109 protein-coding genes and 1 tRNA gene (1 of these 110 cut by a window edge) are annotated in these 113,599 nt (G+C 62.2%); 68 read left to right on the plus strand and 42 right to left on the minus strand.

All coding sequences use genetic code 11. From position 1 onward, the window contains the following. Positions 1-97: 97 nt before the first annotated feature. The gene (locus tag ACX80Q_RS04240; protein ID WP_459329277.1) at positions 98-2,062 is read right to left on the minus strand and encodes a M13 family metallopeptidase; all 1,965 of its coding nucleotides are present in this window, start codon (positions 2,060-2,062) and stop codon (positions 98-100) included. 251 nt (positions 2,063-2,313) lie between these two features. Here ACX80Q_RS04240 and leuA point away from each other — a divergent pair, with 251 nt between their 5' ends. The 3 genes from leuA (at position 2,314) to ACX80Q_RS04255 (ending at position 5,776) form a co-directional block, all read left to right on the plus strand. Next, positions 2,314-4,053 carry a 2-isopropylmalate synthase gene (leuA, locus tag ACX80Q_RS04245; RefSeq protein WP_459329278.1) on the plus strand — a complete coding sequence of 580 codons (1,740 nt, stop codon included), beginning with the start codon at positions 2,314-2,316 and terminating at the stop codon, positions 4,051-4,053. Between the two features lie 108 nt (positions 4,054-4,161). After that, positions 4,162-4,914, plus strand: coding sequence for a DNA repair protein RecO (gene recO, locus ACX80Q_RS04250; RefSeq protein WP_459329279.1), 753 nt, complete (start codon positions 4,162-4,164; stop codon positions 4,912-4,914). Positions 4,915-4,924: 10 nt separating this feature from the next. Then, positions 4,925-5,776 carry an isoprenyl transferase gene (locus tag ACX80Q_RS04255; protein ID WP_459329280.1) on the plus strand — a complete coding sequence of 284 codons (852 nt, stop codon included), beginning with the start codon at positions 4,925-4,927 and terminating at the stop codon, positions 5,774-5,776. On the opposite strand, the gene ACX80Q_RS04260 is transcribed toward ACX80Q_RS04255, so the two are convergent. Together ACX80Q_RS04260 and ACX80Q_RS04265 are read right to left on the minus strand one after the other, a co-directional pair. Then, the gene (locus tag ACX80Q_RS04260) at positions 5,777-6,919 is read right to left on the minus strand and encodes an alpha/beta hydrolase (protein WP_459329281.1); all 1,143 of its coding nucleotides are present in this window, start codon (positions 6,917-6,919) and stop codon (positions 5,777-5,779) included. It abuts the gene before it with no gap. Then, positions 6,916-8,589 carry an FAD-binding dehydrogenase gene (locus tag ACX80Q_RS04265; protein WP_459329282.1) on the minus strand — a complete coding sequence of 558 codons (1,674 nt, stop codon included), beginning with the start codon at positions 8,587-8,589 and terminating at the stop codon, positions 6,916-6,918. Before ACX80Q_RS04265 ends, ACX80Q_RS04260 begins: the two co-directional genes overlap by 4 nt. Before the next feature lie 93 nt (positions 8,590-8,682). Between ACX80Q_RS04265 and ACX80Q_RS04270 the strand changes: the two genes are divergently transcribed. Next, a complete protein-coding gene (locus tag ACX80Q_RS04270; RefSeq protein ID WP_459329283.1) occupies positions 8,683-9,750 on the plus strand; it encodes a quinone-dependent dihydroorotate dehydrogenase in 1,068 nt (355 codons plus the stop codon). A gap of 89 nt (positions 9,751-9,839) precedes the next feature. Here ACX80Q_RS04270 and ACX80Q_RS04275 read toward each other — a convergent pair whose 3' ends face one another. Continuing rightward, a complete protein-coding gene (locus ACX80Q_RS04275; protein WP_459329284.1) occupies positions 9,840-10,841 on the minus strand; it encodes an aldo/keto reductase family protein in 1,002 nt (333 codons plus the stop codon). Positions 10,842-10,974: 133 nt separating this feature from the next. After that, entirely contained in the window at positions 10,975-11,577 is a 603-nt protein-coding gene (locus ACX80Q_RS04280) for a DUF3043 domain-containing protein (protein ID WP_459329285.1), read from the minus strand. Positions 11,578-11,647: 70 nt separating this feature from the next. On the opposite strand from ACX80Q_RS04280, the gene ACX80Q_RS04285 reads away from it, so the two are divergent. From ACX80Q_RS04285 to ACX80Q_RS04305, 5 genes are all read left to right on the plus strand, one after another. After that, on the plus strand, positions 11,648-13,102 hold the full coding sequence (locus ACX80Q_RS04285) for a M20/M25/M40 family metallo-hydrolase (protein WP_459329286.1): 1,455 nt from the start codon (positions 11,648-11,650) through the stop codon (positions 13,100-13,102). A 66-nt stretch (positions 13,103-13,168) separates the two neighbouring features. Next, positions 13,169-13,555, plus strand: a complete 387-nt coding sequence (locus ACX80Q_RS04290; RefSeq protein WP_459329287.1) for a HesB/IscA family protein — start codon at positions 13,169-13,171, stop codon at positions 13,553-13,555. A gap of 184 nt (positions 13,556-13,739) precedes the next feature. Further along, entirely contained in the window at positions 13,740-14,618 is an 879-nt protein-coding gene (gene ctaC, locus ACX80Q_RS04295; protein ID WP_459329288.1) for an aa3-type cytochrome oxidase subunit II, read from the plus strand. A gap of 13 nt (positions 14,619-14,631) precedes the next feature. Then, positions 14,632-16,335: an aa3-type cytochrome oxidase subunit I gene (gene ctaD / locus ACX80Q_RS04300; protein WP_459329289.1), complete on the plus strand. Its 1,704-nt coding sequence runs from the start codon at positions 14,632-14,634 to the stop codon at positions 16,333-16,335. Beyond that, positions 16,332-16,733, plus strand: a complete 402-nt coding sequence (locus ACX80Q_RS04305) for a cytochrome c oxidase subunit 4 (RefSeq protein ID WP_459329290.1) — start codon at positions 16,332-16,334, stop codon at positions 16,731-16,733. Before ctaD ends, ACX80Q_RS04305 begins: the two co-directional genes overlap by 4 nt. A 246-nt stretch (positions 16,734-16,979) precedes the next feature. Here the strand turns inward: ACX80Q_RS04305 and ACX80Q_RS04310 are convergent, their stop codons facing one another. Next, complete coding sequence (locus tag ACX80Q_RS04310; protein ID WP_459329291.1) at positions 16,980-17,267, minus strand: HPr family phosphocarrier protein; 288 nt, start codon at positions 17,265-17,267, stop codon at positions 16,980-16,982. A gap of 80 nt (positions 17,268-17,347) precedes the next feature. Here ACX80Q_RS04310 and ACX80Q_RS04315 point away from each other — a divergent pair, with 80 nt between their 5' ends. Beyond that, positions 17,348-18,127, plus strand: coding sequence for a GntR family transcriptional regulator (locus tag ACX80Q_RS04315; protein WP_459329292.1), 780 nt, complete (start codon positions 17,348-17,350; stop codon positions 18,125-18,127). A gap of 144 nt (positions 18,128-18,271) precedes the next feature. Here the strand turns inward: ACX80Q_RS04315 and qcrB are convergent, their stop codons facing one another. From qcrB to ctaE, 4 genes are all read right to left on the minus strand, one after another. Beyond that, positions 18,272-19,942, minus strand: a complete 1,671-nt coding sequence (gene qcrB / locus ACX80Q_RS04320) for a cytochrome bc1 complex cytochrome b subunit (RefSeq protein WP_459329293.1) — start codon at positions 19,940-19,942, stop codon at positions 18,272-18,274. Positions 19,943-19,944: 2 nt separating this feature from the next. Next, positions 19,945-20,973: a cytochrome bc1 complex Rieske iron-sulfur subunit gene (gene qcrA / locus ACX80Q_RS04325; protein ID WP_459329294.1), complete on the minus strand. Its 1,029-nt coding sequence runs from the start codon at positions 20,971-20,973 to the stop codon at positions 19,945-19,947. A 98-nt stretch (positions 20,974-21,071) separates the two neighbouring features. Continuing rightward, complete coding sequence (gene qcrC, locus ACX80Q_RS04330) at positions 21,072-21,860, minus strand: cytochrome bc1 complex diheme cytochrome c subunit (RefSeq protein ID WP_459329295.1); 789 nt, start codon at positions 21,858-21,860, stop codon at positions 21,072-21,074. A gap of 90 nt (positions 21,861-21,950) precedes the next feature. After that, the gene (gene ctaE, locus ACX80Q_RS04335) at positions 21,951-22,589 is read right to left on the minus strand and encodes an aa3-type cytochrome oxidase subunit III (protein WP_459329296.1); all 639 of its coding nucleotides are present in this window, start codon (positions 22,587-22,589) and stop codon (positions 21,951-21,953) included. 186 nt (positions 22,590-22,775) lie between these two features. Between ctaE and trpD the strand changes: the two genes are divergently transcribed. Continuing rightward, a complete protein-coding gene (gene trpD / locus ACX80Q_RS04340; RefSeq protein ID WP_459329297.1) occupies positions 22,776-23,846 on the plus strand; it encodes an anthranilate phosphoribosyltransferase in 1,071 nt (356 codons plus the stop codon). Between the two features lie 57 nt (positions 23,847-23,903). On the opposite strand, the gene ACX80Q_RS04345 is transcribed toward trpD, so the two are convergent. From ACX80Q_RS04345 to ACX80Q_RS04355, 3 genes are all read right to left on the minus strand, one after another. Continuing rightward, positions 23,904-24,638, minus strand: a complete 735-nt coding sequence (locus tag ACX80Q_RS04345; RefSeq protein ID WP_459329298.1) for a copper homeostasis protein CutC — start codon at positions 24,636-24,638, stop codon at positions 23,904-23,906. Between the two features lie 9 nt (positions 24,639-24,647). Beyond that, a complete protein-coding gene (locus tag ACX80Q_RS04350) occupies positions 24,648-24,929 on the minus strand; it encodes an Lrp/AsnC family transcriptional regulator (RefSeq protein WP_103465756.1) in 282 nt (93 codons plus the stop codon). Between the two features lie 102 nt (positions 24,930-25,031). Continuing rightward, positions 25,032-25,424 carry a DUF3054 domain-containing protein gene (locus tag ACX80Q_RS04355; RefSeq protein ID WP_459329299.1) on the minus strand — a complete coding sequence of 131 codons (393 nt, stop codon included), beginning with the start codon at positions 25,422-25,424 and terminating at the stop codon, positions 25,032-25,034. Between the two features lie 96 nt (positions 25,425-25,520). On the opposite strand from ACX80Q_RS04355, the gene ACX80Q_RS04360 reads away from it, so the two are divergent. From ACX80Q_RS04360 to ACX80Q_RS04370, 3 genes are all read left to right on the plus strand, one after another. After that, complete coding sequence (locus tag ACX80Q_RS04360; protein WP_459329300.1) at positions 25,521-25,742, plus strand: hypothetical protein; 222 nt, start codon at positions 25,521-25,523, stop codon at positions 25,740-25,742. A 106-nt stretch (positions 25,743-25,848) separates the two neighbouring features. After that, complete coding sequence (locus ACX80Q_RS04365; RefSeq protein ID WP_459329427.1) at positions 25,849-26,337, plus strand: VOC family protein; 489 nt, start codon at positions 25,849-25,851, stop codon at positions 26,335-26,337. A 148-nt stretch (positions 26,338-26,485) separates the two neighbouring features. Further along, complete coding sequence (locus tag ACX80Q_RS04370; protein WP_459329301.1) at positions 26,486-28,168, plus strand: MFS transporter; 1,683 nt, start codon at positions 26,486-26,488, stop codon at positions 28,166-28,168. 20 nt (positions 28,169-28,188) lie between these two features. On the opposite strand, the gene ACX80Q_RS04375 is transcribed toward ACX80Q_RS04370, so the two are convergent. Then, positions 28,189-28,911 carry an AAA family ATPase gene (locus tag ACX80Q_RS04375; protein ID WP_459329302.1) on the minus strand — a complete coding sequence of 241 codons (723 nt, stop codon included), beginning with the start codon at positions 28,909-28,911 and terminating at the stop codon, positions 28,189-28,191. Then, positions 28,908-29,429: a YbaK/EbsC family protein gene (locus ACX80Q_RS04380; RefSeq protein ID WP_459329303.1), complete on the minus strand. Its 522-nt coding sequence runs from the start codon at positions 29,427-29,429 to the stop codon at positions 28,908-28,910. The genes ACX80Q_RS04375 and ACX80Q_RS04380 overlap by 4 nt, the downstream gene beginning before the upstream one ends. 40 nt (positions 29,430-29,469) lie before the next feature. Here ACX80Q_RS04380 and ACX80Q_RS04385 point away from each other — a divergent pair, with 40 nt between their 5' ends. Then, on the plus strand, positions 29,470-29,916 hold the full coding sequence (locus tag ACX80Q_RS04385; RefSeq protein WP_459329304.1) for an SRPBCC family protein: 447 nt from the start codon (positions 29,470-29,472) through the stop codon (positions 29,914-29,916). A gap of 45 nt (positions 29,917-29,961) precedes the next feature. Here ACX80Q_RS04385 and ACX80Q_RS04390 read toward each other — a convergent pair whose 3' ends face one another. Beyond that, positions 29,962-30,435 (minus strand): DUF1990 family protein, encoded by a 474-nt coding sequence (locus tag ACX80Q_RS04390; protein ID WP_459329305.1) that lies wholly within the window; start codon positions 30,433-30,435, stop codon positions 29,962-29,964. Between the two features lie 164 nt (positions 30,436-30,599). On the opposite strand from ACX80Q_RS04390, the gene ACX80Q_RS04395 reads away from it, so the two are divergent. Then, positions 30,600-31,286, plus strand: coding sequence for a DNA alkylation repair protein (locus tag ACX80Q_RS04395; RefSeq protein ID WP_459329306.1), 687 nt, complete (start codon positions 30,600-30,602; stop codon positions 31,284-31,286). 212 nt (positions 31,287-31,498) lie between these two features. Continuing rightward, positions 31,499-33,043, plus strand: a complete 1,545-nt coding sequence (locus ACX80Q_RS04400; protein WP_459329307.1) for an amino acid permease — start codon at positions 31,499-31,501, stop codon at positions 33,041-33,043. Positions 33,044-33,764: 721 nt separating this feature from the next. On the opposite strand, the gene ACX80Q_RS04405 is transcribed toward ACX80Q_RS04400, so the two are convergent. Continuing rightward, positions 33,765-34,544, minus strand: coding sequence for a type 1 glutamine amidotransferase domain-containing protein (locus ACX80Q_RS04405; RefSeq protein WP_459329308.1), 780 nt, complete (start codon positions 34,542-34,544; stop codon positions 33,765-33,767). A gap of 198 nt (positions 34,545-34,742) precedes the next feature. On the opposite strand from ACX80Q_RS04405, the gene ACX80Q_RS04410 reads away from it, so the two are divergent. Together ACX80Q_RS04410 and ACX80Q_RS04415 are read left to right on the plus strand one after the other, a co-directional pair. Beyond that, on the plus strand, positions 34,743-35,018 hold the full coding sequence (locus ACX80Q_RS04410) for a hypothetical protein (protein WP_459329309.1): 276 nt from the start codon (positions 34,743-34,745) through the stop codon (positions 35,016-35,018). Positions 35,019-35,062: 44 nt separating this feature from the next. Next, a complete protein-coding gene (locus ACX80Q_RS04415) occupies positions 35,063-35,572 on the plus strand; it encodes a hypothetical protein (protein WP_459329310.1) in 510 nt (169 codons plus the stop codon). Positions 35,573-35,680: 108 nt separating this feature from the next. Here the strand turns inward: ACX80Q_RS04415 and ACX80Q_RS04420 are convergent, their stop codons facing one another. The 3 genes from ACX80Q_RS04420 to ACX80Q_RS04430 are packed head-to-tail and all read right to left on the minus strand — an operon-like array spanning position 35,681 to position 38,441. After that, complete coding sequence (locus ACX80Q_RS04420; RefSeq protein WP_459329311.1) at positions 35,681-36,643, minus strand: COX15/CtaA family protein; 963 nt, start codon at positions 36,641-36,643, stop codon at positions 35,681-35,683. Further along, positions 36,634-37,410, minus strand: coding sequence for an ABC transporter permease (locus tag ACX80Q_RS04425; RefSeq protein WP_459329312.1), 777 nt, complete (start codon positions 37,408-37,410; stop codon positions 36,634-36,636). The genes ACX80Q_RS04420 and ACX80Q_RS04425 overlap by 10 nt, the downstream gene beginning before the upstream one ends. Further along, positions 37,407-38,441, minus strand: a complete 1,035-nt coding sequence (locus ACX80Q_RS04430) for an ABC transporter ATP-binding protein (RefSeq protein WP_459329313.1) — start codon at positions 38,439-38,441, stop codon at positions 37,407-37,409. Before ACX80Q_RS04430 ends, ACX80Q_RS04425 begins: the two co-directional genes overlap by 4 nt. A gap of 151 nt (positions 38,442-38,592) precedes the next feature. Between ACX80Q_RS04430 and ACX80Q_RS04435 the strand changes: the two genes are divergently transcribed. From ACX80Q_RS04435 to ACX80Q_RS04460, 6 genes are read left to right on the plus strand one after another with little or no spacing between them, the layout of a single operon-like run. Then, a complete protein-coding gene (locus ACX80Q_RS04435) occupies positions 38,593-39,366 on the plus strand; it encodes a helix-turn-helix transcriptional regulator (protein WP_459329314.1) in 774 nt (257 codons plus the stop codon). After that, the gene (sufB, locus tag ACX80Q_RS04440; RefSeq protein ID WP_459329315.1) at positions 39,366-40,841 is read left to right on the plus strand and encodes a Fe-S cluster assembly protein SufB; all 1,476 of its coding nucleotides are present in this window, start codon (positions 39,366-39,368) and stop codon (positions 40,839-40,841) included. Before ACX80Q_RS04435 ends, sufB begins: the two co-directional genes overlap by 1 nt. After that, complete coding sequence (gene sufD, locus ACX80Q_RS04445; protein ID WP_459329316.1) at positions 40,842-42,158, plus strand: Fe-S cluster assembly protein SufD; 1,317 nt, start codon at positions 40,842-40,844, stop codon at positions 42,156-42,158. It abuts the gene before it with no gap. Continuing rightward, positions 42,155-42,511, plus strand: a complete 357-nt coding sequence (locus ACX80Q_RS04450) for a non-heme iron oxygenase ferredoxin subunit (protein ID WP_459329317.1) — start codon at positions 42,155-42,157, stop codon at positions 42,509-42,511. Before sufD ends, ACX80Q_RS04450 begins: the two co-directional genes overlap by 4 nt. 42 nt (positions 42,512-42,553) lie before the next feature. Then, entirely contained in the window at positions 42,554-43,321 is a 768-nt protein-coding gene (gene sufC, locus ACX80Q_RS04455; RefSeq protein ID WP_459329318.1) for a Fe-S cluster assembly ATPase SufC, read from the plus strand. Between the two features lie 36 nt (positions 43,322-43,357). Further along, positions 43,358-43,708, plus strand: a complete 351-nt coding sequence (locus ACX80Q_RS04460; RefSeq protein WP_459329319.1) for a metal-sulfur cluster assembly factor — start codon at positions 43,358-43,360, stop codon at positions 43,706-43,708. Between the two features lie 121 nt (positions 43,709-43,829). Here ACX80Q_RS04460 and ypfJ read toward each other — a convergent pair whose 3' ends face one another. Further along, positions 43,830-44,735 carry a KPN_02809 family neutral zinc metallopeptidase gene (gene ypfJ / locus ACX80Q_RS04465; RefSeq protein WP_459329320.1) on the minus strand — a complete coding sequence of 302 codons (906 nt, stop codon included), beginning with the start codon at positions 44,733-44,735 and terminating at the stop codon, positions 43,830-43,832. Between the two features lie 73 nt (positions 44,736-44,808). On the opposite strand from ypfJ, the gene ACX80Q_RS04470 reads away from it, so the two are divergent. Both ACX80Q_RS04470 and ACX80Q_RS04475 read left to right on the plus strand, forming a co-directional pair. Continuing rightward, positions 44,809-46,293, plus strand: a complete 1,485-nt coding sequence (locus ACX80Q_RS04470; RefSeq protein WP_459329321.1) for an AMP-binding protein — start codon at positions 44,809-44,811, stop codon at positions 46,291-46,293. Next, on the plus strand, positions 46,274-47,467 hold the full coding sequence (locus ACX80Q_RS04475) for a thiolase family protein (RefSeq protein ID WP_459329322.1): 1,194 nt from the start codon (positions 46,274-46,276) through the stop codon (positions 47,465-47,467). The genes ACX80Q_RS04470 and ACX80Q_RS04475 overlap by 20 nt, the downstream gene beginning before the upstream one ends. 35 nt (positions 47,468-47,502) lie before the next feature. Here ACX80Q_RS04475 and ACX80Q_RS04480 read toward each other — a convergent pair whose 3' ends face one another. From ACX80Q_RS04480 to ACX80Q_RS04490, 3 genes are read right to left on the minus strand one after another with little or no spacing between them, the layout of a single operon-like run. Continuing rightward, positions 47,503-48,141: an energy-coupling factor transporter transmembrane component T family protein gene (locus ACX80Q_RS04480; RefSeq protein WP_459329323.1), complete on the minus strand. Its 639-nt coding sequence runs from the start codon at positions 48,139-48,141 to the stop codon at positions 47,503-47,505. 20 nt (positions 48,142-48,161) lie between these two features. After that, positions 48,162-48,830: an energy-coupling factor ABC transporter ATP-binding protein gene (locus ACX80Q_RS04485; protein WP_459329428.1), complete on the minus strand. Its 669-nt coding sequence runs from the start codon at positions 48,828-48,830 to the stop codon at positions 48,162-48,164. A 47-nt stretch (positions 48,831-48,877) separates the two neighbouring features. After that, complete coding sequence (locus ACX80Q_RS04490) at positions 48,878-49,528, minus strand: biotin transporter BioY (RefSeq protein WP_459329324.1); 651 nt, start codon at positions 49,526-49,528, stop codon at positions 48,878-48,880. 150 nt (positions 49,529-49,678) lie between these two features. On the opposite strand from ACX80Q_RS04490, the gene ACX80Q_RS04495 reads away from it, so the two are divergent. After that, positions 49,679-51,277, plus strand: coding sequence for an ABC-F family ATP-binding cassette domain-containing protein (locus tag ACX80Q_RS04495; RefSeq protein WP_459329325.1), 1,599 nt, complete (start codon positions 49,679-49,681; stop codon positions 51,275-51,277). Between the two features lie 35 nt (positions 51,278-51,312). Here ACX80Q_RS04495 and ACX80Q_RS04500 read toward each other — a convergent pair whose 3' ends face one another. The 4 genes from ACX80Q_RS04500 to ACX80Q_RS04515 all read right to left on the minus strand — a co-directional run bounded on the left by ACX80Q_RS04500 (position 51,313) and on the right by ACX80Q_RS04515 (position 53,465). After that, positions 51,313-51,804 (minus strand): YbaK/EbsC family protein, encoded by a 492-nt coding sequence (locus ACX80Q_RS04500; RefSeq protein ID WP_459329326.1) that lies wholly within the window; start codon positions 51,802-51,804, stop codon positions 51,313-51,315. A gap of 63 nt (positions 51,805-51,867) precedes the next feature. Continuing rightward, a complete protein-coding gene (locus ACX80Q_RS04505; RefSeq protein ID WP_459329327.1) occupies positions 51,868-52,761 on the minus strand; it encodes an SURF1 family cytochrome oxidase biogenesis protein in 894 nt (297 codons plus the stop codon). A gap of 3 nt (positions 52,762-52,764) precedes the next feature. Further along, the gene (locus tag ACX80Q_RS04510) at positions 52,765-53,004 is read right to left on the minus strand and encodes an acetone carboxylase (protein ID WP_459329328.1); all 240 of its coding nucleotides are present in this window, start codon (positions 53,002-53,004) and stop codon (positions 52,765-52,767) included. Beyond that, positions 53,001-53,465, minus strand: a complete 465-nt coding sequence (locus ACX80Q_RS04515) for a DUF3099 domain-containing protein (protein WP_459329329.1) — start codon at positions 53,463-53,465, stop codon at positions 53,001-53,003. The genes ACX80Q_RS04510 and ACX80Q_RS04515 overlap by 4 nt, the downstream gene beginning before the upstream one ends. Positions 53,466-53,653: 188 nt before the next feature. Here ACX80Q_RS04515 and ACX80Q_RS04520 point away from each other — a divergent pair, with 188 nt between their 5' ends. Both ACX80Q_RS04520 and ACX80Q_RS04525 read left to right on the plus strand, forming a co-directional pair. Beyond that, positions 53,654-54,388, plus strand: a complete 735-nt coding sequence (locus ACX80Q_RS04520) for a beta-ketoacyl-ACP reductase (RefSeq protein ID WP_459329330.1) — start codon at positions 53,654-53,656, stop codon at positions 54,386-54,388. 141 nt (positions 54,389-54,529) lie between these two features. Continuing rightward, positions 54,530-55,270, plus strand: coding sequence for an SDR family oxidoreductase (locus ACX80Q_RS04525; RefSeq protein ID WP_459329331.1), 741 nt, complete (start codon positions 54,530-54,532; stop codon positions 55,268-55,270). 127 nt (positions 55,271-55,397) lie between these two features. On the opposite strand, the gene serB is transcribed toward ACX80Q_RS04525, so the two are convergent. After that, complete coding sequence (gene serB / locus ACX80Q_RS04530) at positions 55,398-56,306, minus strand: phosphoserine phosphatase SerB (RefSeq protein ID WP_459329332.1); 909 nt, start codon at positions 56,304-56,306, stop codon at positions 55,398-55,400. A 95-nt stretch (positions 56,307-56,401) separates the two neighbouring features. On the opposite strand from serB, the gene ACX80Q_RS04535 reads away from it, so the two are divergent. The 6 genes from ACX80Q_RS04535 (at position 56,402) to ACX80Q_RS04560 (ending at position 60,858) form a co-directional block, all read left to right on the plus strand. Next, positions 56,402-57,187: an ABC transporter ATP-binding protein gene (locus tag ACX80Q_RS04535; protein ID WP_459329333.1), complete on the plus strand. Its 786-nt coding sequence runs from the start codon at positions 56,402-56,404 to the stop codon at positions 57,185-57,187. 40 nt (positions 57,188-57,227) lie between these two features. Next, on the plus strand, positions 57,228-58,007 hold the full coding sequence (locus ACX80Q_RS04540; RefSeq protein ID WP_459329334.1) for a sulfite exporter TauE/SafE family protein: 780 nt from the start codon (positions 57,228-57,230) through the stop codon (positions 58,005-58,007). Then, positions 58,004-58,819: a TrmH family RNA methyltransferase gene (locus ACX80Q_RS04545; protein ID WP_459329335.1), complete on the plus strand. Its 816-nt coding sequence runs from the start codon at positions 58,004-58,006 to the stop codon at positions 58,817-58,819. The genes ACX80Q_RS04540 and ACX80Q_RS04545 overlap by 4 nt, the downstream gene beginning before the upstream one ends. A gap of 12 nt (positions 58,820-58,831) precedes the next feature. Further along, entirely contained in the window at positions 58,832-59,293 is a 462-nt protein-coding gene (locus ACX80Q_RS04550; protein WP_459329336.1) for a peroxiredoxin, read from the plus strand. Between the two features lie 96 nt (positions 59,294-59,389). Then, on the plus strand, positions 59,390-59,644 hold the full coding sequence (locus tag ACX80Q_RS04555; protein ID WP_459329337.1) for a type B 50S ribosomal protein L31: 255 nt from the start codon (positions 59,390-59,392) through the stop codon (positions 59,642-59,644). A 152-nt stretch (positions 59,645-59,796) separates the two neighbouring features. Then, the gene (locus ACX80Q_RS04560; RefSeq protein ID WP_459329338.1) at positions 59,797-60,858 is read left to right on the plus strand and encodes a lipoate--protein ligase family protein; all 1,062 of its coding nucleotides are present in this window, start codon (positions 59,797-59,799) and stop codon (positions 60,856-60,858) included. Between the two features lie 12 nt (positions 60,859-60,870). On the opposite strand, the gene pepN is transcribed toward ACX80Q_RS04560, so the two are convergent. The 4 genes from pepN to glgC form a co-directional block, all read right to left on the minus strand. Continuing rightward, a complete protein-coding gene (gene pepN / locus ACX80Q_RS04565; protein ID WP_459329339.1) occupies positions 60,871-63,489 on the minus strand; it encodes an aminopeptidase N in 2,619 nt (872 codons plus the stop codon). Positions 63,490-63,563: 74 nt separating this feature from the next. Then, positions 63,564-64,610 (minus strand): YeiH family protein, encoded by a 1,047-nt coding sequence (locus ACX80Q_RS04570; RefSeq protein WP_459329429.1) that lies wholly within the window; start codon positions 64,608-64,610, stop codon positions 63,564-63,566. Between the two features lie 56 nt (positions 64,611-64,666). Continuing rightward, positions 64,667-66,106 (minus strand): SDR family NAD(P)-dependent oxidoreductase, encoded by a 1,440-nt coding sequence (locus ACX80Q_RS04575; RefSeq protein ID WP_459329340.1) that lies wholly within the window; start codon positions 66,104-66,106, stop codon positions 64,667-64,669. Then, positions 66,103-67,533, minus strand: coding sequence for a glucose-1-phosphate adenylyltransferase (gene glgC / locus ACX80Q_RS04580; protein WP_459329341.1), 1,431 nt, complete (start codon positions 67,531-67,533; stop codon positions 66,103-66,105). Before glgC ends, ACX80Q_RS04575 begins: the two co-directional genes overlap by 4 nt. A 104-nt stretch (positions 67,534-67,637) precedes the next feature. Between glgC and glgA the strand changes: the two genes are divergently transcribed. Continuing rightward, entirely contained in the window at positions 67,638-68,840 is a 1,203-nt protein-coding gene (gene glgA, locus ACX80Q_RS04585) for a glycogen synthase (RefSeq protein WP_459329342.1), read from the plus strand. A 1-nt stretch (position 68,841) separates the two neighbouring features. Here glgA and ACX80Q_RS04590 read toward each other — a convergent pair whose 3' ends face one another. Beyond that, a complete protein-coding gene (locus tag ACX80Q_RS04590; RefSeq protein ID WP_459329343.1) occupies positions 68,842-70,584 on the minus strand; it encodes an HNH endonuclease signature motif containing protein in 1,743 nt (580 codons plus the stop codon). A 524-nt stretch (positions 70,585-71,108) separates the two neighbouring features. On the opposite strand from ACX80Q_RS04590, the gene ACX80Q_RS04595 reads away from it, so the two are divergent. Together ACX80Q_RS04595 and ACX80Q_RS04600 are read left to right on the plus strand one after the other, a co-directional pair. After that, positions 71,109-71,894 (plus strand): DUF6318 family protein, encoded by a 786-nt coding sequence (locus ACX80Q_RS04595; RefSeq protein ID WP_459329344.1) that lies wholly within the window; start codon positions 71,109-71,111, stop codon positions 71,892-71,894. Positions 71,895-71,920: 26 nt separating this feature from the next. Next, positions 71,921-72,808 (plus strand): hypothetical protein, encoded by an 888-nt coding sequence (locus tag ACX80Q_RS04600; protein WP_459329345.1) that lies wholly within the window; start codon positions 71,921-71,923, stop codon positions 72,806-72,808. A gap of 76 nt (positions 72,809-72,884) precedes the next feature. On the opposite strand, the gene ACX80Q_RS04605 is transcribed toward ACX80Q_RS04600, so the two are convergent. Further along, positions 72,885-74,960: an acyl-CoA dehydrogenase family protein gene (locus ACX80Q_RS04605; protein ID WP_459329346.1), complete on the minus strand. Its 2,076-nt coding sequence runs from the start codon at positions 74,958-74,960 to the stop codon at positions 72,885-72,887. After that, positions 74,957-75,712 (minus strand): TetR/AcrR family transcriptional regulator, encoded by a 756-nt coding sequence (locus ACX80Q_RS04610; RefSeq protein ID WP_459329347.1) that lies wholly within the window; start codon positions 75,710-75,712, stop codon positions 74,957-74,959. Before ACX80Q_RS04610 ends, ACX80Q_RS04605 begins: the two co-directional genes overlap by 4 nt. A 65-nt stretch (positions 75,713-75,777) precedes the next feature. Between ACX80Q_RS04610 and ACX80Q_RS04615 the strand changes: the two genes are divergently transcribed. The 3 genes from ACX80Q_RS04615 to ACX80Q_RS04625 are packed head-to-tail and all read left to right on the plus strand — an operon-like array spanning position 75,778 to position 79,425. Further along, positions 75,778-77,136 (plus strand): acetyl-CoA C-acetyltransferase, encoded by a 1,359-nt coding sequence (locus tag ACX80Q_RS04615; RefSeq protein ID WP_459329348.1) that lies wholly within the window; start codon positions 75,778-75,780, stop codon positions 77,134-77,136. 4 nt (positions 77,137-77,140) lie between these two features. Beyond that, a complete protein-coding gene (locus ACX80Q_RS04620; protein ID WP_459329349.1) occupies positions 77,141-78,517 on the plus strand; it encodes a 3-oxoacyl-ACP reductase in 1,377 nt (458 codons plus the stop codon). Continuing rightward, on the plus strand, positions 78,514-79,425 hold the full coding sequence (locus tag ACX80Q_RS04625) for a MaoC/PaaZ C-terminal domain-containing protein (protein WP_459329350.1): 912 nt from the start codon (positions 78,514-78,516) through the stop codon (positions 79,423-79,425). Before ACX80Q_RS04620 ends, ACX80Q_RS04625 begins: the two co-directional genes overlap by 4 nt. A 529-nt stretch (positions 79,426-79,954) precedes the next feature. Here ACX80Q_RS04625 and ACX80Q_RS04630 read toward each other — a convergent pair. Continuing rightward, positions 79,955-81,634: an alpha/beta-hydrolase family protein gene (locus ACX80Q_RS04630; RefSeq protein ID WP_459329351.1), complete on the minus strand. Its 1,680-nt coding sequence runs from the start codon at positions 81,632-81,634 to the stop codon at positions 79,955-79,957. 124 nt (positions 81,635-81,758) lie between these two features. Here ACX80Q_RS04630 and ACX80Q_RS04635 point away from each other — a divergent pair, with 124 nt between their 5' ends. Further along, positions 81,759-82,607, plus strand: a complete 849-nt coding sequence (locus ACX80Q_RS04635) for a PhzF family phenazine biosynthesis protein (RefSeq protein ID WP_459329352.1) — start codon at positions 81,759-81,761, stop codon at positions 82,605-82,607. Between the two features lie 44 nt (positions 82,608-82,651). Here ACX80Q_RS04635 and ACX80Q_RS04640 read toward each other — a convergent pair. Beyond that, a tRNA-Leu gene (locus ACX80Q_RS04640) sits at positions 82,652-82,734 on the minus strand. A gap of 189 nt (positions 82,735-82,923) precedes the next feature. Here ACX80Q_RS04640 and ACX80Q_RS04645 point away from each other — a divergent pair. The 4 genes from ACX80Q_RS04645 to ACX80Q_RS04660 all read left to right on the plus strand — a co-directional run bounded on the left by ACX80Q_RS04645 (position 82,924) and on the right by ACX80Q_RS04660 (position 87,434). Continuing rightward, entirely contained in the window at positions 82,924-84,228 is a 1,305-nt protein-coding gene (locus tag ACX80Q_RS04645; protein WP_459329353.1) for a M20/M25/M40 family metallo-hydrolase, read from the plus strand. Positions 84,229-84,237: 9 nt separating this feature from the next. Further along, the gene (locus ACX80Q_RS04650) at positions 84,238-85,398 is read left to right on the plus strand and encodes an acyl-CoA dehydrogenase family protein (protein WP_459329354.1); all 1,161 of its coding nucleotides are present in this window, start codon (positions 84,238-84,240) and stop codon (positions 85,396-85,398) included. Between the two features lie 169 nt (positions 85,399-85,567). Continuing rightward, positions 85,568-85,822, plus strand: a complete 255-nt coding sequence (locus ACX80Q_RS04655) for a hypothetical protein (RefSeq protein WP_459329355.1) — start codon at positions 85,568-85,570, stop codon at positions 85,820-85,822. Between the two features lie 31 nt (positions 85,823-85,853). Further along, complete coding sequence (locus ACX80Q_RS04660; RefSeq protein ID WP_459329356.1) at positions 85,854-87,434, plus strand: DUF6895 family protein; 1,581 nt, start codon at positions 85,854-85,856, stop codon at positions 87,432-87,434. Here the strand turns inward: ACX80Q_RS04660 and ACX80Q_RS04665 are convergent. Then, the gene (locus tag ACX80Q_RS04665) at positions 87,391-88,098 is read right to left on the minus strand and encodes an AfsR/SARP family transcriptional regulator (protein ID WP_459329357.1); all 708 of its coding nucleotides are present in this window, start codon (positions 88,096-88,098) and stop codon (positions 87,391-87,393) included. The genes ACX80Q_RS04660 and ACX80Q_RS04665 overlap by 44 nt on opposite strands. A gap of 263 nt (positions 88,099-88,361) precedes the next feature. Further along, positions 88,362-88,601, minus strand: a complete 240-nt coding sequence (locus ACX80Q_RS04670) for a DUF5703 family protein (RefSeq protein WP_459329358.1) — start codon at positions 88,599-88,601, stop codon at positions 88,362-88,364. A gap of 132 nt (positions 88,602-88,733) precedes the next feature. On the opposite strand from ACX80Q_RS04670, the gene ACX80Q_RS04675 reads away from it, so the two are divergent. Next, complete coding sequence (locus ACX80Q_RS04675; protein ID WP_459329359.1) at positions 88,734-89,018, plus strand: hypothetical protein; 285 nt, start codon at positions 88,734-88,736, stop codon at positions 89,016-89,018. Between the two features lie 109 nt (positions 89,019-89,127). Here the strand turns inward: ACX80Q_RS04675 and ACX80Q_RS04680 are convergent, their stop codons facing one another. Further along, entirely contained in the window at positions 89,128-90,060 is a 933-nt protein-coding gene (locus ACX80Q_RS04680) for an aldo/keto reductase (RefSeq protein WP_459329360.1), read from the minus strand. 91 nt (positions 90,061-90,151) lie between these two features. Between ACX80Q_RS04680 and ACX80Q_RS04685 the strand changes: the two genes are divergently transcribed. Beyond that, positions 90,152-90,991: an undecaprenyl-diphosphate phosphatase gene (locus ACX80Q_RS04685; protein WP_459329361.1), complete on the plus strand. Its 840-nt coding sequence runs from the start codon at positions 90,152-90,154 to the stop codon at positions 90,989-90,991. Positions 90,992-91,165: 174 nt separating this feature from the next. Continuing rightward, entirely contained in the window at positions 91,166-92,461 is a 1,296-nt protein-coding gene (gene mshC, locus ACX80Q_RS04690; RefSeq protein WP_459329362.1) for a cysteine--1-D-myo-inosityl 2-amino-2-deoxy-alpha-D-glucopyranoside ligase, read from the plus strand. Between the two features lie 27 nt (positions 92,462-92,488). Here mshC and ACX80Q_RS04695 read toward each other — a convergent pair whose 3' ends face one another. Further along, complete coding sequence (locus tag ACX80Q_RS04695) at positions 92,489-93,340, minus strand: PAC2 family protein (RefSeq protein WP_459329430.1); 852 nt, start codon at positions 93,338-93,340, stop codon at positions 92,489-92,491. A gap of 137 nt (positions 93,341-93,477) precedes the next feature. Here ACX80Q_RS04695 and ACX80Q_RS04700 point away from each other — a divergent pair, with 137 nt between their 5' ends. From ACX80Q_RS04700 to ACX80Q_RS04785, 18 genes are all read left to right on the plus strand, one after another. Beyond that, positions 93,478-94,215 carry an HAD family hydrolase gene (locus ACX80Q_RS04700; protein WP_459329363.1) on the plus strand — a complete coding sequence of 246 codons (738 nt, stop codon included), beginning with the start codon at positions 93,478-93,480 and terminating at the stop codon, positions 94,213-94,215. Continuing rightward, entirely contained in the window at positions 94,212-95,372 is a 1,161-nt protein-coding gene (locus ACX80Q_RS04705) for a site-2 protease family protein (RefSeq protein ID WP_459329364.1), read from the plus strand. Before ACX80Q_RS04700 ends, ACX80Q_RS04705 begins: the two co-directional genes overlap by 4 nt. Positions 95,373-95,455: 83 nt before the next feature. After that, positions 95,456-96,511 carry a tRNA (adenine-N1)-methyltransferase gene (locus tag ACX80Q_RS04710; RefSeq protein WP_459329365.1) on the plus strand — a complete coding sequence of 352 codons (1,056 nt, stop codon included), beginning with the start codon at positions 95,456-95,458 and terminating at the stop codon, positions 96,509-96,511. A 51-nt stretch (positions 96,512-96,562) separates the two neighbouring features. Next, positions 96,563-98,353, plus strand: coding sequence for a proteasome ATPase (gene arc / locus ACX80Q_RS04715; RefSeq protein ID WP_459329366.1), 1,791 nt, complete (start codon positions 96,563-96,565; stop codon positions 98,351-98,353). Positions 98,354-98,367: 14 nt separating this feature from the next. After that, positions 98,368-99,945 (plus strand): depupylase/deamidase Dop, encoded by a 1,578-nt coding sequence (dop, locus tag ACX80Q_RS04720; protein ID WP_459329431.1) that lies wholly within the window; start codon positions 98,368-98,370, stop codon positions 99,943-99,945. A 111-nt stretch (positions 99,946-100,056) separates the two neighbouring features. Further along, complete coding sequence (locus ACX80Q_RS04725; RefSeq protein WP_459329367.1) at positions 100,057-100,263, plus strand: ubiquitin-like protein Pup; 207 nt, start codon at positions 100,057-100,059, stop codon at positions 100,261-100,263. A 6-nt stretch (positions 100,264-100,269) separates the two neighbouring features. Continuing rightward, positions 100,270-101,091, plus strand: a complete 822-nt coding sequence (gene prcB / locus ACX80Q_RS04730; protein ID WP_459329368.1) for a proteasome subunit beta — start codon at positions 100,270-100,272, stop codon at positions 101,089-101,091. Between the two features lies 1 nt (position 101,092). After that, a complete protein-coding gene (gene prcA / locus ACX80Q_RS04735; RefSeq protein ID WP_459329369.1) occupies positions 101,093-101,824 on the plus strand; it encodes a proteasome subunit alpha in 732 nt (243 codons plus the stop codon). Positions 101,825-101,838: 14 nt separating this feature from the next. Then, positions 101,839-103,212: a Pup--protein ligase gene (gene pafA, locus ACX80Q_RS04740; protein WP_459329370.1), complete on the plus strand. Its 1,374-nt coding sequence runs from the start codon at positions 101,839-101,841 to the stop codon at positions 103,210-103,212. 167 nt (positions 103,213-103,379) lie between these two features. Next, positions 103,380-104,363, plus strand: a complete 984-nt coding sequence (locus tag ACX80Q_RS04745; protein ID WP_459329371.1) for an FKBP-type peptidyl-prolyl cis-trans isomerase — start codon at positions 103,380-103,382, stop codon at positions 104,361-104,363. A 21-nt stretch (positions 104,364-104,384) separates the two neighbouring features. After that, a complete protein-coding gene (locus ACX80Q_RS04750; RefSeq protein ID WP_459329372.1) occupies positions 104,385-104,780 on the plus strand; it encodes an FKBP-type peptidyl-prolyl cis-trans isomerase in 396 nt (131 codons plus the stop codon). A gap of 143 nt (positions 104,781-104,923) precedes the next feature. Then, positions 104,924-106,975 (plus strand): helix-turn-helix transcriptional regulator, encoded by a 2,052-nt coding sequence (locus ACX80Q_RS04755; RefSeq protein ID WP_459329373.1) that lies wholly within the window; start codon positions 104,924-104,926, stop codon positions 106,973-106,975. 9 nt (positions 106,976-106,984) lie between these two features. Beyond that, positions 106,985-107,356 carry a hypothetical protein gene (locus ACX80Q_RS04760; RefSeq protein ID WP_459329374.1) on the plus strand — a complete coding sequence of 124 codons (372 nt, stop codon included), beginning with the start codon at positions 106,985-106,987 and terminating at the stop codon, positions 107,354-107,356. 21 nt (positions 107,357-107,377) lie between these two features. Then, positions 107,378-107,671, plus strand: coding sequence for a Sec-independent protein translocase subunit TatA (tatA, locus tag ACX80Q_RS04765; protein ID WP_459329375.1), 294 nt, complete (start codon positions 107,378-107,380; stop codon positions 107,669-107,671). Positions 107,672-107,730: 59 nt separating this feature from the next. Continuing rightward, complete coding sequence (gene tatC, locus ACX80Q_RS04770; RefSeq protein ID WP_459329376.1) at positions 107,731-108,531, plus strand: twin-arginine translocase subunit TatC; 801 nt, start codon at positions 107,731-107,733, stop codon at positions 108,529-108,531. 19 nt (positions 108,532-108,550) lie between these two features. Beyond that, a complete protein-coding gene (locus ACX80Q_RS04775; RefSeq protein ID WP_459329377.1) occupies positions 108,551-111,409 on the plus strand; it encodes a DEAD/DEAH box helicase in 2,859 nt (952 codons plus the stop codon). 78 nt (positions 111,410-111,487) lie between these two features. Further along, on the plus strand, positions 111,488-113,131 hold the full coding sequence (locus ACX80Q_RS04780; RefSeq protein ID WP_459329378.1) for an amidohydrolase: 1,644 nt from the start codon (positions 111,488-111,490) through the stop codon (positions 113,129-113,131). Positions 113,132-113,554: 423 nt separating this feature from the next. Then, positions 113,555-113,599, plus strand: partial view of a polyprenol monophosphomannose synthase gene (locus ACX80Q_RS04785; RefSeq protein ID WP_459329379.1) — the 5' portion only. 687 nt of this gene lie beyond the right edge of the window; only the first 45 of its 732 coding nucleotides appear in the window; the start codon lies at positions 113,555-113,557; the stop codon falls past the right edge of the window.

The raw sequence follows: 113,599 nt of genomic DNA on the forward strand, positions 1-113,599 counted from the left end.
GGGACGCGGCGTGAAGAGACGGGGGAGGGGGTGTGTTTTTTGCCCTCCGGCAACCCCACCACACACCACAAAAAGCCCCCTTCTCTTTAAGCCGGGTCTACCAGATGGACACGCGGTCTCCGGGCTCGCGCCACATCTTGTCCTCGGGGCTGGTGCCGAAGGCCTCGTGGAACGCGTCAAGATTGCTGACCACTGCGTTGCAGCGCAGCTCGGCGGGTGAGTGCGGGTCAACGCTCAGGCGCCGCACGGCCTCCTCATGGCGGATCTTGGTACGCCAGCATTCGGCCCAGGAGAAGAAGAAGCGCTGTGCGCCGCTGAGCCCGTCAATGACGGCGGGCTCGGCGCCATTGAGGTTGATCTGGTAGGCCTTGAAGCCAATGGCCAGGCCGCCCAAGTCGCCAATGTTCTCACCCAGAGTCAGCTCCCCATTGACAAACTCGTCCGGGGCAGCCAGGGGGGAGAGCGCGTTGTACTGGTCCACAAGCTTGGCCGTGAGGGCCTGGAAGGCTGCCCTGTCATCATCGCTCCACCAGTTTCGCAGGGCACCGGTGCCGTCAAACTGCGAACCCTGGTCGTCAAAGCCGTGGCCAATCTCGTGGCCGATGACGGCACCGATGCCGCCGTAGTTGGCGGCGTCGTCGGCCTGCGCGTCAAAGAACGGCGGCTGCAGGATGGCCGCCGGGAACACCACCTCGTTCATGGTGGGGTTGTAGTAGGCGTTGACCGTTTGGGGCGTCATGAACCATTCGTCGCGGTCAATGGGCGCCCCGATCTTGTTGAGCTGGCGGGCCAGCTCAAAGGCGTTGCTGCGCTCGATGTTGCCCAGCAGGTCCCCGGCCACAATCTTCAAATCGCTGTAGTCGCGCCACTTGGCCGGGTAGCCGATCTTGGGTGTGAAGGCGGCCAGCTTCTCTAGGGCCTTCTCCTTGGTTTCCTGGCTCATCCAGGCCAGCTCGGTGATGCTGATCCGGTACGCCTCGATCAAGTTCGCCACCAGGGCTTCCATGTGCGCCTTGTGTGATTCCGGGAAGTGCTCGGCCACATACAGCTGCCCCACGGCCTCGCCCAGCACGCCTTCCACCAGCCCAACGCCGCGCTTCCAGCGTTCCCGAATGGCGGGGGTGCCGCTGAGTGTGGTGCCGTAGAAGGCAAAGTTGGTGTCCACAAAGTCCTTGGACAGGTACGGTGCCAGCGTGGAAATGGTGCGCATCGCCAACCATGCCTGCCAGTCGGCGCAGCGGTCCTGAACCAAAAGTGCCTGCTGTCCGGAGAAGAAGTCGGGTGTTGCCACCACCACCTCCGCGCCTTGTTCGGCGCTGACGCCCAAGGAGTCAAGCCACAGTTCCAGTTCGGGCAGCAGCGCCAGCGCCTCGGCCCGCCCCATCAGATTGTAAGTTTTCTGCGGATCGCGCAGGGTCACCTTGTCCCAGTGTGTGGCGGCAATCTCGGTTTCCAGGGCCATGATGCGCGGTGCCTTCGCCGCAGCATCGGCAACTTCTGCCAGTTCCAGCATTTTTTGCACGTGGGCCACATAGGCTTCGCGAATGGGGGCGAATTTCTCCTCACGGTAGTACGACTCGTCGGGCAGTCCCAGCCCCGCCTGGAAAAGGTGCAGCAGCGCGCGGTCCGGATTTCCGGCGTCGTTGTTCACATAAGCGCCAAAAAGTGTGCTGCCACCGCTCCTGTCCAGCTCGCCCATGAGACTCACGACGGCGGCAATGGACTCTGCGTTCTCGATCGCCGCCAGCAGGGGTGCCAGGGGGGCGGCCCCGGCGGCCTCGATGGTGTCCTCATCCATGAAGTCGGCATACAGGTCGCCAATTTTGGCCGCCAACTCCGCGTCGCTGGCCTCGGGATTGCCCGCCTGCGCCCCGGCATGTTCAATGATGGCCTTCACGGCGGCCTCCGAGGTGTCCCGCAGTGTGATGAAGGAGCCCGTCAGTGCACGGTCCGCCGGAATGACTTCCGCCTCAAGCCACGCGCCGTTGACGTGGGTGAACAGGTCATCCTGGGGGCGGACATTCGGGTCAATGTTGCTCAGATTGATTCCGGAGTGGCTCAAGTGAATCGATTCCCCTTCGTGGGTTGGCTGCTGTGGAGCATTTGCACGCGTCCACAATAGTGAGTTGGTTCACCATCATCCTACGTGCCGTGTTAGGGTAAAAAAGTGCGCACTGGAATGCTTCTTCTTAGCTGCCGCGGCGAGGCCTTGAACCCGTTGATTTGATCAACGTGGATGTGGCCACCCTCGCTGCGGTGTTTGTGTTGCCCGGCCGGCCTCCCCTTCGTTGAACAATATTAAGGTCACCTCCAATGCGAAATGCACAAAAGCCCTCGGGAATGCCCGTCCACCGCTACATTCCGTTCCAGGACCAAATCTCCGTGAATCTGCCGGACCGCACCTGGCCGGACAAGGTCATCACCAAGGCTCCGCGCTGGTGTGCTGTGGATTTGCGTGACGGCAACCAGGCCCTGATTGACCCCATGAGCCCGGGCCGGAAGCTGAAAATGTTCCTGCTGCTGGTCAAAATGGGCTACAAGGAAATCGAAGTTGGCTTCCCCTCCGCCTCGCAGACGGACTTTGACTTTGTGCGCCAGCTCATTGAGGGCGGGCACATCCCGGACGACGTCACGATCCAGGTCCTGACCCAGGCGCGCGAGCACCTGATCGAGCGCACCTACGAATCGCTGGTGGGCGCCAAGTCCGCCATTGTCCACCTCTACAACTCCACCTCAGTGCTGCAGCGCCGCGTAGTCTTCAAGCAGGACGAGGACGGCATTTTGGACATCGCCCTGCAGGGTGCGCGCCTATGCAAGAAGTATGAAGAAACCCTGAGCGACACCGTCATTACCTACGAGTACTCACCGGAGTCCTTCACTGGCACCGAGCCGGAATACGCCCTGCGCGTCTGCAACGCCATTGCCGACATCTTCGAGGCCTCTGCCGACAACCAGGTCATCATCAACCTGCCGGCCACGGTTGAAATGGCAACCCCTAACGTCTACGCCGATTCCATCGAATGGATGAGCCGGAACCTGCACCCGCGCGAGGGCATCATCTTGTCCCTGCACCCCCACAACGACCGCGGCACGGGTGTTGCCGCGGCGGAACTGGGCTACCTGGCCGGGGCCGACCGCATTGAGGGTTGCCTGTTCGGCAACGGCGAACGCACAGGCAATGTTGACCTGGTGACACTGGGCCTGAACATGTTCACCCAGGGCATTGACCCCATGATCGACTTCTCCGATATTGACGAGATCCGCCGCACGGTGGAGTACTGCAATCAGCTGCCCGTGGCGGAACGCTCACCCTACGGTGGCGACCTGGTGTTCACAGCCTTCTCCGGCTCCCACCAGGATGCCATCAAGAAGGGCTTGGAAGCCCTGGAAGCAGAAGCGAACGCCGCCGGTGTTCCCGTCAGCGACCAGGTCTGGGCCGTTCCGTATTTGCCGGTTGACCCCAAGGATCTGGGCCGCAGCTACGAGGCAGTCATCCGTGTCAACTCCCAGTCCGGCAAGGGCGGCGTGGCCTATCTGCTCAAGAACGAGCACAACCTGGACCTGCCGCGCCGCGCACAGATCGAATTTTCCGGCGTCATCCAAAAGCGCACGGACACCGTGGGCGGGGAAGTCAGCGCCGGGCTGTTGTGGAGCATTTTCAAGGATGAGTACCTGCCGGCAGAGGGCAGTAACGAGCAGTGGGGCCGCTACCGGATCGGTTCCTTCGCCACCTCAACCGACGACGACGGCGAGATGATGCTGACCGCCAAGCTGGATATTGACGGTGCAACACATACGCGCACCGGCACCGGAAATGGTCCCATTGCCGCGCTGCTGGCCATTCTGGCAGAGGACGGCATGGATGTGCGGGTGCTGGACTACACCGAGCATGCACTCTCCGAAGGTGGCGACGCCCGCGCTGCCGCGTTCGTGGAATGCACTGTTGGCGAGCGGGTCCTGTGGGGTGTGGGCATCGACGCCAACACCTCCACCGCCTCCCTGAAGGCAGTCATCTCAGCAGTGAACCGGGCCATCCGGGACGCCCAGGCCTGAGCAAACGCGCCCCGGCCAGGACCCTCACACAAGGGTTCTGGCCGGGGTGTTTTGTGTCCACGGTGCGCCCACGCCCGCCAACGCTGGCAATGGTGGGAGAATGGAATGGTGTCCTATCAATCATTTGCCGCCCGCACCTACAGGGATGACGCCGTAGTTCTGCGCACCCACAAATTGGGTGAAGCGGACAGGATCATCACGCTGCTGACCCACCACCATGGCCAGTTGCGGGCCGTGGCCAAGGGTGTGCGGCGGACCAGCAGCAAGTTCGGCGCTCGGCTGGAACCGTTCATGGTGGCGGATCTGCAACTGGTCAAGGGCCGGTCCCTGGACATTGTGACCCAGGCGGTTGCCAAGGCGAGCTACGGGGATGCCATCGCCGCCAATTACGACAGATATGTGGTGGCCGCGGCCATGACGGAAACGGCCGAACGCCTCACGGATGTGGACGGCGAAACCTCCACGGCGCACTATCTGCTCCTGGTCGGCGCCCTGTCGTCACTGAGCCGGGGCGCCCATGCAGCACAATTGATCCTGGATTCGTACTTATTGCGGGCAGTTTCCATTGCCGGCTGGGCCCCCAGCTTTACCGATTGCGCCCGCTGCGGGGAACCCGGCCCGCATGGCGCGTTCAACGCAGCACTGGGTGGTGCCGTGTGCCACGACTGCCGGCCTCCGGGTTCACCGGCTCCGGCACCGGAAACCATGACTCTTTTGGGTCAGCTCCTGAGTGGGGATTGGCCCGGGGCTGATGCCTCAGTAAACATTCATCGCCGTGAAGCAGCCGGGCTGGTGGCCGGCTATGTGCAATGGCATTTGGAACGCACAGTGCGTTCCCTGAAACTTGTGGAGCGTGTATAAAAATATGGCAATGCAGCGCAGCGAACTGTTCAGCAGCGGACTCAAGAGTGGCGGCGGCAAGAGCGGCCGCAGCACGGCCAAGCCCCCCGTGGTGGCGCCATGGCCCCATGCTGGCGGGGCGGCCATGCCGGCCATCCCCAGGGAGTTAGTGCCGGAGCACGTGGCCATTGTCATGGATGGCAACGGCCGCTGGGCCAATGAGCGCGGCCTGCCCCGGATCGAGGGGCACAAGGCGGGCGAACCGGCGCTGCTGGACGTCATGGCCGGTGCCATTGACATGGGCATCAAGTATGTCAGCGTCTATGCGTTTTCCACCGAAAATTGGAAGCGTTCGCCGGAGGAAATCCGCTTCCTCATGGGTTTTAACAAGGATGTGCTACGTCGTCAGCGCGACCAGCTCGATGCCTGGGGCGTGCGCATTCGCTGGGCAGGGCGGCGGCCCAAGCTGTGGGGATCGGTGATCCGCGAGCTCGAGGAAGCCCAGGAACACACCAAGGACAACGACGTCATCACCTTGACGATGTGTGTTAATTACGGTGGCCGGGCCGAAATTGCCGACGCCGTCTCCGCCCTGGCCGCGGATGTTGCGGCAGGCAAACTTAGCCCGAAGGCCGTCAATGAGAAGACAGTGCAGAAGTACATGTACCTGCCCGACGTTCCCGACGTCGACCTGTTCCTGCGTTCCAGCGGCGAACAGCGCCTGTCCAACTTCCTGCTGTGGCAGTCCGCCTATGCTGAGTTTGTCTTCATGAACACCATGTGGCCGGATGTGGACAGGACCACCCTGTGGGCTGCCGTGGATGAGTATGCGCGCAGGGACAGGCGCTACGGCGGCGCCGTCGACGCCGCGGCGAAGGCCTAGCTACCGGCCCACATAACCCCGGAGCCAGCGTGCCATGCGGGCGTAGCCGTCATCGCGCACGGGCTGGGGGGAGAGGAGCACCTCGTGGAGTGCTCCCTCCAACCGTTCCAGCGTGACGCTGTTGCCCAGGGATAACGTCCGCAAGGCCAGCGAACGCACGTCCAGGACAACATCGGCGCGGAGCATGGCGTCGCTCCAAATGGGCCCTAGCATGCTCTTCGTGGACAGCAGGACAAGAACCGGCATGGGCAGATTTAGGCCCGAGGCCACTTCCTGCTGTGCAGCCAGGATGGCCTTCATCCAGCCAGCCCGGACCGGGAAGGCGTGCGGAGGGCGGAGCTTCTTGTCCACAGGCCATTCGCCGTAGGCCTCGTCGCTGATGCCGCGCCAGTAAAACGATCGCTCGGGCACCCGCATGCGCATGAGTGGGCGGAGGTCCGCCAGCTGCACCAGCGGAGTGGCTGCGCGCCTGATCGCAGCACCGCCCTGGATTTCCAGCCAGGGACTGTTGAGAATCAAGTGGCTCACCAAACCCGGGTGGTGATGCGCCCACAAGGTGGCAATGAGTCCTCCCGTGGAGTGGCCCATCAACAGGATCGGGGCGTTGCCTTCTGCTGTGCCAGCAGCGCCTGAATTGCCGGGATGCTCCTGGGAGATGACGGCGTGCGCGGCGAGGATTTCGGCGTCGTAGTCGGCAAGATCGGCAACATAGCCGCCCATCTCGTGGGAGGTCAGGCTGCGCCCATGGTTGTGCAGATCCAGGGCATAGAAGGAATAGCCGAGGCCGGTGAAGAATTCGGCCAGTCCGGTGTTGTAAAAGTAGTCGCTCCAGCCGTGAATGAACAGCACGGCAGGCTTACTGCTCGACGCCGGGTCCCCACCGTGCGCCGCGTCCGCTCCTTGCGCTCCGGCCTGCCGGTGCCGCACCAGAGTTGCCCGGTAGGAAACTGGTGAAGGTTCCTGGCCAGCACCCTCGGCGGTGCTGGCACCAGCACCAGCACCAGCACCAGCGCCGGGCGGGGCCGGAACGGGGACGTCATCGCCGTCCTTGGCGGGCGCGGTCCGGGCCGGCACCTGCAGGCTCAGGGCTTGGTAGTCGGGCCCCAGAATGTCTTCGTGCCACTGCGGGCCGGCAGCCCTCACTCGTCGCCGTCGCTTGCTGCGGCGCGGCCAGCAATTCGGCCGGAGAACAGACAGCCGCCCAGGAAAGTGCCCTCCATTGACCGGTAGCCGTGCATGCCACCGCCGCCAAACCCCGCCGCCTCGCCTGCTGCATACAGTCCGGGGATGGCGTTGCCGGCCCCGTCAAGGACACGCGCTGACAGATCCGTGGTCAGCCCGCCCAGGCTCTTGCGGGTCAGAGTGGTCAGGCGCACGGCAATGAGCGGGCCGTGCTCGGGTGCCAGGATGGGATGGGGTGGCACCACGCGCATGAGCTTGTCAGTGGCGAAGCGCCGGGCTTCCCGGATGGCATTGAGCTGGGTGTCCTTGCCCAAACCGCAGTCCACCTGCCGGTCCCTGGCCAGCAGCGTTTCCTGCAGCTCCTGCGGATCAATGAGGTCTGCACCCACCAGGTCATTCATTTTTCCGGCGAGTTCGGCAGCCGTGGTGGCCTGCAAAAAGTCGATGCCGCGGTCAAGGAAGTTTTGCACGGGCCCCGGGGCGCCGGCGAGGGCGCGCTTGGCCAGCAATTTCACGTCCTTGCCCGTCAGGTCGGGGTTCTGTTCGGAGCCGGACAGGGCAAATTCCTTGCCGATGATGGTCTTGTTCAAGATGAACCAGGAATGGTCGTGCCCCGTGGTTTCCAGATGGCGCAGGGTGCCCAGGGAGTCGAAGCCGGGGAAGAGCGGCACCGGCAGACGCTTGCCGTTCCCGTCCAGCCACAGGGGCGATGGGCCGGACAGGATCCTGATCCCGTGGTTGGGCCACACCGGATCCGTGTTGTGGATGCCCTCGGGGTAGTGCCACATGCGGTCTGTGTTGATCAGGGCACCTCCGGCGCGGGACACCGCCTGTTGGAATTCCCCATCCACCGACGCCGGAACGCCCGTCAGCATGTAGCGCGGCCCGGTGCCGTGGGGCCACTGCTCACGCACCATGGCGTGGTTGCCGCCAATGCCTCCCGTGGTAACGATGACGGCCCCGGCAGTCAGCTCAAAGCCACCAACCATGTCCCGGCTGCTGGCCACGCCCCGGGCGGCCTCGGAGGGCAGCAGCACCTCGCCACGCACCCCGGTGACGGTTCCGGCGTCGAACACCAGCTCGGTGGCCCGGTGCCGGAAGGCGTACCGTACCCGGCCCGCGGCAACACCCTCCTCAAGCTTGGCCAGGAAGGGCGCCACAATCCCGGGCCCGGTGCCCCACACCACGTGGAAGCGGGGAACGGAATTGCCGTGGCCCTGGGCGTCGTAGCCGCCACGCTCGGCCCACTGGACCAGGGGGAAGAATTTGACGCCGAGCGCGTGCAGCCAGGCCCGCTTCTCGCCGGCGGCAAAATTGACGTAGGCCTCAGCCCAGCGGCGCGGCCAGAGATCCTCGGGCCGGTCAAAGGCGGCCGAGCCCAGCCAGTCGCTCATGGCCAACTCGGGGGAGTCCTTCACGCCCAGGTGTCGCTGCTCGGGGGAATCCACCAGAAACAGCCCGCCAAAGGACCAGTGGGCCTGACCGCCCAGTGAGGTCTCGGGTTCCTGGTCCAGGATCAGCACCGTCCGCCCCGCGTTGTACGCTTCGGCGGCGCTGACCAGGCCGGACAGCCCCGCCCCCACCACTACAACATCCGCCTGTTGCCATGCACCGCCACCGTTGGTATCCATGTGGACATGCTAACGCCCTTTGGCGCCCGCCATGCGTCGAAGATTGTGGCTGGACGTTTTGCAGATGCGGCGCGGAACCGGAAAACTAGGGGTATGCGAATTTATCCCACAGTTTTCCGGCTCTGTTTCTCCTGGATGGACGCCGAAAGAGCGCACAAGATCGGTTTCACCATGATCAAGGCGACTCACACGGTGGGAGCCGGCGCCGTCCTGCGCCGCATCTTCACCCCCGCGGCATCCCTGCAGACCCAGGCCCTGGGCATGACCTTCCCCACACCGTTTGGCCTTGCCGCCGGTTTTGACAAGGAAGGCAAGGGCATCAACGCTCTCGCCAACCTGGGCTTCGGCCACGTTGAAGTGGGCACCATTACGGGCCAGTCGCAGCCCGGCAACCCGCAGCCGCGCCTATTCCGCCTGGTGGCGGACCGCGCTGTCATCAACCGCATGGGTTTCAATAACGACGGCGCAGCGGCCGTTGCGCCGCGCCTCAGGCAGGCGTTGGCGCAGTTGGGCAAGACGTACCCGGCCGTGCGGCCTATCGTTGGTGTGAACATTGGCAAGACCAAGGCCGTGGAGCTTGAGGATGCGCTGGAGGACTACCTCATCAGCGCCCGCACACTGGCCCCCACAGCCGATTACATGGTCGTCAACGTCAGCTCGCCCAACACCCCGGGCCTGCGCCTGCTCCAGGACGTTGCCACCTTGCGCCCCCTGCTGAGCGGTGTGCGCGAAGCGGCCGATCAATCTGCCGGACGGCACGTGCCATTGCTGGTGAAGATCGCCCCGGACCTGGCTGATGAGGACGTTGCCGACGTTGCCGCATTGGCGTTGGAGCTCAAGCTCGACGGCATCATCTGCACCAACACCACCATCAGCCGCGAGGGCCTCTTGAGCCCCGCGGCGATGGTGGCGGAAAAGGGTGCCGGCGGACTCTCCGGTGCGCCCCTCAAATCCCGCTCCCTGGCAGTGCTCCGCCAGCTCAAGGCCGCCGTGGGGGACCACCTCACCTTGATCTCCGTGGGCGGCGTGGAAACCGGGGCCGAAGTTCAGGAACGTCTCGACGCCGGCGCCACCCTGGTGCAGGGCTACACTGCATTCCTTTATGAGGGCCCGTTCTGGGCTGCCCGGATCAACAAGGAACTGGCAGCCCTGCGCACATAGGCGGCAACGAGGCTTTAATGCGCTGTGCCGGCTTGTGGGCGGTTCTTCAACCGCCGACAAGCCGGCACAGCGCATTAATGAGAGGAAAGCTAGACCCGTGTGGGCGGGCTCTGTGTCTTGGCAGGGTCGTTCACGATGCTCGGGGCCAGGGCTGCGTCAATGGCAGTCATGAGCTCGGCCGGAATGACCACCCCGGACGCTGCGACGTTCTCGGCCACCTGCTCCGGACGCGAAGCGCCCACGATAGCTGTTGCCACGTTGGGATTCTGCAGGACCCAGGCAATGGCCAGCTGGGACATCTTCAGGCCCAGTTCCTCGGCAATGGGGCGCAGCTTTTGGACGTTGCTGAGGATGTCATCCTGGAGGAAGGCGCTGATCATGTTCGCCCCGCCCAGCGCGTCTGTAGCGCGGGAACCGGCAGGCAGCGGCGCGCCCGGGAGGTACTTGCCGCTGAGCACGCCCTGGGCCATGGGCGACCACACAATCTGAGACAGGCCCAGCTCCAACGAGGCAGGGACCACCTCGGGCTCAATGACGCGCCACAGGGCGGAGTACTGCGGCTGGTTGGAGACCAGGGAGAATCCAGCCTCGCGGGCAAGCGTTTGGCCGTCGCGGAGCTGCTGGGCGTTCCACTCGGACACGCCGATGTACAGGGCCTTGCCCGCCCGGACCACGTCGGCGAACGCTGCGATGGTTTCCTCCAGAGGCGTTTCGTAGTCGTAGCGGTGGGCCTGGTACAGGTCAACGTAGTCCATGTTCAGGCGGCGCAGGGAGTTGTTGATGCCCTCCATGATGTGCTTGCGCGACAGGCCGGTGTCGTTGGGTCCCTTGGGGCCAACCGGCCAGTAAACCTTGGTGAAAACTTCCAGCGATTCGCGCCGTTCGGTGGCCAATGCTGTTCCCAGCACTGACTCTGCGGCGCCGTTGGCATAGGCGTCAGCCGTGTCAAAGGTGGTGATTCCGGCGTCGAGCGCGGCACGTACGCACGCCGTGGCGACGTCGTTCTCCACCTGAGAGCCGTGGGTGAGCCAGTTGCCGTAGGTGATTTCGGTGATCTTCAGGCCTGAGCGGCCAAGGTAGCGGTATTCCATTGATTCAGCTTAGCCATTTAAAATGCGACGCCGGCCATTTCCGTTAGGAAGTAGCCGGCGCGTAAAGCGGTGGGATGGGCCCACGCTCCCGAGGGTCCCGAGCCGAGGCACGAGGTTTGGGAGGGAGTGGGGTCTAGGAAGGCCATTCCCCACGGCGAACCATGGGCTTGGGCAGGCGCAGGCGGCGGAACTGCATGGAGCGCATGCAGCCGTACCAGATGACGCCGGAATCGACGGAGCCGAACTTCGTGGCGATGAGGCGTTTGAGCTTGCGGCCCATGAACCAGACATCGATCGCCACAAAGGCGACCATGACCCAGAACGCGGCGAAGAGGATGATGGAGGCATTGCCGGTGGGCGGCAGTACCAGAGTCAGCAGGACGATGCCCAGGGCCGCGAACATGACGAATTCGCCCAGGCTGAACCTGGCGTCAACATAGTCGCGAGCGTAGCGCTTCTGCGGCCCTTTGTCGCGCAGCGGCAGGAAGCGTTCCTCGCCGGTGTCCAGTGCGCGGCGCATGCGGGCCTGTTCCTCGCGGCGCGCATCGCGGGCTGCCACCTTGGCGGCTGCACGGTCATTGGGAACTAGGGGGCGCTTGCGTGCCGCTTCCTGGTCCTTGCGTGAGGGAGTGGGCACACCTTTGGCAGCTTGGGCATCCCTGGAGGGGGAAAACTGCTCGGAGGAGGCAGCCGTCAGCTGCGGGTCGGGGGCTTGATCTTTCTTACGTCCAAACACCCGTACAGAATACCCTGAAACGGTGCCCTGCCTTGACCGTTGACACATTCTCGGCGGTAGTCTGGCGTTTATGACCCACAACGTTCATAGCGCCCCCGCGCTGCCTGCCCATGTAACCGCCAACCTTCCCCTCAATGAACTGCGCAACAGCGTCGCTACGAGCTTCAACAGCACCGTTGCGGAGCTGAGCAAACTTGTTGCCATCCCCGGAATCGCCTGGGACGCCTTCGACGCCACCCACCTGGACACGAGTGCCCGGGCAGTTGCCGAGTTGATTCGCGGCGCCGGAGTGGAAGACGTGCAGATTCTGCGTGTTCCCAAGGACGACGGCGGCCCTGGCGGTCCCGCCGTCGTGGCCAGGAAAGCCGCGGCTCCCGGCTTCCCCACAGTTGTCCTGTACGCGCACCACGACGTCCAGCCGCCGGGGGACGCGCAGCTGTGGCACAGCGAACCCTTCGTGGCTCAGGAGCGGGAGGGGCGCCTGTACGGGCGCGGCGCCGCTGACGACAAAGCCGGCATCATGGCTCACATTGCCGCGTTCAGCGCTATCAAGGAGGTTCTTGGCGATGACTTTGGCGCTGGCGTGACGTTCTTCATTGAAGGAGAAGAGGAAGCGGGTTCGCCCACGTTCCGGGCATTCTTGGAAAAGTACCGGGCGCTGCTGGCCGGCGACGTCATTGTGGTGGCTGATTCCGCCAACTGGCAGGTGGGCATCCCGGCCCTGACCACCAGTCTGCGCGGCCTGGTGGATGGTGTTGTGGAAGTCAGCGTGACTTCCCATGCGGTGCACTCGGGCATGTTTGGTGGTCCGCTGCTGGATGCGCCCACCTTGTTGGCGCGCCTCATCGCCACCTTCCATGACGAGCGGGGATCGGTGGCCATCAAGGGCCTGCTCGGCAGCGAGGACTCCGATGTGGACTACTCCGAGGAAGACTTCCGGGCGGATGCCGGCGTGCTCGACGGCGTGCAGCTGGCCGGTCGCGGCACCATCGCCTCCCGCTTGTGGACCCAGCCGGCGCTGTCCGTCATTGGCATGGACATGCCAACCGTGGAGATGAGCTCCAACACCTTGCTGCCGACAGCGCGGGCCAAGATCAGCCTGCGTCTTGCTCCCGGGCAGGATCCGGCCGCGGCCATGGCTGCAGTGGAAGAGCACGTGCAGGCCAACGCACCGTTTGGAGCCCAGGTCAGCTTTGTGCCCGGTGAAGCCGGCCAGTCCTTTGCCACGGACACTCAGGCGCCGGCCGCCCAGGTGGCCCTGTGGGCGTTGGGGGAGTCGTGGGGTGTGGCTGCTGTTGAAACGGGAATGGGCGGCTCCATTCCCTTCATCGCGGACCTGAAGGAGATCTACCCGGGCGCGCAAATCCTTGTCACGGGGGTTGAGGATCCAGACTCCAGGGCGCACAGTGCCAACGAATCCCTGCACCTGGGGGACTTTGAGAAGGCCATCGTGGCCCAGGCCTACCTGCTGGGTGCCATCAACAACGGTGCCTTGGCGGAACACAATCCGCGTCCAGGCAGTTGACATAAGTTAGCACCCCCGCCGGTGCTCGACGTAGCATGTACTTGTACCCCCACGTAAGGAAATGCCATGACTGCAAATGTCCACGAAGAAACTTCATCAGCAGATGTTGCCGCCACCGAACTACCCACCCACGGTGTGCTGATCAGCGATGTGGCTGCCGGCAAGGTGCGCAGCCTGCTGGAACAAGAAGGCCGCACCGATTTGCGCCTGCGCGTGGCAGTTCAGCCGGGCGGCTGCTCGGGCTTGATCTACCAGCTCTACTTTGACGAACGCATGCTCGACGGCGACGCGGTCCGCGACTTTGACGGCGTCGAGGTTGTCATCGACAAGATGAGCGTCCCCTACCTGGATGGTGCCAGCATCGACTTTGAAGACACCATTTCAAAGCAGGGTTTCACCATTGACAACCCGAACGCCGGAGGCTCTTGCGCCTGCGGCGATTCGTTCCACTAAGTAAAGTTTTCTACTGGATGTAGAGCTGACCGCAAAGTATTCCTTGCGGACATCCGACGCACGGGCGGGTTAGTACGCATTTTGTGTGCCATAGCGGTAAGCTCTACATCGAGTAGTAAAACCCATTTAGCTCCTCGCGGCTCTCAACCGCCGCGGAGCGCAGTAACAAGAGGAAGGGCCGTCTGTGAGTTCGCAGGACCGAACCGGCAGCCGACGCGCAAAAGTCATCCCCATAGCCGGGATGGCGATTGCCGGAGCGTTAGCTTTGTCTGGATGTACGGCAGAGAGTAAGAACGGCTGGTTGCCAGCCGAGCGTGACACCACCAATCACACGGCTGGAATCATCGATCTATGGGTTAATTCCTGGATCACAGTCTTGATTATCGGCCTGATCACTTGGGCCTTGATCATCTGGTGCATCATCGCGTACCGCCGCCGCAAGGGTGCCACTGGCTTCCCTCGCCAGGTGAGCTACAACCTCCCGTTGGAGGTTTTTTATGTGTTGGTGCCGTTGTTCATGGTTCTGGTGTTCTTCCACTTCACCGATGTGGAGCAGAAGTCCATCAACGCCCGTGTTGACAGCCCGGATGTCACCATTGACGTCCGCGCCAAGCAGTGGTCATTCGACTTCAACTATCTAGAAGGCAACGACGTCAAAGAGGCTGTGTACTCAGCCGGCGTCCAGGCCGAACTGGATGGCAAGCCGATCGATAAGACGAAGCTGCCCACACTGTACTTGCCAGTGAACCGCTCTGTTGAGCTGCAGCTGAACTCCCGTGAAGTGATTCACTCCTTCTGGGTGCCGGCATTCTTGGACAAGAAGGACATGCTGCCCGGTAAGACCAACTACATGACCCTGACGCCGACGGCGCTGGGCACGTACGACGGTAAGTGCGCCGAACTTTGTGGTGAGTACCACTCGGAAATGCTTTTCAACGTCAAGGTTGTCACGCAGGCCGAATTCGATGCGCACTTGGCACAGCTCAAGGCCAAGGGCCAGACCGGCGCCTTGGGTGAAGAGTACGACCGCAATCCCAACGCCGCCAACACCGAGAAGAAGTAGGGGGACGAGGAAAGTGTCTACGCTCGAGTACTCAGCAACCGAAGTGAATTCGGCTGCTCCGCGGGTGGTTCCCGTATCCAAGGGACGCATCGTCGTTAACTGGATCACCTCAACCGACCACAAGACGATCGGGTACATGTACCTGATCGCAGCATTCATCTTCTTCTGTCTTGGTGGCGTCATGGCGCTCATCATTCGGGCGGAGTTGTTTGAGCCTGGCATGCAGATCCTGCAGACCAAGGATCAGTACAACCAGTTGTTCACCATGCACGGCACCATCATGCTGCTCATGTTTGCAACCCCCTTGTTCGCTGGCTTTGCCAACGTCATCATGCCCCTGCAAATTGGTGCACCTGACGTTGCCTTCCCACGCTTGAACGCCTTGGCCTTCTGGTTCTTCCTCTTTGGCAGCACCATCGCCGTATCCGGGTTCATCACTCCCCAGGGTGCAGCAGCGTTTGGCTGGTTTGCCTACGCACCGTTGTCCAACACAACGTTTAGCCCCGGTGTTGGTGGCGACTTGTGGGTCTTCGGCCTGGCCCTGTCAGGCTTCGGTACCATCTTGGGTGCCGTCAACTTCATCACCACCATCATCTGCATGCGTGCCCCCGGCATGACCATGTGGCGCATGCCGATCTTCACCTGGAACACTTTGGTTACGGCCATCTTGGTTCTGATGGCCTTCCCGCCGTTGGCAGCGGCACTGTTCGCCCTGGGCGCTGACCGCCGATTCGGTGCGCACATCTTCGACGCAGAATACGGTGGCGCCATGCTGTGGCAGCACCTGTTCTGGTTCTTCGGACACCCCGAGGTTTACATCATTGCCCTGCCGTTCTTCGGTATTGTCTCGGAGATCTTCCCGGTTTTCAGCCGCAAGCCGATCTTCGGTTACAAGGGTCTGGTGTTCGCCACCATCGCCATCGCCGCCTTGTCAGTGACCGTGTGGGCTCACCACATGTATGTCACCGGCCAGGTTATGCTGCCGTTCTTCTCCTTCATGACGATGCTGATCGCGGTGCCAACGGGTGTGAAGTTCTTCAACTGGATTGGCACCATGTGGCGAGGGTCCTTGACCTTCGAAACACCCATGCTGTGGAGCATCGGCTTCATGATCACCTTCTTGTTCGGTGGTCTGACAGGCATCATCCTGGCGTCGCCGCCGTTGGACTTCCATGTTTCTGACACGTACTTTGTGGTTGCTCACTTCCACTACGTGGTCTTTGGCACAGTGGTGTTTGCCATGTTCGCCGGCTTCTACTTCTGGTGGCCCAAGTTCACCGGACGGATGCTCAACGAGCGTTTGGGCAAGATCCACTTCTGGCTCTTGTTCCTGGGCTTCCACGGCACCTTCCTGATCCAGCACTGGTTGGGTGTCTTGGGTATGCCGCGTCGCTACGCAGACTACATGGTGGAGGATAACTTCACCTGGATGAACCAGTTCTCCACCATTTCCTCGTTTGTCCTTGGCGCATCGATGATCCCGTGGTTCTGGAACGTTTACATCACCTGGCGCAGTGGCAAGAAGGTTGAAGTTGATGACCCCTGGGGCTTTGGTGCCTCCTTGGAGTGGGCAACATCTTGCCCGCCGCCGCGTCACAACTTCACTTCATTGCCGCGTATCCGTTCGGAGCGTCCAGCCCTGGATCTTCACCATCCAGAGCTTGCCCCGCACTACGTACCGGCGGTTGCCGCCTCATCGAAGGGATCAACTCAGTGAAAATCGAAGCATGGTTCTTCCTCCTGATGGGCATCTTCTTCATCCCCGTCGCCACGGTCTACGGATTCATGGTTGATTGGAATGAGCACGTCGGTTACTTGGCCATTTTCCTGGTAGCGGGCTTGTGCCTCATGATTGGCGTGTACCTTTACTACACAGGTAACCGGGTTGGTCCTCGTCCCGAGGACCGACTTGACGCCGAAATTCACGAAGGTTCCGGCGAACAGGGGCACTTCAGCCCCTGGAGCTGGTGGCCTCTGGTTTTGGCGCTGTCCTGCGCAGCAGGCTTCCTGGGCTTGGCAGTAGGCTGGTGGATCTTCATGGTCGGCCTGGGCCTCGCCGCCATTGCACTGGTCGGCTGGGTTTACGAGTACAGCCGCGGCGACCACGCACACTAGCATTGCCCGGCTCCAGTAGCCGGTTGAATTGCAAAAAAGGGATTGTCCTTCACCGTAGGTGGGGGACAATCCCTTTTTGCGTGCCCGGCACAGGCGTGGGCACCACCACAAACGGTCCGACAACCATCCCGTCCCTTCAGACGCTCTCGCAGCAATGGTCAATAAATGACGGACGCTATCGCACCGAAGTGCGATAGCGTCCGCGAGAATCCAGCCATTGCTGCGAGAGCGTCTTTGGGGGAAGGGCTAGGACGGGTCCGTGAGGTCCGTGGCCAGCAGCTCCGCCAGCTCATCCACGGCCGCCCGCACAGAGTCGCTGTCCGCATCGCACGGGCCCACAGCCAACTCAACTTCGGTGCCGTGTTGGAAGTCGGCACTCATGACAGCCAGCAGCGACCGCCCGTCAATGGCGGCCATGCCTTCCTTGGCCAGGGTGATGGGCAGGCCAGTGCGGTTGACTGCCCGGACAAAAACTGCTGCCGGCCGCGCGTGCAGGCCGACGCTGGCAGCCACTTTGATCTTGCGGGTGTACATGAACGAGCTCCTAGAAGGTAGATGTTTCTGTATTGAGAGTAGTCGTGTTTTAGGCTGGTAGTTGTGAGCAAAGGAGTTTCATGAGCTATTTGGTCCCGCCGGCGAAAGACATCCCGGGGGAGTTGGACAGGGAGTCCCCTGTCTCCGTCCATGTCCAACTGCGGGAACTGTTGCGCAACTATGTGCTGTCGTCCAACAAGACCGGCCGGCAACTGCCTTCCGAGCGGGACATGGCGGCCCATTTTGCCGTGGCCCGGATGACCCTGCGGCACGCGGTGGAGGCCCTTGTCGAGGAGGAGCTGCTGGAGCGCGTGGTGGGGGTGGGGACCTTCGTGGCCCGCACCAAGCTTGATGTAACGCTCAAGCTGACCTCCTACTCCGAGGAGATGGCCCGCCGAGGCATGCGGCCCTCGGCCCGGGTGCTCGCGTTCGAACAGATCCGCGCCACAGCGCGCCTGGCGCGTGAGCTGGCGCTGGAGGAGGGTCAGGCAGTCATCAGGCTGCGCAGGCTCCTGCTGGCCGACGACGAGCCCATGAGCGTCGATGAGAACTTCCTCCCCGCCTGGCGTGTGCCGGGCATCCTCGACGCCGGACCGCCGTCGTCCCTCTACAACGTGTTGGGGGAGCGTTACGGCCTGGTGATCGAATGGGGCGAGGACATCATCGAAGCCAATGCCGCGACACCCTCCATAGCCCGGCTGCTCAAAGTGGACATTGGTGCGCCGGTGCTGCGTACCGAACGCCACGCCTTTGTGTCCCGCGCAACCGTGGACTACTCGGTGTCCTTTTACCGGGCGGACCGTTACAAGCTCCGTGTGCCCCTGCAGCGGCCCGGCGTGCGCACCCGGCGCATGTACTAGTGGCGGTCCCCGGGCGCCCATAGAGCGGCACGGGCGGCCCGGGGAGGCACGCCTCCGCGAAGGCGCACCCGCTGGTTAGACAGCAAAAAGCAGTGGCCGGTTCCCTCAGGGGAACCGGCCACTGCTTTTATGTTTCAGAACTGCCTAGTGCTTGATGGCCTTGTCATCATCACTGGCTTCGATGGCCTCGTGATGGTGTCCGGCTTCCAGCTCCGACGGTGTTGCCGGGGCAACACGGTCCTCGAAGAAGAATCCGCTGAGCTTGGCCCGCAGGTTTTCCTTCTTGGTGACAATCCCGTTTTCATTCGGGATGCCTTCTTCGGCGACCGGTGACTCGTAACCAACCAGCTTGTAGCGCTTGTAGTCATCGAGCTGTGCGTGGATTTCCTGGAACTCACCGTGCGGCAGGCGCACAATGCGGCCCGTCTCGCGGCCGTGCAGGGCAATCTCGCGGTCCTTGCGCTGAAGTGCCAGGGCAACACGCTTGGCCACGATGAAACCAAGTACCGGGCCAATGAAGAACAGTGCGCGCAACCAGTACGTGACATCGTTCAGGGAGACCTGGAAGTGTGTCGCGATCAAGTCGGAGCTTGCCGCTGCCCACATGACGCAGTAGAAGATGAATCCTGCAACACCGATGGCCGTGCGGGTCGGCACGTTCCGCGGGCGGTCCAGTACGTGGTGCTCGCGGTTGTCGCGGGTTACCCAGCGCTCAATCCACGGGTAGAGGAACAGTGCGGTGAACACGATGCCAGCAGGGATCAGGGCCGGGCCAAGAACGTTGAAGGACAAGGTGTTGACGCCCCACGGGAACGGAATATGCCATTCCATCGGGATGTTGAACAACCAACCTGGCATGAGGCGCAAGGCACCATCCACCCAGCCGATGTACCAGTCAGGCTGTGTGCCGGCGGATACGGGGGAGGGGTCGTAAGGGCCGTAGTTCCAAATCGGGTTGATGGTGAACGTCGCAGCAACAAACGCGATGATACCGAACACGATGAAGAAGAAGCCGCCAGCCTTGGCTGCGTAGACCGGGCCGAGCGGGTAACCCACCACGTTGCGGTCATTGCGTCCCGGGCCGGGGTACTGGGTGTGCTTGTGAATGACAACCATGAACAAGTGGATGGCAATCATGAGCAGGATCATGGCGGGCACCAACATGATGTGCATCATGTACAGGCGGCCAATGATGACGGTGCCCGGGAACTCCCCACCAAAGAGGAAGAAGGAGATGTAGGTACCAACAACCGGAATGGACTTGACCACGCCGTCAATGATGCGCAGGCCGTTACCGGACAGCAGATCATCGGGGAGTGAGTAACCGGTGAAGCCAGCAGCCATCGAGAGGATGAGCAGTACGCCGCCCACCACCCAGTTCAGCTCACGGGGCTTGCGGAACGCGCCGGTGAAGAACACGCGCAGCATGTGCACGGACACGGCGGCAACGAACAACAGTGCCGACCAGTGGTGAACCTGGCGCATGAACAAGCCGCCACGGACCTCAAAGGAGATGTCCAGTGAAGAACTGTAGGCAACTGACATTTCCACACCCTTGAGGGGTACGTAGACGCCGTTGTAGTGGGTCTCCGCCATGGACGGATCAAAGAAGAACGTCAGGAACGTGCCCGAGAGGAGCAGGATGACGAAGGTATACAGGGCAACTTCGCCGAACATGAAGGACCAGTGGTCGGGGAAGACCTTCCGGCCAAATTCACGCAGCATGCCCGAACCGCCAACACGCTCATCAACAAAGTTGGTGATGCGCCCTGTGGCGGTCTTGGGCTCAAATGTGGTTTGCGGTGCTGTCGACATGATTAGCCACGCTCCCAGAAGCTCGGTCCAACAGGTTCATGGAAGTCGCTCTGGGCGACCAGGTAGCCCTCGGCGTCAACCGTGATGGGCAGCTGCGGCAACGGCCGAACGGCCGGCCCGAAGATGACCTTGCACTCCTGCGTCAAGTCAAAGGTCGACTGGTGGCAGGGGCACAGCAGGTGGTGTGTCTGCTGCTCGTAGAGAGCAACAGGGCAACCAACGTGGGTGCAAATCTTGGAGTAGGCAACAATGCCGTTGTAGGCCCAGTCTTCGCGACCCTCCGAAGGGTTAAGGTCTTCCGGGTTCAAGCGCATCAGCAGCACAACTGCCTTGGCCTTCTCGTTGAGCTTGCCGTGTTCGAGCTTGTTCAACGACTCAGGAATCACGTGGAAAGCCGAGCCGATGGTGACATCGGCTGCCTTGATGGGGGTGCCATCAGGATCGCGAGACAAACGCTCGCCTTCCTTCCACAGCGTGTGACGCAAGGCGTTGCCCGGGAGGGGGCCAAGGTCGCGGAAGATCGCAATTGCCGGCAGGGGAGCCAGTGCGACGGCGCCGATGAGGGTGTTGCGGATCAGCGGGCGGCGCTTGATGCCAGTCTCGTCAACGATGTCATCGATGATCTGAATGGCTGCCAGACGGTCTTCCTCGGTGCGCAGTTCGTGGCGCTCCTCGGCAACTTCGTGGTCTGGCATGAGGGCGCGGGCCCAATGCACAATGCCCGTGCCAATGCCCAGCATGGCAAAGGCCACGCCCACGCCAAGGAACGTGTTTTGCACACGCAATGTGGCGATGGTGTCATCAAGGCGAACGCCAAAGTAGCCAACCATGAAAAGCAAGGTGCCAACGATGGAAATGATAAACAGCACTGCCACCTGGCGTTCGGCCCGCTTTGCAGCCTTGGGGTCCGTGTCAGCTAGTCGCAAACGATGTGGTGGCAGTCCCGGGTCCTGGAACCTATCCACCTCATCGTGACCAGCCTTAGCTACGGCGTCCGAGCTTGTCGGCGTGCCGTCACTATGGTTGCCCATAATCCCCTCATCCTTCTCTTATCCCGGCGCATTCCCGGGGTCGTAATGTATGTATCTGGTGGCTGCTGGCGCAGCCAAAAACCTGTGGTGCTTGAAACTTAGGAAGTCCTGGACGTCAACCAGATGGTGAAGCCAATGACTACGCCAAGGACGGCAGTCCAGAGGAACAAGCCCTCGGATACCGGACCGAGCGAGCCAAGCTTTGCGCCACCTGGGGAGCCCTGGTTCTCAATGGTGTTCAAGAAGGTGATGATGTCACGCTTGCCCTCGGGGCTGATGTTGGCGTCGCTGAACACAGGCATGTTCTGCGGGCCTGTCACCATGGCGCTGTACATGTGGCTGTTGGACACGCCAGCCAGCGGCGGAGCGAACTTGCCACGGGTCAGTGCGCCACCGGCGGCGGCAGCATTGTGGCACATGGCGCAGTTCACGCGGAACAGCTCGCCACCAACAGCTGCGTCGCCGCCGCCGTCAATGAACTCCTCCGCCGGCATGGCCGGGCCATCGCCCAAGGTGGCTACGTAGGCAGCCAATTCACGGGTCTGTTCGGTGTCAAACTGCTTGGGCTTTTCACGAGCCTGAGGCCCCTGCATCTGCATGGGCATACGGCCCGTGCCGACCTGGAAGTCCACGGCAGCTGCGCCGACGCCGGCCAAGGACGGTCCTGCGTCCGTGCCGCTGGCGCCCATCCCGTGACAGGTGGCGCAGTTGGCGATGAAGAGCTTCTCGCCCTCCTCGACCTGCTGCGCAGTGAACGTGGTGGTGTCGGCCTTGGCCTCATTCATGGTTGTGACAACGGCGTATAGCCCACCTGTCAGCATGAGCCCCATCACTAGCAACGCTAGTGCAGCCAGCGGATGACGTCGCTTCTGCGAAAGTGCCTTCACTTGGTGGTTCCTTTGATCTATATCCAGCAGCCCCTAGTGAGAGCCGCAAATGCTTGGTCTTACTTTGTATAGAAGAAAGCTGTTGGCAGCTTACTTCAGGACGTAGATGACCAAGAAGAGGCCAATCCACACGACATCCACGAAGTGCCAGTAGTAAGAAGTGACGATCGCGCTGGTCGCTTCGAAGTGTCCAAACTTCTTTGCAGCATAGGCGCGGCCAATGATGAGTAGGAATGCAATGAGTCCGCCAAGGACGTGCAGGCCGTGGAAACCTGTTGTCATGTAGAAGGCTGAGCCATAGGGGTTGGAGTTCAGTGTCACGTGCTCGGACGTCAGCATGGCGTATTCGGTCGCTTGACCGGCAACGAAGATGGCGCCGAGTACGAAGGTCAACAGGAACCACTCCGTCATTCCCCACTTGGAGAACTGGAAGAGGCTTCCGGTGCGGCGAGGCCGAAGGTTCTCCGCGGCAAACACACCCATCTGGCAGCTGAATGAGCTGGAAACCAGGATGATGGTGTTCACCAAGGCGAACGGGAAGTTCAGCTTGGCCGTTTCTTCAGCCCACATCCCACCAGTGGTGGAACGGAGCGTGAAGTACATGGCAAAAAGGCCGGCAAAGAACATCAGCTCACTGGACAACCAAACTACGGTTCCTACAGAAACCATGTTCGGTCGATTCAGCGTCGGATGCGCCGGGGTACTGGGGGCATGGGTCGCAGTTGTCACATAGACATTATGTCTATAAAACTCCAGAGTTCCCAATGCAAAATGCCGTTTGGCAGATCTTTTTCTACAAACTTGCGAAATTCCGGCGGATTCACAGCTTAATCCCAGATGGCTATGCACAACACGATGCGCGTGTCAATGGTCACAATCCTTGGGCGGTGGCTGATTTCCACTAACATCTGGAGAGTGAATCCTCTCCCCAACGCAGTTGCCGACACCCGCACCTGGCCCAATCTCATTGCCGCCTTGATAGCCAAGGAAGACCTCAGCCAGGATGCAACACAGTGGGCAATGAACACCATCATGGCCGGAAACGCCACCGATGTGCAGATTGCCGGGTTCCTGGTGGCGCTGCGTGCCAAGGGTGAAACCGTCGCCGAGGTGACCGGCCTGGTGGAGGCCATGCTGGCCAATGCCCGGCCCATGCACGTTTCCAAGGATGCCCTGGACATTGTTGGCACCGGCGGGGACAGGCTCAACACCGTCAACATCTCCACCATGGCGGCCCTGGTGTGTGCCGGTGCCGGCGCCACGGTGGTCAAGCACGGCAACCGGGCGTCCTCCTCCGCGGCCGGCTCGGCAGACGTCCTGGAGAGCCTGGGCGTGCGTCTTGACCTGTCCTTGGAGCTGGTGACGCGCGCGGCCAGCGAGGTGGGCATCACCTTTTGCTTTGCCAATTTCTTCCACCCGTCCATGCGCCACGCGGCTGTTGCCCGGCGCCAGTTGGGTGTGCCCACGGCGTTCAATCTGCTGGGTCCGCTGACCAATCCGGCGCGCGTGAACGCATCCGCCATTGGTGTTGCCGACGCCCGCCTTGCCCCCCTGGTGGCCGGGGTCCTGGCCGCCCGCAATGTTCGTGCCCTCGTGTTCAGGGGCAGTGACGGCCTGGATGAACTTACGACGACGGGCACCTCCACAGTCTGGGAGGTCAGGGACACTGAAGTCACCCAGCTGCCCTTTGACCCCCTGGACATTGGTATCCCCAGGGCCACCATCGAGGACCTGCGCGGTGCGGACGCGGCGTTCAACGCCTCCGTGGTGCGCCGGATCCTCGATGGTGAGCGAACACCTGTCCGCGATGCCGTGGTCCTCAACGCGGCGGCAGGTCTTGTGGCCTACGACCAGTCAGCCTCTGGCACCCTGGTGGAGCGCATGCACTTTGCCGCAGCCCGGGCCGAGGCTGCCATTGACGGCGGTGCGGCCGCCAACGTCCTGAAGAACTGGGTTGCGCTGTCCGCCGAGGGTTCTGCCGAATAGCGGGTTAAACACGTGAAGGGCCCACCCGGGCCCTTCACGTGTTTAACGCTGACCGGCCTAGTTCAAGGCGGCAGCTGCGCGCGCAGCCGCTTGGACCAACCCGGCGTCGGTGGCAAAGTAGCTGTGGTCCTCTGCCTGGGCGGCGGCCGTGATGGGGCCTGGCAGGACTTCGGTCATCACGCGCTTGGCTGAGAGGTGCACGTCGCGCAGGCCCGCAGCGTGGAAGGCGGCGAAGTCGCCAATGCCCACGCCGCCGCCCGCCATGACGTCCAACCGGCCCTGGGCCGCCTCATGCATGGCTTGCAGCTGGGCCAGGCCCTCGCCAGCACTCGCGGCGCCGCCCGAGCTCAAGATGCGTTGCACCCCAAGGTCGGCTAACCGTGGAACGGCAGTTGCGGCGTCGGGCAGCTGTAGGTGGTCCACCGCCCGGTGAAAGGTGATGTGCAGGCCCGCCGCGGCGGCAATCAGCGTCTCAACAGTGGCGTAGTCAATGGTGTCCGCCGCGGTCATGGCGCCAATGACAACACCTGTGGCGCCGGCGTCGCGCAGGGCCTTGATTTCCTCGACCATGAGGGCAACGGTAGCGGCGTCGTACATGTAGTCTCCCGGGCGTGGCCGCACGAGGGCATGAATGGGCAGCTCCGGCTCGGCGTTGCGTACGCTTTTCAGCAGCCCCTGGGACGGTGTGAGCCCGCCCAGTTGCAAGGCACAGCACAGCTCAATCCGGTCGGCACCATGCGCCGCGGCCAGTTGCGCTCCGGGGACATCCTGGACAGCTATCTCGAGGCGCATCCGTCCGGCTCAGTGGTCGAAGCCGAGGGAGAACGCTGCATCCAAATCTGTTTGCGAATAAGCGCGGAAGGAAATCTGGGTGGTGGTGGAGACGATCGACTTCACCTTGGAGAGCTTGTCGGCGATCACATCCGCCAGTTCCTCGTGCTTTTGCACACGCGCAATGGCAATCAAATCCCATTCGCCTGTCACCGAGTAAACCTCACTGATTCCGGCAAGCTCGGAAATCTCTTGGGCGGCTTCGGGGATCCGGGAGGCATCAGTCTTGATCAAGACAAAAGCGGTGATCACAGGCGGGGTCCTTGTCGTGTGGCGTAAACAGGTGGAAATCTGCTGCGCGGTGTCATAAAAGCGCAGATCGTTGCCCCCATCGTAACGCAGGGGATTCGCTAATTATGGGCTTTTGGTGCCACGAGTCACACGTGTTGCAATGAGCCTGTGACCCAGCAGGAACACGGCCAAAACAACTGTTGCCACCACCACAAACGGCACCGCCGCGGTGGAGCCGGAGAGGATGCGCAGGGCCATTCCGCCGGTCACGGTGATGAGCCACAGGCAGACACCATGGGGCCATGCGCGCAGCGGCTGCGCCCACGTGCGGCAGACCAGCCAGCCCACGGCCAGTGCCGCGAGAAATGGCCACGCCGTTTCCAGTACGCCGGCCACGGACAGGCTTTCGCTGTGTGAGCTGCGCCCGGACAGGGCAAAGATCAGCACCAGGACAATGTCCGCGGAGATCGTGTAAAAAAGTGTCTTTGAACTGGGGCGGGTCTGCGTTTGAGTCACTCATGGAAGTTTAGTCGTAAACTTGGTAGGTATGGCCGTGCCTAAAGTGCGGGCACAATTGAGGACATTCCCACCACTTATGACCCAGGAGGCCGCATGCGGATCTGGCTGCTGCGATTGCTGAACGTCCTCCTGGGCGGGGGCGGTGCTCTGCTCTTTCTGGCAGGCGCCATTTCCTTGACATCTAGGCAGTGGGTGGCAGGAATCCTTCCGCCCACCCTTGCCGTCGTCTTCGGCGGGACGGCGTTTTGCCTGTGGCTGGTCCTCTGGCTGGTGATGGCCGACGCCGTGAAGGCCACGTCCCGCCGTCGACCCTAAAAAACGAGACGGCACAAGCTACCGGAAAGTAACTATTGCTGCCGGGGGCCCGCCGCTCTAGGCTCAGCCACAGGCCGTGACAGTTGTCCGGTCCTTTCCCCGAGCGATGGATGTGGTGGCTGTGGCAGGAATTGGCACGTGTTTGTGGTTTGACGGCCAGGCGGAAGAAGCAGCAAATTTCTATGTGGGCTTGTTCCCCAACTCCCGCATCACGGATGTGGCGCGCTGGGGCGAGGGCGGGCCGGGTGAGCCCGGTACTGCCTTGACTGTCGCCTTCGAGCTGGATGGACGCAGTTTCCGCGGCCTCAACGGCGGACCCATGTACACCTTCACCGAGGCCATCTCCTTTGAGCTGTTCTTTGATACGCAGGCCGATCTTGATGCCCAGTGGGCTGCCCTGACGGCCGACGGCGGCGAGGAAAGCCAGTGCGGCTGGCTCAAGGACAAATTTGGGGTGTCCTGGCAGCTCATACCCGCCATGCTGACGGGCGTCCTTAACGGCCCCGACCCGGCCGGCTCCCAGCGCGCCATGGCGGCCATGCTGGGCATGCAAAAGCTGGACATTGCCGCGTTGCAGGCAGCCTACGACGGCTAAAAAGTCTGTGCTGGGTGTCGTATTACGGCAAGGCCGAATTCTTCTACCGAAATTGCGTCTGCCTGCTTAGACTGAAGACCACATATCCCGGCTGAGGCCGGGTCGGATCTGGCGCTTGGCCGTATCCGGAGGAGAGAAAGGCCTGTCGATGTCCAGTCGTCAAGTACCGGCGGGGGCCGCTGTGGCCGTTGCGAACGCGTCGTGGCTGCCACTTATTGTGGTGGTTTTGACCCAAATTCAGGCGTCCTTCGCGGTCAACGCGCTGACAGTTTCCATGCAGGGCATCACCACTGACTTGAACACGCCCGCAACCAACATCGGCACGGCCATCACGGCCGGCACGTTTGCCATGGCAGCGTTCATCCTGCTCGGCGCCAAAGTGGGGGCCAAGTTTGGTTCCCGCAAGGTCTTCCAGATCGCCGTGGCCATCCACGGGCTGGCCATGGCCGCCGTGGCACTGAGCGTCAGCCCGGTCATGCTCTTTGTTGCCCAGGCCCTCTCAGGAGCCGTGATCGCCTTGATTGCACCGGCCCTGGTGGTCTTCATTGCGGCCAACTTCAAGGGGGAGCAGCAGGCCAAGTCCATTGGTTTCCTTGCGGCGGCTATTCCGGCTGCCGGTGTGCTGGCATTGCTGATTGCCGGCTCCTTCGCCTCAACCATTGGCTGGCGTTACTCCTTTGGGCTCATTGTCCTTTTGGCCATAGTGAACTTTGCCTTGAGTTTCAAGCTCAAGAACATTGCCCCCATGCCAGATGTTGCCATCGACTGGGTGGGGGCCATGGTTGCCGCCGTGTCCATCATCTTCCTGAGCTTTGGCTTCAGCGGCATGAACTCCTGGGGCGTGGTGATGGCCACGGAGGCCGCACCGTTCAATGTGCTGGGCCTGTCCCCGGCGCTGGTGCTCATTGTGCTGGGCGTGATTGGCGGCCAAGCGTTCTTCCTGTGGCTGCGCAAGCAAAAGTCGCTGGGACGGCCGCAGATCTTTGACCTGGACGTGTTGAAGTCGGGGCAGGAGAAGGCCACCACCTTTTGCATGGCTGCCATGCTGTTTGTGGGCACTGCCGCGAACTTCCTGATTCCCCTGTACATTCAGATTGTGCAGGGCCGAACAAGCTTCGAAACATCCATCTCCATCATTCCCTACACGCTCTCCATCTTTGTGGCCAGCTCCATGGTGGCCCAGTTCTACGACAGGTTCACGCCACGGAAACTGGCGCGCCTGGGCTTCATTGTGGTGTCGCTGGGGCTCATCCTGCTGGCCTTCACCATCAGCAACAGCTGGGGCCAGATCTTTGTGGTGTTGGGCCTGATCACCCTCGGCCTGGGCCAGGGCGCCATTGTGGCCCTAGTGTTCAACACCTTGCTGTCGGCATCCCCCAAGCGGCTTGCCGGTGATGTGGGTGCCTGGCGCGGTCTAGTCCACAACATCTCCGGCTCGGTGGGCATCGCCGTGGCGAGTGTTTTCGCCGTCTCGATCCTGACCGTGAGTGTTACGGCGGGCATGAGCGCCCACGATGAAATCCCGGCCGAGCTGCAAAAGCAGATTCCGCTGGACAGTGTGAATTTTGTGACCAACGGCCAGCTCAAGGATTTCCTGGGCACCACCACGGCAACTCCGGCCCAGGTGGATGCGGCCGTGAAAGTCAACGAGGACGCCCGCCTGCAGGCCCTGAAGATTTCCATCCTGGGATTGGCGGCCATCGCCATGCTGGCCATCGTTCCGGCTGGCCGGATGCCGAACATGCTGCCGGGGGATCTGCCCCAGGATCTCTCCAGCGGACGCCCGCCCACCAAGGCCGAACTGGCCGCCGAGGCTAAACTCAGCGACTGAGCGTACTGCGGACCGCTGGGCTAGATGTACTTCAGGAACCGTTGGGGTGCCGCCATGAAGGAACGCCAATTGCGCACCAGCTCAAGGTCTTCCCAGTTGTTGCGCCGCAAGCCCCAGTCGCCCACCTCATAGATGGCAGCCCCCGGCAGGGATGCCAACATCGGCGAGTGGGTGGAGAGGATCACTTGGGAGTCGCCGTCGTCCATCAGCTGCGTCAGCACGCTCAACAGTGACAGGGCGCCGGAGAAGGAGAGGGCGGATTCGGGCTCGTCAAGGATCCAGAGACCACCGCCGCGGAACCTGTCCACGATGAGCTGCAGGAACGATTCGCCGTGAGACATGGTGTGGAAACTGATGTCAGGGATACCTTGGCGGGGATTGTCCTCCAGGTAGGTGAAGAATCCGTGCATGGTCTCGGCACGCAGGAAGTAACCGTACTTGCTGGTGCCGGCGTTGCGGGTGAGTTTGAGGTAGGCGTGCAGGTTCGACTCAGTGGGGCGGCTGTGGTGCATGGCGCCGGTGGAGCCGCCCTCCGGGTTGACGCCAAAGGCCATTGCGATCGCCTCCACCAGCGTTGACTTGCCGGAGCCGTTCTCTCCCACGAAAACCGTGGCGCGGCCCAGCTCCAGTCCCTCGCGCAGGATCTGCTGGACGGGGGCAAGTGTGGCGGGCCAAACCTCCGGGTCCGGCGGGTTGAAGTCGTTGACGCCCACGTGGCGCACGGGTGTTTGGCCGAACATCATGGGTGGGGCCCTTCCTTGGCGACGGCCAAGCCCGTGACAACCTCGACGCCGGGTAGCTTGCGCAGTTCTTTGGGGTCTAGGCGGAGTTTGCTGGTTCGATTCCCGCCGCCCATGACCACCTGATCCTGCTCCAGTACTGCACCGTCCACATAGATGGGGATGCTGGCGGCGCCAAAGGGTGTCACCCCGCCAATCTGCATCCCGGTGAGTTGGGCGGTGAGTTCGGCGTCGGCAAAGGATGCCCGTTTGACACCAAGGAGTTCGCGGACTTTCTTGTTGACGTCCAGCCTGGTGGTGCCCAAAACCACACACATGGCGTAGACGGCCGGGTCAACCTTGCGGGAGGTCACGACGATGGCGTTGGCTGCTTGATGCAGCGAAACGCCGAAGTGTTCGCAGAACAATGCTGTGTCGGACAGCTCGTCAGGGCAGGGGAGTACCTGGTGCAGGATCTGGTGGTCTGCGACAGCCTGCTGGACCGACGGCATCAACAACGTTGCGGGTTCCTCGTGTGTCATAGGGCCATCCTGCCAGCTGGCGTCTGGGATACTTGCCACCATGACTGCCTCCTTTGAATGTGTCACCCGGACCACCATGGACAGGGCGGAGTTGTTTAACCTCTCCCGCAGCATTGATGCGCACAAGGAGTCAATGGCGCATTCCAAGGAAACCGCCATTGCCGGTGTGACATCCGGGTTGATTGGCTTGGGGGAGGAGGTGACTTGGCGGGCCTGGCACTTCGGCATTCCGCTGCGTATGACGTCCCGGATCACCCAGCTGGATGCGCCCAACCGTTTTGTTGATGAACAGGTCAAAGGTCCCTTCCGGTCCTTTAGGCACGTTCATGACTTTCGCGAAGAGCCTGCCGGGACCACCATGGTAGACAGGATCGAATTCGCCGCACCTTTTGGTCCGTTGGGGCGAACGGTGGAGAAGCTGATCCTGAACCGATACCTGAAGAAGCTCATCGAGACGCGGAACGAGTTTCTGGTGTCCGGCGCATAGCGGCCACACTCATGCGGTCCTGGCCCCTGTGCCGTTGCGGCCCGTTCACAACAGGGCGCGCCGGTACCGCTTCCGAACTAGCAATTGTGCGAGCAGGAGGACCGGAAACAGGGAACGCCACGGTTGCTGCGGTGCCGCGCGGGTGAGCGATCGAACGGTCAGGAGTACTTGCTCGCCGTCGCGGTGGACAATAAACGCTTCCTCGCCGCTGACCGGGTGACCGGGCAGGGTTTTGTAGGCGAACCCCACCCGGTCCGGCTGCTCAACGACGGCCACAACTTCCACAGGCTCATGGACCTTTATCCCGAACATCCGAGCCGTAACGTTCACCCGCTGACCGGGCGCAACCCGGTCCGACGAATCCACCGAGAAGCCGCTTGCGGTCTTCACTTTCCAGCGCAGCACCTCCGCTGCCGCACGTTCCCAGTGGGCGTCACCGCTTCCCACCACGGCCGAGACTTCCGAACGCCGGTACGTGGCTTCGCCGGGCGGCCAGGCACTCAGATGTGGGCTTGTCATGGGTTGTCCCCCTCGTGATCCAGCTGACCGTCAGCTCCTTAGAATCTAGCCGAAGACCCGCTGTGGCCCGAACAGAAAAGCCACGCGCCCGGCGTCGCCCGTGCCCTTGCGTGTGGGCACCCTCCGAGTAGGCTGGAATCTACCGTGATGGACAGGAGTGCACGATGGCCCACGCAACGACGATGAGTGCCGCGGCCAGCCAGGTGTTGGCCGAGTTGGCTGCGCTGGAGGATCCGAAAGTCCGCGCCGTGAACGAGAAGCATGGTGATGACCACGGCGTAAACCTGGGCAAACTGCGCGCCATCGCGAAGCGGCTCAAGACACAGCAGGAGCTTTCCCGCGAGCTGTGGGCGACTGGCGACACCCCCGCGCGGTTGGTGGCGCTGCTGACGTGCCGGCCGAAGGATTTTGGCCGCGAAGAATTGGATGCCATGATGCGCCAATGCGGGATACCCAAGGTCAACGACTGGCTGGTGAACTACGTGGTGAAGAAGAGCCCGCATGCGCAGGAATTGCGTGTTGCCTGGTTTGCCGATCCTGACGAGGTTGTTGCCAGTGCCGGGTGGGCGCTGACCAGTGAGCGCGTCGTGAAAAAACCGGACGATCTGGACCTATCGGGACTGTTGGACATCATCGAGGCGCAGATGAAGGATGCCCCGGACCGGCTGCAGTGGGCCATGAACTTTTGCTTGGCCCAGATCGGGATCGAACATGCCCAGCTCCGGGCACGGGCCCTCGACATTGGTGAGCGCCTGGAAGTGCTCAAGGACTACCCAACGCCGCCAAACTGCACCTCGCCGTTCGCCCCCATCTGGATCAATGAGATCGTCCGCCGGAACAACGAGAAGTAGCCGGCTGGGCGGGGCCGGACTGATCCGGGTGCCGTCCAGCACGCACCGATTCTGACTTTGTGACAATTCCCCGTCATAATGGTCAGTGTCGTTGCGTCAAATAGGAGCTCATAGAGCGAATCTCCGCCCGACATTTCAGGGTCCAGCAGACCCGGATCCAAGAATCTGGCACGGTCTTGATCCGTCAATGACCAGCAGCCGGGAAGCTAAAAATGAGCAATATTTCTGTCGCAGACAAGGATGAATCGCCAACGGGCTTGGTTCCTTCTGGCGGGAGCCGTCCCCGCGTTCCCTTGGACAAGACGGAGAATGAACTCAAACGAGGGCTCAGTAGCCGCCACCTCCAGATGATCGCCATTGGTGGCGCCATCGGCACTGGCCTCTTCGTGGCCTCCGGCGGAACCATTGCCCAAGCCGGCCCCGGCGGGGCCTTGGTTGCCTATATCTTGGTGGGCCTGATGGTCTTCTTGCTCATGCAGTCCCTGGGGGAGATGTCGGCCAAAATTCCTGTGGCCGGCTCGTTCCAAACGTACGCAACACGCTTCGTTTCGCCGTCGTTCGGGTTCGCCATCGGCTGGAATTACTGGTTCAACTGGGCCATCACCGTGGCTGCCGAACTGGTCGCCGCGGGCATCATCATGGACTTCTGGTTCCCAGGGGTGCCGGGGTGGGTTTGGGCCGGCGTCTTCCTCATCCTGCTCACGGGGGTGAACGCACTGTCGGCCAAGGCCTTTGGCGAAAGCGAATTCTGGCTGTCGCTGATCAAGGTGGTGGCTGTGGTGCTGTTCCTGGTGGCAGGTGTGCTGATGATCTTTGGCATTCTGGGCGACAGTTCACCCGGATTCAGCAACTGGCAAAACCGTGACGACGTGTTCCATGGCGGCTGGGTGTCCATCATCTCCGTCTTCATGATCGCGGGCTTCTCCTTCCAAGGCACCGAGCTGGTGGGTGTGGCAGCAGGCGAGGCCAAGAACCCGCGCCGTGAGGTTCCCCGAGCCATTCGCTCCGTTTTTTGGCGCATCATGATCTTCTACATCGGCGCCATCTTCGTCATTGGCTGCTTGATTCCGTTCACCGACCCGAGCCTGCTGGCCTCAGGGGAAGCAGACATTGCCGCTTCCCCGTTCACCCTGGTCTTTGAACGGGCGGGCATTGCCTTTGCGGCCGCCTTGATGAATGCCGTGATCCTCACGGCCATCCTCTCAGCAGGCAACTCCGGCCTCTACGCCTCAACCCGGATGCTCTACGCCATGGCCCATGACGGCAAGGCCCCGAAGATCTTCGGCCGGACCAATTCGCGCGGGGTACCCATGGCTGCGTTGTTGGCCACCTCCGCAGTGGGTCTCTTCGGGTTCCTGAGCGCCATCGTCGGCCAAGGTGCCGCCTATGCCTGGCTGCTCAATGTCTCCGGGCTGTGCGGCTTCATTGTGTGGGCCGGAATTGCGCTCTCGCACTACCGCTTCAGGCGCGGATTCCTCGCTCAAGGCAACAAGGTGAGCGATCTGCCGTACAGGGCGTCGTTCTTCCCGATCGGACCGTTGCTGGCCTTTGCCGTTCTGATTGTGGTGGTGGCCGGGCAAAACTACGAGGCTGTCCTGGCCGGACGCGGGCCGGAAATTCTCTCCTCCTACATCGGGATCCCGATCTTCCTGGGCTTGTGGCTGGTCCACCGGCACGTCACCAAATCAAGGGTTGTTCCCTTATTGGAGATGGACCTCAGCGGGCCGAAAGACATCGAAGAGGACGCCTCCTCCTAGCATTTGTGGTCCGCTAGGGGATGCCACCAGTATCGAAAAAGGAGCAGGGCTTTCAACAGCTCAGCGACCCAAGTTCAGTGTCGAAATCACGCAACGCGCGCAGATAGCAGCCGCACGTCTTCAGGTAACCCTCGATTCTCGGCTGGGACGTACGTCCTCGGCTGCGGATAAGGCGTTGTCCAAGAAACCGCTTTAGGTTCTGTGCAGATCGGTGCATCGTCGATCCGGGTTAGTCAGAAATTCTGATTTAGCCGGGACGGGCCCGCTGCATGATGCCCGCCCAGCCGGGGTGCCGAGCATTCGAGTTAAATGTTTCGCCGTCATTGTCCCAACAGGCGCCGTGGTTGCGCCCGGAAGAAACAGAAAGGCCCGGAATGCAATTAATTATTTTGCATTCCAGACCTTTCCCGAAGAGCCCCACAACCAACGTGAGGCTCTTCTTGACTACTCTGAGGAGGTGCTCTAGATCGCTGAAACGATCCAAATGACCAAAGCAATGGCTACGAGAACACCTACGATTGTCCATACAAGACTGCTTCCGCGCATGCAGTAACTCCCGTTCTCTTCGTTGTCATCTCTCATAATATTTATCAGAGACACTGCTCACTTTATAGGTACCGGGAGTGATGCAGGGCTCGAGAACACACCAGCGTCATTAAATGTTCGTGATCGTGCAAAGGTGCCGTTACGCGGAGTGTCCCAACCTGGTGCGTGGTTGGTGTTAGTGCCCCGACTCTGCGGCGGCCTTTTTCTTGGCGCTTTTCTCGGCGTCGTGCTCGGCACGCAGGGCTTCTGCCTCGTGTTGCTCGTCGGCCTTTTCCTGGTGGATGACCTCCGCAAAGAGCTTCTCCATCTCCTTGGCCACGCCAGCTGCTGAGGCCGGGTTTTGCCCGGTCACCAGCCGGCCGTCGACCACGACCTGCTCCTCGAAGACGTCGGCGGAGATGTGTGTCGCGCCCTGTTCCACAAGCCGGTCTGCCAGGAAGAATGGGATGACCTTGTCCTTTCCTGCCGCAACCTCCTCGTCGTTGGTGAAGGCAGCCACTTTGCGGCCCTGGACGAGGCCGAGCCCATTCGGCAATTTCACGTTCAGCAGGCCGGCCGGTCCGTGGCAGACCGCGCCCACCAAGCCGCCGGCGTTGTAGACGCTGGCCACCAGGTTCGCCAAGCCCTCGCTGTCCGGGAAGTCCCACATGGTGCCGTGGCCTCCCACGAGGTACACGGCGTCGTACTGTTCGGGATCAACGACGTCGACGCGGGCTGTGTTGTAGAGGCCGGCCCGTGTGGCCTCGTCCTGCGTGAAGGCAACCTGGATGGGATCGCCCAAGTCCACTTCATCGCGCGGGGGCTGGCCGCCCTTGATGGAAGCGAAGTCGACGAAATGCCCGGAATCCTTGAAGACCTTCCAAGGATGTGCGGCCTCGGCCACGTTGTAGCCGGTCTTCTCTCCTGTATTGCCGATCTCGGAAACGCTGGTCAGAACCATGAGGATTTTCTTCATGAAGTGCTCCTTTCGTCCACTTCCCACCCTAGGCGAGTGTGTGGCTACCGGCCAACCCGATCCGGCGCCCCTGCCATCAACGCGGGCACACTTCCAGTCTTCAAAAACCACGGGATTGCGCACCTTGCCAGCTCCACGTTTGAGGTGGATACTGACTGAACCAGCGCCCCGACACCACCGCCTTGGAAAGGCTGAACGATGGCAGATCAAGATTCGTTTCCTGGGCTGAGGGTCGGAGACGTCGTTAAAGTTTCGGCCAGTGCCTTGAGGGAATTGGATGGCATCGATGTTGGCAATTTCCTCTTGATCTCCCTTCGGGGTGGAGCTGCCACGATGCCCTCCTTCAAACTCTCGGACGAGGCCGCAGCGATCAGCAGCATGGCCGATGAGATGGGTGTTCGGGTCGCCAAAATCGAGGATGTGGAAGTGACGCTGAAAGTCATCAGCACCCTCGAAAGTGGCGGCAGAGATTGAACTGTAAAAGGACGCCGGAACCAGCCCGCGGGCCCACCACTGACATGGCCGCTGTGGGCGCCAATGCCGCTGCTGCAGTGATGAAGTTGGTGCAAGATCAGCTCGCTGAAGAACGCACCAACAAGTCCTCCTTGGAGACGCGTGCCATTGGGGTCATCACATCATCAGGAGCCTTGGCCACACTCATCTTCGGATTGGCGGCGCTCGTGACCAAATCCACAAGCTACGATCTCCCGGGCCTTGCCCAGTTGGTACTCGGGCTCACGCTCGTAGCATTCGTAGGCTCCGCCGTACTTGCGATTGTCGCGTCACGCCCTAGAACGTACCAAGAGGTGACGATTGAATCGCTGCGAGACGTTGCAACCAAGAGTGCCATGAGTGCCCCCGCCGTCCAAGGGGAGCCAGAGATTGCGCGAGTGCTGGTCGATATCATTGACACAGCTCGCAAGGAAAATGGCCACAAGGCTCGCCTCCTCAGGAGTGCTGTGACGCTTGAGGCAGTCGCTGCGATTTTGCTTGCGATAGCTGTCGCCATCGTTCTGCTGATGGGCTGATGGGGCTCGTTGATAGACAGGAGCCCAACACCTCCTGCGCAAGCCAAAGCGGCCGGTGACCTTCGTGGAAAAAGGTCACCGGCCGCCGTCGTCCGAGGGCGTGAAAAGCTAGCCTTGCTTGCCGCGCCGCAGGGCCAGGTCAACAAGGTTGGTGCCCGCTGCGAGCATCACCGAGGAGCCGAGCATGTGGAAGCCAACCAGCAGCGCCGGGATTCCGGTGAAGTACTGCCAGTAGCCAATGAAGCCCTGGAGCAGCACGCCCACGAACAACAGGATGGCGGCGTGGCGCAGGATGTCGCCCTTGCCGCGGCGCCACAGCAGGACCAGCAGCAGAAGCGACACAGCCACCAAAACGTACACCGGGACCACGTGGATGCGGGTCACCAGGTAGCCGTCAAGCTCGATCCTGGGGGAGGTGGAGTCGCCGGAGTGCGGTCCAGCGCCCGTGACAAGAGTGCCCAGTGTGACGGCGAGGTACGTGGACACGGCGGCAACAATGCTCAGTGAGCGGATGCGGCGGCTGGGCCGCACGGCGTCGGCCGGTGCGCTCATGCCGGTGCGCCCATAAGTGCGGTTGACCAGCAGCGTGGAAACCACCACAAGGGCGGCGGAGACCAGGAAGTGCAGGCTCACCACGTAGGGATTTAGCCCGGAGAGCACAGTAATGCCGCCCAGGACCGCCTGGGCCGGGATGCTGGCCAGCAGGCCAAAGGCCAGCCAGAACAGATCCTTGCGTTCCTTGCGCAGGTTCCACAGCATGACCAGCATGGCCAGGGCGATGGCGGCCAGCAGGAAGGTCAGCGTCCTGTTGCCGAACTCAATCACACCGTGAATGCCCATGGCGGGGGTGTTGGTGATGGATTCGGCCGTGCACTTGGGCCAGGTGGGGCAGCCCAGGCCCGAACCGGTCAGGCGCACCACGCCGCCGGACACAATCAGCACGCCCTGGCCCACCAGCGAGGCGATCGAGAGGCGCCGCAGGGCCGGGGTGATGCTGGTGGGCAGGAGCTCGGCAAAGGATCGCTTGGCAGTGCGCGGAGGTGTCACGTCATTCACATCTTTCAATTCCATTTGAACCATTTAACGGCCGCAAGCGAGCAAAGTGCCCCCCAGGCCAGCAGGATAACCAGGGCAAAAATATCGAGCCGGCTCTCCAAGAGTGCCCCGCGCATCAAGTTTCCCAGTGCGCCGGAGGGCAGCCACTGGACAAAGTCGGCCATCGATGCCGAGAACTTGGCAGCCGGGAGCACAATGCCGCCCAGTGCCGCGAACAAGATCCAGCCCAGGTTGGTGATGGCCAGGGTGGCCTCGGGGCGCACGGTGCCAGCAATGAGCAGGCCCAAGGCCGTGAAGGTGATGGCGCCCAGAATCAGCAGGGGAATCCCCAGCAGCACGCCGGCAACCGGCGGGCGCCAGCCCAAGAATGCCGCAACCGTGGAGATGATGACCACCTGGATGGCTAAGGCCACCAGAACAGCAATGACCTTGCCGGCAATCAGGCCCCCCTTGCCCAGCGGGGTTGTGGACAGGAACCGCAGCACGCCGTAGCGCCTGTCAAAACCCGTGGCAATGCCCTGGCCTGTGAACGCCGTGGACAGGGCGCACAGGGCAAGAATGCCGGGCACCGCAATCTCCACGCGGCTGTGCCCCATGCCGTCCAGCAGGGGAGTGGCGGTCAAGGCAATCAGGCCCAGCAGCGGCATGACGATCATCAGGACCAGCTGTTCACCGTTGCGCAGCATGGTGGCTGCCTCATAGCGGCCCTGGCTGATGACGCGGTGCGCACGCGTTGCCGGGCGCGTGGTCCTCTCGCCGGCGAAGAGTGAGGGCGTACTCATGAGAGCTCCGATTCTGCGCGGGAAGATTCAGGGCCGGCTGATGTGCCGGTTGACGCTCCTGTTGGTGCTCCTGTTGGTGCCGCGGCCGACACGGCCAGGAAGACATCCTCAAGCGACTGGGAGGCCAGATGCACCGAGGTGGGCATGGCGTTCGCGGTGGCACACCATTGGCCAAACGCCGCCATGTCGGCGGGGGTGAAGGACCCGGACAGGCTGTAGGCGCCCGGGCGGGTTTCCGCACAGACCAGGCCACTGTGCTGCAGGCTTGTTGTGTCCAGGCCCGGCACCGTCTCAAACGTCATGGTGCGGTGCTTTTGCGCCGCCGTCGACTGGCTCAGCAACTGCGCAACGGTGCCCTCCGTGACGGATTCGCCGTGGTTGACGATGTAGACGTAGTCGGCCAGTCGCTGGGCGTCGTCGAGCAGGTGCGTGGTCAGGATGATGGCCTTGCCGCTGTCACGCAGCTCGCGGATCAGCTCAAAGACCATGAGGCGCGACTGCGGGTCCAGTCCCGCGCTGGGTTCATCCAGGAACAGGACCTCGGGGTTTCCCAGCAGGCTCGCGGCCAGGGCGACGCGCTGCTTTTGGCCGCCGGAGAGCCGCCGGATGGTGGTGTTGGAAAATTCCGCAATCCCCAAGCGGTCCACCAGGGCATCCACGCTCAACGGATTCTCGTACAGGCTGGCCACATGCCGCAGCAGGGCGAGAGGCCGGGCAGACGGGGGGAGTCCGCCGTCTTGAAGCATGACCCCCACGCGTGAGCGCAGCGTGGCGTCGGCGTTCTCGGGGTCCGTTCCCAGCAGGGACACGGACCCGTCGGTGCGGCTTTGCAGGCCCTGGGCGCACTCAATGGTGGTGGTTTTGCCGGCACCATTGGCTCCCAGCAGCGCAGTAACCTGGCCAAAATGGGCCTGGAGACTAATATTGGAGACGATTCTTTTCATCCGGCCGTCAAGGGCCGTGATGGGACCAACGTCTTTTATGAGCCCCTCGATGATCAGGGCGGGTTCGGGTGAGAGTGGCTGTGGCACCCGCCCATTCTACGCGAGGTAGTAGGGCGCGACGGCGGGCCCCTCACCTGTGCCGCGTGGGTAGGCTCACCTTAGTGGAAGCTGCGGGCTAATTACGGCATACTTGTCTTGTCTAATGTTGTGTGTTATTTCGATTGTGTGTGAGGTGTGAATGAGTCAGCAAATTGATACCGGGACATTGCCCGGCGTGGAACCTGATGAACGTACCCGAGACCGCGTCTTAACCGCCGTACTCAAGCAAGGACCTGTCAGTGCAGCCCAGTTGGGCACGCTCCTGGGCCTGACCCCTGCTGCCGTGCGACGACATTTGGACACCCTGACCCGCGAGGGCCTGATTGAGATCAAGCTCATCAGCAACGCCAAGTCCGGCGCCGGCAGGCCAGCCCGCAGGTACGTTGTTTCTAGGCGTGGCCAGACCGAAATCGGTGATGACTACTTGGAGATTGCCACGCTGGCGTTGAAGCAGATTGCCAGTACCCGGGGCGAGGAGGGCATTGTTGAGTTTGCACAGCGCCGCTTTGCCACGATGGAGGCCAAGTACCAGCCATTGGTTGACGCCGCTGGTGATGATGTTGCGGCCCGCTCCAAGGCACTTGCCGAGGCGCTGAATGCCGATCGTTTTGTGGCCACCTCCAACTCCCTCAACGCCGGTTCCGCCATGGCTGCCGAGCAGCTCTGCCAGGGCCATTGCCCCATCCAGGAACTGGCCACGTCCTTTCCCGAATTTTGCGACGCCGAGACCCAGGTATTTTCCCGACTGATCGGCGTCGATGTGCGCAGGCTCTCCACCATGGCAAGTGGCGGACATGTCTGCACCACCCACGTACCCACGGGACGCGCAGTAGTTCGCAAGTTGGGGCTCACGCCCACAACAAGCCAACGCGTCCCGAACTCCATTTCCAACCATCAGCAAGAAAGGCCGTGATGACGGATCAATTAGCGCAGGATGTGAGCGCCAACGGTGACGTGGCAGATGCCACCAACCACGACATCCTCGAAAGAAACCCCGAGCTGGAGGGCCTGGGCAACTACGCCTTCGGCTGGTCCGACAAAAACACGGCCAGCGAGAACGCACGGCGTGGCCTGAGCGAAGAAGTCGTCCGCGACATTTCCGCCAAGAAGGGCGAGCCCCAGTGGATGCTGGACATGCGCCTGAAGGGTCTGAAGTACTTCGACCGCAAGCCCATGCCCACCTGGGGTGCAGACCTCTCCGGCATTGACTTCGATAACATCAAGTACTTTGTGCGTTCCACCGAGAAGCAGGCCACCACGTGGGAAGAGTTGCCGGATGACATCCGCAACACCTACGAGAAGCTGGGCATCCCGGAAGCCGAGCGCAACCGCTTGGTGGGTGGCGTCACGGCCCAGTACGAATCTGAGGTTGTCTACCACCAGATCCGTGAAGATCTGGAAGAGAAGGGTGTCATCTTCACCGACACCGACACCGGTCTGCGCGAATACCCGGAGATCTTCCAGGAATACTTCGCCACCATGATCCCGGTGGGCGACAACAAGTTCGCCTCACTGAACACGGCCGTCTGGTCCGGTGGATCCTTCGTCTACGTCCCCCCGGGCGTCCACGTGGACATCCCGCTGCAGGCCTACTTCCGCATCAACACCGAGAACATGGGCCAGTTTGAGCGCACGCTCATCATCGCCGATGAAGGCAGCTACGTTCACTACATTGAAGGTTGCACGGCCCCGATCTACACCTCGGACTCCCTGCACTCGGCCGTCGTCGAAATTGTTGTGAAGAAGAACGCCCGCGTTCGCTACACCACCATCCAGAACTGGTCCAACAACGTGTACAACCTGGTGACCAAGCGCGCCATTGCACACGAAGGTGCCACCATGGAGTGGGTCGATGGCAACATCGGGTCCAAGGTCACCATGAAGTACCCGGCCGTCTACCTTGTGGGCGAGCACGCCAAGGGTGAGACCCTGTCGGTGGCATTCGCCGGCGAAGGCCAGCACCAGGACACCGGCTCGAAGATGGTTCACATTGCGCCGAACACGCAATCCTCCATCATCTCCAAGTCCGTTGCCCGCGGTGGCGGACGCGCGGCCTACCGCGGCCTGGTCCAGATCCGCGAAGGCGCAACGCACTCGGCCAACACCGTGCGCTGTGACGCGCTCCTGGTGGACAACATCTCCCGCTCGGACACGTACCCGTACGTTGACGTTCGTGAAGACGATGTCTCCATGGGCCACGAGGCAACCGTGTCCAAGGTCAGCGAGGAGCAGCTGTTCTACCTGCAGTCCCGTGGCATGCCCGAGGACGAGGCCATGGCCATGATTGTGCGCGGCTTCATCGAGCCGATCGCCAAGGAACTCCCCATGGAATACGCACTTGAACTGAACCGCCTGATCGAACTGCAGATGGAAGGGGCCGTCGGTTAAATGACCGAGCTCACAGAAGAAAAGACAACAGGCGGCAAGACTTGGTCGCAGGGATTCATCAAGGGCATGAATGAGGAAGGCGAACAGCTTTCCGAGATCAACCCCGAAACCGGCCCCCTGGGCGGTAGTGCGGCCAAGGCCCACAGCCACGGTGGCGACAGCCACGGCGGCGGTGTTGGCGTTCCCGACTCCTCCCGTGCAGGACGCCTGACCTCCTATACGATGGCAGACTTCCCGCTCATCACGGGCCGTGAAGAGGAATGGCGCTTCACCCCGCTCAAGCGCCTGCGCGGTCTTGACCGTGTGGGTGTCAAGGGTCAGGAACTCTCCGGCCCGGCACCCGTGGTGGAAGTCTCCAAGCCCGACGCCGTCACGGTGGAGACGGTAGGCCGCGACGATGCACGCATCGGCAAGGCCGGCATCCCCGAAGACCGTGTGGCAGCTGCCGCATGGGAAAACTTCGCCGAAGCCACCGTTGTCACGCTGCCCGCAGAATTCGTTGGCAACGCCGAGAACGTCACCACCGTGACCCTCACCGGCCAGGGCGATGCTCCGGCCGCAGCCCACATTCTGGTGCACGCCAAAAAGTTCGCCACCGGCGTTGTGGTCCTTGACCACCGCGGCAGTGCAGTTCTCTCGGAGAACATTGAAATTTTGGTTGAGGACGGTGCCAACCTGACGGTTGTCAGCATCCAGGACTGGAACGACGACACCGTGCACGCCAGCGCCCAGCACATCCTGGTGGGCCGCGACGCGAAAGTTAAGCACGTCGTCGTCAACCTCGGTGGCAACCTGCTGCGCACCACCCCCGCAGCCCGCTACAGCGGCACAGGCGCCGAAGTTGAAATGTACGGCTTGTACTTTGCCGACGCCGGCCAGCACCTGGAACAGCGCTTGTTTGTGGATCACTCCACGAAGAACTGCAAGTCCCGCGTCACCTACAAGGGTGCACTGCAGGGCGACGGGGCACACGCTGTGTGGATTGGCGATGTCCTGATCCGCAAGCAGGCCGAAGGCACCGACACCTACGAGATGAACCGCAACCTCATCCTGACCCAGGGTGCACGTGCCGACTCGGTGCCCAACCTGGAAATTGAGACGGGCATGATCGAAGGCGCCGGACACGCAAGTGCCACCGGCCGTTTTGACGACGAGCAGTTGTTCTACCTGCAGGCTCGCGGCATTGCAGAAGATGTGGCCCGCCGTTTGGTGGTTCGTGGCTTCCTCAATGAAGTGATCCAGCACATCAAGGTTCCTGCCCTCGAAGAGCGTTTGCGCGATGCCGTGGAACGCGAATTGGCGGCGACACCACAGTGAGTGATTCCTCCACGCCTGCCGGCGTCATTGTCTGCCAAGACAGCGATGTCCAGGTCAAGTCATCCTTGCTGGTAGAGGTTGACGATTACCCCATCGCGATTGTGCGGGACTCCTACGGAGCACTTCACGCCATTGGAGATACCTGCTCGCATGCAGAGATTTCCTTGAGCGAGGGCGACGTGGAGGACGGCACCATTGAATGCTGGGCGCACGGCAGCTCGTTCGACCTTTCAACAGGCGAACCGCTGACCCTGCCCGCCTTTGAGCCGGTGCCCGTCTTTGCCCTGAGCATTCATGGCAGCGACGTCTACGTGGACGTCACCAACATTCTTAACGGCGTCAGCGCGCAGTAGCGCCGCGGCCCGCACACACACACTTTTAGGAGAAAATAGAGTATGTCGACTCTGGAAATCAAGGACCTGCACGTCAGCATTGAGACCGAGCAGGGCGTCAAGCCCATCCTCAAGGGTGTCAGCCTGACCATCAACACCGGTGAAACCCACGCCATCATGGGCCCCAACGGCTCCGGCAAGTCCACCCTGGCCGCCACCATTGCCGGCCACCCCCGCTACACGGTGGACAGTGGCTCCATCACCCTGGACGGCGAAGACGTCCTGGAGATGACCGTTGACCAGCGTGCCCGCGCCGGCCTGTTCCTGGCCATGCAGTACCCGGTGGAAATCCCCGGCGTCACCATGACCAACTTCCTGCGCACCGCCAAGACCGCCATTGACGGCGAAGCCCCCAAGCTGCGCACCTGGACCAAGGACGTCAAGGCTGCCATGGCGCAGTTGCGCATCGAGCCCGAGTTCGCCGAGCGCAACGTCAACGAAGGCTTCTCCGGCGGCGAGAAGAAGCGCCACGAAATCCTCCAGCTGGAACTGCTCAAGCCCAAATTCGCCATCCTGGATGAGACGGACTCCGGCCTGGACGTTGACGCGTTGAAGGTTGTCTCCGAGGGCGTCAACCGCTCCATCGATGCCGGCGGGCTGGGCACCTTGCTCATCACCCACTACACACGCATCCTGCGCTACATCAAGCCGCAGTTTGTGCACGTGTTCGTTGATGGCAGCATTGCCGAACAGGGCGGCCCGGAACTTGCTGACCGTTTGGAAGAAGAAGGTTACGACCGCTACCAGGTTGCAGAGTCGGCATCGGCCTAACCGCCGCGCCACTCTCATATCGCCAAGAAGGTAATCATGACTGACATCAGCGAAACAAGCGAAGCGGTTGCCGCTGGGCAAACCAACCTCGAGGACGTCGAGGAAGCACTCAAGGACGTCATTGACCCCGAACTCGGCGTCAACATCGTGGACCTGGGCCTGCTCTACGGCCTGCACTACGGCGACGACGGCGCCTTGCTGTTGGACATGACGCTCACCACAGCGGCATGCCCACTGCAGGACGTCATCGAAGAGCAGGTGGAAGCCTCCCTGGGCCCCATCGTCGATGAATGGCGCATCAACTGGGTGTGGATGCCGCCGTGGGGTCCCGAACGGATCACGGACGACGGCCGCGACCAGATGCGGGCCCTCGGCTTCAACATCTAGTCCCCACCACAACTGACCCGCAGAAAACGGCGAAAATACACGGTTTTACCGTGATTTTCGCCGTTTTCTGCGGGTCAGTTGCTTAAACGGACGACGGCGGTACTTGCGTTTTTGTTTCCCGCTACACCTTGGGTACGGAGAAGGTGTCGCAGGCGGCCAGGTCGGCGCTTTGGTAGCCGGTGTAGAGCCACTTTTGACGTTGGGCGCTGGAGCCGTGGCTCCAGGATTCCGGATTTGTACGCCCTGTGGCTGCTTGCTGGATCCTGTCGTCGCCCACGGAGGAGGCCGCCGAGAGGGCGTCGTTGAGGTCCTGCTGCGTCAGTGCTTTGAGGAACGGCACCTTGGATCCCGGTGCCGGCTGCGTCGAGGCGTAGCGCATCCACACACCGGCATAGCAATCGGCTTGCAGCTCTGTGCGCACGGCTGCCGATTGTGCGCCCGTGGCGCCTTGATTTCCCTTGTTGATGGTGCCGGTAAGGTTCTGGACATGGTGGCCAAACTCGTGCGCCACCACATACTCTTGTGCCAGCGGCCCACCGGAGGAGCCAAACTGTTCCTCCAGCTGGGCAAAGAAATCCGGATCAAAATACGCCTTGTTGTCCCCGGGGCAGTAGAACGGACCCACGGCCGAGGTGGCCGAACCGCAGGCGGTGTTGACGCTGCTGCTGAAGATCACTGTCTTGGGCACCGAATACTTCACGTTGGACTGGGCCAGGTAACCGGGCCAGAAGCTGTTGAGCGAGTTGGCCGTGCCCAGAATCCGGCAGTCCAGGCGCTCATTGGCGTCCTGCCCGGTAAGGCAGCTCTCCAGACCGGCAGCACCGCTTTGTTCAATGGCAGGCTGTGTGCCGGTGTCGCCCAGCAAGCCTGAGAGTAGCTCCGGGTTGATGCCCAGCAGCGCGCCAATCAGCACCACGATTCCACCACCGAGTCCCAGCCCCACCTTGCCACCACGCCCCATGCCAGCCCGGCCCCTGTGGTCTTCGGCCTGCGACGGGTCCAGCCGGGCTCCCTCATTAAAAGTCATGGCAATAGCGTAGCTCCTGCCGATTGGGCTGCGGGGTAATGATCGAGGACAGTGTTTCGCTAGCATGTAGTCAATGCCATTCATCGACCAGCTCCATCAGTGGGCCCACACCGCCGGCCAGCGCACCGCCGTGGTGGTGGGTCAGCAGCGCCTCAGTTACGCGCAGCTCCTGGCCGCCGCCACGCCCAGCCCCGCTACAGCCACCCCCGCCACGGCCGAGGCTGTTGAGTTCATCGACGAGCCCAACAGCACAGCCCTGGCCGTCAGGTTCTGCGCGGCCGTGAACGCCGGCGCCACGGCGATGGTGGCAGACGCCCAATGGCCGCCCGCACTGAAGCTTCAGCTGCGGCATGCTGCGCGGCAATGGGCGTCCGACTGCGGGGCACCAGCCGTGCCGCCATTCCTGTTGGGATTGTCCTCGGGCACCAGCGGCATGCCCAAGGCGTTCACCCGCAGCAGCGCGTCGTGGCAGGAATCCTTGGGGCGCAGTGCTGAGTTTTTCGGGCTCACAGCGGAATCGGTGACCCTGGCCCCGGGGCCGCTAGCCGCCAGCATGAATCTCTATGCATTGGCTGAGTCCATCCATGCGGGCTCCACTTTTGTGGGTCTGCGCCAGTTCAGCACGGCGGCAGCGTTGGCAGCCTTGGCGGAACACCACGTCAACAGGCTGGTGGTGGTGCCCACAGTTCTAGAGCTTTTAGCCGGGGCAGGGTTGCGCCTGCAAAAGTCTGGCACGGCGCTGACATCGATCATTTGTGCGGGATCGGCCCTTTCGGACGGCGCGGTGGCCCTGGCCCGCGACTGGGCACCCAACGCCACCATCTACCAGTACTACGGCGCCGCCGAGTTGGGCTTTGTTGCTGCATCAGCCACTGCACCCGGCGAAGCTGCCTCAGCTCCGGACATCGGTGTGGGTTCGGCGTTTCCAGGCGTTCAAATCAGCATCCGGGACAGCTACGGAGTGCCCGTGGAGCAGGACGTTACCGGGACCATCTACGTTAAGAGCCCCTATGTGTGCGACGGCTATGCCTGGGGCGACGACGGCCTGGCCTTCGGCTCCCTGTCAGCCAATGCCCCGTGGCGCCAGGCTGGGCACGATGCCGACGACCAGGACGCACACGAGTGGTTCACAGTTCACGACAAGGGATTTCTGGACCGTGCCGGACGGCTGCACGTGCTTGGCCGCGCCAGCGACATGATCATCATGGCAGGGGCCAACGTTTATCCGCACGCCGTGGAGGCGGCCCTAGCCGCGGCCGGAGGCGCGGACTGGCAGGGCAGTGTTCTGGTGGCCGGGCGTGAGGAGCCCCTGCGGGGGCAGCGCCTGGTGGCTGGTATTTGCCTCAGTGAAACCCCTGCAGTCGAGCACCGCGAAGGCCGCACTGCTGACATGCTGGCAGCCTGCCGGGCTGCTGCGGCCAAACTCCCGGCATCCCACCGGCCAAGCCAGTACTTTCTGCTGGACACCTTGCCACTGACCGGCAGTGGAAAGATCAGCCGGGCCATCTTCATCCAGTGGCTCAATGAGGGGGACCCCCGTGCCAAGCGAATCCACTAGCCTGGCGCACGTGACCGGCCAGGCGGCCCGCACCACAGCCGTCATCGTTGCCGCCCGGCGCTTGCCCAACGCCAAGGCAGGCGGGCCCTACAAGCATCTCCGGGCACAGGAGCTTGCCGCTGCCGTGCTGAAGGCCCTGGTGGCGGGGTACGAGCTGCCCGCGGCGGAAATCAATGACGTCATTTTGGGCAATGCGACCGGCGGTGGCGGAAACGTGGCACGGCTCGCGGCCTTGAGTGCCGGCCTGCCGCACCACGTCCCGGGCCTCACGGTGGACAGGCAGTGCGGTTCGGGGCTCGAGGCGATAGTCCTGGCCTGCCGGCTGGTTCAGTCCGGCGCGGGCGAGTTGTACTTGGCCGGGGGAGTGGAGAGCATCAGCACAGCCCCCGCCCGTGCGCACCGCAACCCGGACGGCACTTTGGCGTTCTACCAACGGGCGCAATTCTCCCCGCTTGACCTGGGCGACCCAGACGCCGGCGTGGCGGCAGAGAACGTTGCCACGCACTACGGCATCAGCCGGAGCCGGCAGGACGCGTACGCCTTGGAAAGCCACCGGCGTGCCCTAGCCGCCACAGCCCGGGGGCACTTCAGCCAGGAACTGGTGCCGTTCGGGTCCCGCTCAGCAGACCAGGGCCCCCGCCAGAATCTCAACGCAGCGCTGATGGCCAGATTCCCGCCGGTCTTTGTGCCCGGCGGCACGGTGACGGCCGGAAATTCCTGCCCCGACAGCGACGGCGCGGCCGTTGTGGTGGTGACGTCCCTGGCCAAGGCCCGGATCATGGGCGCGGCGGGCCTGGTGTTCCGCGACAGCGCCGTGACGGGCAACGACCCCACTTTGCTGGGGGTGGGTGCCGCCCACTCAACCAGGGAACTCATGGACCGCACGGGCCTTGACGCCGCCGGCCTGGGCAATAGTCTGATCGAGTTCAACGAGGCTTTCGCAGCCCAGGTCCTCGCCGTTGCCGATCTCCTGGAGCTTGACCCGCAGATCTTCAACCACGACGGCGGGGCGCTGGCCTTGGGGCACCCGTACGGTGCCTCGGGGGCTGTGTCGGTGACGAGGCTGCTGGCCCAGGCGCGCCGCAAGGAAGCGCCCGGCGTCAATGCCGTGGCCATGATCAGCATGGCAGGCGGCATGGGCATTTCGGCGCAGTTCCAGTGGGCAAACCTCTAGCCACTGACACGGCGCAGCGGTTCCGGGGCTGACCCTCAGGGCCGGGGCGCGCCGTCGTCCTCGGGATCGCCCAGGCCGCGCGCCGCCAGCGCTTCCCCCGTGGCGCGCGCATAACCCACCGTGGCAATGACCACCGGCAGCGAACGGGCCAGAAGATTGCGCTCCAGGCCGCGGGCACGGGCGGCATCACGCACATCGGCAAAGGCGCCAATGACAAACGGAATGCTGCGCAGCATGAGCGCCACGGTGAGGGAGAACCGCTGCGGATCGGCTCCGAACCGTTCCAGCGGCTGGACCACGGCGGCCAGGCCGTCGAGGAGCTCATCCACGGGCGTGGTGGAGGTGAGAACATTTGAGGCCAGCACGGTTGCCACGATGGCCGCTATGACCTGCCAGGCCACCCACGGTCCATGCTGCCACCACTGGTACCCGGCAATCAGGACCAGGAAGACCAGCATGAGCCGGATGGCGCGCCACATCCGGTGCCAGCCCAGTCCGGCCACAAAGTGGGCCACCACAACCACCAACAGGGTCAGGGTCGTGACCACAACCCCAACCCGGGTTGCAAGGATGGGGGACCCCAGGGCCAGCACCGCCACGGCGAACAGCAGGATTGCCTTGAACCCCAGCCGCATGCGGTGCAGGGGCGAAGCGCCGGGTACGTAACCGGCCACCAAATGTGCGTGGCCACGCACTAGCCTGCCAGCTCCCGGTACGCGGCAACGCCCTGGTGGGGGTCGCCGTCGAACACCAGGGCACCCTTGTCCATGACCAGGACGCGTTCAAAAGTGGCAGCCAGCGCCAGATCGTGGGTGGAGAGGATGAGCTGTTGGGGCAGTTCTGCCAGCCGATCCATCAACAACCGGGTGTTGCGCAGGTCCAAGAGCGTGGACGGCTCATCCAGGACCAGGATGTCCGGGACCACCGCCAACACCGTGGCCAGTGCCGTGAGCTGGCGTTCACCGCCGGAGAGTTCGTAAATGCTGCTCTGCGCCAGGTGCTCCAGACGGTAGTCGCCCAGAATGGCCAGGGCCTTCTCCCGGCGTTCCTGCTTGCCCAGTTTCGCCCGGCGCAGGGACAGCTCGATGTCTTCCTGTGGTGTGGGCATCACCAGCTGTGAGAGCGGGTCGGTGAAGACAAAGCCAACGCTGCGCCGCACCGCAGCCGCCTCGCGGTGGGTGCTGCGGCCGTTGACCTCAACCGTGCCCGTGGTGGGCAGCACCAGGCCGTTGAGCAGGCGCAGGAACGTGGATTTTCCGGAACCATTGGCGCCAATCACGGCAATGCGCTGTTCTGTCAGGGTCAGGGACAGTGGAGCCAGAATAGTTTTTGACTCTTTGATGCGGGGATCGCTGGGGGGAATGCTGACGCTGGCTTGCACCAGGTCAATCCTGCAGTTCGGGGCGGGGCTCACGTGCGGCGTCGCACCAAGAGATCGGGGAACGCCTTGTGTAGGCTCAGGGCAATCAGCACAGCCAAAACGTTCTTGATGATGTCCCCGGGCAGGTAGATGGCGTCGGCCAGAATGGCTGTCGGTAGGCTCATGCCCTTGATGACAAAGCCCACAATTCCGCAGGCATGGATGACAACTGTTCCGGCCATGGCAGCTCCAAACAAGGCTGCTGCACGCCAACGGCTCCGAACCGCCCAAGCAGCCAGCAGGCCCACCACGGCAACGCCGAAGATGAAGCCGATGATGTAGCCGGCGGAGGGGCTGGCCAACACTGCCGGACCGGCACGGAACCCGCTGAAGATCGGCAGGCCAATGAGGCCCAACAGGATGTAAAGGCCCACAGCCGCAGTGCCACGGCCAAACCCAAGCACCAATCCGCACAGGCTGACAACAAGTGTTTGGAGGGTGATGGCCACACCCAGGGGACCAACATTGACCCCAGGAACGGCTATGGAGGCAGCCAACAAAGCAGCAAATACGGCAATGAGCGACAGGTCCATGGCGCCCCAGCGTTTCCGCCGTGAGTATAGACCATGGCGCGTGGGTGATCCGCCGGGCTGCGCGCCGGATGTACCCAACGTCTCATCCATCGACTGTGATGAAGTCATTATTGCTACTTTCAGTAAATTTCTCCGGGCGCAGGACTTCTCGGCCCAGGAACCTCGTTAGACTAGACAGGTTGTGCAACGATCGTCTTGCCCGCAAGGGCTCAGGATTCGTTTCGCGGCACATACCCGCTTACGTGAAAGGTTACTACGTTGATATCGGTCCAAGACCTTGAGTTACGTGCTGGAGCGCGCCTGCTCATGGACGAAGTATCATTCCGCATCGACAACGGTGACAAGATCGGACTTGTGGGCCGCAACGGTGCCGGCAAGACCACCCTGACACGTGTTTTGGCCGGTGAAGGACTGCCCGCAGGCGGCAAGGTCACCCGCACAGGTGAGATCGGCTACCTGCCGCAGGATCCGCGCACCCCTGACATGGAGCAGTTGGCCAAGGACCGCATTCTTGCCGCGCGCGACATGGACAAGGTCATCACCAAGCTGCGCAAGGCAGAACATGACATGGCCAGCGACGACGACGCCATCCGCGACAAGGCGATGCGCCGCTACGACCGCCTCGAGGCCGAATTCCTGGCTGCCGGCGGCTATGCAGCCGAGGCCGAGGCCGCAGCCATCTCCTCGAACCTGGCATTGCCCGAGCGCATCCTGAACCAGCCGTTGAAGACCCTGTCCGGTGGTCAGCGCCGTCGTGTGGAGCTTGCTCGCATCCTGTTCTCAGGTGCGCAGACAATGCTCCTCGATGAGCCCACCAACCACTTGGATGCCGACTCCATCGCCTGGCTCCGGGACTTCCTCAAGAGCCACAATGGTGGCTTGATTGTGATCAGCCACGACACCGAGCTGTTGGAAGCCACGGTGAACAAGGTCTACCACCTTGACGCCAACCGCGCCACGATCGACCAGTACAACCTGGGCTGGAAAAAGTACCTGGCCCAGCGTGAAACCGACGAGCGTGCCCGACGTCGGGAACGCGCCAACGCCGAAAAGAAGGCCGGCGTCCTCATGGAGCAGGCCAATAAGATGCGCGCCAAGGCCACCAAGGCCGTTGCCGCCCAGAACATGGCCAAGCGGGCCGAAAGGCTGTTGGCCGGACTGGAGGAAGTGCGCGCCAGCGACAAGGTTGCAGCGCTGCGCTTCCCGGATCCCTCGCCCTGTGGCAAGACTCCTCTGATGGCGGAAGGACTGAGCAAGTCCTACGGATCCCTGGAGATCTTCACCGATGTGAGCCTTGCCATTGACCGCGGCTCCAAGGTGGTCATCTTGGGCCTCAACGGTGCCGGCAAGACCACCCTGTTGCGCATGCTGGCCGGCGTTTCTAAACCTGACACGGGCGAGATCATTCCCGGTCACGGACTCAAGGTGGGCTACTACGCCCAGGAGCACGACACCCTTGATGTCAATCGCACAGTGCTGGAGAACATGCGCTCGGCCGCCGGCACCATGAACGACGCAGAGGTTCGCGGTATTTTGGGTTCATTCCTGTTCTCCGGCGACGACGTCAACAAGCCTGCAGGTGTTCTCTCCGGTGGTGAGAAGACGCGTCTGGCCCTGGCCACCATCGTGGCCTCCAGTGCCAACGTGCTGCTGCTCGATGAGCCCACCAACAACTTGGACCCCGCCAGCCGTGCGGAAATCCTGGGCGCCCTGAAGAACTACACGGGCGCCGTTGTCCTGGTCAGCCACGACGAGGGAGCCGTTGCGGCCCTTGACCCCGAGCGTGTTGTGTTGTTGCCCGACGGCGACGAGGACCTGTGGAACCCCGAGTACCTGGACCTCATCACCCTGGCCTGATATTCCTCAGCATGACCAACTGCCGTGTGCTGACTTCAGCGCACGGCAGTTTCTGTTGCCGCTGTTGTTGCCAGAAGTTGTTCATAGCTGATGGACAGCATGGCCTGGTGGCTTCCCGCCCCGGCCCACAACACTGGGTATTGTGCCAATGAGGTGTCTAAGAAGGTGCGGATGGGTGTTGGGTGGCCCAGCGGTGCCACACCGCCCACCGGCTGTCCGGCATGTTCTAGGACAAAGTCCGGCGTTGCCCGGCTGATCTTTGCCAGGCCGTGCTCACGGGCCACCAATTTGACGTCCACCTTGGCGGCCCCGCTGGCGAGAATCAGGAGGGGAGCGCCGCTGCATTCAAAGATCAGGCTGTTGGCAATGGCGCCCACATCACAGCCCAGGACGGCTGCGGCGGTGGCAGCGGTGGCCACCGAATCCGGCACCTCTATGACAGTGTCGGCAAGCCCTGCCGCAGCCAGGGCTGCGCGCACCTTCTCAACAATGGGGTTGCGGTTATCTTTGTTTGTCTCAGTGCTCACGCCTGACAGTCTATGACAAGACTCACAGTGTGGCATGCTGATGCCCGGTTCGTGGATCGGGTCCTAGAAACCCTGGGAATCGAGAAGCGCGTCCTCGGCTTCCTCGGCCGTGGGCCGAGCGCCCGGTTTCTTATTCGTGGGCAGCCGGCGCGGGTGGAACGCTGAGCCCCGCCCGTACATTTCCTCCACGGGAACACCCGATTCTTCCGCTTCAAGGGCGTCGAATTCGTCGTTGCGTCGCTGCATCCTGGCAGCGTAACCAAAGCCCACGAAGGCCAGGACACCGAAGGCTATCCACTGCAGGGCATAGCTCAGATGGGAGCCTTCATCGATGGACGGGGCTGGAAACGCCACAGGATTGCTGGCGGCCGCCGGTGTTTCGGTGGCCAGCTGGCCGTAGGCACCGGTCTTGATGGGATAGTCCAGCTGGGCTGCGTAGTCGTTGAGTTCAATCGAGGCCAACTGCCCAGCGGGGGCGCCACGGTCAAGTTTTGGCTCAACAGGCTTCAGCCGTGCCACCACCGTGACAACTCCGCTTTCGGGCTGCGGGACAACGTCCGGGTGGCCGGGCTGCGTGTAGCCAATGGGCAGCCAGCCGCGGTCAATGATGACGGTGTCGCCATTTTCCAGTTGCAAAGGCACCAGCACCTCGTAGCCGGGGGCGCCATTGAGTGGTCGGTTGCGAACCACCCGCTGGTCGGCTGTTTGATAGGTGCCCTTGAGCCGGACCTGTGTCCACTCTCTGGCCGGGTCCAGCGCATCAAAGTTGGCCGCCACGGCGTCGTAATCCACAATGGCGCCGGAATAGTTGTTTTGAATCTTGGTGATGTTCTCAACCACCGCATTGCGGCGGTTCATCTGCCAGTTCCCCAACGCCACACAGGCCAAAGCAAAAACGAGGGCTAGGGCGAAGTAGCCAACCCAGCGGCTGGAGAAAAGAAATTTGTACGTCTTCATGAACTAGGCGGAATCCTTAGGGCTCATCGGCAGAGTTTCCTTCCACAGCGACCGGCTTTGGAGGTAGTCCTCCAGCCAGGCCACGTGGTCGTGGCAGGCCAACCAGATCTTACGGCGGTCGGCTGTGTGAATCTTGGGATTGTTCCAGAGCAGCTGCATGGTGGCCGCCTCGCGGCAGCCCTTGCGGGAACAGATGGCTGCCTGGGGCGCCTCCTGGGCGGGCAGCAAATCAAAAATATTCACGGCGTGTGCTCCTGCGCGTCCAATGGTTCAGTCTTGACGTATTCGGCGGGGGCATCGACGTCGGGAACTATTTCCCCGGCAAGCACCTCGTGGGCGGCCGCATCCTCTGCAGCGTCAGCACCGGCGTCGACCGCGTACATGGGCGCATCATCGAGGAGGTCAACCGTGTCCTGGTGGGCGATATCTGATCCGCCGTTGGCAATCACCACTGCCACCCACGGAAGAATCACCGCGCCAATGACGGGAATGATTTTGAACCAGCCATCGAAGACAAAAATTGAGGCCAAACACACCATGCGGATACCCATGGCGGTGGCGTATTTCACCATGCGCTTGCGCATCTCGTCGCTGTGCGCCACTGCGGCATTGGTTATGGCGGGGACGTCGGCGGCAGGTGCGCCATGGCGGAACTTGCTGCGCCGGCCGGCACCGAACATCGGCGTAGCTGATTGCTCTTTCATCACACTCCAAGGGACCCTCCCATTCTCTCACTGCGGCTGTGCACAACCAAAAGCCAACTGTGTGCCCGCGGACCTTTCACCGTAGGATTCGTTAACAAGAGCGAATTTCGATGGGCCGGACGGATTCCAGGAAACGGAACCGCGACGGCTGTTACAACAATGAATGTGTTACAACAATGGAGGAATACATGAGTTCAGCGCAGGGCGCCGAGCGCCAGGGCCGCAGCGTTTTAGTCACGGGCGGCAATCGCGGCATTGGCCTGGCCATTGCACAGGCATTTCTGGCCAACGGCGACAAGGTTGCCGTGACGTATAGGAGCCCCTCCGAGCTGCCCGACGGCATCCTGGGTGTCCAGGCCGATGTGACCGATGCGGCGTCCATCGACGCAGCGTTCACCGAAGTTGAGGCGGCCCACGGGCCTGTTGAAGTACTCATCGCCAATGCCGGCGTCACCAAGGACACCTTGCTGCTGCGCATGAGCGAAGATGACTTCACATCCGTCATTGACACCAACCTCACGGGGGCGTTTAGGGTCATCAAGCGCGCCTCCAAGGGCATGATTCGGCTGCGCAAGGGCCGGGTGGTGCTCATTTCCTCAGTGGTGGGCCTGTACGGTTCGGCCGGGCAGATCAACTACGCGGCCTCCAAGGCCGGATTGGTGGGTATTGCCCGTTCGCTGACCCGTGAACTGGGTTCACGCGGCATCACGGCCAACGTTGTGGCACCGGGTTTCATCAGCACCGACATGACAGCCGCTCTGCCCGAGGACACCCAAAAGCAATACCTCGCCAGCATCCCGGCCAAGCGCTTTGCCTCCGCCGAGGAAGTTGCCAATGTGGTCCGGTGGGTTGCCAGCGACGAGGCCTCCTATATCTCCGGGGCAGTGATCCCCGTTGACGGTGGCCTGGGCATGGGCCACTAGGACCCACCCTGCCACTCCCATGCGCAGGGCGCCGTACTCGGTAGTAGCCGGGCGCGCCGATAAGATCGTGCAGGAGCGTTTCGTGTGGGGCTGCCCGCACAGTTTTTTGACTATTTTTTGCTAAACCTAAAGGAAATATTTATGGGAAAGCTTGACGGAAAAACAGCCATTGTCACCGGATCCTCACGTGGCGTGGGTGCAGATGTTGCCAAGTTCTTGGCCGCGGAAGGCGCAGCAGTTGTGGTGAACTACCGCCAGAAGGCCCCGCGTGCCAACAAGGTTGTTGCCCAGATCATTGAAGCCGGCGGCCGTGCAGTTGCCGTGGGCGCGGACCTCACCACCCAGGAAGGCGTCCAGGCCCTGGTCAGTGCCGCACTGGAGAACTTTGGCTCCCTGGACCTGGTGGTCTTGAACGCTTCGGGCGGCATGGAAAGCGGCATGGCTGAAAACTATGCCCTCATGCTCAACCGTGATGCCCAGGTCAACCTGTTGAATGCGGCCATGCCCGTCATGCCGGCCGGATCCCGTGTTGTGTTCGTCACCAGCCACCAGGCGCACTTCATTGAAACGGTGCCCACCATGCCCGAGTACCTGCCGGTGGCCAAGAGCAAGCGTGCCGGTGAGGATGCTCTCCGTGCCTTGATCCCCAACCTGGCTGCCGAGGACATCTCGCTAGTGGTGGTTTCAGCGGACATGATTGAAGGCACCGTGACGGCAACCTTGCTGGACCGCGCCAACCCGGGCGCCATCGAGGCCCGCCGCGCCGAAGCCGGCCGCCTGTACTCCGTGGCCGAGTTTGCTGCCGAAATCGCAGCTATGGCAACAGCCGATGTTCCCACGGGGCACACCGAATACGTCGGCGGAGCCGACTCCTTCAAATAGGCAACAGCCCTGCCTCCTTGGTGAGCAGGGAGCAAAAAAGGCCCGGGCCGGGTGAACTGCTGGATAGCAGGGCACCCGGCCCGGGCCTTTTTCTGTGAAATTGCTCTGGGGAAAAGCGTATGGCGCCCTAGATGTTGGCCAGCGCCAGCGCCACGTCCAGGTTGGGCAGGTTGATCTGGGCGTCGGCGGCCTGGCGCACAGCAGGTTTGGCGTTGAAGGCAACACCCAGTGCTGCCGCAGCCATCATGTCCAGATCGTTCGCGCCGTCGCCGATGGCCATGGTGGCGTCCTGGGCAATGCCGGACTCCCCGCTCCAGGTGCGCAGCTGCACGGCCTTGGTGGCGCGGTCCACCACAGCGCCCGTGATCTTGCCTGTCAGGTGGCCGTCCACGATTTCAAGATCGTTGGCCATGGCGTAGTCCAGGCCCAGCCGCTGTGCCAGGGGTGCCAGGATCTGCGAGAAGCCACCCGAAACGGCCGCCACCACGTGTCCGGCAGCCTTGGCTTGGGCCACCAGGCGCTCGGCGCCCACGGAGAGCACGATCTTGGCCCCCACGTCCGCCAGGACGCTTTCGGGGAGTCCGGCCAGCGTGGCCACCCGGTGGTGCAGGCTCTCGGCAAAGTCCAGCTCTCCGCGCATGGCCGCCTCTGTGACCTTGGCCACCTCGGCCTCCGTGCCGGCATGCGCGGCCAGCAGTTCAATGACTTCCTGCTGGATGAGCGTGGAGTCAACATCCACGATGATGAACTTGCGTGCGGCGTTCCGCAGGGAATTGGGCACCACGGCCGTGGTGATGCCCTCGGGCGTGGCCGTTGACAGGGCCCTGCGCAGGGAGGCGAGTGCTGCACGGGCTGTTTCGGCGCTGGTTTCCTGCGTGCAGGACAGTTCAAAGCTGGCGGCAGTAAAGCCGGGGTGGCTCTGGCGGTCTTCGGAAACGACTGTGCAGCCATTCGCGGCGAGCACTGCGCGGACCTGGTCCAGGGCGTCGGGGGAGAGCGTTTGGCCATAGCTAACTGCGGTGTATGAGGAGGGCATGAATGCATTCTAGCGAAACAGCGCCAGTGTCCGCTCATGACTCAAGGACGTGCTGGTTAGCGTTGGCTGCCTTTAGTGTCATAGGCTCCTTGTCTATGAGTGAAGTTCTGGGTTTGGCCGGTGTCAGCGTGGTCCGCGGCACTAAAACATTGTTGGACAACGTCGACTGGCGTGTTGCTGATGGTGAACGGTGGGTGGTTCTTGGCCCCAACGGCGCCGGCAAGAGCACCCTGCTGCAGATCGCGGGCGCCCGCATGCATCCCACACGCGGTGTTGCAGGCATCCTGGATGAGGTTATGGGCGCCGTTGACGTCTTCGAGCTTCGCCCGCGGATCGGCCTGGCCTCCGCGAGCTTAGCCGGGCAGATCCCTGAGCTGGAAAAAGTTCTCAACGTGGTGGTTACCGCCTCCTACGGCGTCACGGGCCGCTGGCGCGAAGACTATGAACGCGACGACGAGCGCCGCGCGTTCGGCCTCTTGGAAGAGTGGGGCGTTTCCACCTTCTTCAACCGCACCTTTGTGTCCCTCAGTGAAGGTGAGCGCAAGCGCGTGCAGATTGCCCGCGCCCTCATGAGCGACCCCGAACTGCTGCTGCTGGATGAGCCCGGCGCGGGCCTGGACCTTGCCGGCCGCGAAGGTCTGGTGCGCCGCCTCAGCGAGCTGGCTGCCGATCCGCTGGCCCCCTGCACCGTCCTGGTGACGCACCACCTGGAAGAAGTTCCCCCGGGCTTCACCCACGCACTGCTGCTGCGCGACGGCGGCGTGGTGGCACAGGGCCCCATCACGGATGTCCTGACGGAGGAAAACCTCAGCACCACCTTTGGCCTGCCGCTGGCCGTCACCAGCAACGACGGCCGCTACACGGCAACGGCACGCAACTAGTCCGGCGTCGACCTTTTATGTGTCAGTGGAACCAGGCTAAATGAACGCGCTCGAATCATTCTTCATCCTGCTGGGCGGGCTGTGGGCTGGCACCATCAACACTGTGGTGGGTTCCGGAACCCTGGTCACCTTCCCCATCCTGATTGCCCTGGGCATCACCCCTGTCATGGCCGTGGTCAGCAACGCCATGGGCCTGATCGCCGGGGGAGTCTCCGGGGCCTGGGGTTACCGCAGCGAGCTGCGGGGCATGCGGCACAACCTGGTGCGGCTCCTGCCGGCCTCATTGTTGGGCGGCATCACGGGCGCCTACCTGCTGCTCCACCTGCCGGAGCGGGTTTTCCTGTTTGTGGCGCCCGTCTTGATAATTGTGGCCCTGACGCTGGTGATCTTCCAGCCGCGCCTGCAGGCGGCCATCAAGGCGCGCCGGCAGAACGCCCCCAGCACCCGCTCCCATGACGTACTGATGGTGCTCCTGGTGTTTCTGACCGGCGTGTACGGCGGCTATTTTGTGGCCGCCCAAGGCGTGCTGCTCGTGGCGATTCTGGGCATCTTCATGAGCGGCACCTTGCAAAACGCCAACGCCGTCAAGAACGTTTTGGCGCTGGCGGTGAACTGTGTGGCAGCGGTTTCCTACCTGCTCTTTGCCCCCGACAAGATCATTTGGGCAGTGGTTGGGCTCATTGCCGTCAGCTCCCTGGCTGGCGGCTTCCTTGGCGCCAAAATTGGCCGCCGTCTGCCACCGCTGGCCCTTCGCGGCGTCATTGTGACCCTTGGCCTGGTGGCCCTCTACTTCATGGTGATGAAACTGGTACATGCATGATCGTTCACATTGACGACGCCGCCGATCCCCGGGTCAGCGACTATTTGTCCCTGACCGATGTGCAATTGCGCAAGGTGAAGGAGCCCGCCGAGGGCTTGTTCATCGCCGAAAGCTTGAAGGTGATCCGCCGCGCGCTGGCAGCAGGCCATCAGCCACGGTCGTTCTTCATGACCGAGCGGTGGCTGCCGGATTTGGCGCCCGTGTTGGCTGCTCACCCACACATCCCTGTTTTTGTGGGCACGGCAAAAATTCTGGAAGAGATCACCGGCTTCAACCTGCACCGCGGCGCCATGGCCGCCATGCACCGGCCCGATCCCGTCAGCATCCCCGAGCTGCTGGCCGGCGCGCGCCGCGTGGCGGTGCTGGAGGACGTGGTTGACCACACCAACATTGGGGCCGTGTTCCGCTCGGCCGCTGCCCTAGGGGTCGACGCCGTGCTCGTCACCCCACGCTGTGCTGACCCGCTCTACCGCCGCAGCATCCGGGTCAGCATGGGCACCGTGTTTCAGGTGCCCTGGGCCAGGTTGCCGGAGTGGCCGGCGGGCATGGACCTGCTTCATGAGGCCGGATTTACGACGGCGGCGCTTGCCTTGAAGCCCGATTCGCTCACGATCCATGAACTTGCCGCCCGCAACGACAGCAAACTTGCCCTCATCCTGGGCACCGAGGGCGACGGACTGAGTGCCGCGACGCTGGCCCAGACCGAGTACACCGTCATGATCCCGATGTTTTCAGGGGTGGACTCACTCAATGTGGCGGCGGCCAGTGCCGTGGCTTTTTTCGCCACCCAGCCAAGGCACAAGATGGCCTAGTAGTGTGAAGCCATGAAGATTGGTGAGAAGGTAGCGGATTTCGAATTGCTGGATCAACATGGCACGCCCCGGCGGCTCTCGGAGCTGGTGGCGGACGGGCCCGTGGTGGTCTTCTTTTACCCACTGGCCGGCAGCGGCGGTTGCACGCAGGAAGCGTGCCGCTTCCGCGACATGGAGGCGGAATTCGCCGCAGCCGGTGCCTCACTGGTGGGCATCAGCACGGACTCGCCGGCAAGGCAGTTGGCCTTTGCCACCGAAAACAACTTCAGCTACCCCCTGCTGAGTGACACCAAGGGTCATGTGGCAGACCAGTTCGGCGTCCGGCGCCGCTTGCTGGCCAGAACGCTGCCCACCAAGCGGGCAACATTCATCGTTGATGAGGACCAGATTCTGCAGTTCCAGGTAGCCAGTGAAACGAACATGGATGTCCACGCCGACCGTGCGCTGGCGGAACTGGGCGTGCGGGCTTGGTGATTTGGGCCCGACCCGGTAAAGTTTCTAGCTGGTCCTAGTGGCCAATCCATTTCATCAGTCTGGCAAAAACCAGACGATAACACTCTGAGGTTTATAGTGAAGCAGAACATCCACCCCAAGTACGAAGCAATCGTTTTCAACGACTTGGCTTCTGACACCAAGTTCCTGACGCGCTCCACCGCGACTTCCAAGAAGACCATCGAATGGGAAGACGGCAACACGTACCCCATCATCGATGTTGAAATCTCCTCAGAGTCGCACCCGTTCTACACGGGCAAGCAGCGCATCATGGACAGCGCCGGCCGTGTGGAGCGCTTCAACGCTCGCTTCCAGGGCTTCGGCAAGAAGTAATACTTCTTACCCCCAGTTTTTCCAACTGACCCGCAGAAAAGGTCGAAAAAACGCGTTTTTGACGCGATTTTCGACCTTTTCTGCGGGTCAGTTCTTGTTGGGGCGGAGTGCTGCTTTTGCGCATCCAATCCACTACTGGAGATGATGGAGCCATGGTTTCTTTTCTTCACGGCGAATACAAGGTTCATGGCGGCAAATTGGTGGTGGTCGACTGCAGTGTGGTCGACGGATTGCTGCACAACGTGCGCGTCAGCGGTGACTTCTTCCTTGACCCGGACGAGGCGCTCGATGACATCAACGCCGCGCTGACCGGGCTCTCCGCGGATCTGCCAGCGGCTGCGCTGAGCGACGCCATTACGGCCGCCTTGCCTGCCAACGCCGTGCTGTTTGGCTTCTCCGCGGGAGCTGTTGCCGTGGCCGTGCGCCGCGCCCTGACCAAGGCCACCAGTTGGCTGGACCACGACTGGGACATCATTGCCCCCACCGTGCTGCCCACCGCCATTAATGTGGCCCTGGATGAGGTACTGACCGAGGAAGTGGGTGCCGGCCGCCGCAACCCCACACTGCGCTTCTGGGACTGGGACGAGCCGTCCGTGGTCATCGGCAGCTTCCAGTCAGTGCGCAACGAACTGGACGCCGATGGCGTGCTCCGGCACGGCATCACGGTGGTCCGGCGGATCAGCGGCGGCGGCGCCATGTTCATGGAGGCCGGCAACTGCATCACCTACTCGCTCTACCTGCCGCAGAGCCTGGTGGACGGGCTCACCTTCGAAGACTCCTACAAGTTCCTCGATGACTGGGTACTGGCAGCCCTGGAAGCCGTTGGTGTGCAGGCTTTCTACGTTCCGCTCAATGACATTGCCACTGATCTTGGCAAGATTGGTGGCGCGGCACAAAAGCGCCTCAGCAATGGCGCCATGCTCCACCATGTGACCATGAGCTATGACATTGACGCCGAGAAAATGGTGCAGGTGCTGCGCATCGGCAAGGAAAAGCTCTCCGACAAGGGCCACCGCTCTGCCAAGAAGCGGGTGGACCCCCTGCGCCGGCAGAGCGGCCTGAGCCGTGCGGAAATCCTGAACGTCATGAGCGGAATGTTCACCGACCGTTACGGCGCCCATCCCTCAGTCCTCCGCGAGCACGAACTCGCGGAGGCGGCACGGCGGGTGGAGGCCAAGTTCGGCACTGAGGAATGGCTGCTCAGGATTCCCTAGCTGGGTACCCGGCTAGAGTGCCTGCACCCTGAGCGAGCGCAACAACTGATCGCGTTGTTCCAGCACAATGCGGCGAAGCCCCGTGGGAGCATCGCTGTGTTGATCCAGCCACGCATCAGTTCGCTGGATCACCGGATGGCTGCCTGGCTCTGTGCCGGCAGTTAGCTGCTGCCGTGCAGGATAGAGCCCGCGCACAATGCGCCCCGCAATTTCCAGGCTGCGTCCAGTCCAGACGTGATTGATCGCATCAAAGTAGGGTTCCTCAAACGGCTGGAGCATGGAGCTCGGGGCCATGGTGAATCCGGCGATGGTGGCGCTCAGCAACTCATTGCTCAGGCCGGTTCCCTGGACCATTTGCTGCCACAGCAGGTTTTTCTGTTCCGCGTTGGGGAAGGCCGCGGCGGCGGTGCAGTGGGCTGCCCGGAACTCGGCGGTGGTGTCAGCGGCAAGTTCAGCATCGAGTTCGGCCATGGTTGCGGTTCCCCGGGCAGCCAGGGACTGCCACAGTTGCCAGCGTAGATCGCCATCCAAGGTCAATCCGTCAGGCACGTCCACGCCATTCAACAATCCCCTGATACGGCCCACCACCGCATCACTGCTGCGTCCCACCACGGCCAGGGCGCGTGCCCACACCAGCTGCCCGTCGCTGCCGGGCAGGGCGTCAGCAAGGTGCTTCACAACGCCGGAGGTGAGCAGTTCCAGGGCCGCTGCGTGAAGTTCCGGGCGAGTGTACTGATTCAGGGCATAGCAGGCATTGTCCACCAAGGTCTGCAACACACTGATATCTGATTCAGTGCCGCTTTGAGCCACCACGGCCCCGATGTAGCTGGTAGCTGGCAGGAGGGCGTCCCGCGTGGCATTCCACAGCGCGGACCACACCAAACTGCGGGACAACGGATCACTGACGGCCCCGGCGGAGGCAAGCGCGGTGGTGAGGGATCCGGCGTCGAACCTTATCTTGGCGTAGCTGAAGTCCTGATCATTGAGCAGGACCATGTCCGGGGCGGGCAGGCCCGCGGCGGCACCGACCTCCGTCAGTTCACCCAGGACATCCAGGGTGAACGAATGGCCGCGCTCCAAGGTTGCGCCGTCGTGGTAGAAGAAGCCTACGGCCAACCGGTGCGGACGCAGCGCACTTTTCCCTGTCACGGGATCCACCGCCTCCTGCGCAATGCTGAAGGAGGTGACCCTGCCGTCCTTGACTGTCACCATGGGAGTCAGCGTGGACATGCCGGAGGTCTGCAACCAATCGTTGGTCCATGAGCTCAGGTCACGGCCGGAGGCGGCGCTGAGGGGCTTGAGCAGATCATTGAGCGAGGTGTTTGAGTAGGCATGGGAGGCGAAGTATTCGCGCGAGCCGGCCACGAACGCGTCCTGGCCAACGTAGGCCACCAGCTGTTTGAGCACCGATGCGCCCTTGGCGTAGGTGATGCCGTCAAAGTTCGCCTTGGCGGCTTCCACATCGGCGATGTCCGCCGCGATGGGGTGGGTGGTGGGGAACTGGTCCTGCACATACGCCCACGCCTTGCGCCGGCTCGCGAACAATGTCCACGACTTTTGGCCCCATTCGGTGGCCTCTGCGACAGCCAAGTGTCCCATGAAGTCGGCCACGGATTCCTTCAGCCACAGATCGTCCCACCAGGCCATGGTGACCAGATCGCCAAACCACATATGCGCCATCTCGTGCATGATGGTGTTGGCCCGCTGTTGATAGGCGGTGTCCGTGGCCCGGGAGGCGTGCAGATACGTTTCGGTGAAGGTCACCAGGCCCGGATTTTCCATGGCCCCAAGATTGTATTCGGGCACGAAGGCCTGATCGTACTTGCCAAAGGGGTAGGGGTAGTCAAAGAGTTCGTTGAAATACTGCAGCCCCTGCTTGGTGACCTTGAAAATTTCTGCCGCATCAAAGTGCGGCGCCAGGGAGGCCCGGCAATAGGCTGCCAGTGGGATGTCCAACCTCTTGCCTGCGTGGGAATTCTCCGGGCCGAAGACCATGGATAAGTGGTCTTCCACCTTGAAGTATGGGCCGGCCAGCACGGTGGTGATGTAGGTGGAGATGGGTGCTGTGGGTGCAAAATCCCAGAGGCTAGTGGGCTCGCCGCCAGGGGTGGCCTGCTGCTGGCTCACGACGCTCTGGTTGGAAGCCACTTGCCACGCCGATGGCGCAACAACGTGAAACGTGAAGGGCGCCTTGAGATCGGGCTGCTCAAAGTTGGCAAACACCCGGCGTGCATCCGAGGGCTCAAATTGCGTGTAGGTGTACGTTTGGCCGTCGGCTGGATCCACAAAGCGGTGCAGGCCCTCGCCGCTGGTTGAATACGCCGCAATGGCGTCCACGGTGACCTCGTTTTCCGGGGCCAGCGCCGGCAGGTGGATTCTGGCGCCATCAACAACCTGTGTAAGGTCCAGTTTTTCGCCATTGAGTACCACCGATTTCACCGCCAAACCCATGAAGTCCAGAAATGTGCCGCCGGAACTGCTGGCCGAAAAAGCAATGGTGCTGCGTGTGGGGAAGCCCTGCACGCTCGGGTCCTGGACCTGGCTCAGGTCAAGGTGCACGTCATAGTGGTGGACGCTCAATTGCGACTTACGGGCGGCCGCTTCGCTGCGGGCCAAATTAGAATTCAACACCCCGCCATTTAATCACGGCTTTGTTGCCCGCCTCACACCACAGCTGTTCCGGGCGGCTGCCTCACCGGCTGATTTCAGGCTGGCATGAGGTGAACGGCGCCAAACGCCAGGGTGGCGATGAGAGCCCACGCGCACATGGCCATGACGGTGGCGCGCAAGCCAGTGTCGAACAGTTCGCTCACCCGCACACTGGAACCCAACCCAAAGAGGGCCGCACCGAGGGCAATGTCTTGGGCTAGGGCGCCGGCTTCGATGGCCCCGTGGGACAACCAACCGGTGGAGCGCAGGGCGGCCATGAGCAGGAATCCAATAACAAAGAGCGGCACCACCGGAGGGAATCGCGGGGCTGCTGCGGTTTCACCCGTCACGGCATTTTGGGTCTCCTGGGCAATCCGTGCCTTGGTGTGGCGCCGGCGTTCCAAGACACCCGCCACACCCACAATGGGTGCCAGCAGAATCACGCGCGTTAATTTGATGACGACGGCGGCACTCAGGGCCACAGCTCCTGCCGTCTGGGCAGTAGCTACCACCTGGCCCACGTCGTGAACGCCGGCCCCCACCCACTGGCCAAACTGCAACGCATTGAGTCCCAGTGGGGTCATCAGAAGCGGCAAAATGCCGATGGCCAGGGTGCCGCACAGGGTCACCAGCGCCACGGGCAGCACCGTGTCCTCGTGCTTGGTGCCCCTAACGGCGGCCATGGCCCCGATCGCCGATGCCCCGCAGATGGAGAAACCCGTGGCAATCAGCAGCGGCGCATCGCCGTCGAGCCTAAATAGTTTTCCCAGGGCATAAGTGCCGGCAAAACTGAGCAGCACCACCGCGGCCACCAGGAGCACGCTGACCCAGCCAAGATTCACAATGTCGCCGAGGCTGAGTTTGAGGCCCAGAAACACGATGCCCACCCGCATCAAGTGTTTGCCCGCAAAGTTCAGGCCTGCACGCCACTGTCCCTGGCAGAGCCTTGACGTTCCGGGGACATTGACCGCTGCAATGCCAAGGACGACGGCGATGGTCATGGCGGGCAGCATCGGCACCAGGGCGTGAACCAACAATGAGACGCCCACTGCCAAGAGCGCCACCGCAAGCCCCGGGGCGAGCTTGCGGATGTTGGACAACAAGGCAGCTACCTTGGGGTTGCCGCCTTCGTTGCTTTTGTCGGAGCTTGCTCCGGCCGCTACCACGGACTGGGCTTGTAGTCCTTGAGGAAGACCCCGTACTGGTCCTCGCCGGATTCGCCCATCACGATTGGATCGTAAACCCTAGCGGCACCGTCAACCAGGTCCAGCGGCGCGTGGAACCCCTCTTCGGCCAGCCGCACCTTGGTGTAATGCGGCCGTTCGTCGGTGATCCAGCCGGTGTCAACGGCAGTCATGAGGATACTGTCAGTCTCCAGCATTTCCTTGGCGCTGGTGCGGGTGAGCATGTTCAGCGCTGCCTTGGCCATATTGGTGTGCGGATGCCCGGGACCCTTATAGGCGCGGGAGAACTGGCCCTCCATGGCAGAGACGTTGACAATGTATTTGCGGTGCGCCGTGGAGGCCTTCATGGCAGGGCGCAGCCTTGAGACGAGCAGGAAGGGCGCCGTCACGTTGCAGAGCTGGACTTCCAGCATTTCCAGGGGATCCACCTGGTCCACCACCTGGGTCCAGCTGTTGATCGTTGCAACATCGGGGACCAGTCCGCCGGCGTCGATGGCGGTGCCAGCTTCAATGCGGTCCAGGGAGGCCGAACCCATGGACAGTGCCAGGGCGGCAATCTCGTCGCCGGCCAGCTGCGGGTGTTCCATCATCTGGGTGGCCAGAGCCAGCGGGTGTTTGTCATGGGCGTGGCCGAAGGTGAGTAGTTCAGGCATGGGTGAGTCGGTGGGGAGCTCTTCCAGCTCGGCGTCCACCAACGGCTTGTATGCGTTCCCTGAGCGGCGTACCGTCTGGGCGGCATTGTTGATGATGATGTCCAGTGGCCCGGCCTCGTTGAGGGAGTCGGTCAATGCCACCACCTGGGTGGGGTCACGGAGGTCAATACCCACAATGCTCAGGCGGTGGATCCACTCGCTGCTGTCCTCCATGGCGGAGAACCGGCGTGCGGCATCCTTGGGGAATCGTGTGGTGATGGTGGTGTGGGCGCCGTCGCGGAGCAGGCGCAAGGCAATGTACATGCCGATCTTGGCGCGGCCGCCGGTCAACAGCGCCCTCTTGCCGCTTAAGTCTGTGCGGGCGTCACGCTTTGAGTGGTTGAAGACAGCGCAGTCAGGGCACAGCTGGTGGTAGAACGCGTCAACCTGGGTGTAGGGCTGCTTGCAGATGTAGCAGGGGCGGGGACGCAAAAGCGTCCCCGCCGTGTCGCCAGTGGTTGACGGCTTGAGTTTGTTGCCGCGAGTTTCATCGTCTATGCGGTCCGGGGCCGCCGTGGCAGTCTTTGCAAGCACTGCCTTGTCAGCCTCATTGACGGCGTCGCGCTTTGCCGTGCGACGGTACCGCTTGACTGCCTTGAACATCTTTCCTGTGGCCCGGCGAACCAAGACATAGTCGGGATGTTCTTCGTCATAGACATGGATGTTCTCCAAAACTTTAAGACAATTTTGGATTTCTTCGGGTGTTAAGTCAGGGGCAGTCACCCCATAATTTTAGCCTCTTCGGCTGAGGCAATTGACCGAATCGCTGAGACCTGGTTCTGCACAGCCAGGTCCACGGTTTCCTGTGACACTTGTTCGTGGCCAACGGCCAGTGCCAGTGCTTCAGGAATTTCGGCCGCGGCAGCCAAGGCAAGTGCCCGCTCCGCCTCATCGGGTGCCGGAACAATTTGACCCTTGCTCAGCACGGTGAGGCCGGACTCGGTGATGAGGAATCCCCGCGCCCTGTCCAGCTCCGGGTCAACGCCAATCGTTGCGCCGGACGGGACCTTGACGTTCTTGTCAATGATGGCCCTGCGCACAATGGCGCCTGGGCCCACAATGACCTTGTCCATCAAGACTGAATCTTGAACACGGGCACCCTCGCCAACAAATACGTCATTGGAAAGGACTGAGTTTTCCACCACGCCACCAGTAACAACAACGCCTGGTGCAACGATGGAGTCCAAAGCGGCCCCCACCGAATTGTGCTCGCCCCGAACAAACTTGGCGGGCGGTGAAACCGTGCTGCGTGTGTAGATGGGCCATGCGCGATTGTATAGATTGAAGATGGGCAGCGGGGAGATCAGGTCCATGTGGGCGTCGTAGTAGGAGTCGATGGTCCCCACATCCCGCCAGTAGTTCCTGTCCCGGTCCGTGGCATCGGGGATGTCGTTGGTGGTGAAATCGTAGACGTAGGCTTCGTCACGGTCCACAAAGTAGGGAATGATGTCCCCGCCCATGTCATTCTTGGTGTCCTTCTTGGCGGCATCTTGTTCCAGGGCCTCAACCAGGGCGTCGGCGTCGAAAACATAGTTGCCCATGGACGCCAGGAATTGGTCGGGGGCGTCCGGAAGGCCCGGAGTTGATTCGGGCTTCTCCACGAAGGCGGAAATCTTGTGGGCGCCGATGGCACCAGGGACTTCAGCGTTGTCAATCTCGATGACGCCGAATTGGTCGGCCAATTCCAAAGGCTGGCGTACCGCGGCAACTGTGGCGCGGGCACCGGACTTAATATGGCTCTGAACCATCTGCTCAAAGTCCATGCGGTAAACATGGTCGGCGCCAACCACAACAACAATGTCCGGTTCGGCGTCGCCAATGAGGTTCAAGGACTGGTAAATGGCGTTTGCGCTGCCCAGGAACCAGCTCTTGCCGCGTCGTTGCTGTGCTGGAACGGAGGCAACATAATTGCCCAATTGTGTCGCCATGCGCCAGGTTTCGGAAATGTGTCGGTCCAAGCTATGCGATTTGTATTGTGTCAATACAACAATCTTCAAGTAACCGGAATTTGCCAGATTGGACAAAGCAAAATCGACCAAGCGAAAACCCGCAAAAGGTACTGCTGGTTTGGCTCGGTCAGCTGTCAGGGGCATCAGTCTCTTGCCCTCACCGCCTGCCAAAACTATCGCCAAAACCTTCTTTACTGACATGTTTCAACCTCCCACAGCTTCACTGGTGCTCTTAACTGTGCCCCGTAAGGTTCACAACAACTTCACACTAGAACAATTTCGTCCGCACAGACTACCTTGAGTATGTGCGTATAGATATTGTGACAAAAGAGTTTCCGCCCGAAATTTACGGAGGGGCCGGTGTGCATGTTGCCGAGCTCAGCCGCGTCCTTGCTGAAAAGGTTGATCTGCGTGTTCATGCCTTCGGTAAAGAGCGCGATGCTGACTTCCATGGTGCAACCGTTACCTCGTACTCGGACCTGCCGGAATTAGCCCATGCCAACGCCACAATTCAGACGTTGGGCGTTGATCTGCAGGTAATTCCAGCCATCGCCGGCTCGGATTTGGTCCACTCGCATACGTGGTACGCCAACATGGCCGGCCACGTCGCCTCCTTGCTGCATGGAATTCCACACGTTTTGAGCGCCCACAGTTTGGAGCCCTTGCGTCCCTGGAAGGCTGAACAGCTCGGTGGCGGATACGCGGTGTCTTCTTGGGTTGAGAAGACGGCATATGAAGCGGCGGCAGCCATCATTGCTGTTTCCGACGGCATGCGCCAAGACATCCTGCGCAGTTACCCGGATGTTGATCCGGCCAAGGTGAAGGTGATTCACAATGGCATTGACGTGGCCACCTGGCAGCGCGATGAGAACGACGACGTAGTGCGCTCCCTTGGCATTGATCCTGACCGCCCCAGCGTGGTTTGGGTTGGGCGGGTTACCCGCCAAAAGGGTGTGCCGTACTTGTTGAAGGCTGCGGCCGCCTTGCCGCCGGAAGTCCAACTTGTGTTGTGTGCCGGTGCCGCCGACACGCCGGCCCTTGGTGCCGAGGTCAACGCCCTCATCGAAGGCTTGAAGGCCGAACGCGACGGCGTCGTTGTCATTGAGCGTATGTTGCCGCGAGCAGAGCTTGTCCAGGTTCTGAGCCACGCAACCGTTTTTGCGTGCCCGTCCATCTACGAACCCCTGGGGATTGTGAACTTGGAAGCCATGGCCTGTGGCGCCGCGGTTGTGGCCAGCGCCACCGGTGGAATTCCTGAAGTTGTGGCCCATGGCGAGACTGGGTTGCTGGTTCCGCTGGAACAGGTCAGCGACGGAACAGGGACCCCGCTGGATCCGGAGAAGTTTGTTGCTGACTTTGCCGCCGCCATGATCGAGGTTGTCAATGATCCTGCCCGTGCCCGCATCATGGGTGAAAAGGGCCGCCAACGAGCCCAAGATCATTTCTCTTGGGAGTCGATTGTGGAACAAACCCTTGATGTCTATAGGAGCGTCCTTCCGCAGGAGTAGCTCAACCGCTGCCATCATTGTGCTCCACTCTTGATTTGTTGAAGGCCCCGGTTTGTTGCTCGGGGCCTTCACTGCGCTTGGCAGCAGGGCCTGCCTGCGACGAGGGCGTCCGACCATTTGGGTCCGGGCCACTGCTGCCAGATGCTCCGCGCATGTTCTCTTCATCGTCCCGGATAAGTCCGTGATGGAAGTAGTTCCGGCGGGGGGTCTGACTCGGATCAAGGAGATACGGGGCCGTGAAGTAGGGCGTGCCGTTCTTGAGTGTCACGCTCCAGTCGCTGTGGTGCAGGAGAGAATGGTGGTAGCTGCACAACAAGACTGCGTTGTTGATGTTGGTATCGCCCCCGTTCTGCCACGGAATGATGTGGTGGGCCTCGGTCCAGTGCGCGGGGATGGTGCAATCGGGGTATGCGCAGCCCAGATCCCGGGCGAACAGAATTTTCCGCTGGACCGGGGTAAACAGCCGTTGCGTACGGCCCACATTGAGGATGGTCTGTCCTTCACCCAGATAGAGGCGGGTAACGTCCGGGTCGCAGAGTGACTGGTCAAAGAGGTGCAAGGGCACTGGGCCGCTGTAGGGTGTGAAGGCTGTCCCGGCGCCATCGCTGCGTTGGATGTCCGCTTCGCTGGTTGTGATGATCAGTTGCGTTTTTAGGCCACCGTTGAGCGGCAGCTTCCCAGTCCGGGCCGCAAGTTTCACGCAGTCTATGAGCCCGTCCAATAGTTTCTGCGCACGGGTTCGGCGATCCTTGACTGCAGGGTCGGTGCTGTTGGGGTCGATTGGATCCAGTCCGTCCAGCTCTTCCCACGACTCTGGGCGGGGGATACGCACGCCGTCGACAACCCATGAATTGTCACCGCTGTCCACGCCATGTTGGCCACTATCGTGGTCTGCAGGGTTGGGATTCTGCTCAAGCCCAGGTTCAACCTGCTGCGCTGAACCTTGTGGCGGGTATGGTGCTGCGGACTGTGCTGGTGATGCGGCCGGCGCAGTGGGTGGCGTCGATGAAGCGGGCGCTTGGGTCGAGGTGCCGAACAGATCCAAAATCTCGTCCAGCAGCTCAGAAGTTGTTTCTTCAGACTCAGCTGGACCTTTTACCGGACCGGACTCGTGCTCATTGTCCTCGCTGGGGTTGATAGCCCCGTGCTTGTTCGGGTTGGTAGCAGTTCCTATGGCGGCCATGAGGTGTTCGTATTGCTCAATGATCATGTGACCGTCGAAGTGAATCAAACCACGACGGGGCTTGCGAAAGAAGACACCTTGTTTGGCAATTAAGTCGCCTTCGGTGGGCTTTTGGCCGTCGGGATCCAGATGCGCCATGATGCGGTTGCCTGCGTGTCGAAGAAAGTCCGGGTCCGCTTCCTGTCCTGTCCGGACCAGACTGGCTTGCACCTCAAGAGCGCGGTCATCTGTGATTAGACCCGCCTTAGCAAGCCCTTGTGCTTCTTCAACGAAGTTGGAGATCATCAGGGCTTGATCTTCGGAAAGCTCGGCGTGAAAAAATGCGTCACCGACGGTGCCTTGCAGAGCAGGAGAGATGTTGCCGGTGATGGTGTCCCTCAGCGGCAGTAGTGTTTCACTCAAGCGGATTCTGCGACGGGCCTCGGTGGCACTGATCTTGGCCGACTGAACCAGCAACGCCACGGGTGCATGGACTCCGGTTTGCAGAAACCGGCCAGCCGCTACGCGCTGCGCCAATTCTCCGGCGACCTGGACTGTCAGTGCCTGCTGAAACCGGCCCAAGCGCTCCAAGTCCTTTGCCCACTGGACACATTCGCTGTCTGTCAGCGATCCAACGTTCAGGCCAAAAGGCGGAGCTGGCTGACTTTCCGGGCCGCCAGCAACGGCGGCGGTTCGTGTTTCAGCTAAGTGGAAGCTGTTCGTCGCTGCCTTGATGATGGCGGATGCAAGGTTGATGAGCTGGTGAATGTGTTCACCAACCCGTGGTTCTCCTGCTGTGGAGTCCGAGATTCCCGGCTCCCTTGCCGTTGCTTCCATACATATATTCTAAATCGAGGCACTGACATTCACGGCCGGATTCTGCCATCTGTGGGTAATTTCGGCCTTCGCCCGGCCTGTGCACTAACAAGGGCGGTTGCCGCACGATTGCGACCTTGAAGCCATGACAACTCGGTGACAGCTTCATTGGATTGTGGATAACTTCTGGCACGTCTTGCCTGTGGCGTGTAGCTTAGTACCAAGCCACCGGGCAGTGACGTTAATGGCTACGTTTACCGCCTACTCAGCACTCACAGCAGGGGTCGGCGATGAGGGATTGCCACACAACAAGGAACAGCTCCAGCATCTGCACCAAGATTGGGCGACTCCAGGGTTTGTCACCCGCGGTTCGAGCCGCGCCGAGTCCAGACGGCAGGACTCGACTGTGGTGGGCTTGCCGATTCTCACGGCAGTACCTTGTGGCCGCGGCAGTAAGCGCATTGCTTGTCCTGAGTGGATGCAGTCCATCGCCGCCGGGCACCGGTGCAACCACACCACCCGGGAGCGGCAGTGCCAGCAGCGGTATCCCGACTCCGGCCGCCACCACGCCGGCGCCCACTACTGTTGCTGCATACCAGCCGGCCACGGCCCAAGGTCCTGCCCAAAACGTACCCGTACCCGTGCTCCCGGAAAAGGCCAAGGAATTCAGCAAGGAAGGCCTGATCGCCTTCACCGAATACTGGTACGAGACCCTCGGCTACGCTTTTGAAACTGGCGATCCAGCTCCTATGATGGCAATCAGCGACCCCGGGTGCCGTACGTGTGAGGCCATGAAGAAGAGTGTCATTGCGGGCCATTCCGGTGGGAAATGGATAGTGGGAGGGAAAATGGTTATTGGCACTCCGGCTAGTTCATTTGCTCAGACGGCAGAGGGAAACTATCAAGCCATCACCATGGCACGGCAGGAACAGGTCAAATTCTTCAAGGCGGATAAAACCCTGTCGAAAGACCTCGGAGTCACTATTGCTGAGGGGGACATTCTTGTGGGAGTGCGCCAAGACGGACGTTGGGTGGCCACGACGGTTGAGCACCTTGATGGAAACAAGGGATCGTGAGTCCGCGATCAGGCCATTCGTGGACAATGACAATCATTCTATGTGTAGGACTTGTCACGGTCCCCAACGCGTCGTTCGCCTCCGACTATGGAGACGTCGAAGTTGGCTGGGGAAATAACGACGTTGAATCAGGAGCCTGGGGATTGATCCCGGGTTCCGATGGACTGCTCGAACAGACCCCTTCTGTCGGACCTGAAGACAAGTACCTGTATGAGGCTCGACTTGCGTGTGCCGACGGTGACAGCGTCATCTTCACTGCATGTGCCCAAGTGATGCCTTCCTGTTCGACTGGCACTGGCAGTGACCAGGGCAAGCCGGGTGTAGCAATATATTGGTACCGGGCTTCGAAAGCTAGCCCTTCGGTCTGGACATATTTGTCAGGGCCGGAATGCGTCTACGGTGAGAAGCCACGCGACATCCTTGCCGAAATTGCGGCGGCAATTGCCCGCGAATTCCAGCGGACACCCGTGGCGCCCGCCACGATCGGCAGCCAGCCGGGACCCCACACGCTGCGCGGCGAGGAAACCAACGTCTATGCCGACGCTGCCACCCAATCGTTCGATCTGACCATGCTCGGCCAGCAGGTCACCATCACCGCAACCCCGGTGGCCTACACATGGAACTACGGCGACGGCACCATTTGGGGCCCCACACCCCACCATGGCGCGCCCCTTCATGAAGACAGAATCGGTGAACAGACTCAAACCAGCCACATCTACACAGCAACGGGGCGGCTCGGTATCACCGTCACCACCCATTTCGACGGAACTTACAGCGTCAATGGTGGGCCCCAGCTTCCCATTCCAGGGCAGGGCAACATCCCCTCGGCACCACTTGGCCTCACCGTCTGGCGCGCGGAAACACGACTCTATGCAGACGACTGTCTACAAAACCCCAGCGGCGTGGGTTGCTAGTTAAGCAAAGATGCCCGACGGCGGCACCCGGGTTGGGCGCCGCCGTCGAGCATGAGATCAAGCATGAGAAAAGGGGTTACGCCTTGGAAGCCAGTTTGGCCTTCTGGATCAGCACCTTCTCATCAACGGGGCCGGCGGAACTTGCCCGCAGGGTGCGGTAGTAGTCGCGGGCCTCGTCCTGGCGTTCACGCTCAATGCCAGTGGCAATCGTGGCGCGCAGGTGCTCGGGGCCGTAGCCAAACGCGTCCACCAAGTCCAGGGCGTGTGGACGCAGTTTGGCCAGCACCCGGTTGATGTAGGGGGACAGGGTGCGGGCCCTTTGCATGGAGATGCGGCCGTTCATCAGGTACCAGTCCAGGTGCTTCTCGATCAGGCCCAGGCCGAACAAGTCGCGCAGGCGTGTCAGTACCTTCTTGGTTCCGGCGTCAGAGACACGGTTCAGGGCACTTGTGAATGCCTCCCATTGAAGCAGCTCGGCATGGGCGCGGGCAGCCTCAATGAGCTCATTCTGGTGGTCGTTGAAGACGGCTGCACCCTGCTCCTTGGGCAGCTTTGCGGCTTCCTTGAGCGCGGCAGCAACGTCGGCCACCATGGTCTGCACGCGGTCGGCGAGCATCTGGCGCTGGGTGTCCTCGTCCTTCAAAGCCTTGGCGGACTTTTGCGCGGATCCTGTATCGGCAACAAATTGTGCCACTTGGCGCAGGCCGGTCTTGTTCAGTGTCAAGTCAGCTGCCTGGCCAACAACAAACCGGGCCAGAATGCCAAAGTCCAGGTTGCGGAATTCCTTGCTGTAATCGGCCAGCAAACGCTTGGCTACCAGCTGCAGCAGGACCGTGTTGTCGCCCTCGAAGGTCACATACACATCGAGGTCTGCACGCAACGAGGTGAAACGGTTCTCCACCATGAAACCCGCGCCGCCGCATGCCTCGCGGCACTCCTGGAGTGTGTCCAGGACATGCCAGGTGCTCATGGACTTCAGCGCCGCAGCCAGGGTTTCCAAGTCTTGGCGGTCTTCGTCGGTGTCATGCTTGCCGGAGAACACGTCGTCGAACTTGATGAGCAGTTCCTCGTGGGCAAACGCGGCCGCGTAGGTGGTGGCCAAGAGCGGCAGGAGCCGGCGCTGGTGACGCTGGTAATCCAACAGGACCACTTCCTCTGTGTCCGAGGCCGCGTTGAACTGGCGGCGTTCGGTGGCGTACTGAATGGCAATTTTCAATGCCACTTTGGAAGCGGCCACGGCGGCTCCATTCAAGGAGACCCGGCCCTGCACCAGGGTTCCCAGCATGGTGAAGAAGCGGCGCCCCGGGCTGGTGATGGGGGAGCTGTAGCTGCCATCCGCCGCCACGTCACCATAGCGGTTGAGCAGGTTGGTGCGCGGCACGCGTACATGATCGAAGGCCAGCCGGCCATTGTCGATTCCGTTCAGGCCGCCCTTGATGTTGTCATCCAGGCCCTGAATTCCGGGCAGAAACTCCATGGTGGCAGGGTCACGCAAGTCGACGTAGAACGCATGCACGCCATGGTTAACGCCCTGGGTGATCAGCTGGGCAAACACCACCGCAGCCACACCGTGAACGGCAGCGTTGCCCAAGTATTCCTTCCAGGCGGCCGCGAAGGGTGTGTTGATAACAAATTCGTCGGTATCGGCATCAAAAGTGGCCGTGGTGGCAATTGCGGCGACGTCGGAGCCATGGCCAATTTCCGTCATGGCGAAACTGCCTGGAATCTCCAGATTCATGATGCCCGGCAGCCACTTGTTCTGGTGCTCCTCGCTGCCAAGGTGCATCACGGCCGAGCCAAACAGGCCCCACTGGACCCCGCCCTTGATCTGCAGGGACGGATCGGCAATGACCAGTTCCTCAAATCCGGCAACATTGCCGCCGTGGTCATCACTCCCGCCAAGCCTCGTGGGGAACGCCCTGTGCACGCCATCTTGCTCAACCAGGATGCCCAACTGCTTGAAAACCCGTTCGCGGTGCTCGGTGTGGCTCAGCCCCTCTATCTTGTGCAGCTCGGGATTTCCGGCCAGTTTCCGGGCGTCCAAACGAACCTGCGCCCACCTGCCAAGCAACACTTCACCGAGCGCCGCAACGTCAACTGTTGCGCCGTCGTCGTGAGCTGCGGGAGAAACTGGTGTCATTACATCGGTCATGATTTTCCTTCTGCTGCGGTTACTGATTGTTGGGGCGCGGCGGTGGAGATGAACTGCCCCACGCCGTCGAAAAGCCACGCCGAAATCTGTTCGGCCATGGCGGTGGCTGCTGGTTTGCTGGGATCCTCGGGTGCCTGGAGCCACAATTCGCCCGCGGTGCGCACCAGTCCGATCGCGGCCGTTGGCCAGTAGCCCATCAGGGGCGACGCCGGATCGCCCACCAATTGCTGCATCGGCTCGGCGATCATGGCTGTCACGGAATCGAAAAAGCCGCTCAATTCCCCTGAGGGCCGGGTGTCGCCGTCGGTGGGAATCGTGGCGAAAAAGTACACATTGGGTGAGGTTTGGGCCATCTGCAAATAGGCGCTGACCATGGCCGTCACGCCCTCCCGCGGCTCGCTTGCCCCTTGCCGGGCGGCAGCGATGGTGTCCTGCATGTGCCTGATGACCACGGCTCCCACGGCGTGGCGGAGTCCCGACTTGTCGCCGAAGTACCTGTAGAACACCGACTTCGACGTCCCCGCGTTGGCTGCAATGTCCTCCATGGAGGCGTCGGCGCCGAGCTGGTGGATGGCCCGGCGTGCCGCCTTAATCAACGCACGACGCCGTTCCTCACGGTGCACATCCCACCTCGCCGAACGCCCATCCACGGATGCTGAGCCGGTGGCTGGGTTTGGCTGTGGCGCGGCTCCGCTGCGGCCGGCCGCTGGGGCGGCTGTGGGTGCCCCGGACTCTTGTTGTAACGTGTTCACGATACTCAGCGTATCAGGTACGCTGAGTATCAGTAACAGACGGCGTTCTACCAAGAGAGAGCTTCATGACTACTCCAACAGCAGGCAGTGACAACGTGGCAACCACAACAACAGGCGCAGGCAGCCCGGGCATCCGCAAGGCCGTCGTGGTGGGCGGCAACCGTATTCCCTTTGCCCGAAGCGGGGGAGCCTATGCGCATTCCTCCAACCAGGACATGCTGACCGCGGCGTTGGATGGCTTGGTGGCCCGCTTTGGCTTGGCCGATGAGGAAATTGGTGAAGTTGCCGCCGGTGCTGTCTTGAAGCACTCCAGGGATTTCAACCTCACCCGTGAGGCTGTTCTGGGCTCTGCCCTGGCTGCAACCACACCCGCCTACGATCTCCAGCAGGCGTGCGCCACCGGTTTGGAAGCGGTCATTGGCCTCTCCAACAAGATCAAGTTGGGACAGATTGATTCCGCCATTGCTGGCGGCGTGGATTCAGCATCGGATGCGCCCATTGCCGTCAGCGAAGGATTGCGCACCATTCTGCTGGATCTCAGCCGTGCCAAGTCGCTCGGTGACAAGGTCAAGATCGCCAGTCGAATTCGCCCCAAACACCTTTCCCCCGACGCCCCCTCCACCGGTGAGCCCCGCACGGGGCTTTCCATGGGAGAGCACCAGGCCCTCACCACTGCCCAGTGGAAGATCAGCCGGGAGGCGCAGGATGAGCTGGCCTATGCCAGCCACAAGAACCTTGCCGCCGCCTACGACAACCATTTCTTCGATGACCTGCTGACCCCGTTCCGTGGCCTGAACCGAGACTCAAACCTGCGCGCAGACACATCCGTGGAGAAACTCGCCAAGCTAAAGCCAGTCTTCGGCAAGGCTCTGGGGGATGCGGCCACCATGACGGCAGGAAACTCCACTCCCCTCACCGACGGCGCCTCCACCGTGTTGCTCGCCTCCGAAGAGTGGGCCGCTGCACGCGACCTGCCGGTGCTGGCCGAAGTGGTGGACGGCGAAGCCGCCGCCGTTGATTTTGTTCACGGCAAGGACGGGCTCCTGATGGCTCCGGCGTTCGCTGTCCCGCGCCTGCTGGCCCGCAACGGTCTGACCCTTGATGACATTGACTACTTTGAAATTCATGAGGCCTTCGCCGGCACGGTGCTGAGTACGCTGGCCGCCTGGGAAGACGAAGAATTTGGCACCACACGCCTGGGCCTGGCCGGCGCTTTGGGATCCATCGACCGGTCCAAGCTGAATGTCAACGGCTCCTCGCTGGCGGCAGGCCACCCCTTTGCTGCCACCGGTGGCCGACTGGTGGCCAGCCTTGCCAAGCTGCTCCATGAGCGCGGCGAGGTGGACGGGCGCCCGGCGCGCGGCCTCATTTCCGTGTGCGCAGCCGGCGGCCAGGGCGTTGTAGCCATCCTGGAAGCGAGGTAACCCAATGACTTCCCCCAACAAATCAGCCGGCATTCGCGAACAGGCCGACAAGTACACCGAATTCGTTAGCCGGGGCTTCGGCAAGGATCTGGCCAAACGCCTGGGCCTGCCCCAGCCAGCCATCCTGCGCCGCTACACTCCCGCGGCCCCCTTGGTGGATGGGCCCATCCTTGTGGTGGGTTCTTCAGACGGGGCCGACGCCGTTGCAACAGTGTTGCTTCAGTGGCGCCAGGACGTGCGCCGGCACGCCACCCCGAAGGAAAAGTTGGGCGCCATTGTGGTGGTGCTGGATGAACTGGAGCACCCCAACCAGCTCTCGGCACCCATGCTGGCCGTGGGCCAGGCGCTGCGGGATCTCCACAGGAACGCCCGTGTTGTCAGCATTTCCCGCCCGGCCACCTCGGCCGACGAGCCCGGCATTGCCGCTGCACGCGCCGGTGTTGACGGGATCATCCGGTCAGTGGCCAAGGAGTTGCGGGCTGGCGCCACGGCCAATGGTGTGGTGCTGGCGAACGGCATTGCGGCGGATTCGCCCAGCGCCATGTCCGCCTTACGGTTCTTCCTCTCCGGCCGCTCCGCCTTTGTGGACGGCCAGTTCCTCACAGCCTCCTCCGAGGGATCCACGGAAGCGCCTGATTGGGACGCGCCCTTGAAGGGAAGCGTGGCAGTTGTAACAGGAGCCGCCCGGGGAATCGGGGCTGCCATTGCCCGCACCTTGGCCCGCGATGGCGCCACTGTCATAGCAGTTGATGTGCCGGCAGCGGGGGACCACTTGGCCGCCGTCGCCAATCAGATTCATGGCACGGCGCTGCAACTGGACATCACCCACCCGCAGGCCGGGGAGCGCATCCTGGAGCATGCAATCCAGCGCTACGGTCGCCTGGACATAGTTGTCCACAACGCCGGCATCACGCGCGACAAATTGTTGGCCAACATGGATGCCGCCCGGTGGGATTCGGTGATCGCCGTGAACATCGACTCGCAACTGCGCATGAACAAGGCGTTCTTGGCCAGTGAACACTTCAGCCGGAATCCACGCATTGTCAGCGTTGCCTCCACGAGCGGCATTGCCGGCAACCGCGGCCAAAGCAACTACGCGGCCTCCAAGGCAGGGGTCATGGGCATGGTCCGGGCCACGGCACCCTTGTTGGCGGCCCGTGGCGGCACGGTCAACGCGGTGGCGCCGGGCTTCATTGAAACAGACATGACAGCCAAGATCCCCTTCGCCACCCGTGAAGTGGCACGGCGCCTGAACAGCCTGCAACAGGGCGGCAAGCCCAGTGACGTGGCGGAGACCATTGCTTACTTCGCCTCGACGAACGCGGCGGGAGTCAGCGCAAACATTCTGCGTGTATGCGGACAGAACCTGGTGGGGCAATGACAGTCGACACAGTTTTGACCGAGATGCCCTCGCTCTCCAAGCTTTACGTCAATGCGGCAGCCACGGCGGCCAAGGCTCGGCTGACCCGCCCCGCCCTGGTGACAGGCCTGCCCGCACGCGCCGTGGAAGTGCGCGGCGTGCGGGCCGATCTTGCCAAGCTGACGGAGTTCGCCCACCTGATGGGCGAGCCTGCACGCGACATCCTGCCCTCGGGCTACCTGCACGCCCTGGTGTTCCCGGCGGCCATGAGCGTCATGGTCCAGGATGACTTCCCGCTGCCGCTGTTGGGCATGATTCATCTGCGCAATCAGGTGCAGCATTTTGCCCCGGTGCTGTTCAGCGACGAACTGTCTGTGCGGGCCTGGGCGCGGGATCTGAGCGGGCACAGGATTGGCACGCAGGTTCAGATTGTGGCCGAGATCCACAATGCCGACGGCACAGAACTGCTGTGGCGCGGCGTGTCCACGTACCTGGCCAAGGGTGTGTTTCTGCCGGGGCTGGACAAGCCCTCGCCGGCTCAGCCGCGGGTGGAGTTCGCGCCTCCGGTGCCCACCGCGCAATGGCAGCTGGGGGTGGATACAGGCCGCGCCTACGCCGCCGTCTCGGGTGACTTCAACCCGATCCATCTGAGCGTCCTGAGCGCCAAGGCCCTAGGTTTGCGCCGCTCCATCGCCCACGGCATGTATGCCGCGGCGCGTGTTTTGGCCACCGTGCCGCAGTCCAAGCCCCATTCCTTCAGCTGGGACATCACCTTCGATTCGCCGGTGTTCCTGCCAGCAACGGTGTCCCTGGAGGTGCTTGATCACAGGACGGACGACGGCGTATGGCTGAGTTCCGAGTTCACCGCATGGCACGCACGCAGCGCCAGAAAGTACTTCAGCGGAACAGTCACGGCAGGCTGCGCCTAGGTAACTATTGCAACTGGCCCGCAGAAATCGCCGAAAATACACGGTTTTACCGTGATTTTCGGCGTTTTCTGCGGGCCAGTTGGTGGGTGGCGTTGCCGCGCCACTGGTGATCGTCACTGTTGCTTGCGAGGCAGGAATCCTGCGGTTGCTGACGGTACTGCGACACCTGGATGGCGCATGCATTCAATTCGGCCAGCGCCGACTTGGGCTATGCGCAGCCGTCCTTGTCAACACGGCGCTGCTGTGACACTGGCGCCTCGCCAGCGACGACGCGTGCGCAGACACAAAGTGGCCCCAGGGTATGCGCCACGCCAACTCCCCGACTGGCGCATAACCCAGCAAAGAGCACCCAGCAGACCCCAGGCATTTCACAACACGCCCTCAACAAGCCAAGACAACCCGGAGACGAGGTCACCCCACCCACGCTGCCCAACTCACCCCATTTACGTATCAGTGGGCGAGGGCGTGGTGGGGCCCACGCGCCCGAGGGACCTGACGCGAGCTAGCGAGCCTCGGGAGCCGGTGGGGTCTAGTTGGTCATTGACTCTTCGTAGGGGTAGCCCTCAATGACCGACTGGATCCGTTCCACGGCCGCACTGTCCAGAGCGCTGGGCAGAACATTATTCCAGGCTTCCACGGCCACGTCGCCAAAGTTGTGTCCATGGCTGTGGGGCACGGATTCGCCCATGAACATGTCAAAGGCCACCTGGAGGTAGGTCACCAGGGGGATCCAGCGCATGGAGTCACTGACGTCGGGAGCTCGCCCGCCGGTCTCAGAACTGCCACCCAGCCATTCCGGCTTCTCCCAGATCAGCCTTGGTGTCAACCAGGTGACGGCGTCGGTGCCGTGTTGCAGGTACGCTATCCGCCCAGATTCCCACGGGCCGGGTACGCGGGCAAAATCGCCGCTGTTGGAAAGCCAGCGGACGTGCCGGCCGCCGTCGAACGTGGGCTGCCAGAGCGGGGTGCCAGGGTCTCTGGACTCTTGCAGGGTGCCCCACGGCTGTGAGTTGTTGGGGGCGCCGGAGAACACTGCTCCGTCCACGCTGCCGGTCAGATCAGCCACGTCAGTGAAAGCTGACTGCATGCCCGAGGCTCCAAGGCTCAGGCCATAAACCAACAATTTGGGTCGGTCCGCCACCGGCATCGACTCCCATTCGCTCCGCACCGCCTGGTACAGAGCCTGGGCGGATTCGCGTGGGAGGTTCTGGTGGAAGAGGAAGGACACCCAGCTGGGCTGGTACGAATACTGCATGGAGACAATCGCCGTGTCACCGTTGTGCAGGTACTCCAGAGAATCCACGGCCTGGCGCTCCAGCCAGCCGGAGCCCGTGGGGGTGGCAATCATGAGTGCCGCACGGTTGAAGCCGCCCGTGCGCTTGAGCTCCGCAACGGCCAGTTCGGCCCTGCCGGTCATGGAGCCCGCCTGCTCCGAACCGACGTAGACCCTGACGGGCTGTTGTGCCGGCTGAGAGGTGAGTTCCTCGATGGCGGCCGCCGTGGGGCCGCCACCAACAAAAGCCCGGCCCTGCATCCCAAGTTTCTCCCATTCCACAGCGGATTCCGGCCCGGCCGAGCGGAACTCCGAGGACGGCTCGCTGATGCCTTCAGGAGTGGTGGCATTCCGGGCGGCGAACACGTTGTCGGTGCCAAGCAGTGCGGCGCCGACCAGGAGCGACATGGCCAGCGCAGCAGTCAGGGCGCCCGTCAGCAGCCCGCCGGCCTTGACCAGCACCGGTTTCGCTGAGGCATGTGAGGCCCAGATCCGCCCCACGGCAGCCATTTTCCGCAGTCCCCAGTGGGCTGCAAAAACCACCCCTGCCACAATCACGGCGACCGCAAAGAAGGTGGCCAATTCCACGCCGTCAACAGGCGGCATCTCAACATTGCTGCGCACCTCGTTTTGCCACCGCACCGTCAGGGCGCCAAGGACAGCAACATACAACGCCACAGCGGCCGCAATCGCCAGCCAAGCCCACGGCGGCAGGGTGAGTTTGCGGGGGAGGGTGAGTATCCGGCGTCGCACCAGTTCGCCGGACACCGTCCTCAACAGCCAGGCTGCCCCCAAATAGCTCAAGCCAAATGTCAGCCCCACCAGGAAACCCTGAAAAAGTGCGGGCCGGGGGACAAGGGACGGAGTAAGCGCCAACCCGGCGGCGGCCATGCCTGCCAAAAGTGCAAATATCCGGGTGGAGCGACTGTTGTTCATCAAGCTAACCCTCTGACACGTGACAAATGAAAATATCAGCCTAGCCGGTACAAGGGGCCACTTTTGTCTCTTTGGACACAGGATTACGCGGGAATTTATGCCAGCGCAGCAGTACCGTAAGGGAATGGAGATACTTCACTTCACGGCATTTACAACCGACCCCGCCGGCGGCAACAAGGCGGGCGTGGTGCTTGACGCCGGTACCCTGGCTAGCGGCCAGATGCAGGAGATCGCTACACGGCTTGGCTACTCCGAGAGCGCCTTCCTCACACCGCGTGCGGATGCCAGCTACAGCGTGCGCTATTTTGCCCCCGCAGCGGAGGTGCAGTTCTGTGGCCACGCCACCCTTGCGGCGGCCGTGGCACTTGCCGAAGTCAGGGGAACAGGCCCCCTCATGTTCCATACCCCGGTGGGGGTGATCCCGGTGGGCACTTTTGAAAAAGAAGGCGTTATCCAGGCCACGCTGACCAGCGTTGAAACGCACATTGCGGAGCCTTCGGCACCAGTGCTTGGGCGGCTTTTGGGGGCGTTGCGGCTTGGTGCCGCTGATCTTGACCCGGCGTTGCCTGTGCTGGTGTCCTTTGCTGGCAACTGGCACCCCATAGTTCCAGTGGCTTCGGCAGCAATCCTTGCGTCTCTGGACTACGATTTTGACCAGCTTGCGGCACTCATGGCTGACCATGGTTGGGGAGCAACAGTGAATATTGTGTTCAGGCTCACAAGCAATTCCTTTGAATCACGCAATCCGTTCCCGCCGGGAGGGGTTCGGGAGGATTCGGCAACGGGGTCGGCGGCCGCATCCCTGGGTGGATATCTTCGGCATTTGGGCGAACTGGAATTGCCCGCAGAAATATCTGTTCTGCAGGGCCACCACATTGGCAGCGCCGCACAGCTGCAGATCGTCATTCCGGAAGCCGGCGGCATTCGCGTGTCCGGTGCGGCTGTGCGGCTTGGCGGGTTCAGTACGTGTTAAACCAAAGACTCCCTGAGAACCTAAGTTCTCAGGGAGTCTGTCCGTGCGCGAGAAGGGACTTGAACCCTCACCCCGTTTCCAGGACCAGCACCTCAAGCTGGCGCGTCTGCCATTCCGCCACTCGCGCAGGTGATGTCGGGAGCGATTCTTCTTTTCAGTGGAATCGTTGTCTCCCTCAGCAGCGATGAAAACAATAGCACGACTTTTGCGCAAAACAACAATCGAGTAATTCCCGTCCAAAATTTGGGCCCGCCGGGGGCCAACTGGGCCCAAACGGTAGGCTGAGTTGTACGCCACCGCACAAAGGAGTTTCCCTGTGAATACCGTCAGGCCCGAGGATGAAGTTGCAGGCATCTGCGCCGATCTCATCCGCTTTGACACCAGCAACTTTGCCGACAATGAAGGTCCCGGAGAGCGGGCTATTGCCGAGCACACGGCAGCCTTGATTGCCGAAGTTGGATTTGCGCCTGAACTGTACGAGTCCTCGCCGGGCCGTGCCAACGTGGTGACCCGGGTGGAGGGCAGTGATTCGTCCCTGCCAGCCCTGGTGGTGCATGGCCATCTGGACGTGGTCCCGGCGCAGGCTCACGATTGGAGCGTTGACCCGTTCGGCGGAGAAGAACGTGACGGGCTCATTTGGGGCCGCGGTGCCGTAGACATGAAGGACATGGACGCCATGATCCTCTCGGTGATGCGCTCCATGGGCCGGGAGGGCCGCAAGCCCAAGCGGGATATCATCTTTGCTTTCTTCGCCGACGAGGAAGCTGGCGGCGCCTACGGGGCGCGCTGGAGCGTGGACAACCGGCCGGAACTCTTTGCAGGCGCCACGGAAGCCATCTCCGAAGTGGGTGGCTTCTCCACTGACATCAACGGAAAACGCGCCTACCTGTTGCAGACAGCGGAAAAGGGTCTGGCCTGGCTCCGGCTGACGGCCCACGGCCGAGCCGGCCACGGCTCTCACATCAACACCGACAATGCCGTTACCCGCCTGGCCCGGGCCGTCACCCGCATTGGTGATCACCAGTGGCCCATCGAATACACGGACACCACGCGGGCGTTCCTGGAAGGCGTCTCTGAACTGACCGGCGTCGAATTTGACGAGTCAAACCCGGAAACGCTGCTCAGCCAGCTGGGCACTGTGTCCAGGTTTGTGGGCGCCACCTTGCAAAACACAGCCAATCCCACCTTCCTGAAGAGCGGCTACAAGGCCAATGTGATCCCGGGCACGGCTGAGGCCATGATCGACATCCGCACGCTACCCGGCCAGCATGAGCAGGTGCTGGAACTGGTGCGTGAATTGGCCGGCGATGGCATTGACATCACCACCATCCACAACGACGTATCCCTGGAAACTCCCTTTGCCGGCAATTTGGTGGATGCCATGATCGATTCCCTGCATGCTGAAGACCCCGGATCCACCGTGTTGCCGTACACGCTATCCGGAGGCACTGACAACAAGTCCCTGAGCCGCCTGGGCATCACCGGCTACGGTTTCGCCCCGCTGCAACTGCCGGCGGAGTTGGACTTCACCGGCATGTTCCACGGCGTGGATGAGCGGGTCCCGGTTGATTCCCTGAAGTTCGGTGCCCGCGTGCTGGACCGCCTGCTGAGCAACTACTAAGGATCGGCCATGAGCGTTGAACTAGGTGAACTTCTACCCGATGCACTGCTGGAACGGTTCCGCGGGCGCGCCAAAGGCTATGACGAACGCAATGAGTTCTTCCATGAGGACCTCGCCGAGCTGAAATCGGCAGGCTACTTGCGGATGTTCGCTTCCACGGACGACGGCGGACTCGGCTTTGGGCTGGAAAAGGCCGCCGCCGCGCAGCGACGGTTGGCAACGGCCGCCCCGGCAACGGCGTTGGCGATTAACATGCACCTGGTGTGGACGGGTGTTGCCCACCTTTTGTTGGTACAGGGGGATGAGTCCCTGCACTACGTGTTGACCGAGGCGGTGGCGGGGGAGGTGTTTGCTTTTGGCAATTCCGAGGCAGGCAATGACCAGGTGCTCTTTGACTCCAACACCGTGGCACAGCCGCTGGGCGACGGCAGCTATGCCTTTACAGGCACCAAGATCTTTACATCCCTGTCGCCGGCGTGGACAAGGTTGGGGATCTTTGGCAAGGACAGCACAGGGGAGGAGCCCGTGCTGGTGCATGGGTTTATCACCCGTGAAACTCCCGGCTACACCATCAAGGATGACTGGAACACCCTGGGCATGCGGGCCAGCCAGTCAAACACTACTGTCCTGAATGGCGCAGTCGCCCCGGCTGACCGCGTCTTTAGGAAGCTGCCGGTGGGTCCTAACGCGGACCCGCTGATTTTTGCCATCTTTGCGTGCTTTGAGACTCTCCTAGCGGCTGTCTACACGGGGCTGGGGGAGCGGGCCCTGCAAATAGGTGTGGCCACAGTTCACCAGCGCACGTCCAAGAAAAATGGTGGCAAGAGCTACGCGCAGGATCCTGACATCCGCTGGCGGATTGCCGACGCCGCCATGGCCATGGATGGGCTCTACCCCCAGCTGGAAGCCGTGGCCAGGGACATTGACCGGCAGGTGGACCATGGCGGCATGTGGTTCCCAAAGCTGGTGGGGCTGAAGGTCCGTGCCACCGAGACGGCCCGCACCGTGGTGGATCTGATCATTCGGGTGAGCGGCGGTGGCAGCTACTTTGCCGGGCATGAACTGGGCCGGCTGTACAGGGATGTCCTGGCCGGCATGTTCCACCCCTCGGATGATGAATCAGCCCACTCCACCATCGCCAATGCCTGGCTGGGACCCATCGAACCCTAGCGCCGGCGGCACTCAGGCCGGCCGGGTAGCGCAGTAACGTGCGGATAACGCGTGCGGGCGGAGAATCGTAACCACCCCGGCAACACGCTGGCAGGCCCGTTCCGGGGGGAAAGGCCGTTTGGTCTGGCCAAACGGCGAAAAACGATGAACTGTAAGACGGGTGATCCACATGTCACAAAAGCTAAGCCACGGAGATATTCAGCAGGTCGTCAAATCCCTCGACGAGTCAAAGACCGTCAATCTGGATGTTTCCATCCGCCAATTGGTGGAGAGTGTTGCCGGAGTAGTTTCCAACAAGGGCGATGAGCTCAGTCTGCACGTCTTGTGCTGCAATGAGTACTTCCTTGTCACCGGCATTGTTGCTCCACAACTCGAAGAGGTTAGGGGCCAGGCGGATTCAGTCCGCGAAGCCTTGGCCGAGTAATTATCGAGGCAACCCTGTGAGGGGAAAATCCATGGACCCGACAGCCCACACGCCGCACCGTCCCTGCCGGGGCGAGCGTTGGGGGCTGTCCGGGGAGGATCTGCTCTCACGGCTCAACGGCGTGGTCGATTTTGCCGGCTGGCAAGTCACGCGACTCGGAGGCTATGAGGAGTATCTGCCCGACTTTGGCGAAGGGTCAAGGGTCCGGTTCACCGACAAAATCCTTATTGAGGCTGCCCTGCTTGTCCTTGTGGGTGCGCGGGTGGCCCGGAATGCGCCTGAACTGGCGGCGGCGGTTGAGCGGCTCGCAACAGCGCTGGATGGGCAAGTTCGGAGCCCGCGCAACAAGTTCCTGATCATGCGATACCCGGAGATGAGCGCTTCAGTGGGTATTGGTCACGCCATTCTCAGCCATGCAGGATGGCCAGATTCCATGTTCGACGCCGTGTTCCGTTCCGCCCTGCTGGGGGGACACGCCGCCGGGGTTGAACGGCTGCCGTATCGATGGCTGGAATTTTCGTGGCTGAACCAGCTGGTGGACCCAACCCACGTGCCCAACTGGCGGCTTCAGGTGCAGGGATCCACCATCGCTTCCCCCACACACCCCATCTTCATGTCAGGTGATGATGCCTATGCCATCACCCATGCACTGATGTTTCTGGGGGACTTCGGGCTGCGGACTGTGGAGGAGATCGACAGGGATTTTCTCTCGCAGCAATTACAGTCCATCATTGCCTGGCAGCTGGCCGATGAGAATCTGGACATCGCCGGCGAAGCCCTCCTGGGCCAAGCCATTCTCGATCTGGAACCAACGAGGGCTGCAACACTCGGCGTCGAATCATTGCTTGGCACCTGGGATGAGCTGGGTTTTCTGCCCTGTCCCAGTTTCCGTGCTGATGAGTTTGCCGGGCTTGACGGGACTGCCCGCCGCTCCTACGCGTTCGAGCACACGTATCACACAACCTTTGTGGCTGGGCTGCTGTGTGGGGTCCTGCTACTTGAACCGCTACCCACAGGACTGGGTGGCTGGGACAGCACTGCCAAGCCGCTATGCCCGGTTCTTGCTGTCCCCACGTCACTGGAACTTCGCCACGCCGCGGAACGGGCCTACGCCTTTTGCCGCCGTGCGGGAATGGAGGGAGCTACGGAGCCAACCAGCAGCGCGTCCACTCATGCTTCGCCGACGGAACGGCTGCAACAGTTTTTCAATGGGCTTGCCCGCCCTCGCCGCCAACTTCTTTCGAACGCCGCCCAACAGCACCCGATGGATGCCGCGTCTCACCTGCTGCTCTCGGATGCCATCTTGCTGCTGGCAGCGCATGAGTACCGGCTGGATGTGGTTGGGACGGAACTAGCGGTGGCCGCCCAAGGCCCTGGCAACGTTACCGAAACGGCGCTGGCCGCCGCGAGTTACCTGCTCCAGCAACAGAACGCCGATGGGTCTGTTGGTGGCTGGGTGGCGGCTGCCTCCTCCGAGGTGGCCACGACCCTGACGGTTACATGCCTGGCCGCGGATGCCTTCCGAATCCTTGCGGACCGGCCAGGGCCGATTCGCGCCGTCGCGGCAGCTACGCCTGATCCACGGTCTGTTTGGTGCCCAGTGAATCCATGAGCGCCCTGAAACACGCCGACGGCCCCACTCCCAGCTCCTGCTCCAACAGTGAGCGAAATTCGTGAAACGCAAGCCAGGCAGAGGCAATGTTGCCGCTTTGGATATGGCTTTGAAGCAGGAGCAGCTGTGCGCTTTCACGCAGTGGTTCCAGCCAGGTGGCGGCAAGGGCAGCTTCCAGGGCCCGCCCCGAGGCACCCGCCTGCAGACACTGCAGCGCCAGCGCCTCCAAGCCGTCCAGGCGCAATTGCAGCAGCCGAGCCTGTTCGAACACCACCCAATCGTCATACCAACCAGGGAGAAGGTCTGCATGGTAGAGGGCATATGCCGCATCCGGGGCTAGAGTGTTGCCGGTTGCCTGGATGCTGGTGATCAGTGACTGGACGTTGTGAAAGTCTATGGCGACGTCCGGTTCCAACATCAGGAATTCGCGCGAAGGATGAACAAGGCCCGGGAGTTTGTGCGAAATTTGAAACAAGCTCGCCCGTAGATTGCCTGCCGACTGTGCCTCGGTACTCTCCGGCCAGAGCAGGTTTGCTAAGGAATTTCTTGACCGGGCCCCAAGAATGCCCAGCGCAGCGATGACGCGCTGTTGGCGGTGACCAACATCGACGGGTTGGCCGTCGAGTTTGAGGAGCCAAAAGCCCATAAGGTTGAGTTCCCACATATGAAATGACTCACAGCCCATGCTTCCCCCCAACCCCGACGCCGCCACAGTCAAGTGGACCGGCAAGCTAACCCTTTGCCCCATCGTGAGAGTCGTCTTTGCGATTGTTCACCCATCAGATTGATCATGGGCGCACCACCCTGTGGAGTCAATGAATTGAGGCGCGTCTTGGCCAATCGGATGAAGTCCTGCTGCAGCTGTTGACAGTCTGGGGGGACAGACAGCCCTGGTGCTTACCAGTCTGATGGCTGGTAACTGGGCGCTCAGTAAACAGTCAAGGTCCGCTCCACCCGCAGCACCTTGCGCCGCATGAGGTACTTTCGCTCCCCGCCCAGGTAGAGGGTGCTGCGTTCAAGCTCCCACTTGCCATATTCTGCATGTTCACGCAGGCGTTGGTAGGCGATGGGAACAGATTCGCCGGGGGACACTGTGATGAGTAGATATTCGTACTGGCGCAGAGGCGCCCCACGCCCCGACAGTGCCGGCTTCAGTGTTTCCCTCATGGACCGTCCTCTCTCAACAAGGTCTGCGAACTGCCGCTCATCTACAAAACCTACCTCTTGGCACGGCAGCCACCTACCGTGGAAGGCGAAAAGGACTTTCATGTTGGGGAACTGACTGGTACCGTCAATCGCATGAGCATTGATCCGCGCGAAGCACTGAGTGCATTGACCACAGCCTTGGAAGAACACTTGGTGGCCGCGTCAGCCCGCCGCGGGGAGGAAGACCCCATTGTTGAGGCCACTTTCTTGGGCATCATTGACGCCTTTGAAGCTTACGAGGAAGCACTTTTCGACGCCTTTGACGAAGTGACACCACTGGTTATCTACGGTGAAGACGGTGAAGATTTCGACGAGGAATCCGAAGAGGCGGACGGCGCCGATGATTCTGACGACGATCTTGAGCCGGTCTCCGAGTAGTTTTCCTGCGTTCGGGCAATGCCTGATTGTTCTTGATTCTTAAAGTGTGAGAGCCCTCCAAAGAGGGCTCTCACACTTTAACCGCCATTCGCGCCGAAACCACTGAGCTCTACAGCTGGGAGACCTCGTTCAACACGCTGAGGATCGGCTCGGGCAGCGGGGTCAGCGATGATTTGAGAATCTCGTTGAGCTGTTCCGGGCTTCGCGGGCCGATGACTGCTGCGGAGACTCCGTGGTGGTCCAGCAGCCAGCTCAAGGCCACGTCCAGTGGCGGCCTGCCCAACCCTTTGGCGGCTGTCAGGAGGGCCTCGGTGATGTTCGCCGGGCGGCCTTCCAGATACTTTTCCACGTAACTTCCCATCGTGGCACTGGCGCCCCGGGAGTCGCTGGGAATCTGCCCCCGATATTTTCCGCTCAAGACACCGCGGCCCAGGGGGGCCCAACAGAGCAATCCCGTGCCCACATGTTCGGCGGCGGGCACCACATGGTTCTCAACATCGCGGGCCAGCAAGGAGTACTCCACTTGGTTGGCCACAAGGGCCGTATCGCTCAGTGTTGCCGCGCGGGCCAACTGCCAGCCGTTGTAGTTAGAGACTCCGGCGTAGCGGACCCGCCCGCTGCTGACGGCGTACTCGAGGGCCCCCAGGGTTTCCTCCAGTGGCACGTTGTCATCCCAAATATGTGCCAGCCACAGATCCAAATGATCCGTTCCCAACCGTGCCAGCGAGGCATCCAACCCGGCCAGCATGGCGCGGCGGGATGTGTCCACCATGCGTTTTCCGTTGCGGTGGCTGATGCCTGCCTTGGAGATCAGGACAACGTCACTGCGGGGGACAACGTCACCCAACAGCTCGCCAAGTATGGCCTCGCTGCGGCCCTCCACATAGCTGACGGCTGTGTCCAGCGTTGTGCCGCCCGCGTCCACAAAGTCACGCAGCTGTGTCCGTGCAGCTTCTGCGTCAGTTTCTTTTCCCCAGGACATTGTCCCCAGTGTCAGCGCCGAGACGCGCAGCCCGCTGGTCCCCATGAATCGTTGTTCCATACCTGCAAGCTTACGGTGATCTGTATCCCCTTTTTTGCGTCCACCCCGCCGGGGAACGCTGTGAACTCGCTCATGCTTTAGGCTGAATCCCGTGAACTGGTTCGAAGCGGCCTTCCTGGGCCTAATACAAGGCTTGACTGAATTCCTTCCGATTTCTTCAAGCGCCCATCTATTCGTCGTCGGCAAATTCCTGCCTTCGGGCGCCGATCCCGGAGCGGCCTTTACCGCCGTGAGTCAATTGGGCACCGAAACCGCCGTGGTTGTCTTCTTCTGGCGAGACATTGTGCGCATCATCAAGGCTTGGTTCGGTTCCCTGCGGGGCCACGTGCCGCGGACTGACCCCGATGTCCGGATGGGTTGGCTCATCATCATCGGCAGCCTGCCGATTGCCTTGCTGGGTGTCATATTTGCGCACCACATCGAATCAACGCTGCGAAACCTTTGGCTGGTGGCCACCACGCTGATCGTCTTTGGGCTCATCCTGGCCGTGGCCGATTCAGTGGCCAGCCAAAAGAGGGAACTGAAAGACCTTTCGGTCAAACACGGCATCCTGTACGGCTTTGCCCAGGCACTGGCGCTCATCCCCGGTGTGTCACGCTCGGGCGGAACCATTACTGCTGGCCTTCTTATGGGCTACACCCGTGAGTCAGCTGCCAGGTACTCCTTCCTGCTGGCCATCCCGGCAGTCTTCGGCAGCGGATTCTACGAGCTCTACAAAATCGTCTCCGGACATGAGAATGCCGAGGGCCCCTTCGGGATCGGCGAAACCATTCTTGCCACGGCCATTGCGTTCGGCGTGGGATATCTCATCATTGGTTGGTTCCTGAAATTCATCTCGACCAAGAGCTTCCGCCCCTTTGTTTGGTACAGGATTGGCCTAGGTCTGCTGCTCTACATTCTGCTTGGCTTCAACGTCATCACGCCTGACTGACGGCCTCCCCAAAACACGCTTCGCACGTTTTGGGGCCCCGCGGCCGTTAGCGCCTTCCGGCCTCCCCAAAACACGCTTCGCACGTTTTGGGGCCCCGCGGCCGTTAGCGCCTTCCGGCCTCCCCAAAACACGCTTCGCACGTTTTGGGGCCCCGCGGCCGTTAGGCTTAGCTCTGTGAAAACTTGGAAGTCCCACGCCCTCCCGCAGCTGCCCGGCGTTATGCCCAGCATTCATCTGCATGAAACCAGCCAACAACGAGTAGTCGCCCTGCCTGACTCGGACCAGGCCAGCCTCTATGTCTGTGGCATTACGCCATACGACGCCACCCACATGGGCCACGCGGCAACCTACGTTGCCTTCGACCTGCTCAACCGGGCCTGGCGCGACGCCGACAGCACAGTCACCTACGTGCAAAACGTCACAGACATCGATGACCCCCTGCTGGAACGGGCTACCCGCGACGGCCAGGACTGGCGCGAACTCGCCCTGTCCCAGACCGCCCTCTTCCACGCCGACATGGAAGCACTGAACGTTCTGGCGCCCGAACACTACATCGGCGCCGTTGAGGCCATCGAGTGGATTGTTCCAGAAGTCCAAAAATTGATCGACGCCGGCCTGGCCTACCCAGTTGCCGGGACCGATGGCGAGCCTGACGGCGATATTTACTTCTCCGTTGAGGCCGCCTCGGCCGCGGCCAAGAGTTCCAGCCTGGACGCGCCGTGGTGGTTGGGCCAGATCTCAGGCCTGAGCCAGGAAGAAATGCTCCCCTTCTTCGCCGAACGCGGTGGGGATCCCGAACGTCCCGGAAAACGCCATCCCCTGGATGCCTTGTTGTGGCGTACGGCCCGCGACGGTGAACCGTCCTGGGAAGGCGACACCCTTGGCGCTGGCCGTCCGGGTTGGCACATCGAATGCACAGTCATTGCCCAGCGCTTCCTGCCCAAACCGTTTACTGTCCAGGGTGGCGGCAGCGACCTGATCTTCCCTCACCATGAGATGGGTGCGGGCCACGCCTATGCGCTGGGCAAGACGCCCATGGCCCAGCACTACGCCCACACGGGCATGGTGGGTCTTGACGGCGAGAAAATGAGCAAGTCACGGGGCAACTTGGTGCTTGTTTCGGTTTTGCGTGCAGAGGGTGTTGACCCCGCGGCCATCCGCCTGGCCATCCTGGCCCACCACTACCGCAGCGATTGGTTTTGGACCCAGGAACTGCTTGTTTCGGCCCAGGACCGCCTAGCGCGCTGGCGAACAGCTGTTGCCGTGGCTCCGGAAGGAACGGCCATGCCGTTGCTGGCGGAAATGCGGGCGGCCATTTCACAGGACCTTGACGCCCCGCGCGCGGTGGCGGCCATTGACGCCTGGGCTGCCCATGCCAACGCTGTCAGCCGGGATGCTGCCGAAAACTCCGTGCGCGATGCTGCGCTGGTTTCGGATGCCATTGAGGCGTTGCTGGGTCTGGAACTCTAGAAACTTCTCGTGGGGAACGGGCCGGCCCTAGGGCTGGTCCGTTCCGCGCCGGCGCAAGTAACGTTCAAATTCCTTGGCAATGGAATCACCGGTTGCCTCCGGCAACTCGGCCGTGTCTTTTGCCTCCTCCAACTGCTTCACATAGGCAGCAATTTCGGGGTCCTGGGCCGCGAGGTCGTTGACGCCGCGCTCCCACGCTTGGGCGTCGTCGGCCAAATCAGCCGTAGGCAAGCTCACGTGCAGGAAATCTTCAATCTTGTTCAACAGGGCCAGCTCGGCTTTGGGGGAGGGTGCCTGGGCCACATAGTGCGGCACGGCCGCCCACAGCGAAACAGTGGCCAGTCCGGCTAACATCGACACCTCATTTAAAACCCCCACGATCCCAATGGGCCCCTCGTAGGCGGACGGCTCCAGGTTCAAACGCGCGGCGAGTTCGGCGTCGTCGCACGAAGCCGAGACGGGAATGGGCCGGGAATGCGGCACATCGGCCAGCAGGGCGCCCACCAGGATCACGTAGTTCACGTGCAGGGCTGCAGCCTTCGCCAGCAGCTCAGCCGTGTAGGCGCGCCAGCGGTAGGACGGTTCAATGCCGTGCACCAAAATGACGTCCACATCCGTCCCCGGAATGCTGGCCTTGGCAATTTTTGTCACAGGCCACTTGATCTTGCGCCGGCCGGAGGAGTTCAGCCGCACCTCGGGGCGGGTGAATTGGAAGTCGTAGTACTCATCCGGTTCAATGACGGCCACTTTTTTAGCCCCCCACAGCTTGTGCAGGTACTTGAGCACATCACTGGCCGCCTCACCGGCGTCGTTCCAGCCTTCAAAGGCTGCCAGCATGACAGTCACCCGGTCCTCGCCAGCTGCGGGGGTTAGCAGCAGCCCGGGTTCGCTTGATTCCGCATCATTGAATCTGCTCACGGCTCCAGCCTAAGGCTCTGGGCGCCGATGGCAATACTCACCACGCGGGTGACCGCTTCAAAAACCGTGCAGCCTTTTACGCCCCGTAGACTAGAGGCATGCTTTCACCCAGTGCCGCCGCCGCGCCTCCTGCGACTCCTGCCCCTCCCGCGCTAAAAGCTGTCCTCTGGGACATGGACGGGACCCTCGTTGATACGGAACCCTATTGGATTGCCGCCGAAATTGAGTTGGTGAGCGCCCACGGCGGGCAATGGGATGAGGACAAGGCGCACCTGTTGGTTGGCAGTGCCTTGGACACCAGCGCCAGGATTCTTCAGGAAGCCGGCGTCAAGCTCTCGGAGCGGGAGATCATTGACCACCTCTCCCATCAGGTTATTGCCGGGATCCGCCGCGAACTGCCGTGGCGTCCGGGAGCCAGGGAACTGCTGGCGGACCTGCACAACAGGGGTGTGCGCTGCGCTCTGGTGACCATGAGTGAGCGCAATCTGGCCGCTGAAGTGGCCCAGGCGCTGGACCACGAGTACTTTGAGTTCCTGGTGACGGGTGATGAGGTCCAGAACGGCAAACCTCATCCGGAACCGTACCTGATGGCCATCGACATGCTCCGCAAGACCGACCCCTCCATCACAGCTGCCCACTGCGCGGCATTTGAGGACTCGGTTCCCGGGGTTGCCTCCGCCATGGCGTCAGGGGTTGCCACGATCGCCATCCCCAACGCCGTGCCGCTGGCTGATGACATCCGCCGCACCACCTGGGAGAGCCTGGCGGGCAAGACGTACGACGACGTCAATGCGGTTGTCGCTGCCAAGCTGGCCTCCGCCGGGGTTGCTTTGTGAGTAGTCCTGCCAACGGCACCAAGGCCCGCCGTGAGGGTTTTGTCATTGGTTCGGTGCGCGGCACCCCCATCATCTTGGCCAATTCATGGTTCTTCATTGCCGGTGTGACGGTGCTGATTTTTGGCCCCCAGTTGCAGGAGAACTTTGCCGGCCTGGGTGCGCGTGCTTACGCCGTCGCCTTTGCCTATGCCCTCCTGCTGCTGTTCTCGGTGCTGGTCCACGAACTGGCCCATGCCGTTGCCGCCAAGTTGTTCCGCTGGCCAACCCACAAGATCGTCCTGAATTTGTGGGGCGGGCACACGGAGTTTGATTTCAGCAAGGCAACCCCCGGAAAGGCGCTGGTGGTGGCCTTTGCCGGCCCCATCGCGAACTTTGTGCTGGCCGGCCTGGGCTTTCTGGTCCAAGGCGCCCTGCCGGAACCCACGTCCCTGGGGACTGCCATTGCCCTGCTGCTGGCCAACATCTTTGTCTGGGCCAACCTGCTGATCGGCGCCTTCAACGTTTTGCCCGGCCTGCCGCTGGACGGTGGACGCCTGGTCGAGTCAATCGTGTGGAAGTCAACCGGAAGCCAGGAGAAGGGCACCATTGCTGCCGGCTGGGCCGGGCGCATCATTGTGGTGCTGCTGGTCCTGGGCGCACTCGGAATTCCCTACCTGCAGGGCGGGCAGCCTGAATTGACCACCTCGTTCATCGTGATCCTGATGGCCGGATTCCTGTGGGCGGGCGCCTCGGCCGCCATCAAGGGGGCCAGCATCCGCCTGCGGTTGCCAGCCATCAGTGCCGGCACGCTGGCCACACCTGCCATCAGCGCCTCCAACGCCTGCACAGTGGCCCAGCTGTGGACACTGCGGGGAGCGTACCCCCATGAACCCATTGTCTTGTACGGCGCTGACGGCCGGCCCTCCGCCGTGGTTGATGAATATGCCCTGGCCCATGTACCACCCGAAGTTGCGCCAACAACCCCCGCCACGGCCGTGGCCAGGAGCCTCTCACAAGGGGCCTATGTGCCCGACGTGGCCAAGGGCGAGGAGCTCGTGGCGTACTTGGCCCAGCTCCCGGACACCGAATATGCGGTGATCAACCTGGATGGCAGGGTGACGGGGCTGCTGAGCCAGGCGAAGGTTGTTTCGGCCATCACCGGCAGGCCCGCACCCTAGGACCCCGCGTCCCCACAGCATCCGGCTCGCCTCAACGGGCCAACACCACTAACTTTTTCGCACCAACACGTTAGGACTTACCCATGACCCACAGCGATGCCAGCATCGAGACCTCCTCGCAACCTCATGGCGCCGCAGCCCGGCGCGGGCCGTTCCGCGCCGGTGAGCGTGTGCAGCTGACTGACGAGCGTGGACGCATGAACACGATCACCCTGACCCCGGGAACCGCGTACCACACGCACAAGGGCTTCCTGAATCATGATCTGCTGATTGGCGCCCCCGAGGGCTCCATGGTGGAAAGCAATGTGGGCCAGCAGTACCAGGCGCTGCGCCCGCTGCTCTCCGACTTTGTGCTCTCCATGCCGCGCGGGGCAGCCGTGGTGTACCCCAAGGATGCCGGCCAGATCATCACCATGGGCGATATTTTCCCCGGCGCCCGCGTGGTGGAGGCCGGCGTTGGCTCCGGCGCCCTGTCCATCTCCCTGCTCCGTGCAGTGGGCGACAACGGCTACTTGCACTCCTTTGAGCGCCGTGAAGAATTCGCCGACATTGCCCGCGGCAACGTGGAAACCATCTTTGGCGGACCGCACCCGGCCTGGAAGATCTCGCTGGGGGACTTCCAGGACCAGGTGGTTGAGCAGGAAGCTCCCGGCAGTGTTGACCGCGTTGTCCTTGACATGCTGGCCCCCTGGGAATGCCTTGACGCCGTGGCAACCGTGCTGGCACCCGGTGGCGTGTGGATCAACTATGTGGCCACCGTGACTCAGCTGTCCCGCACGGCCGAGGCCATCCGCGCCGACGGCCGCTTCACGGAGCCCGACGCTTGGGAATCCATGGTCCGCGGCTGGCACCTGGAAGGCTTGGCCGTGCGCCCCGACCACCGCATGGTGGCGCACACAGGATTCTTGATGGTCACCCGCCGGCTGGCCGACGGCGTCACCGGCATGACGCTCAAGCGCCGCGCCTCCAAGACCGACTTTGCCCAGGAAGACCTGGACGCCTGGACTCCCGCAGCCGTGGGCGAGCGTGCAGTCTCGGATAAGAAACTCCGCCGTGCCGCCAGGGACGCCTCCTCAACCGTGCAGACGCGCCGCACCAAGAGCAAGGTCGCCGACGAAGAGACCGCCGCCGACGCATAGCACTACACTCAGCAGTAACAGCCGCACCCGGCTCCGGAAGGATCATTTGTCATGAGCGAATCACAGCACCCCACTCCCGACATCCCTGCCACAGGCGCCCCGGCGCCGGGTTCGGCCCAGGCCAGCTATCTCACCGGTCCCGGCCAGCAGGCCGTGTTGGAGCGCCAGCTCAACGTGCTCCGTGACAAGGCGCGCAACCTTGACCGCCAGCTTGCCTCGGCAACTACCAACAACTCCAAGCTCGTGGCCATGCTGGAAACTGCCAAGGCTGAGATCCAGAAGCTCCGCACCGCCCTGGAGCACGACGGCGAACCCCCCTACAGCTTTGGCACCATCGTTGCGCTCAACCGCCACAGTGCCGCCGGTGGAGTCAGCACCGCCGTGAGCCAGGAAAGTCTGGACATTTTTGCCTCGGGCCGGAAGATGCGTGTGGGGTTGAGCCCGCTGCTGCGCATGAATGACCTCAACGTGGGCCAGGAAGTGCTGCTCAATGAGGCGTTCACAGTCATCGCCGGACTGGGCTATGAGCGGGTGGGCGAACTTGTCACCGTCAAGGAGCTGCTGGGCACCACCCGGGTGCTGGTCATTGGCCGCGCCGACGAGGAGCGCGTGGTCCGTCTGGCCGGCGCATTGCAGGGCGGCGCCGTCAAGGTGGGGGATGCCCTGACTGTGGACGGGCGCACGGGCTACGCCCTGGAAAAGATCCCCCGCTCCGAGGTGGAAAACCTGATCCTGGAGGAAGTGCCGGACATTTCCTACTCCGACATTGGCGGCCTGGCGTCCCAGATCGAACAGATCCGCGACGCCGTGGAGCTGCCCTTCCTGCACCCGGACCTCTACCGCGAACACGGCCTCAAGCCGCCCAAGGGCATCCTGCTTTATGGCCCCCCCGGTTGCGGCAAGACACTCATTGCCAAGGCTGTTGCCAACTCCTTGGCCAAACGGGCCGCCGAACGCTCCGGCGTGAAGGACCAAAAAAGCTACTTCCTGAACATCAAGGGTCCTGAACTGTTGGACAAGTACGTGGGCGAGACGGAACGCCAGATCCGCCTCATCTTCAGCCGCGCCCGCGAAAAAGCGTCGGACGGCAGCGCCGTGGTGGTCTTCTTTGACGAGATGGACTCCTTATTCCGCACGCGTGGGACGGGTGTGTCCTCGGATGTGGAAACCACGATCGTGCCCCAGCTCCTGAGTGAGATCGACGGCGTCGAACGCTTGGACAACGTGATTGTCATTGGTGCCTCCAACCGTGAGGACATGATCGACCCCGCCATTCTGCGTCCCGGCCGCCTGGATGTGAAGGTCAAGATCCAGCGCCCCGACGCCGAGGCTGCTGCAGACATTTTCGCCAAGTACGTCACTACTGCGCTGCCCTTCCACGCCGACGACGTGGCCGCCAACAACGGGAGCCTGCAGGAGACCGTGGATGCCATGATTCAGCGCACGGTTGAGGCCATGTACGCCACGGACAAGTCCAACGAGTACCTGGAAGTCACCTACGCCAACGGCGACACCGAAATGCTGTACTTCAAGGACTTTAACTCCGGTGCCGTCATCCAAAACGTTGTTGACAGGGCCAAGAAGTACGCCATCAAGGACCTGCTGACACACGCCGAAAAGGGCATCCGCATTGAACACATGCTCCGTGCCGTGGTGGACGAGTTCCGCGAACACGAGGATATGCCCAACACCACCAACCCCGACGACTGGGCCCGGATTTCCGGCAAGAAGGGCGAGCGGATCACCTACATCCGCACCATTGTGCAAAGCAAGGAAGGTCAGATTCCCGGCAAGACACTGGAACCGCTGGAAACGCTGAGCAACACGGGGCAGTACCTGTGAGTGTTGTGCGGGTCATGGGGGCGGAGACCGAATATGGCATCCATGCCCCCGGTGGCAGCTCGTTCAACGCCACCTGGCTCTCCACCCAGGTGGTCCATGCCTACTCGCAGGAGACACGGCAGCGGGCGGCCGCCGGCGGGGAGACTCGCTGGGACTACACCGACGAGGATCCGCTGGCAGATGCCCGCGGCTGGTCGGTGTCGCGGAACGCGGCCCACCCCAGCCAGCTCACGGACAGTGAACCGGAACTGACCGCGGCACAGATCGCCCTGGAGGGCGGCGAAACCGGGGACCCGAGTATTCCCCTCATGATGAACATGGTGCTGGGCAACGGTGCGCGGCTCTATGTTGACCACGCACACCCCGAATACTCATCACCGGAGGTGACCAACCCCCTCGACGCCGTACGCTGGGATGCAGCCGGGGACTTGGTGGCCCTGGCCGCCGTGCGCCGCATTGCCGCAACCCCGGGCCTGCCGGAAATCAACCTGTACAAAAACAACACCGACAACAAGTCGGTGTCGTACGGCAGCCACGAGAACTACCTGATGCCGCGGCAGGTGCCCTTCAAAAACATTGTGTCCGGGCTGACGCCCTTCTTTGTGACCCGGGCCATCATGTGCGGCGCGGGCCGGGTGGGTCTGGGCCAGGACGGCTCCGGCGTGGGGTTTCAGATCAGCCAGCGGGCTGACTTCTTCGAAGCCGAGGTGGGTCTGGAAACCACCATTCGCCGCCCCATCATCAACACCCGGGATGAACCCCATGCCGTGGCGGAAAAGTACCGCCGCCTGCATGTGATCATTGGCGACGCCAACCTGAGCCAAGTCTCCAACTATCTCAAATTTGGCACCACAGCCCTGGTCCTGGACATGATTGAGCACGGCAACGCCCCGGTTCTGGAGTTCGCCGACCCCGTGTCCACGCTGCGCGAGATCAGCCATGACTGGCAGTTGCAACAAAAGCACCTGCTCCGCGACGGCACCAGGGTCACTGCCCTGGACGTGCAATGGCGCTACCTTGACGCAGCCAAGGCCCACGCCGCAGCCAACGGCTCCCTTGACCCAACCAACGGTGATGGCCACACGGCTGCGGTCCTGGCCAAGTGGGAGGAAGTCCTCACAGCCCTGGGCACTGACCCCATGAGCCTGGCCGGCCAACTGGAATGGGTGGCCAAACTCAATCTGCTCCAGCAGTACCGGGCCCGGGACAAGATGGCCTGGAATGATCCCCGGCTGGGCCTGATCGACCTGCAATGGTCAGACGTCCGCCCGGAAAAGGGCCTCTACTACAAGCTCCTGCAGCACGGGCGCATGCAGCGCCTCGTCACGGATGAGTCCATCGCCGCAGCAGTGTTGGCGCCGCCCACGGACACCCGGGCGTATTTCCGCGGCAGGTGCATCCAAGAGTTTGGCGCCCACGTGGTGGGGGCCAGCTGGGATTCGGTCATCTTTGAGCTCCCACAACTTCGCAGGCTCCAACGGGTGTCCACGAAGGAGCCCTTGCGCGGCACACACGCCCTCACCGCTGAACTGTTTGATGCCAACACCGGGCTGGCGGACTTCCTGGCCCAGCTGCTCGCCGGCCCGCATTAGCGGGAGCCTCAACACAAACGTCTTGGTGGCGCACAAACGGAGCAGGTCCGTGGCAGGATGGAAGCAGATACCAGCTACGGGTATCAGGGAACCGGACAAGAGGGACTAACCATGGCTTCGCAGGAACAAAAGAACGTTTCCTCCCGCACCGAGGATGAGCACGTCGATGAGGCGCCCCTGCCAACCCCGGCACCGGATTCGGGTGCCGCCCAGGTTGCCACCTCCGGGGTGGATGACCTCCTTGACGAGATCGACGGCGTGCTCGAATCCAACGCGGAAGAGTTCGTCCGCGGCTTCGTGCAAAAGGGTGGACAGTAGCGTCTCATGGATGCTCAGCGCAGAAGTGAGTTTCCGGCGCTGGAAGCCGCCGGCTCGTCGTCGTCGTTCTTTGACTACGTGAGCCGCAGCCATCCCGGCCTGTTGCCCTTTGGCCAGACCCTGCCACCGGGCAGCATGCCGGCCACGCCGCACGGCACCACCATCGTGGCGCTGACCTGCACGGGCGGGGTGGTCATGGCGGGTGACAGGCGCGCCACCATGGGATCCATGATTGCCAACAGGCACATTGAAAAAGTGTTCCCGGCTGACAGGTACTCGGTGCTGGGCATTGCGGGCACGGCGGGCATCGCCATCGACATGGTGCGCCTGTTCCAGGTGGAGCTTGAGCATTACGAGAAAATCGAAGGCACCCTGCTGAGCCTTGAGGGCAAGGCCAACCGGCTCGGCGCCATGGTCCGGGCCAACCTGCCCATGGCCCTGCAAGGCCTGTCAGTGGTTCCACTTTTTGCCGGCGTTGAGCCGCACGAGCCCGCCGGGCGCCTGTTTTCCTATGACGTCACAGGGGGCCGCTACGAAGAGCTGGAGCACCACAGCATTGGCTCCGGGGCTGTTTTTGCCCGGGGTGCACTGAAGAAGCTGTGGCGCCCGGAGCTGACCGCCGATGAGGCGGTTGCGGTGGCAGTTGAAACCCTGGTGGATGCGTCCGACGACGACTCCGCCACGGGCGGGCCTGACCTGGTGCGGCAACTCTGGCCTGTCGTCTACCTGGTTACCCAACAGGGTGCCACCCGGGTCAGCCCCGAAACCCTTTCCGCCGTGGCACAAACCATTACAGCGCGGCGAACGGCCGAACGCCGGGAGGCATAAGATGGCGCAACAGTTCTATGTTTCCCCCGAACAGGTCATGAAGGACAGGGCCGACTTTGCCCGCAAGGGAATTGCCCGCGGCAAATCCGTTGTTGTCCTCAGTTTTCGCGACGGCATGGCCCTGGTGGCCGAGAACCCTTCGCCGACCCTGCATAAAATCGGTGAGATCTACGACCGCATAGCCTTTGCCGCGGTGGGCAAATACAACGAATTTGAAAGCCTGCGCCAGGCCGGCGTGCGCTATGCCGATGTTCGCGGCTACTCCTATAACCGGGTGGATGTGACGGCCCGGGGCCTGGCCAGCGTCTATGCCCAAAGCCTTGGTGCTGTATTCACGGCCGAACAAAAACCCTTCGAGGTGGAACTGGCTGTTGCCGAAGTGGGGGAGCGGGAGGGGGCAGACCACATCTTCCGCTTGAACTTTGACGGCTCCATTTCAGATGAGTCCGGCTACCTGGCCATGGGCGGCAAGGCCGATCTGGTGCAGGCAACCTTGGCCAAAGTGTGGAGCGCCGGAGCGGATCTTGGCCAGGCGCTGCGCTGGGCTGTCAGCGCCCTGGAGGCGCCCCGGCTCGAGGCCGCCACAGCAGGTGCCGTCACGGCAACCCCGCTGGGGGCTGCCACCTTGGAGGTTGCGGTCCTGGCCCGCAATGCGTCGGCCGCCGGTGGCACATACAGGGCATTTAGGCGCTTGAACGCTGCAGAGGTTGCAGCGCAACTGAAGACAACGTAGAAGGGATTTAACTGGTGGACAGGCGAATTTTTGGGATTGAAACCGAGTTTGGTGTGGCCTACTCGGCCCCGGGCTCACGGCCCTTGTCGCCGGAGGAAGTTGCCAGGTATCTGTTCCGCAAGGTGGTCAGTTGGGGACGTTCCTCCAATGTGTTCCTGCCCAACGGGTCACGCCTCTACTTAGATGTGGGCTCCCACCCCGAGTACGCCACGGCGGAATGCGACGGCATTGCCCAGCTCATTGCCCACGACCGTGCCGGTGAAGCCATCTTGAACGACCTTGTCCACGAGGCGCAGGCCAGGCTGGAACTGGAAGGCTACTCCGGGCAGATCTTCCTGTTTAAGAATAATGTGGATTCCGCAGGCAACTCCTACGGCAGCCATGAGAACTACCTGATCACCCGCAAGGGCGAGTTCAACCGGTTGGCGGACATTCTTATCCCGTTCCTGGTCACCCGGCAGCTCATTTCCGGGGCCGGCAAGGTTTTACCGGCCCAGCAGGGCGGGCAATTCGCATTTTCCCAGCGTGCCGACCATATTTGGGAAGGGGTCTCCTCGGCCACCACGCGTTCGCGACCCATCATCAACACCCGTGATGAACCCCACGCCGACGCAGAGTTGTACCGCCGCCTGCACGTGATCGTGGGGGATTCCAACATGTCTGAGACCACCACCATGCTCAAGGTGGGCAGCGTTGACTTGATTCTGCGCATGGTGGAGGCCGGCTCCATCATGAGTGACATGCGCCTGGAGAATCCGATCCGCAGCATTCGCGAGATTTCCCACGACATCACGGGCAAACACCCGCTCAAAATGGCCGACGGCCGGACCATGACGGCGATCGAGATTCAACGCCACTATCTAGACAAAGTGAGCGGCTTCGTCCGCTCGCACGGGGCCCACAATGAGCTGGTGCCCCGGATTCTTGACCTCTGGGAACGCACCCTGGATGCCGTGGAAAGCGAAAACTACTCCAGCATCGACACCGAAATCGACTGGGCCATCAAGGCCAAGCTGCTCGGCGCCTACGCCGACCGCCACAACGTCGCCTGGGGTTCACCGCAGGTGGCCCAGCTTGATTTGCGGTACCACGACATCTCCGTGGACAGGGGCCTGTTCAACATGCTCGAACGCCGTGGCGCCGCCGCGAAGGTGGCTACCGCCGAAGAAATCCTTGCCGCGGTGGATACGGCCCCCGCCACAACGCGCGCCCACCTGCGCGGCAAGTTTGTCAGCGCGGCCAGGGATTCAGGGCGGGACTACACGGTTGACTGGGTTCACCTGAAACTCAATGACCGCTCCCACCAAACAATCCTCTGCAAGGACCCGTTTAAGAGCAGCGACGAACGCGTCGATGAACTCATAGCATCCCTGCGCCACGAGTACTAAAACCGCCCCGCAGCAGTGGCGCAAGCAAGGACATGTTGGGCGCCCACGCAGCTTTCGTTCAGTTTCAACCGATATGCTGGACGCGGCCCTTTTGATCCATGTGCTTGATGGGGCGCCGCGTTATTGCACTCCCGCCCTTTTTCAAACCCGCAATCGAAAGTGTTTCTGTGCGCCGACTTCTTGCCCTGCTCGTTCCCGTGCTGTTGCTTGCAACAGCTTGTTCGCCCGGTTCAACCGACACCGCCGCGCCGGCCCCCAGCGCCTCGGTGTCCATTCCGCCGTCGAACGCGCAAGCCCTGGCCTCCGTCAAGGTGGAAGACCTTGGCAAGGGCAAGGCACCCAAGGTCACCTTTGACAAGCCGCTGGCGATCAAGGCCGAGTCCATGCGCCTGGTCACCCCCGGCGACGGCGCGCAGATCAAGTCCGGGCAGATCGTTGCGTTCCAGCAGGTCATGCTGAACGCCACCGACGGTGCGACCATCGGCGAATCGTTCACCAAGGAACAGTCCAACAAGATCACCTTGGATGAGAACTTTAAGTCCCAGTTCGCTCTGGTTTACTCCACCTTTGCCGAAGCGAAGGTTGGCGCCTTCATCGCCTACGCAACTCCCGCCGTGCCCGCCGTTGCCGGTTCCACCGAGGCGCCGGCCCAGCCCGAACAGCCCGCAGCCATGAGTGTCTTCAAGGTCATCTCGGCAACGGACGCGCCGGCCCCGGCCAAGCTCATGAGCGCCGATGACGTTGCTGCCCTCGCCAAGGACGGCAAGCTGCCCGTGGCAAAGTTTGATGCCAAGGGCATCCCCAGCATCACCATCCCCAAGAACGATCCCCCGGCTGACCTGGCCGTCCAGGTGCTGACCGAAGGCAAGGGTGACGTGCTCGCTGCCAGCGATTCCATCTCCGCGCTGTACACGGGCTGGACCTGGTCCGACGGTAAGTCGTTCGACTCCGCCTACGATCGTGGCGAGGCCGCAACATTCAGCCTGCAGGGCGTAATCCCGGGCTGGACTCAGGGTCTGACCGGCCAGAAGGTTGGCTCAACGGTCCTGCTGACCATCCCGACGTCGTTGGCCTACGGCGAGGAGGCAGCAGCCCAGGGCAAGCCGGCAGGCACCCTGGTATTTGTTGTTAAGATTGAATCGAAGAAGTAACTAACACCCGCAAGGAGCACCATGTCTTTTGGAACACGCGACTACGATCGCACCAAGCCCGAAATCGATTTCCCGGCACACGCCGTGCCCACCGAGCTGGTCATTGAGGACCTGATCGAAGGCACCGGCACCGAGGTTGTGCCCGGCAGTACCGTTTCAACCCATTACGTGGGCGTTGCCTTCTCCACCGGCGAAGAATTTGACTCTTCCTGGGGCCGCGGCAACCCGCTGGAATTCCGTGCCGGCATCGGCCAGGTCATCCAGGGCTGGGACCAGGGCCTGATCGGCATGAAGGTGGGCGGCCGCCGTCGCCTGGAAATCCCCTCCGAGCTGGCCTACGGCTCACGCGGCGCCGGTGGAGCCATTGGCCCCAACGAAGCGTTGATCTTTGTTGTTGACCTGGTGGCCGTGCGCTAAGCACCCCCTCCCTCCAACTGACCCGCAGAAAACGCCGAAAATCGCATCAAAAATGCGAATTTTCGGCGTTTTCTGCGGGTCAGTTGTTTAAGGGCGGGAGGGTGGGTCGGTAACACGGTTCCGCTGCCGGTACGCTGGGCAGTGTGTCCACAAAAATTGATGCCACTGAACGGCTGTTGAATCTGGTGATTGCCCTGCTGGGGACCCGGCGCGGCTACAGCAAGAGCTACCTCCGGGAACGAATCAACGGATACATGCCGGTGGCACCAACCTCCGCCGAAGAAGAGAAAGTCCAGGCATCCTTTGAGCGGATGTTTGAACGGGACAAAAGGACCCTGCAGGAACTGGGCATCCCCATGTCCGTCATCACCAGCTACGATACCGATGCCCAGGATCAATCTCTGTACCGCATTGACCCGGTGGACTACCAGGTGCCCGAGGTGCGCCTCGACGAACCGGCCATGACACTGCTGGCCGTTGCGGCCAACGTTTGGGCTGAAGCAAGCTTTGGGGCCGCTGCCCAGTCGGCGCTGCGCAAGATCGCCACCCGGGCGGGAACAAGCTGGTATGAGGATGCGGCCACCTCGCAATCGCGCATCCGCACTGCCGATCCCTCCTTTGAACCTCTCTGGACCGCACTGCGCAGCCACCACCCCGTGAGTTTTGGCTACAGTGCGCCCGGGGCCGCCTCCACCGCACGCACCATTCAGCCCTGGGGTCTGGGCAACAAGTATGGCCAGTGGTACCTCTCAGGATTTGACCTGGACAGGGGGGAGCAGCGCAGTTTCCGGCTCTCACGCATCACCACCGTGGTCACTGTGCACACCAGTGAGACGTTCAACCGTCCCAAAGAGTTCACCATCGCCTCCGTTTTGGACAGCCTGGGCACAGGAACCCCGCACACGGCCCAGATTGCCGTGCCCCGCGATGCCGCGCATTGGTTGCGCAGCCGACCAGACACCGAACTGGCCACGGACAGCGCCTGGCACAGGGAGAACTGGGATGTGCTGAGCGTGCGCTACCGGGAGCCGGAATTGATGGCCGACGACGTAGCAGCCATGGGTGCCCAGGCGCTGGTTGTTGCTCCGCTGGCCCTGCGAGACGCCGTGGCCGCCCGCCTGCAGCGCGCCGCCGCTGCCGCCGCCACGGAACCGGGCCCCTTGGACTGGAGCATTCCGTTGCCTGGCCCGGCGGCAAAGAAGAAGGATTCACGGGACCGGCTCATCCGGCTGTTGTCCATGGTGCCGTATTTGGTGGCCAATCCGGGCGTGGACGAGGCTGAGGTGCTGGCGGAATTCAACATCACCCCCAGGGAGTGGGAGAGGGATCTGGACACGCTGAACGTCTCAGGCCTGCCGGGTTACCTGCACGGGGACCTGATGGACGTCACCACCGAGGCCGGGCAGGTCTTCATTCGGGATGCCGAGACCCTGTCCAGCCCGCTACGCCTGACCCAGGAGGAAGCCTGCTCGGTTCTGGTGGGCCTGCAGGCCCTCACGGCATTGCCCGGCACGGAGCAGGCGCAAACACTGCGCACAGCCATCAAGTCATTGAGTGCCGTGGCGGGGGAGGACGCCTGGCTGGCGAACGCCGTCGGGCTGCAATTAATTACCGGCCCCGAAGCGGAAACCATTGCAACGCTACAAGAGGCCATCATCAACAGGCGTTCCTGCACCATGACCTATCTGGTCCGGGCCCGTGACGAGCTCGGTGATCGCGTGGTGGAGCCCATCCGGCTTTTCTCGCTTGATTCGCTTTGGTATCTGCGGGCTTGGTGCCGCAAGGCGGGGGAGTTGCGCAGCTTCCGGGTGGATGCCATCAAGGCACTGTCCGACGCCGGGCCCCAGGACCATGTCCCGGCGGCCGGGTTCCCGTGGCAGCCGGGCACCGGCATTTATGATCCCGGCAGCAATGACTATCCCGTGCAACTGGTGGCAACCGCCGCCGCCGTGCAGCGGTTGGGACCCGCCTACAACGCATCGCTTTTTGCCGTGGCCAACGGTGAGGTGGGTTTGCGCATGCTGGTGGGCGACACTGCAACCTTGGCCCCGCTCATGGCCAGGCTGGGCGGGCGGGCGCGGGTGGTGGGGCCGCCCGCGGCGTGTGCTCAAACGGTTGCCTGGCTGGCGCAGGCCGCGGCAAGCTATGACGCTGTGGGCGAAAACACCCCGGTTCCTCCCAGCGTGGGCGGATAGACTCAAAAAATGCCTTGGTGGTCTTGGATTCTCCTCTGGATTGCGCTGATTGCGCTGTCCCTGCTTTTCATGGCCTTTTTGGGCCTCAAACTTTGGCGCCAAGCGTCGGCGACCATGCGCACTTTCACGGATGCAGGTGACGAACGGGCAGCCTATTGGGAGCAGCAACTGGCCAAGGCTGCAGTGGAGCACGTCACAGAAGAGCGAACGGTGGTTCCCGGCAGCGCAGTTTTTGCGTCGCCTGAAAAAATGAAGGATGATTACCTAGCTACCAAAGAGGAACGGCGTTTTGCCCGACTTCAGCGGCGCGTCGCCCGCAGGAAAGAACGCGGACAGCTCCAATCCTTGCGCGACATCGAAGCATTACAAGACGTAGGATGAACCAAAAGGAAAGGCGTTACCGTGGGAAGACTTTTTGAGAGCCCCTGGGCTATCACCATCATCATCATTGTTGTTCTGTTGCTCTTCGCGGCACCGAAGCTGCCCGGCATGGCCCGCAGCCTGGGCCAGTCCATGCGCATCATCAAGTCCGAGGTCAAGGAAATGAAGAACGACGGCAAGGACGAGAAGCCCTCAGCCGCGCCGACCGCCTCGCCTGCTCCGGAAGCTCCGATGGAGGGCAAGATCGTTAACAACCCGACACAGGGCAACGTCTCGGGCGACGGTACCGGAACCGGTACTGGCGCTCAGTCATAGAAGCGGTCGAAGAGCCGGTGGTCGCCACGAAGGGCCGTAAAGCCAATCCTGAAGGCAGGATGCCGCTCAAGGCGCACCTGATCGAGGCGCGCAACCGGCTGTTCAAGAGTGCCCTGGCCATGATCCCGGGTGTTATTCTTGGCTGGATCATTTACGATCCGCTCCTCTTTGCTCTCACCCAGCCACTGCGTGACATCAGCCAAGAACGCAACATCGTTGCCACCTTGAACTTTCAGGGTGTCACGACCTCCTTCGACTTGAAGGTCCAGATTTCCCTGATTTTGGGGCTTATCATCGCCTCGCCTGTATGGATCTATCAGCTGTGGGCGTTCATCACTCCGGGGCTGACCAAGAAGGAACGCCGCTACACGCTTTCCTACATGTTTGCCTCAGTGCCGTTGTTCTTGGCTGGGATTTATGCCGGCTGGCTCATCTGGCCCAACATTGTCAAGGCATTGACCTCATTCACACCCGAGGGCAGTGAGAGCGCCAACATCATTACGGCCCTTGAATACTTGCAGTTCGCCATGCAGCTCATGCTCTTCATGGGCGCGGCGTTCCTGGTTCCCGTTCTGCTCTTTGCGCTCAACGCCGTTGGCCTGGTCCGGGGCAAGACGTACCTGAAGGCGTGGCGCTTCACCATCCTCGGTGTCACCATCGTCTCTGCGATGGCGGCTCCGGGATCGGATGTCATGAGTATGTTCTTCCTTGCCGCACCCTTGTTGGTGCTGTATTTTGGCGCCATTGGCTTGTGCCTGCTCAATGACAAACGCCGTGACAGGCGTGATGCAAAGAAGGCCAAGGAATCCGAGGTCACGGCCGATGTGGCCACGCCCTCAACGGATCTGGAAGTGCTCTGAGCTGACGTAGGCTTGTACTATGCCAAGCTCTGAGATGACAAGCCCTGCCGAACGTTACCTGGCGGCCAAGGATCGAGTTCGAGACCAAGGCACTGAACTGGGGGACTTCAAGGCAGGCTTGTCCTTTGAGCTGGATGATTTTCAAAACACCGCGTGCCGAGCCGTCCTGGCCGGCCGCGGTGTTTTAGTTGCGGCCCCCACCGGTGCCGGCAAAACCATTGTTGGTGAATTTGCCGTCCACCTGGCGCTGAGTCGCGGGTACAAGGCGTTTTACACGACCCCCATCAAGGCGCTGAGCAACCAAAAGTTCCAGGAGTTCTGCGATAAATATGGTGCAGAAAACGTGGGGCTGCTGACCGGGGACACCAGCATTAATTCCGAGGCGCCAGTGGTGGTCATGACCACCGAAGTTCTGCGCAATATGCTCTACGCAGACTCGAACACGCTCAACGGCCTGGCCTATGTGGTCATGGATGAAGTCCACTACCTGGCGGACCGTTTCCGCGGCGCAGTGTGGGAAGAAGTCATCATCCACCTGCCCAGCGAAGTCGCTGTGGTCTCCCTGAGCGCCACCGTCTCCAACGCCGAAGAGTTTGGTGCCTGGCTGGGCACCGTCCGGGGCGACACCGCGGTGGTGGTCTCCGAACACCGGCCAGTTCCCCTCTGGCAGCACGTGATGGTTCAGCGCGATCTGGTGGACCTCTTTGCCGAGAATGTGGCCTTCGATGAGGCTGCCCCCGGCAACCAGTCCCCGGACAACGCCCGCACCCCCAAGATCAACCCCGAACTATTGAAGCTGGCGCGCTCGGAAACTGTGCGCACCAACGGCGGCTCGCGTGGGGGGCGTGGGGACCGTTTCGACCGTACCGGCGAGGGCAACCGGGGTGGTGGAAAGTACGGCAGCCAGCGCGGCGGTTTTGGCGCGACCCGCGCCGCCTCCCGGCCCCAGGTGATCCGGGCGCTCGAAAAGCAGGACCTGCTCCCCGCCATCACCTTCATCTTCTCCCGTGCTGCTTGCGACGCAGCAGTCAACCAATGCGCCGCCGCTGGGCTGTGGCTCACCACGGAGACCGAGCGCACTGAGATTGCCCGGCGCGTGGATGCTGCCTGTGCGGAGCTCCCCGACTCAGACCGTGACGTGTTGGGCTTTTGGGGCTGGCGGGACGGCTTGTTGAGGGGACTGGCAGCCCACCACGCGGGCATGCTGCCCAGCTTCAAGGAAGTGGTGGAGGACCTGTTCGCCGACGGACTGGTCCGCGCTGTTTTTGCCACCGAAACCCTGGCCCTGGGCATCAACATGCCTGCCCGCACAGTGGTTCTGGAGAAGCTCGAGAAGTACAACGGCGAAGCCCATGTTGCCATCACGGCGGGGGAGTACACCCAGCTGACGGGCCGGGCCGGGCGCCGCGGGATAGACGTTGAAGGTCACGCGGTGGTGTTGTGGCAGCCGGGCACGGACCCAACTGCCGTGGGCGGCCTGGCCTCAAAACGCAGCTACCCCCTGAATTCCAGCTTCCGCCCCACCTACAACATGAGCATCAACCTGGTGGCGCAATTTGGTCAGGACAGGACCCGCGACATTCTGGAATCGTCCTTTGCCCAGTTTCAGGCGGACAGCTCGGTAGTAGACCTGGCCAAACAGGTCCGGTCCCGCGAAGCGTCCCTGGCCGGCTATGAAAAGGCCATGGCCTGCCACTTGGGCGACTTCAACGAGTACGCCAAACTCCGCCGCGAACTCTCCGACCACGAATCCGGTGCCTCCGCCTCAAAGTCCAAACAGCGCCGCAACGCAGTGGTTGAATCCATTGCCAGCCTGCGTGCCGGCGATGTGATCATGGTGCCGGGCGGGCGGAACCCTGGGTACGCCGTGGTGGTGGGCCCAGACAGCAACACCCGCGAGCCGCGCCCCTCCATCCTGACGGTGGACAGAGAACTGCGGCGACTGAACCTGCATGATACGAACGGGCCGGTGGAGGTTGCCGCGCAGTTGCGCCTGCCCAAGGGCTTCAACGCCAAGGTGCCCAAGGACAAGCGCAATTTGCTGGCCGCGTTGGAGGCCAAACTTGCCGAAGCCGCAGCGCAGCGCCCGCACCGGACGGCAGCTTTCCAATACTCGGAGACGGGCGAGGAAGCTGCCATCACCACCTTGCGCAGGAACCTCCGGGCCCACCCCTGCCATGGCTGCAGCGACCGGGAGGACCATGCACGCTGGTCCGAACGCTGGTGGAAGCTGCGGCGGGAGACTGACGGGATTGTGCGGGCCATCCAGTCGCGCACCAACACGATTGCCCGCACCTTTGACAGGGTCATCGACCTGCTGGCCGGCTACGGATTCGTGGTGGCCGACGGCGCCGGACAACTGGTGCCCAGCGAGGACGGCCAGCGCCTGCGCCGCGTCTACGGCGAGAAGGATCTGTTGATTGCCCTTGCGCTGCGCCAGGGGGCGTTTGCCGGCTTGGACGCGGCCGAACTGGCAGCCTTTGTCACCACGCTGGTGTACCAGGCCAAACGTGACGGCGAAGGTTCCCGTCCCCGGATGCCCAGCGTGAGCCTGGAGCAGGCCGTGGAAGATGTTGTCATCCAGTGGTCAAGGCTCCAGGACGCCGAGGAATCCCACAAGCTGCCGCTGACCAGTGAACCCGAGATGGGCCTGGTGTGGCCCATGTACAAATGGGCCAAGGGGCGCAGCCTGCAGGACTCGCTGGCAGGGACGGAGCTGGCCGCGGGGGACTTTGTGCGCTGGACCAAGCAAGTCATTGACCTGCTGGGGCAGCTTGCCCAGGTCCCCGCCGTGCCGGCCGGCTTTGCGCCCGTGTGCCGCCAAGCCGTGGAGCTGCTCCGCCGCGGTGTTGTTACCTACACGGCCGTGTTGGACTAGACCCAAGTCCCGCTCGTCCCTGCGCGGGGGCCCCGTGAAAAAGATTTTGAACAGTGTGTTGAAAGGACTGTATTTCCCATGTCATTGACTTTGTACAGGAATGGCTCTGTGTACAGCGCGGCCGATCCGCTCGCCACGGCCATGCTGGTGGACGGTGACGTGGTGGCATGGGTTGGTTCCGAACATGCCGCCACATCGCTGCTGGATTCCCGGATGCGGGAGGTGGACCTTGCCGGGGCGCTGGTTGCGCCCGGATTTGTGGACTCCCACGTCCACGTCACCGAAACGGGCGTTGCCCTTGATTCTGCTGACCTGTCCGGGGCCACCTCCGTGACAGATCTCCTGGACAGGGTTGCCGCGGCCGCCGCCAGCACTGCTGGCATGGTTTTGGGGTATGGCTGGGACAGCAGCGACTGGCCTGACAACCGGCCACCCACCGCGGAAGAGTTGGACAGGGCCACGGGGGGCCGCGAGGTGTACCTGGCCCGGGTGGACGTCCATTCGGGTGTAGTCTCCTCCGCGCTGGCCCAGCGCTGCGGGCTCAGCGCCCTCGCCGGCTGGGATGGTCAGGGGCTGGTCAGCGGTGCCGCGCACATCAAGGCCCGGGAAGCGGCCCGTTCCCTGACGCCCCAACAGCGTCAGACGGCCCAGCTGCGGGCCCTGCGCCACGCCGCCGCCAACGGCTATGTGGCCTTGGCTGAAATGAGTGCACCCCATGTTGGCTCCATCGAGGACCTGACTGCCCTGACGGCGTTGACCGCCGCCGACGCCGCCGAGGCGCTTCCGCAAATACTGCCGTATTGGGGCGAACTGGTTTCCAGTGTTGACCAGGCGCGCGAGCTGCTGGCCCTTCTGGGGCCGGCTGTGCTTGGCCTGGCCGGAGACATCAACATTGACGGCTCCCTGGGTTCCCGCTCGGCACTGCTGCGCAGGCCCTATGCCGATGTCCCAACCACCTCAGGTGCTGCACACCTGACCGTTGAACAGGTTGCCGCCCATTTGGCCGCGACCTCAGAACTGGGGCTGACCGGCGGTTTCCACGTCATCGGTGATGGTGCCATGGACATTGCCCTTGAGGGGCTGGCAATTGCTGCCGCACGGGTGGGCATCGAGAAGGTTCGGGCCGCCGGGCACCGCTTTGAGCATGCTGAAATGGTTGACGCGCCAGCCATGGCCGCCTTGGCCAAACACGCCGTCACGGTTTCCGTGCAGCCAGGCTTTGACGCCCTCTGGGGCGGAGCGGAGGGGATGTATGCCCAACGCCTAGGTGCTGACCGGGCCCGTGAACTCAATCCTCTGGCCCGCTTCTATGAGGCAGGTGTTCCGCTGTGCTTTGGCTCGGATGCCCCCGTGACACCGTTGAACCCTTGGGCGAGTGTCCGGGCGGCACTGAACCACCACGAGCCCACGTCGCGGATTTCCGCCCGGGCGGCGTTTATTGGTCATACCCGTGCCGGATGGCGGGCCGCCAAGTCGGAGAACCCGTTCCTGGGCCAGCTGGCTCCGGGAGCCCCCGCCAGCTTTGCCATTTGGGATGTGGATGCCCTCATGGTGCAGGTGGCCGATGACAGGGTGCAGTCCTGGTCCACGGATCCACGGGCCCGCACGCCCTTGCTGCCGGCCCTGGATACCGGAAGTGACCCTCGCTGCCTTCAAACGGTGCATCTGGGCCGCGAACTGTTCGCCAGTGAAGACTTCAGCGCTGGCGTACAGCTACCTTAATACTGGCAAGTTCTTTTTCAGCCGCCTCCCGCAATTACCCCGCGGTAATAAGCACCCTGACCTGCGCAAACGCCTATACGTGCAGGTCAGGAACGTGTTGACACGAGGGTCTTGGGCAATTAGTTTTAGGGGAGCGGAGAACCTCCTTTGGGAGAGTCCCGGTCGGTGTTAAGTTCAGCTTCGCCGACGCTAGGGAGATAGGTTCACGCGCCACTAGAAAACAACTAAGCATGGTGCACTTTGCGCGTGTCTTAATTGGTCCGAAGGCGCGTGGACTTATCTTTGCCCTAGCCATTTCGCCTATAATGGTCATTTGGCGCTAGTTGCCCGCCGCTATGTGGAAAAAAGCCCTCACCTGGCACCAGCGGTTGCAGACCAGGGCCCACTATTCTTGCTACATTCACCACGGAAAGGCACCAATTGTTGCGTGTCCTTGTGATCATTCCCACCTACAACGAGATCGAGTCA

It is taken from the genome of Arthrobacter sp. HLT1-20 (assembly GCF_054510895.1).

What these genes read in the sequence shown, in the direction of transcription:
- sufC (WP_459329318.1), top strand. Translation starts at nt 42,554, where the DNA reads ATGTCGACTCTGGAAATCAAGGACCTGCACGTCAGCATTGAGACCGAG.
- ACX80Q_RS04680 (WP_459329360.1), bottom strand. Translation starts at nt 90,060, where the DNA reads ATGGAACAACGATTCATGGGGACCAGCGGGCTGCGCGTCTCGGCGCTG.
- ACX80Q_RS04265 (WP_459329282.1), bottom strand. Translation starts at nt 8,589, where the DNA reads ATGGATACCAACGGTGGCGGTGCATGGCAACAGGCGGATGTTGTAGTG.
- ACX80Q_RS04780 (WP_459329378.1), top strand. Translation starts at nt 111,488, where the DNA reads ATGTCATTGACTTTGTACAGGAATGGCTCTGTGTACAGCGCGGCCGAT.
- ACX80Q_RS04760 (WP_459329374.1), top strand. Translation starts at nt 106,985, where the DNA reads ATGCCTTGGTGGTCTTGGATTCTCCTCTGGATTGCGCTGATTGCGCTG.
- ACX80Q_RS04470 (WP_459329321.1), top strand. Translation starts at nt 44,809, where the DNA reads ATGCCATTCATCGACCAGCTCCATCAGTGGGCCCACACCGCCGGCCAG.
- ACX80Q_RS04315 (WP_459329292.1), top strand. Translation starts at nt 17,348, where the DNA reads ATGAGCTATTTGGTCCCGCCGGCGAAAGACATCCCGGGGGAGTTGGAC.
- ACX80Q_RS04380 (WP_459329303.1), bottom strand. Translation starts at nt 29,429, where the DNA reads ATGACACACGAGGAACCCGCAACGTTGTTGATGCCGTCGGTCCAGCAG.
- ACX80Q_RS04525 (WP_459329331.1), top strand. Translation starts at nt 54,530, where the DNA reads ATGGGAAAGCTTGACGGAAAAACAGCCATTGTCACCGGATCCTCACGT.
- ACX80Q_RS04365 (WP_459329427.1), top strand. Translation starts at nt 25,849, where the DNA reads ATGGATGTGGTGGCTGTGGCAGGAATTGGCACGTGTTTGTGGTTTGAC.
- dop (WP_459329431.1), top strand. Translation starts at nt 98,368, where the DNA reads ATGGGGGCGGAGACCGAATATGGCATCCATGCCCCCGGTGGCAGCTCG.
- ACX80Q_RS04400 (WP_459329307.1), top strand. Translation starts at nt 31,499, where the DNA reads ATGAGCAATATTTCTGTCGCAGACAAGGATGAATCGCCAACGGGCTTG.
- ACX80Q_RS04490 (WP_459329324.1), bottom strand. Translation starts at nt 49,528, where the DNA reads ATGACTTCATCACAGTCGATGGATGAGACGTTGGGTACATCCGGCGCG.
- tatC (WP_459329376.1), top strand. Translation starts at nt 107,731, where the DNA reads ATGCCGCTCAAGGCGCACCTGATCGAGGCGCGCAACCGGCTGTTCAAG.
- ACX80Q_RS04550 (WP_459329336.1), top strand. Translation starts at nt 58,832, where the DNA reads ATGAAGATTGGTGAGAAGGTAGCGGATTTCGAATTGCTGGATCAACAT.
- ACX80Q_RS04285 (WP_459329286.1), top strand. Translation starts at nt 11,648, where the DNA reads ATGACCCACAACGTTCATAGCGCCCCCGCGCTGCCTGCCCATGTAACC.
- ACX80Q_RS04560 (WP_459329338.1), top strand. Translation starts at nt 59,797, where the DNA reads ATGGTTTCTTTTCTTCACGGCGAATACAAGGTTCATGGCGGCAAATTG.
- ACX80Q_RS04425 (WP_459329312.1), bottom strand. Translation starts at nt 37,410, where the DNA reads ATGAGTACGCCCTCACTCTTCGCCGGCGAGAGGACCACGCGCCCGGCA.
- ACX80Q_RS04605 (WP_459329346.1), bottom strand. Translation starts at nt 74,960, where the DNA reads ATGACCGATGTAATGACACCAGTTTCTCCCGCAGCTCACGACGACGGC.
- ACX80Q_RS04725 (WP_459329367.1), top strand. Translation starts at nt 100,057, where the DNA reads ATGGCTTCGCAGGAACAAAAGAACGTTTCCTCCCGCACCGAGGATGAG.
- sufD (WP_459329316.1), top strand. Translation starts at nt 40,842, where the DNA reads ATGACCGAGCTCACAGAAGAAAAGACAACAGGCGGCAAGACTTGGTCG.
- ACX80Q_RS04600 (WP_459329345.1), top strand. Translation starts at nt 71,921, where the DNA reads ATGACAATCATTCTATGTGTAGGACTTGTCACGGTCCCCAACGCGTCG.
- glgC (WP_459329341.1), bottom strand. Translation starts at nt 67,533, where the DNA reads ATGTCAGTAAAGAAGGTTTTGGCGATAGTTTTGGCAGGCGGTGAGGGC.
- ACX80Q_RS04345 (WP_459329298.1), bottom strand. Translation starts at nt 24,638, where the DNA reads ATGCGCCTCGAGATAGCTGTCCAGGATGTCCCCGGAGCGCAACTGGCC.
- ACX80Q_RS04290 (WP_459329287.1), top strand. Translation starts at nt 13,169, where the DNA reads ATGACTGCAAATGTCCACGAAGAAACTTCATCAGCAGATGTTGCCGCC.
- serB (WP_459329332.1), bottom strand. Translation starts at nt 56,306, where the DNA reads ATGCCCTCCTCATACACCGCAGTTAGCTATGGCCAAACGCTCTCCCCC.
- ACX80Q_RS04405 (WP_459329308.1), bottom strand. Translation starts at nt 34,544, where the DNA reads ATGAAGAAAATCCTCATGGTTCTGACCAGCGTTTCCGAGATCGGCAAT.
- ACX80Q_RS04385 (WP_459329304.1), top strand. Translation starts at nt 29,470, where the DNA reads ATGACTGCCTCCTTTGAATGTGTCACCCGGACCACCATGGACAGGGCG.
- ACX80Q_RS04750 (WP_459329372.1), top strand. Translation starts at nt 104,385, where the DNA reads ATGTCTTTTGGAACACGCGACTACGATCGCACCAAGCCCGAAATCGAT.
- ACX80Q_RS04635 (WP_459329352.1), top strand. Translation starts at nt 81,759, where the DNA reads ATGGAGATACTTCACTTCACGGCATTTACAACCGACCCCGCCGGCGGC.
- ACX80Q_RS04710 (WP_459329365.1), top strand. Translation starts at nt 95,456, where the DNA reads ATGACCCACAGCGATGCCAGCATCGAGACCTCCTCGCAACCTCATGGC.
- ACX80Q_RS04375 (WP_459329302.1), bottom strand. Translation starts at nt 28,911, where the DNA reads ATGATGTTCGGCCAAACACCCGTGCGCCACGTGGGCGTCAACGACTTC.
- ACX80Q_RS04700 (WP_459329363.1), top strand. Translation starts at nt 93,478, where the DNA reads ATGCTTTCACCCAGTGCCGCCGCCGCGCCTCCTGCGACTCCTGCCCCT.
- ACX80Q_RS04535 (WP_459329333.1), top strand. Translation starts at nt 56,402, where the DNA reads ATGAGTGAAGTTCTGGGTTTGGCCGGTGTCAGCGTGGTCCGCGGCACT.
- ACX80Q_RS04515 (WP_459329329.1), bottom strand. Translation starts at nt 53,465, where the DNA reads ATGAAAGAGCAATCAGCTACGCCGATGTTCGGTGCCGGCCGGCGCAGC.
- ACX80Q_RS04625 (WP_459329350.1), top strand. Translation starts at nt 78,514, where the DNA reads ATGACAGTCGACACAGTTTTGACCGAGATGCCCTCGCTCTCCAAGCTT.
- ACX80Q_RS04420 (WP_459329311.1), bottom strand. Translation starts at nt 36,643, where the DNA reads ATGGAATTGAAAGATGTGAATGACGTGACACCTCCGCGCACTGCCAAG.
- prcB (WP_459329368.1), top strand. Translation starts at nt 100,270, where the DNA reads ATGGATGCTCAGCGCAGAAGTGAGTTTCCGGCGCTGGAAGCCGCCGGC.
- ACX80Q_RS04655 (WP_459329355.1), top strand. Translation starts at nt 85,568, where the DNA reads ATGTCACAAAAGCTAAGCCACGGAGATATTCAGCAGGTCGTCAAATCC.
- ACX80Q_RS04310 (WP_459329291.1), bottom strand. Translation starts at nt 17,267, where the DNA reads ATGTACACCCGCAAGATCAAAGTGGCTGCCAGCGTCGGCCTGCACGCG.
- ACX80Q_RS04615 (WP_459329348.1), top strand. Translation starts at nt 75,778, where the DNA reads ATGACTACTCCAACAGCAGGCAGTGACAACGTGGCAACCACAACAACA.
- ACX80Q_RS04595 (WP_459329344.1), top strand. Translation starts at nt 71,109, where the DNA reads ATGAGGGATTGCCACACAACAAGGAACAGCTCCAGCATCTGCACCAAG.
- ACX80Q_RS04675 (WP_459329359.1), top strand. Translation starts at nt 88,734, where the DNA reads ATGAGCATTGATCCGCGCGAAGCACTGAGTGCATTGACCACAGCCTTG.
- ACX80Q_RS04460 (WP_459329319.1), top strand. Translation starts at nt 43,358, where the DNA reads ATGACTGACATCAGCGAAACAAGCGAAGCGGTTGCCGCTGGGCAAACC.
- ACX80Q_RS04275 (WP_459329284.1), bottom strand. Translation starts at nt 10,841, where the DNA reads ATGGAATACCGCTACCTTGGCCGCTCAGGCCTGAAGATCACCGAAATC.
- qcrB (WP_459329293.1), bottom strand. Translation starts at nt 19,942, where the DNA reads ATGTCGACAGCACCGCAAACCACATTTGAGCCCAAGACCGCCACAGGG.
- ACX80Q_RS04670 (WP_459329358.1), bottom strand. Translation starts at nt 88,601, where the DNA reads ATGAGGGAAACACTGAAGCCGGCACTGTCGGGGCGTGGGGCGCCTCTG.
- ACX80Q_RS04775 (WP_459329377.1), top strand. Translation starts at nt 108,551, where the DNA reads ATGCCAAGCTCTGAGATGACAAGCCCTGCCGAACGTTACCTGGCGGCC.
- ACX80Q_RS04395 (WP_459329306.1), top strand. Translation starts at nt 30,600, where the DNA reads ATGGCCCACGCAACGACGATGAGTGCCGCGGCCAGCCAGGTGTTGGCC.
- ACX80Q_RS04650 (WP_459329354.1), top strand. Translation starts at nt 84,238, where the DNA reads ATGAGCGTTGAACTAGGTGAACTTCTACCCGATGCACTGCTGGAACGG.
- ACX80Q_RS04660 (WP_459329356.1), top strand. Translation starts at nt 85,854, where the DNA reads ATGGACCCGACAGCCCACACGCCGCACCGTCCCTGCCGGGGCGAGCGT.
- ACX80Q_RS04270 (WP_459329283.1), top strand. Translation starts at nt 8,683, where the DNA reads ATGCGAATTTATCCCACAGTTTTCCGGCTCTGTTTCTCCTGGATGGAC.
- ACX80Q_RS04370 (WP_459329301.1), top strand. Translation starts at nt 26,486, where the DNA reads ATGTCCAGTCGTCAAGTACCGGCGGGGGCCGCTGTGGCCGTTGCGAAC.
- ACX80Q_RS04630 (WP_459329351.1), bottom strand. Translation starts at nt 81,634, where the DNA reads ATGAACAACAGTCGCTCCACCCGGATATTTGCACTTTTGGCAGGCATG.
- ACX80Q_RS04360 (WP_459329300.1), top strand. Translation starts at nt 25,521, where the DNA reads ATGCGGATCTGGCTGCTGCGATTGCTGAACGTCCTCCTGGGCGGGGGC.
- ypfJ (WP_459329320.1), bottom strand. Translation starts at nt 44,735, where the DNA reads ATGACTTTTAATGAGGGAGCCCGGCTGGACCCGTCGCAGGCCGAAGAC.
- ACX80Q_RS04390 (WP_459329305.1), bottom strand. Translation starts at nt 30,435, where the DNA reads ATGACAAGCCCACATCTGAGTGCCTGGCCGCCCGGCGAAGCCACGTAC.
- ACX80Q_RS04505 (WP_459329327.1), bottom strand. Translation starts at nt 52,761, where the DNA reads ATGAAGACGTACAAATTTCTTTTCTCCAGCCGCTGGGTTGGCTACTTC.
- arc (WP_459329366.1), top strand. Translation starts at nt 96,563, where the DNA reads ATGAGCGAATCACAGCACCCCACTCCCGACATCCCTGCCACAGGCGCC.
- ACX80Q_RS04545 (WP_459329335.1), top strand. Translation starts at nt 58,004, where the DNA reads ATGATCGTTCACATTGACGACGCCGCCGATCCCCGGGTCAGCGACTAT.
- sufB (WP_459329315.1), top strand. Translation starts at nt 39,366, where the DNA reads ATGACGGATCAATTAGCGCAGGATGTGAGCGCCAACGGTGACGTGGCA.
- ACX80Q_RS04665 (WP_459329357.1), bottom strand. Translation starts at nt 88,098, where the DNA reads ATGTGGGAACTCAACCTTATGGGCTTTTGGCTCCTCAAACTCGACGGC.
- ACX80Q_RS04620 (WP_459329349.1), top strand. Translation starts at nt 77,141, where the DNA reads ATGACTTCCCCCAACAAATCAGCCGGCATTCGCGAACAGGCCGACAAG.
- ACX80Q_RS04255 (WP_459329280.1), top strand. Translation starts at nt 4,925, where the DNA reads ATGCAGCGCAGCGAACTGTTCAGCAGCGGACTCAAGAGTGGCGGCGGC.
- ACX80Q_RS04435 (WP_459329314.1), top strand. Translation starts at nt 38,593, where the DNA reads ATGAGTCAGCAAATTGATACCGGGACATTGCCCGGCGTGGAACCTGAT.
- ACX80Q_RS04410 (WP_459329309.1), top strand. Translation starts at nt 34,743, where the DNA reads ATGGCAGATCAAGATTCGTTTCCTGGGCTGAGGGTCGGAGACGTCGTT.
- prcA (WP_459329369.1), top strand. Translation starts at nt 101,093, where the DNA reads ATGGCGCAACAGTTCTATGTTTCCCCCGAACAGGTCATGAAGGACAGG.
- qcrA (WP_459329294.1), bottom strand. Translation starts at nt 20,973, where the DNA reads ATGGGCAACCATAGTGACGGCACGCCGACAAGCTCGGACGCCGTAGCT.
- ACX80Q_RS04540 (WP_459329334.1), top strand. Translation starts at nt 57,228, where the DNA reads ATGAACGCGCTCGAATCATTCTTCATCCTGCTGGGCGGGCTGTGGGCT.
- ACX80Q_RS04520 (WP_459329330.1), top strand. Translation starts at nt 53,654, where the DNA reads ATGAGTTCAGCGCAGGGCGCCGAGCGCCAGGGCCGCAGCGTTTTAGTC.
- leuA (WP_459329278.1), top strand. Translation starts at nt 2,314, where the DNA reads ATGCGAAATGCACAAAAGCCCTCGGGAATGCCCGTCCACCGCTACATT.
- ACX80Q_RS04415 (WP_459329310.1), top strand. Translation starts at nt 35,063, where the DNA reads ATGGCCGCTGTGGGCGCCAATGCCGCTGCTGCAGTGATGAAGTTGGTG.